This window comes from Myxococcus sp. CA033 (assembly GCF_013336625.1).
GTDB lineage: Bacteria > Myxococcota > Myxococcia > Myxococcales > Myxococcaceae > Myxococcus > Myxococcus llanfairpwllgwyngyllgogerychwyrndrobwllllantysiliogogogochensis.
On record NZ_JABUMU010000018.1, the window covers coordinates 56,214 to 168,822 of the forward strand.

The window sequence follows — 112,609 nt, forward strand, 5'->3', positions numbered from 1 at the left end:
TGGATGACCTCGTCCTCGACCTGGTCCTTGAAGCGCTGCTCCAGGATGCGCCGGGGAACCTTGCCCTGGCGGAAGCCGGGCAGCTTCACCTGCTTACTCAGCGCGGAATAAGCGCGGTTCAGCTCTTCCGCCACGCGGGCGGACTCGACCTCGATGGAGAGCTTCTTCTCAACGGGAGAGAGCTCCTCGACCTGGACCTTCATACGGGCCTCGCTCGCCGCCGCCTCGGACAGTCGTCCCGAGCGGCGCCGGTTAAGTGGGACGTGCGCCTTTAGGGGATAGGCACGAACGGGTCAACGCGAAATGGGCGAGGAGGGACTCGAACCCTCACACCTTGCGGTACCAGATCCTAAGTCTGGCGCGTCTACCAGTTTCGCCACCCGCCCGGATGCGCCGCGTGCCGTGTTCCGTACATACCGCGAAACGTCCGCTGGACATCAGCATGCGGCGGCTGCGCGGAAAAACAAACGGGGCCTCTCCATTGCTGGAGAGACCCCGTAATGAGAGCGGAGGGAATCGAACCCACAACCTATGGATTAAGAGTCCATTGCTCTGCCAATTGAGCTACGCTCCCGGCACTGCGCTTGGCCCGTCGGCTGCGTGACGTCCAAGTGGCGGCGGTAACTATAGAAGGCCGGCCGCGCTGTCAAAAAGTATTTTCGTCCCCCCTGCATTACCACGCTGAGCGATCACCTCTCGGAGACGCCGAGTCCGGGTGACGCCGCGCCGCCCGCCCCACGGGCTGGCGCCACCGTGGGTCCTCGCGCGGATGAAACAGACTCCCAGCACCTCTGTTGAACGAGGCCACGTCGGGCCTTCCTTCCCAGTCCACCGGGACGGCGGGCACGCACGGGCCCCCATTCGGGATTCGCACGGGTGCACCGCCGAGGCACAGGCGGGCGGACGGAGGTCGTCCGCCCTTTTCGCGCAGGACGTATGCAGGAGACGACAGTGACGGAAGCCAACATGTCCCCGAAGGTGGAGGAAACGGGCTCGGCCCTCGGCAACTGGAGCCGGGAGCGCATGGAGCTGATTCGACGCACCATCTGCCCGCGGGGAATCAGCGAGGACGAGTTCGCCCTCTTCATCGAGCAGTGCAAGCGCAGCGGGTTGGACCCCCTCCTCAAGGAGGCCTTCTGCGTGGCCCGCCGGCAGAACATCGGCAACCGGGAGCGCCCCAACTGGGTGAACAAGTACGAGTTCCAGCCCTCCGAGGCCGGCATGCTCGCCCGAGCGGAGCGCTTTCCGGACTTCAAGGGCATCCAGGCGAGCGCGGTGTTCGCCGAGGACGATATCGTCGTGGACCAGGGCAAGGGCGAAGTCGTGCACCGCTTCAATCCGGCCAAGCGCAAGGGTGCGCTGGTGGGAGGCTGGTCTCGCGTGGTGCGCGACGGAAAGCTGCCCGTCGTGGTGTGGCTGGACTTCAGCGGGTACGTCCAGCAGACGCCGCTGTGGGCCAAGATTCCCACGACGATGATTGAAAAGTGCGCCCGGGTGGCGGCGCTGCGCAAGGCGTATCCCGAGGCCTTCGGGGGCTTGTACGTCCGCGAGGAGATGCCGGCGGACGACTTCGAGCCGGTGGCCACAAGCCACGCGGAGCCCCCGGGCGCCTACGAGGTGCTGGGCGCGCGTCCCGGCCCGGTGAAGGCGTCCTTCCCCACCCTGCCGGCCGCCGCGCCCGCCAAGGAGGAGAAGCCACAGAGGCTCGACGTCGACGTGCCACTGGCGCCCCTTCCCCCCAAGGAGTCGGCGAAGGCCGTGGAGGTGGATGCCGCTGAAGCACCCCACTCCGCCGAGCCGTCCGCGCCGCGCGCCAGCCTCAAGGCCAGCGCCGTGGTGGTGGCGTTCGGCCCGTACAAGGGGAAGACAGCCTCGGAGCTCTCCGACGAGGAGCTGAGCGAGAGCATCGAGCTGGCGAACGAGAAGCTGATGGAGCAGCCCCGAGCACGCTGGGCCAAGGCGATGCGAGACAACCTGCTCGCGCTGGAGGCGGAGACGGAGCTGCGCTGCCGGGTGCCCACCGCCGACAAGGGCAACGGCGCCTCGCACGGAGCCTGATCCGCACCCGGACGCGGTGAAGTCCTCCTCCGCCGGAAGAGCCTCGGCGGAGGACGGGCCACGCGGATCCACGGGTGCGAAGGGGCGGGCGTCTCTCCGGAGGCGCCGTTGCTCGGGCGCGGATCATCGGAGGGACAGGGTACTGGAGCGCGCTCGGAGGGACTTGAACCCCCAACCCCTGGGTTCGAAGCCCAGTGCTCTATCCAGTTGAGCTACGAGCGCAGAGTACGGAAGGGAAAAACGTGGGCGGCCAACCGGGGTCGAACCGGCAACCTCTGGAGTCACAGTCCAGCGCTCTAACCAGTTGAGCTATGGCCGCCGTTCCGCAACGGCGTTTGAAGCGTGGCTTCCCTACCGTGGAAAGCCGGGCCAGTTCAAGGCCCAAATGTCACGGCAGCCAGGTTGGCGCCCCAAGCAGGACTCGAACCTGCGACCCCCGACTTAGAAGGTCGGTGCTCTATCCAGCTGAGCTATTGGAGCTGGCCGGGCCGCCTGCTTCCACTTCGCTACTTAAAGTCGGGGCGAGAGGATTCGAACCTCCGACCCCCTGCGCCCAAGGCAGGTGCGCTACCAGGCTGCGCTACGCCCCGAAAAGTAGAGTGCGGCATTGTTGAACCATCGCGGACGGACGCGCAAGGACAACGTGTCTGACGGGCTCGCTCAAGTGCCCGTGGTGAGCATCAGCAGCCTGGGCTTCATCTTCCGGAAGGCCGCGCCCCGGTGCGACACGGCGGACTTCTCCTCCGGGGTCAGCTCCGCCATCGTCCGGCCACTGTCCGGAAACATGAAGATGGGGTCATAGCCGAAGCCATGCGTCCCGCTCGGCGCGTGGCCGATGCGGCCCTCGCACCGCCCCTCCTCCACGTGCGTCCGGCCGTCCGGCCACGCCAGCGCCAGCGCGCAGCGGAACGACGCCGTGCGCTTCGCGTCGGGCACCCCGGTCAGCGCGGAGAGCAGCTTCTGGTACCGGGCCTTGTCATCCCCCGGCGCGTACCGGGCGGACAACACGCCGGGCTGGCCATCCAGCGCGTCCACGCAAAGTCCGGAGTCGTCCGCCAGCGCGGGCAGTCCCGTGGCCCGGGCATACTCCAGCGCCTTCTTCACCGCGTTGGCCTCGAAGGTGTCGCCGTCCTCCTCGGGCTCGGGGATGGGCGGCAGGTCCCCAAGCGACACCACCTCCACCGAGTCCCCCACCAGCTCCCGCAGCTCGCGCAGCTTTCCCTTGTTGGTGGTGGCGAAGAGGAGCTTCGACGTGCCCGTCGTCATTCGAGGGCCTTGGCCTGCGCGACGACGAGCTGCTGGATGGCGGCGAGCCCCCCGTCGAGCATCGCGTCCATCGTCTTGCGGTCGAAGAGCTGGTGCTCGGCGGTGCCCTGCACTTCCACCATGCGCCCGTCCCCCGTGGCCACGATGTTCAGGTCCACGTCCGCCTTCGAGTCCTCCTCGTAGTCCAGGTCCACACGCACCTCGCCCCCCACCACGCCCACGGACACCGCGGCCATGGGCGTCAGCTTGGGCGTCTTGGTGAGGGTGCCCGCCTTCTGCAGCGAGCGCAGCGCGAGCACCAGGGCCACGTACGCGCCCGTAATCGAGGCGGTGCGCGTGCCGCCGTCCGCCTGAATCACGTCGCAGTCCAGCGTGAGGGTGCGCGTGCCCAGGGTGGTCAGGTCCACCGCGGCGCGCAGGGAGCGGCCGATGAGCCGCTGGATTTCCATGGTGCGGCCGGTCTGCTTTCCCTTGGCCGCCTCGCGGTGGCTGCGCGTGTGCGTGGCCCGGGGCAGCATGCCGTACTCGGCCGTCACCCAGCCGGTGCCCTTGCCCATGAGGTGCGGGGGGACGCGCTCCTCGGTGGAGCACGTGACGAGCACCTTGGTGTGGCCGAACTCCACCTGCACGGAGCCCTCCGCATAGCGGGACACTCCGGGGGTGATGATGACGGGGCGAAGGTCCAGCGCACCACGTTGGAAGGAACGCACGGCGAGCTCCTGGGGAAGTGAGGCGAGCGTCCCTTCTCTACCAGAGCCGCGCGGCGCGCGTGGCGTCCCCATCGCCCGCCTGTCCACTCAGGGGGAGACAGGGCCCGCCACCTGGGCGGGCCGGGCGGCATCCCGCCGACGCGTCTCACGCAGGAAGGCGAGCACGCCCTCGCTGATGGCCTCGGCCAGCTTCTCCTGGTAGTCGTCCCGCCCCAGCCGCATGCCCTCCTCCGGATGGGAGATGTAGCCCACCTCGACGAGCACGGCCGGACACTCCACGCCGGAGAGCACGAAGAAGGGCGCCTGTTGCACGCCCCGGTCCGCCGCGCGCGTGCGAGCCACCAGGCGGGGGTGGATGGCATAGGCCAGCCGGGAGGAATCCGAGTGCGCCTCCGTGCGGACCAGGTCCTCGAGGATGAGCGCCAGCGTCGAGTCGCCACGCGCCACGCGGGACATGGGCGCCTCCGCGTTCTCCCGGTCCGCGACCGCGAGGGCCGCCTCACCGGAGGCACTGGCGGACAGGAAGTAGGTCTCCACGCCCTCGGTGCGCGCGCGCATGCGGGGCGTGGGCATGGAGTTGGCGTGGATGGAGATGAAGAGGTCCGCGCCGTGGTCGTTCGTCATCTCCACGCGCTCGGTGAGCGTCACCAGCGCGTCGCGCTCCCGCGTCAGGTAGACCTCTCCACCCGCCGCCTCCAGCTTCGAGCGCAGCCGGTGGGCAATCTGGAGCGCCACTTCCTTCTCGCGCAGCGCGCCCGGCCCCTTCGCGCCTTCCTTGATTCCACCGTGCCCCGGGTCGATGACGATGCGCGCGGGGCGCTCGCCGGCACCGGCGGTGACGGGGACGAGCCAGAGGAAGGCAACGAAGGCCAGGAGGGGGCGGGGGGACAGCGGCATGCCGGGGTGGAATGCTAGCGGAGCCCCACCCCGGGCGCGAAATCCCAGCCCGGCCCGGGTTCTAAAGCTCGGCGGTCCGGCGGTTCAGCCGATGACTTCGATTGCGGGGCGCCCCGCCCGGACTTCACCGATGAGGGCCGCGTCCACGCCCGCCTTCTCCAGGGCCTTGAGGGCCTTGAGCGCGTCGCTCGCGGGCACGCTGGCCAGCAGCCCACCGTTGGTCTGAGCGTCGGCGAGCACCCACTGAATCGCCTCCGGCAACCCCTTGGGGAAGCGGACCTTCTTCTGGACGTGGGCCAGGTTGGACCGGGTGCCACCGGGCACCACCCCCGCCTCGGCCAGCGCGGGCACTTCGGCGATGAGGGGGATGCGCTCCAGGTCGATGGCCGCGCGCGTCTTCGCGCCCGTCATCATCTCCAACAGGTGGCCCAGGAGCCCGTAACCCGTCACGTCGGTGAGCGCGTTCACCTTGAACCTGCCGGACGCGAAGACCTCGCCCGCGGCGCGGTTCAGGGTGGTCATCACCGCGACCACGCGCTTCTGGAGCTGCTTCGAGGCGAGCCCGCGCTTGATGGCCGTGGTCGCGATGCCCGTGCCCAGCGGCTTGGTGAGCAGCAGCACGTCGCCCGGCTTCGCGCCCGCGTTGGTGAGGACCTTCTTCGGATCCACCACGCCGGTGACGGCCAGGCCGTACTTGGGCTCCGGGTCTCGAATGCTGTGGCCCCCGAGGATGGAGATGCCCGCCTCTTCCACCTTGGACTGGCCCCCCGCGAGAATCTTCGACAGCACGGACAGCGGGAGGCTGTCCGGGAAGCCGACGAGGTTGAGCGCGAACAGTGGCTTCGCCCCCATCGCGTAGATGTCCGAGAGGGCATTCGCCGCGGCAATGGCCCCGAACTGGAACGGGTCGTCCACCACCGGCGGGAAGAAGTCCACGGTCTCCACCACGGCGAGGCCGGGCGAGAGGCGGTAGACGGCCGCGTCGTCGTTCGTGTTGAAGCCCACCAGGGCCTGAGGGGCGCGGGAGGACTTCAGTCCCCCCAGGATTTTCGACAGGTCCCCGGCCTTGAGCTTCGCCGCGCAACCCGCGCAGTGACTCAGCTCGGTGAGGCGCAGGCGCTTCACCGACTTCGCGTTCGCCACGGCGTGTTCCCCTTTTCGGACCCGCCCGGATGAGGGGCGGGCCAAGTGTCCGACTCAGATGATGCGCACGTACTCGCGCTTGAGGAGCTGTACCAGACCCTCCGCCGTGACGACATCATCCGCGTCCGCGCGGTCCAACACGCCCACCAGGGTGCCCTGGTTGATGACCAGTTGGAGCACGTCCAAAAGCTCCGGCGTGAGTTCCTTGAGCGGCGCCGCCAGTGGGACGACGAGTTGGAGCATCGCCTCCGGGGGCGGCAGGCTCGGCTGGAGGCGCTTGAGCTCGTCGAGCTGACGGAGCGCATCCATCAGCAGCGCCTCCGTGGACGAGTCCAGCTCCACCATGAACTCCTGGCTGTCCGCCGGACGCAGCTCGAAGTCGCCCTGCTCCCAGGTGATGATGCGGTTGAAGCTCTTCTGCGGCCCCAGGTTGTGGTTCTCGTTGATGACCGCGTAGTACACGCGACCCTGGCGCAGGTAGATCTTCCCCTCCTGGGCGCTGTTGACGACCAGCACGCCGTTCTTCTTGGAGGTGTGGAAGAGCTGGAGCAGGTCCGGCAGGGGGATTTCCTCAATCTTCCCCGTCATGGAGCTGCCCTTGGTGGTGGTCCGCGCGGCCTGGGCGGCGGCGGCCTCCTCCAGCTTCAGCTTGGCCATGCTCTCGTCCACGTTGGCGCCGTCAGCGCCCTGGTGCACGAGCTTGAGGATGGAGGTGCCAATGAGGATGCGGTCCCCCTCCTTGAGCCGGGCCTGCTTCACCTTCTCGCCGTTGACGAAGGTGCCGTTGGTCGAGCCGAGGTCCTCGATGGTGATCTTCCCATCCGAGAAGCTGATCTTCGCATGCTTGCGAGAGACCATGTCCTCGACGAGCACCATGTCCAGCTCGCTGGAGCGGCCGATGACGATCTGCTTCTCCGCCTTCAGCGGGAACTCTCCGCCCTGGTACTTCCCGGAGATGAACTTCAGGGCATAGGTCTTCGTAATATCCATGGTCATCAACCCGCCTGCTCCACCTTGCCGGGGTCCTTCACCAGGTTGAGATACATCTGCGCGCTCTTGTTGTCCGGGCTGCGCGCCAGCACGTCCTCCCACACCTGCACCGCCTCCGCCCTGCGACCGGCGGAGTACAGCGCCACGCCGTACTGGATACGGCCTGGGATGAAGGATGGGTTCTGGGCGATGACCTGCTCGTACTCGGCGATGGCCGCCACGTTGTCACCCGCGTCGCGCAGGGCGTTGCCCAGCTTGAGGCGGATGTCCACGAACTGGGGACACAGGCCCAGCGCGCGACGGTACTCCTCGACGGCCTTCTGCCAGGCGCCGCTGGACGCGTACACGTCGCCAATCTCGCCGTACATGTTGGCGATCTTCTTCTCGACGTAGGGGTCCAACTCACCGGGGCCGGTCTTCTGCCGGGACAAGGCGGCCTGGTAGACCTCCTTCGCCTCGGCGTACTTCCCCATGTCGTTGTAGATGACCGCCAGGTTCAGCGCCGCTTCGGTGTACGCCGGATTCAGGTTCAGCGCGGACTCGAACGCCCGCTGCGCCCGGGCGAACTGGCCCTGGTCGTGGTAGATGATGCCGAGCATGTTGAATACGTCCGCGAACGTCGGATTCTGCTCGACGATTTTCGCGAGGTACTGCTCGGCCTGGGCGTACTGCTTCTTCTCGAAGTAGCCGCGCCCGAGGGTCAGTAGCTGCTTGAGGGGCTCTTCCATGACTCGGCCCGTCCTCGGGCCCTGCCTCCGACGCAGGTAGCCTACATGAGCCCGGGCGAAAACAAGAATTCATCACCGTGAAGCGTGAGCGACAGCGACCGTTGGCCCCGGGTGTCCACCGGCCTCGACGGGAGAGAGCCCTGCAGCCGCCAGTGCTCCGTGACGACCGCCTCCTCCCGCTCCAAACGGATGTACCACGCCTCCGCCCGATAGACGCGTCCTCGCATCATCTTCAGCTCTTCCCATTCGGGTCCCGCCACTCCGGGATTTCCCGGCACGGTCAGCCGACTCAGGGCCTCCGCGTTCGCCGTCTCGAGCGCGCGGCGCCGGGCCTCCAGCGCGGCCACCACGGCGACGAGTCGGGGGGCGGCGGAGGGCTCGGGCTCCCAGTCTCCATTCTTGAAGACGAAGGGCACGCGCTCCACGCCGGCCGTGCCCACCTGGGTAGGGCCCAGCGTCCCCTTGAAGTCGAGGGTGGCGAAGGCCTCCGCCCGCTTCGCACCGGGCTCCACCGTCACGGTGATGCGGGCGAAGTGGTGCTCCTGGGAGACGAGCGGCACGGCCGCGTGGGGGATGGGCAGGGAAAGCCCGTAGGCCTCGGTCTGCTTCAGGACGGTGATGACCTCCGCCTCGGGCCCCGCGGCGAAGCCCAGGAGCCGGGGGACGAGCACCGCGCAGGCGGCGAGCACCGCCAGTCCGGCGATGAACAGGCCGCCCAGCCGGCTCCACTGCTGCGTCGTCCTCACGTGCCCAGCATGCGCTGGGCCTTCTCCGCGGCGGGAGTCCCGGGCAGGCGGCGCAGCACCTGGCGCAGCGTCTCCTCCGCGCGCTTCGGGTCATTCAGCTTCACGTACGCCTCATGCAGGTCGAAGAGCGCCTCCTCCTCGAAGGGCGTACCCGGGTACTTGGTGAGCAGGGCCTCCAGTCGCTGGGCGACGGCCTTCCAGCGCTCGCGCTTCGTGTAGAAGCGGGCCACGTACAGCTCGTGCTCGGCCAGCCGCTTGCGCGCCTCGTCCGCATGCTTCTTGGCCTCTGGGGCGAACTCCGAATCGGGGTACTGGCGGAGGAACTCCTCCATGGTGGACAGCCCCGCGCGAATCTCCACCTGGTCCTTCTCCTCCGAGGGCGGGAGGGCGAAGAAGTCGGAGGGATACTCCTCCACGTGGGTGAGGGCGGAGCGGAAGGCGGCGTAGTCCACCTTGGCGTGGGTGGGGTGGAGCTTGATGAAGGACTGGTACTGGTCCCGGGCCTCCGGAAAGGCCTCGCGAGCGAAGTCCAGGTCCGCCAGTCGCAGCTCCGCTTCGCGCGCGGCCTCCTGGTAGGGGAACTTGGCGCGGACGTACTCGAAGTACTTCTGGGACTTGAGGAAGTCCTTGTTCTCCAGGGCCTCGCTGCCGAGTCGGAGGTTCTCCTCGGCGGTGACGGCGTAGTCAGGGTCTCCGCCCTGCGTGCCGGAGAGGGCGGCGCAACCGGAGGTGAGCAGCAGGACGGTGGTCAGGAAGGCGACGGCGGAACGCATCGGCGCCACGCTATTCGTCCGGCCCCGAGGGGTCCAGCGAAGGTTCTCCCAGGAGCTGATGGATGACGTCCTGGGAGAATCCACGACCCGACAGGAACCGTGCGGCGCGGGCCCACGCCTTCCCGTCGGGCGGGCGAGCCGACAGCCCCCGCTTCTCCAGGGCCGTGCGCGCGGCGGCCACCGCGTCGAACTCCACCGCGTCCCGGGCGGAGTCGAGCGCACCTTGGGCCTCGTCCTCGGACAACCCATGGGAGTGGAGGCGATGGAGGACGGCCGCGGGCCCCTTGCCGCCTTTCAGGAGGGAGGCGGCGCGCTCGCGGCCGAAGCGGGTGTCGTCGAGGTAACCCCAGCCCTGGAGCCGGGCGAGCGCGGCGTCGCGCACGGAGGCCGGGAAGCCCTTTTTCTCCAGGGCCTGGAGCAACTCGTGGCGGGTGCGGGCGCGGGCCGCCAGGAGCTTGAGGCCCGCATCCGTGGCGCGCTGGACGGCCTCCGGTCCTTCATCCTCCGAGAGCATGGCGGGATACGTAGCATGTGGTAACAGGCGCAAGCATGCACCCTGTCCTCGCCCGCTTCCTCACCGCCGATGTCGCGAAGGAGACGCTCCGCAAGCAGCAGGCGGGAGAGTCCCTCGCTCCGGAGGAGAAGTCCTTCACCGAGGCCGCCAAGGCTCACCCGCGCCAGGCCTCCATCCTCATGGACGTGGGAGGCCGCGTCCTGTCCTCGGATGCCCAGGCCGCGCTCGTGCTGCTGGCGGCCCATGCCTCCGCGCGCGCGCTGATGGAGGACGCGGAGCTGGCCGAGCCGGCTCGCAAGGCCCGCGAGGCGCTGGCCGAGGAAGGCGCCAGTGAGGAGGAGACGGACGCGTTCATCGCCTCCATCCTCCTGGAGGAAGCCTTCGGCTACGCGCAGGACGTGGATTCGTTCGACCGGGACTACGTGAAGGAGTCCCTGGGCGAAGTGCCCGCGCTGGCGGGGCTCACCAAGGAAGCGGTGGACGCCCTCTTCCTCGGGTTCGTGAAGGGCGCGCCGAACGACGGCGAGCGCAAGGTGCGGGAGACCATGGCCCGCGCGCTCTTCGACATCGCCTGGGAAGAAGGGCCCGCGCCCATCAACCCCGAGCACATCGATTCGCTCTTCGACGCGGAGATCGCCAACAAGCCCGAGGAGGAGCAGGAGGCCAAGGTGCACGCCACCGCGCAGTTGCTCCAGGTGCTCTCGCGTGAGGGACTCATGGGGCCGCTGCGCCTGTCGCGGCTGCGCGCCATGCTCGGTGAGGAAGACGCGTAGAGACGAAGCTCGCGGCTGAAGGGCCCGGGGCGACTGGAGGGGCGAGCCCCCTGCCCTGCCTCAACGTCAAGCGCTCGGACGGTCCTGGTCAACCGCTGAACCGGCCGAAGCCACCGCTCGGAGCGAGCCGGCCCCTCTGGACGATGCGGCTCCCGCTCCGCGCGACTCACGCAGGCGAACCGTCCAGTCGGCGGGTGCTGACGGGCTGCCGTGCGGGGCGACTCACTCAGGCCAGCGGGCCCATCCGTTCGATTGGATGGGCACCGCTGTCACATCAGAAGCGTTCGATCTGGAAGTCGTCGTCGCCGCCGGCCGCCGGTGCGGGCGCGGGGGCCGGAGCGGGAGGACGTGCAGCGGGCGCGGGGGCCGGTGGACGCGCGGCCTGGGCGGGCGCGGGCGGGCGGGCGGCGGCGGGAGCCATGGGCGGGCCCGGACGCTGGGCCTGGGCGGGCACCGGCGTGGGCGGTGAAGCCGGAGGCGGCGCGGCGGCTCCCGTGGGAGCCCCCTTCTGCGCGAAGGCGGCCGAGCCGGGAATCGGGCGGGCATCGCCGGGCTTCGCGTCGAAGTTGTCCCACTTCGAGTCGGACGTACCGCTGATGCCGGAGAAGCGCAGCGCGAAGTCGTCCGGGTTGGACGCCTGCCGGTGGGCCTCCTCGTAGGTGACGAGCCCCTGTCGCACCAGGCTCATCAACGACTGGTCGAAGGTCTGCATGCCGTAGGAGTCGGTGCCCTGGGCGATGGCGTCGTGAATCTCCTTCGTCCGGTCCTTGTCCTCGATGAGCTCGCGCACGCGCGCGGTGACGCGCAGCACCTCCACCGCGGCCACGCGGCCCTTGCCGTCCGCGCGCGGCACCAGACGCTGGCTGACCACGCCCTTGAGCACGCTCGCGAGCTGGATGCGCACCTGCTTCTGCTGGTGTGGAGGGAAGGCGGAGACAATGCGGTTGACCGTCTCGGTCGCGTCCAGCGTGTGCAGCGTCGACATGACGAGGTGGCCCGTCTCCGCCGCGTGCAGCGCCGTCTCGATGGTCTCGTGATCTCTCATTTCGCCCACGAGGATGACGTCCGGGTCCTGCCGCAGCGCGCTCTTGAGCGCCTGCGCGAAGCTCATCGTGTCCACGCCCACTTCGCGCTGATTCACGATGGAGCGCTTGTCCCGGATGAGGAACTCGATGGGGTCCTCAATCGTCATGATGTGGCTGGTCTCGTTGGCGTTGATGTGGTCGATCATCGCCGCCAACGTCGTGGACTTGCCCGAGCCCGTCGTCCCCGTCACCAGGACCAGGCCGCGCTCCTCACCACAAATCTTCGCCAGCACCTGGGGCAGCAGCAGGTCCTGCATGGTCATCACCTTGAACGGGATGACACGCAGCACCGCGCCCACCGTGCCGCGCTGCTGGAAGACGTTCACGCGGAAGCGGCCCAGGCCCGGCACGCCGTACGCCAGGTCCACCTCGTTGCTCGACTTGAACTTCTCCTTCTGGAACTCGTTCATGATGCCGAAGGCCATGCGCGCCACCTCCTCCGGAGGGAGGCGACGACCGTCCTTCAACGGCACCAGCGAGCCATCCACCCGGAACATGGGAGGCAGGCCTGCCTTGAGATGAATGTCGGAGGCACCGCCGCGCAGGGCGATCTGGAGAATCTCATTCAGTTCCATGGGCGCCTGGAATCGTAGCAGACGCCCCCGCGCCGAAGCGACCGAGGGAAATGGTGAGTCCCGGAAAACACCACGGCGGAGACCCTCGTGAGAGAGCCTCCGCCGCGGGAGACAACCGAGCAACCAACCTGAGCGGTTAGCGCTTGGAGAACTGGAACCGGCGACGCGCGCCCGGCTGACCGTACTTCTTGCGCTCGACCGCGCGAGCATCGCGGGTGAGGAAGCCGGCCTTCTTCAGCGCCGGACGGAACTCCGGGTTGAAGGCGCACAGGGCGCGAGCGATGCCGTGACGGATGGCACCGGCCTGACCGGAGAGACCGCCGCCGCGAACGTTCACGGTGACGTCGAGCTTCCCCTTCTGCTCGAGGATCTCGAGAGGCTGATTGAGCACCATCTTCGAGGTCTCACGACCGAAGTAGTCGTTGATCTCCCGACCGTTGATGGTGACCTGACCCGTGCCGGGACGGAGCCACACGCGGGCGGTGGCTTCCTTGCGGCGGCCGGTGGCGTAGAAACCGAGCTCTTGGTGAATGGGCATGGACGTTGTCTCCCTTACGCCTCGACCGCGAACGCGGCCGGCTTCTGGGCGGCGTGCGGGTGGGTGTCACCTGCGTAGACCTTCAGCTTCGTCATCATCTGCCGACCGAGCGCGTTGCGGGGCAACATGCGGCGCACGGCGTTGAGGATGACGTCCTCGGGGTGACGCTGGCGGAGCTTCTCCAGGTTGGTGATCTTCAAACCACCGGGGAAACCCGCACGGGAGTGCCGGTAGTAGAGCTTGTCCTGCTCCTTCGTTCCCGTCACCTTCACCTTTTCGGCGTTGATGACGATGACGTGGTCGCCCGTATCGATGGACGGCGTGTAGATGGCCTTGTGCTTACCCTTGAGCAGGGTGGCAATCTGGCTCGCCGCGCGGCCCAGCACCTTGTCGGACACGTCGATGACGTGCCACTGGCGCTTGATGTCCCCAGCCTTCGCGCTGTAGGTCTTCTGCGACATTTCTTGCACTCCAAACTTCTCGCGGCCGCCAGGTGCATGCCGGGGAACCGCTGAACGTGCCTAACCAACCGCAGGTCCGCCGTTGAAACTCCACGGAGGCCTGGAAAGGCCGACCCTCCTAGTCGGCATGGGGGATCAAGTCAAGGTTGGTGGGGCCTCGCCCCTGGAAAGCCTGTCTGCCGCCCCCACCCCACCCTACCGCCCAGGCACCCCACCGCCCCCCGGAGCCCCGGGCGCCGGCTTCTTGAAGCGCTCCTTCAGGTTCGCGAAGAAGTTCTTCTCCTCCGGCGTGGGGTCGCCTTGACGCGGCGCGTCCATGGCGACGTGCTCGGCGACCTCCGGGGGGAGGTCCTCCAGGAACCGGGAGGGCGTCCGGGGGACTTCCTTGCCGCGCTTCACGCGGGTGACGGCGCGCGTGAGGTACAGCGTCTCCTTGGCGCGGGTGATGCCCACGTAGCAGAGGCGGCGCTCCTCCTCGAGGTTCTGCGCCTCGCCCTGCATGCCTCCGTGCGGCATCAGGTCCTCCTCCATGCCGATGAAGAAGACGAGCCGGTACTCCAGGCCCTTGGACGCGTGCACCGTCATCAGGGTGACGCGGCGGTTGGCGCCGGGCACGTCGTCGTCCTCCTCCTGCTTCGTGTCCAGGCTGAGGCGGTTGAGGTACGTCAGGAGGCTGGCCTTGGGGCCCTCGCGCTTCTCGAAGCGCTCCAGCGAGCCGAGCACCCCATCCACGCCCTTGAGCTTCTTGTCCGCGCTGGTGGCGCTGGGCGCGTGGGCGCGCGTGGCCTCGCGAAAGCCAATCTCCTCCAGGAGCTTGCGCGTCACGGTGGCCAGCTGGCCGTGCTCGTACGCGGCGCGGTAGCGCTCCACCAGCTCCACGAACTCGCGGACCTTCTCGCCGGCGCCGGGGGGCAAATCCTCGTACTCGGTGGCCTTGCGCATCACCGTCCACAGGGTGACGCCCTCGGAGCGCGAGTGCCCGTGCAGCCGCTCCATCGTCACGTCGCCGATGCCCCGGGACGGGACGTTGACGATGCGCATGAGGGAGATTTCATCCAGCCGGTTCACGATGACCTTGAAGTACGCGATGACGTCCTTCACCTCGCGCCGGTCGAAGAACTCGCTGCCGCCCACGACTTCGTAGGGGATGCCCTTCTCGCGCAGCATCTCCTCCACCGGGTGGGACTGGCCGTTGGTCCGGTAGAGCACCGCGATGTCGTCCTCGGGGACGCCCAGCGACACGTGCTTCTGGATTTCGTGCGCGACGAAGCGGGCCTCCTCCTCGTCATTGGGGCACGCGACGACCTTGACCTTGGGGCCGCCCTTGCGGTCGGTCCACATCTGCTTGGCCTTGCGCTCGGGGTTCTTCGCGATGACGGCGTTGGCCGCGTCCAGCACCATCTGCACGGAGCGGTAGTTCTGCTCCAGCCGCACCTCCTTCCCGCCCGGGAAGAAGTTGTCGAAGTGGAGGATGTTGCGCACCTCCGCGCCGCGCCACGAGTAGATGCACTGGTCGTCGTCACCCACCGCGCACACGTTGCGCGTCTCGCCGGCCATCAGCTTGAGCACGTCGAGCTGGGCCAGGTTGGTGTCCTGAAACTCGTCCACCAGGAGGTAGCGGAAGCGGCGCGTGTACTTGACGTAGAGGTCCGAGTGCTCGCGCAACAGCCGCGCGGGCAACAGGAGCAGGTCATCGAAGTCCACCGAGCCCTGCGCCTTCAGCGCGAGCTGGTAGCCCGGGTACACCATGTGGGTGATGAGGTCGTAGTCATCACCGATGCCCTCCGGCTTGGGCTCCGGGGCCTTGCCGGAGTTCTTCGCCTTGGAGATGAGGTTGAGCACCTTGCGCGCGTCGAAGGCGCGGTCGTCGATGCGGTGCTCGCGCATGGCGCGGCGGATGATGGCCAGCTGATCACCCATGTCCGCGATGGCGAACTTCTTGGGCCACCCCAGGCGATGGATGTCCTCGCGGAGCATCTCCGCGCCGAAGGCGTGGAAGGTGCACACCAGCACGCCCTGCGCGCGCGGCCCGGCCATGTGGACCAGGCGCTCCTTCATCTCGGTCGCCGCCTTGTTGGTGAAGGTGACGGCGAGGATGTTGCGAGCCAGGATGTGGTCTGGTCGCTCGTTGAGCAGGTGGACGATGCGGTGGGTGATGACGCGAGTCTTCCCGCTGCCAGCACCCGCGAGGACCAGCAAGGGCCCCTGGAGGGTAACCACGGCCTCGCGCTGCGGAGGGTTGAGCTTCGAGAGGTCCATTGCGCGCGGGCCGGGGATACCCTTTGATTCGTCCGTGCGCGACAACTTTCTCCTCCACCTCACCGCCGCCCTGCTCGCGCTCGCTCCAGGTGTCGGATGCCTGGACCGTGACGGCGCCTCACGCGAGGTGGAAGCCTCCGTGCCCGCCGCGAGCGCGCCCTGCGTGTACTTCAAGACGCTGGCCCCCTTCCTCCCAGAGACGCTGGAGGGGTTCACCGTCGCGCGCACCCAGGGCTCCACCGGCAAGTACGGCGAGGTGTCCGTCTCCGAGGCCGAGCGCCTGTTCACCCGAGGTGAGGGACGAGAGGTGAAGGTGCGCATCGTGGACACCACGATGGGCGAGAAGATTGGACAGGCCATCCGCGACGCGGCGGAGCGGGCCAAGGACCGGGCACCCAGCGACCCGGCGGCCCCCATCCACTGGAAGGACGCGGTGGGCTTCGTGAGGTACGACGCGGAGGAGTCGCTGGCGGAGGCCAACCTGCTGGTGGGCGACCGCTTCGTGGTGGCCGTCACCAGCCGGGGTTTCCCGGGTACGGTGGAGGTGCGGCGGGTGGCGCGTGGAATCGACCTGGCCGGGCTGGCCCGGCTTCAGTGAGCCCCGACAATGGGCAAGGAGTGTCCCGGGTGGTGAAGGAGAAAGGTACGCGGCCCGACGCAGTGGATCCGCTCGCCGCGGAGAAGGCCGCACGCGCGTTGGTGGCGACGCTCGGCAAGCGGGAGTTCCTGGAACAACTCCAGAAGCTCACCAAGAGCTTTGCGTCGGACCCCGGCAACCCCGGCTCCTACGCATGCGAGGGATGTCAGCGCTGCGCCAACTGCATGTTCTGCAAGGACTGCGACAGCTGCTTCCAGTGCACCCACTGCACGCGGTGCGAGCTGTGCAACAACTGCTCGCACTGCGTGGAGTGCAAGAGCTGTCACGCGTGCGCCTACTGCCTGCAGAGCGAGAACTGCACCACCAGCGCGTACCTGGTGCTCTGCCGCAACCTGCAGGACTGCAACTACTGCTTCGGCTGCGTGGGGCTGGCCAAGAAGGACTTCCACATCCTGAATGTCCCCTTCCCTCGAACCGAGTACTTCAAGGTCGTGGGCAAGCTGCGCAAGGAGCTGGGGCTGTCGTGAGCAGCCCCGTCGTCCCCGTGCGCGCGCGCTGCTAGAGGGCGCGCACGTAGAGGGCCTTGAGGTACTCCGTCTCCTGCAACCCACCGAGCACCGGGTGGTCCAGGCCCGCGCCCCGGCGCTCCAGAATCTGAATCGGGCGCTTGGCGTCCGCCGCGGCGCCGAGCAGCATCTCCTCGAAGCCCGCGCGGTCCAGCTTGCCGGAGCACGAGCAGGTGACGAGCAGTCCGTCCGGATTCAAGCAGCGCAACGCGCGCAGGTTCAGCTCGTGGTAGGCGCGCAGCGCGGTCTCCAGGCCCTCGCGGCGCTTGGCGAGCCCCGGCGGGTCCAACACGATGGTGTCGAAGCGCCGGCTCTGTGAGTCGAAGCGCTTGAGCACATCGAAGGCGTTGGCGTTCTCCACGCTGACGTTCGTCCGGTTGTTGGCGCGGGCGTTTTCGCCGATGCGCGCCGCGGCCTTCTCGTCCTGCTCCACCGCGAGCACCGACTCGGAGTTGCGAGCCAGGGCCAGCGCGAAGCCACCGTGGTAGCTGAAGAGGTCCAGCGCCTCGCCGCGCGCCAGCTCTCCGGCGCGCAGGTGGTTGTCCACCTGGTCCAGGAAGGCGCCCGTCTTCATGTCGCCCAGCAGGTCCACTTCGAAGCGGTTGTCGCCCTCGTGGTACGTGAAGCGCGATTCGCCCTCGCCGTGCAGGAAGCGCGACTCGCGCGGAAGGCCCTCGAAGTCGCGGCCGGAGGCGTCGTCGCGGCACACCACGTGGGTGGCGCCGGTGAGTTCCACCAGCATCTTCGCCAGGGACTCCTTGCGGGCGTCCATGCCCTCGGAGAGCGTCTGGAGCGTCAGGCCCTTGCCGTAGCGGTCCACGAAGAGACCGGGCAGTTGGTCCGACTCACCATGCACCAGCCGCAGACCGTCGCGCCCGGACAGCGAGGACCTGCGCGCGAGCGCGGCCTCCAGGCGACGACGGAAGAAGAGGTCGTTCACCGGCTGCTCGCGAGGAGGCTTGCGCGTCAGCAGCCGCAGCGCCAGCGGGGAGCGCCGCGCATAGAGGGCCTGGCCAATGGGGTTGCCCTGCGAGTCCACCACCAGCACCACCGCGCCAGGGCCCGTCACGTCGGGCGGGGCGGCCAGCTCGGTGCGGTACAGCCAGGGGTTTCCGGTGCGCAGGGACTTCGCGCCCTTGGGAGTCGTACGTGCCACGGGAAGCGTTACGTTGATGGCCATTCGCGTCACTCCAGGCCGCGCGCGGCCAGTTCTTCATCGTCCTCCCCTCGCAGATGCCCGATTTCGTGCAGCAATGTCACGCGAATCTGCTCGTGCAGCTCCGCCGGCGTGCGCACGGCCCTCGCCAGGTTGCGTCGGTAGAGCACCACGGAGCGGCACGGTGTCTCCGTTCCGTCGCACGGCGCGCCCAGCGGCGGCCCTCTGAACAATCCAAGGATGGTGGGCGACAGCGGAGGCTGGTTGGCCAGCAAGTCACCCTCGGCGGGCAACTCCTCCGCGGTGACGGGCACGCCCTCCAGGTCACCCCGCATGTCCACGGGCAGCTCCGACACGGCCCGCGCCACGTCCAGGCGGAAGGCGTCCTCGCCAGGCAGGGGCGGCGTCGGGAAGTCCTCCGGCGCCAGGCTCCGGGCCTTGTCGAAGTGGACCTGCGCCTGCTTCCACTTCCCCTCTCGCTCCAGCAGCAAGCCCAGGTGCTGGTGCGCATGCGCGGCGCGCTCCGCGTCGGACACGAGCCCCTGGAAGGCCACCTTCGCCTCGGCGAAGCGACACAGCTCGAAGAGGGCCAGGGCCCGCTCGTAGAGCGCTTCCCTGCTGCCCGGCTCCCGGGCCAGGACGATGGCCGCGCGCGCCAGGGCCTCTTCCGACTGGCCCAGGTCGTTGAAGGCCATGGCCGCCACCAGCGCCAGATGCGGAATCAGCTCCGGAGGCGTGCCGGGCTGAGACAGGCCGCGCTCGGCGTAGAGCGTGCCCAGTTCGTCTCGCTCGCGCGTGGAGGGCAGCTGCACGGCATAGAGGTGCGCCGCGCCCAGCAGCGCATCCGAGTCCCCCGGGTCGATGGCGAGCGCCCGCGCGAAGGCGAGCTGGGCCTCGGGCTCGCGTCCCAGCGCGGCCAGCGCCACGCCGCGCTCGGCATGGGCCGCCGCGAGGTCCGGCTCCAGGGCCGCCGCCTGCGCCGCGCACGACAGCGCCTCCTCGAAGCGACCTCCGTCGTAGTACCCGCGCGCCGCGTCCAGCGGAGAGCTGCCCTGCGCGCGACACACCGCGAGCGGCTGCACGGGACGCGAGGCGACGTCGGCACCTTCCGCCGGGGAGGCATTGGCCGCCGGGGCCTTCACCGAGGACACCTCCGGCGGACCGGCGTCTCCCGTCTCCGGGGCCGAGGCGTTCCGCTTACACGCGGTGAGGAGAAGGCAGAGGGCGAGCAGACCGCGCCGCGACATGGGGCGTCAGGCTACGGCATCACCTCGTGGCCGGGAAGCGGGGACGTGCATGCTCGCTCGGCAGGCGGCATCCCCGCGCGCGCTCGGGTGAACTAGGGTGGGAGCCCCATGAGAGACTTGATTCTGGCGTCCACGTCCAGCGCCCGCCGAGCGCTGATGGACGGCCTGGGCCTGCCCTACCGCACCCATTCCCCAGGGGTGGACGAGACGGTGGCTCCCCACCTGTCCGCGAAGGAGGCGGTCCGGGAGCTGGCGGCCCGCAAGGCCCGCGCGGTCCACGCGCGCAACCCGGACGCCTGGGTGCTGGGCGCCGACCAGCTCGTCGAAGTCGCCGGCGAGACGCTCACCAAGCCCGACAACCGCGACGCCGCGCGCGGGCAACTGGGCAAGTTGCTGGGCCATACCCACGACATCCACACCGGCGTCTGCCTCGTGGGCCCCGGAGGCCACGTCAGCGAGGCCGTGGAGACCGCCCGACTCACCTTCCACGCCGTGACGCCCGACGAGTTGGAGCGCTACCTGGACCTGAACGAGTGGGAGGGCTGCTGCGGCAGCTACCGCGTGGAGGGCGCGGGACAGGCACTGCTGGCGCGACTGGAAGGAGACCGCGCCAACGTGCAGGGCCTGCCCATGGTGACGGTGGTGCGACTGCTGCGGCTGGCCGGCTTCTCGTTCTTCGAGCGCCGGTAGTCCGCCCCTCCGTCAGCCCGCGGTGGACAGCTCCGCGAGAATCTCCTGGTACGCGGCGCGGGCCTTGTCGGACTGGTCCGCCTTGAAGCTGGCCGCCGCCACCACCGGATGGCCGCCACCGCCGAACCGGCCGGCAATCGCGGACAGGTCGTGCTTGCGCAGCTCCGGCTTCCACGGGTTGGAGCCGAGCGACACCTTGGCGCGCGACGCGCCCTTGCCCACCCACAGCGTGTAGCGCGCATCCGGATAGAGCGCGTACGCGATGAACTTGTTGAGGCTGTCGACGCCCTCGTCCACCAGGTCGAAGAAGACGACGCCGCGCTCGTAGCGGGCCTTCGCGCGCACCAGCTCGATGTGGCCCTGGTGACGCGAGAGCAGCGGGGCCAGCGGCGTGGCGATGAGCGGCGAGGCGGCGAGCTCCGCGAGCGACTCCGACTGCATGCGCCGGATGACCTCGGGGATGAGCGCCGGGTCCTTGTTCGCCTCCAGCACCGTCATGATGCGCAGCGCGGGCTCCTCCAGCGCCACCGCCATCTGGGGCGACGGAAACTGGGCGCCGTCGATGATTTCGGCCCAGTGGATGAGGTCCGAGAGCGACGACGCATCCCAGCCGAAGCGCTCGTGCGCCACGTCCGCCAGGTACTTCGTGCAGCTCTTGCGGTGCCCGTCGTGGAACTTGCGCCCGCTGGTGTCCGCGCGGAAGTGCGCCTCGTCCCCCGGCTGCTGGAAGGCGGAGGCATGGTGGTCGAACCACCACGTCAGCCGCGCGTCCTGGCTGTAGCGGAAGTCGACGATGACGTTCTCCTCGCCAGTGAAGACCGCCGGGTCGATGCCCTCCGCGCCCGGCTTGTGATTCAGGCCCTGGTAGCCAAAGGCCGCGTCCGCGCGGACGCGCTCCCGATAGAAGCGGGAGAACACCGCGGCGCTCGCGGCACCGTCGAAGCAGTTGTCGTGGAAGAGGACCTGAACGTTCATGGCGGGCTGCCCTTTACTGCAACGCGAGTCCCTCGCCCACCGCCGCGAAGGCCGCGGCCCCCTGCGCATCGCCCGTCTGTACATCACCCGACCCGGCGGCGACGACGGCCAGCCCCACCAGTCGACCATCCGCCAGCAGCCCGCAGCCCAGCGTGCCTCGCGCCCCCGCCGACGTGTTCAGCGCGTAGAGCTGCGTGCGGCCTCCCAGCGCCGCGGGCGCGGGACGCGTCAACGGCGCATTCGACGCCCCACCCAACGAGCGCAGCAGGCCCTGACACCCCGCCGCCAGCGACACACCCGGCGAGCGCTCCACCCACAAGAGACCGAAGCGTCCTCGCGCCACATCACCGAAGCCCACGCCACTGCCATTCAGCGTCGCCGTGGGCAGCACCAGGTGCGTGGAGAGCTGCTCGCGCGTCAGCCGCTCCCAGCCCACGGGCAGCTCCAGCCGGTATCCCAGCTCACTGCCAACCAGGAGCTGGCGGACGCCACCACCGCCCCCCGGAGTCAGCGTCCCCGGCATGGCGAGGAGCACCGACGACGCCAACGCCACGGCGAGTCCCAGCCCCAGGCCCACGTACCGCCGCGCGGCGCCGGGCTCGCCCAGCACCAGCGTCAGCGCCACCAGTCCCAGCGCGAAGTAGGCCACGTGCACCGGGGCCGTCGGCGCCGCGCGCGCAAGCCAGGCCGTGGCCAACAGCTGCACCACCAGCCCCGTCTGCGCGAGCCCCTTCGCGGGCCCCCGGTTGACCACCAGCACCAGCGCGAGCAATAGGTCCAGCGCCACCAGCCCGTACGTCCACGAGGGGTCCTGGAGCGAGCCCAACACGCCACCGGCTCGCAGGAACCACGCCGCCGCGCTCGCCCCCAGCACACCCGCCACGGGCCCTGGATGGGCGGACACCGCGCTCGTCACCAGGTCGCCACCGAACACCGTGGCGTCGTCGTCCACCGCGTCCCCCAACCTGTCCAGCCGCGTGCGGCCGACCTTCTTGTAGGACTGGAGATGATCGAACGGCTCACCACAGGCGGGACAGGCCGTGGCACCCCGGGGAATGGGGCTATGACCGCAGCTCGGGCAGAGGGTCTGAGGCATGCGCCGGCGTATACCGCACTGAACACTCCGCCCACGAGAGCGCGACGCGCGTGTCAGCCTCACCCCGCAGTGCCAATTTTTCGACCAAAAGGGCGGGGCTCGAATGACACCTGAGTCATTCAAGACTGAGCACACTCGCAGTCCTTGCGGCTTCTGGCCGACTCTCGACTCTTGAACGAAACGTCGAGATTCCCGGGCTGGCTGAACGAAAAATCTCGACAGAACGAGGAATCGGTTCCGAACCCCGACGTTTACCGTGAGGTGGTGAACCTGGAACCCTGCTTCACTACAGGGAAATCCCGTAGAGCAGGTTACCTGCCAGGTGAGCCTCCGACTGGCACCTCGTCTGCATATGTCAGACCCCAGGTGTACTCACCCGCGCTGAACCGCGTGGTGGGAGGAGCACATGGCCAAGAGGACGACACGCAAGAGCGTCACGGTCCGCAGGCAGGGTCGCCGGGTGATGCCCGCGCTCCGGCGGACGGCTCAGCGGGCCCGGGTGGCCGCGGAGAGGGCCCAGCTCACCGTGGGGGAAGTCATCGCCGCGGCCTTCGACACGGCCGGTGGCGAACTCGGTGAGGCGCTGGAGGTGATGACCTCGCCGCAGATGGCGCGGGCCCTGGGGCGCCGCATCATCGTCGTAGGTTGAAGCACGACAGCATCCCAGGCTCCCTCGGGCCGCTCCCTCGACTCGGGACGCGGCCGGGAGCCCTGGGTGTCAGTCTCCCGCCAGCAGTTCGCTGGTGTAGTTCTGCTGGGTAGGCTCGCCCGCGAGCGCGCGTGAGAAGTCCTCGGCGTTGTTCGGGTGCACCAGGAAGGTGCCCGCGCGCGTCTCCAGGCGCACAGGCTCCACGTCCGGGTGCGGGTCAGCGGCCACGGTGCCACCGCCGCCATCGTCCAGCCGCGCGGTCGGCACGGTGGCACAGCCAGCGAACAGCAGGACACCGAGCGTCACGAGGCCAGTCTTCATCCGAGTCCTCCGGGGCACGGTCCATACGCATGTGGCGGACCGAGGGCCCCTGCCTATTCCGGTGGCACCCCGAGCCGCAAGGCTCGACGCGTCGCACGCGAAGGACGGAAGGCCCGCGCCCCGGACACTTCACCAGAACGCGGGCCGAGCACGACTCGGACTACCGGGGCTGCCAGCGCGGCCGAGCAGTACTCGACGCGTCGCTCGCGAAGGACGGCAGGCCCGCGCCCCGGACACTTCACCGGAACGCGGGCCGAGCACGACTCGGACTACCGGGGCTGCCAGCGCGGCCGGTGGTCGTCGCTGTCACCTGTCTGGAGCGTGTAGCCCGCCCTCGGATGGACGATGGCCGCGTTCACCGGAGCGCCGGTGACCGGGTCGATCTGCTGGACGTTGAGCTGCCCCGCCTTGATGAAGGCGACGAAGCGGCCATCCGGAGAGAATGACGGGAGCGTACCGTCATCAGCGAGCCGCACCTCGGTGCCGGTGCCGGTGCCATCTTGCGGATTGATGGTCCGCAGGAAGATGGCGTTGCCCGGCCGCGTCTGGCAGGGAGAGACGGCCCCGCCGCACAGCACGGCATCTCCCGTGGTGGGCTTGAAGTAGTACGCGCGCACGTACGCGGACCAGGTCCCATCCGGAGCCCAGATGGGACTGGCGATGAACGAGTCGATGGTGCCATCCGTGGACGTCTCCGTGGAGACATCCGCGATGAGCTGGGGCTGCCCACCCCCCGTCACGTTGAGCGAGTACAGCCGGAACAGCGGCACGGGGATGGCGTCCCCGGCGAACGTCACCATTTCGTTGTTCGGGTTGGACAGGAACAGGAGCTGGGAATTGACGTGGTTGTAGTGCGCCTGCTCCGCGGTGGCCCCCGAGTTGGCCAGGGGCGTCGGCGAGGCGCCGAGGCTCGAGGTCAACAGGCCCTCGCCCGTCACGTTGTAGACGAACGTCGTGCCATCCGGAGCCCAGTCCGGGAACGCGCCCGTCGTCGTGGCCTGCGATACCACACTGCCCGCGGGGTCCGTCGACACCACGGAGATGCCCGAGCGGCTGCTGCCGTTCTGCCGCACCCAGGCGATGGAGCTGCTCGGCTCCCACTCCATGGAGCGGAAGCTCTCCGTGTTGCCCGAGCCACCATCCGCGAGGACCAGGGCCTGCCCCTGGACGAGCGGAACATCGCGCACCGTCAGGTCACCCGCGACCTTCTCCGCGGACGTGTCCACGGCTCCCTGCGCGAACGATACCCGCGTGCCGCTCGGTGCCCAGCGCGGGTAGCGGCTGTCCGTATCCCCGTCCGACAACGCCGTCATGCCCGGCGTGTCGTAGCGCATGACGAGCGCCTTCGAGACGCCCGCGTCGTCGCGCCCCGTCACTGCGACATGCTGCGCCTGACACGTCAGGGGCGTGCCCTCACAGCGCAAGCCCGCGATGCAATCCGCGGAGGCCGCGCAGCTCTCGCCCTTCCCCGCCGTGCCCTGGCCTCCACCATCCGCCGGGCCCGCATCCGGCACGCCCGCGTCAGGCTCTCCCGCATCCGGGACACCCGCGTCAGGCTCTCCCGCGTCCGGCTCTCCCGCGTCCGGCTCGGGAGGAGCGGGAATGGGACGCTGCTCACATTCATTGTCGGCGGTGCAGACCCACTCCTGCCCCTCGGCGGGCTGGCCATTGTCCGCGCGACAATCGAACTGGTCGACGCACTCGTCAGCACACCCCGACGAGAGTACCCACAGCGCGCAACACAGCGCCCCGACGACTCGCTTGTCCATATTGCCCCTCCAAAAAAGAGGAGGGCGTATAGCCTCGGGAAAATGACCGCGATGGTTCCCCGGGGTGGGTTCCAGAAGCGTGTTCCTGATTGAACGGCGATGCCCCACGGCGTGATGAATGATCGACACCCACTGCCATCTCGATGCGACGCGATTCGATGAGGACCGAACCTTCGTGCTGGAGCGAGCCTGGGCCGCGGGCCTCCAAGGCATCCTCATCCCCGGCGTGGGCACGCATGACTGGGAACCCTTGCTGGCGCTGTCCCGGAACGAGCCCCGCATCCAGGTGGGCCTGGGCATCCACCCCCAGCTCCTGCCGGAGATGACGCCCGAGGAGGACGACGTGGCGATGGAGTTGCTCGACGCGCTGTTGTCGAAGGGCGGCGCGGTGGCCGTGGGCGAGTGCGGACTGGATGGTCCGTCCCTTCCCGGCGCGCCGCTGGAGCGACAGGTGTCGGTGCTCCGGAGGCACCTGGCGCTCGCTCGCAAGCACCAGCTCCCCGTGTTGATGCATTGTCACCGACTCCATCCCGCGCTCATCGAACTGCTCAAGCAGGAGCAGATTCCGGAGGCGGGCCTGCTCATGCACAGCTACAGCGGCGGCGTGGAGCTGGCGCGCTTCTATCTCCAGAAGGGCTGCCACTTCTCCTTCGCGGGCCCGGTGACGTGGGCGGAGGCACGCAAGCCGCTGGATGCGCTGCGCGCCATTCCCCTGGAGCGACTGATGGCGGAGACGGACGCCCCGGACCAGGCGCCCACGCCCCACCGGGGGGGCCGCTCCGAGCCGGCCTACCTGCCCCACATCCTGGAGGGGATGGCCCGCGTCCGGGGGGAGCCCCTCGACGAGGTCGCCCAGCGGACGACCGAGAATGCCCGCAGGCTCTTCCGGGAAGGTTTCCCCCCCGCTTCGCGGTAGGCGAGCGGTCGCGTTATAGAGGACTCCCATGAACCCGCAGCCCCCACCGCCCGCCCCTCCCCAGCCTGAGACCCCGCCCGCCGCCACGACGGCCACGCCGAATGCGGCCACGGGCTCGCTCGCCAGGCCCTTCAAGCTGTCCCGGCGCTTCGACCGCACGGGCCGACTGCTGGGCGACACGGCGATGGAGCGGCTGGCCAACGCACGCGTCGTGGTGTTCGGCCTGGGCGGCGTGGGCAGCTACGCGGCCGAGGGACTGGTGCGCAGTGGCATCGGCCACCTCACGCTGGTGGACCACGATGACGTGTGCGTCACCAACACCAACCGCCAGCTCCACGCGACGGTGAAGGCCGTGGGCAAGCCGAAGGCGGACCTGATGGCGCAGCGCTGCCGGGAGATCAACCCGGAGGCGAAGGTCGAAGCCGTGCGCGAGTTCTACCGCGAGGAAATCGCGGAGCAGATGCTCCAGGCCGGCCAGTACGACTTCGTCGTCGACGCCATCGACAACGTGAAGGCGAAGCTGCACCTCCTGCACCGCTGCGTGTCGCTGGGCATTCCCGTGGTCAGCTCCATGGGCGCCGCCGCGCGACTGGACCCCACCGCCATCCGCGTGGAGGACCTGTCCGAGACGCACATGGACCCGTTCGCCAAGGACATCCGCAAGCTGCTCAAGCGCAAGTACGGCGTGGAGACGGACCGGCACACCGGCATCACCGCCGTCTACTCCATCGAAGCGCGGCGCATGCCCGTGGCCCTCAACTACGACGACTCCACGGACGGCTTCCTCTGCGTGTGCCCGAACGACAACGACTTCCACACGTGCGACCACCGCACGCAGATTGACGGAAGCGTGTCCTTCGTCACGTCGTGCTTCGGGATGAACGCGGCCGGCGTCGTCGTGCGCCGGCTCGCCTCCACACGCTGACGCCTCACGCCACCTGCTGGGGCGAGGACTGCTGCGCCGTCACGGCGGCTTCTCGCCCGCAGGGACGACGGAACACGCAGCGCACACAAGGAGACAGGGACTCCGAGGTCGGAAAGGCGGACGCGTCCAGCGGCGTGTTCGTCGCGGGGTCCTTCAAGAGCGAGCGCATCTTCGCCACGCTCGTCTCGAAGTGCTGGTGGAAGGACGCCATGGCGCCCAGGTCCACCTGGACGTCCTGCTCCTTGCCCTCGTTGAGGTACACCAGCGAAGCGCGCACCTTCTCCACCGGGAAGCGGTAGCGCTGCGACACGTAGAGCGCGTAGCCGAGCACCTGCTCGTCATAGCCATCGCGAGACTTGCCCGTCTTCCAGTCCACCACGACGGGCGTGCCGTCGGCGTCCACGAAGGCGAAGTCGGGGATGGCGAACACCTTCAGCCCGTTCAGCGTGAAGTGGGCGAAGTCGAAGCCCGCGTCGACCTCCAACCACTGCTCGGGCTTGAGGCTCTTGGCGATGACGGGCCAGCGCGACGTGAAGAACCACGCCAGCGCCGCGCGCACCGTCTCCCAGTTCTGCTTCCAGGCCTCGTCCGGCAGCACGTCGCCGTACTCGTGCTCGACGAGCCCGGTGAACGGCTTGCGGTACTTCTGCGACCAGTAGAGCTTCCCGCGCGAGTGCCGGAAGTCGTCCTGCATCACCTTGCGAGCCCGGGCCTCCACCGCGGCCGGGTCGACAGTGCGCCCCGCACGCCAGTCCAGGAGCACGTCCTTGATCTGCTCGTGCACGATGCTGCCCGCCCAACTGAAGCGGTTGGCCAGCTTCTTGAGCACGTACAGCTCTCGCACGTCCTTCGGCGCGTCCGCCTCCCACCCGCCCCACGAGCGGTAGTAGTAGAAGTAGTAGGAGCGCAGGCATTCGGAGAACTTCTCGTGGCGGCTCTTGGACCAGGAGAAGTCGTTGCTGAGAGGGGGGCGCCGCATGGAAGCGGCGCATCCTAGGCGTTCGCTCGCTCCGCCAGAAGGGGAACAGGCAGGGAAACGAGCCCCCGGAGCGGGTTGAATGACAGTCCGGGTGCGCAACCCTGGGAGTATGGTCCCCGCCACCATGAAGAGCCAACCCTTCAAGGAGCGAGTCGTCCTCATCACAGGAGCGTCCAGCGGCATCGGCCGCGCGGCGGCTCGGGCCTACGCGGCGGCGGGGGCGCATGTCGTGCTCGCCGCCCGGCGCCTGGAGCGACTGGAGGATGTCGCCCGTGAAGTGGAGTCACTCGGCGTCAGGGCACTGTCCGTGCGGTGCGACGTGACGCGCAGCGAGGACGTGGAGCACCTCATGCGCGAGACACAGGCCGCCTTCGGTGGGCTGGACGTGCTGGTGAACAACGCGGGCCAGGGCTTGTACGGCCCCCTGGCGTCCATCAGCGAGGAGCAGCTTCGGCAGGTCTTCGAGCTGAACGTGTTCGCGCTGTGGCGGGTGACTCGCGCGGCGCTGCCACTGCTGCGCGGACGGCGCGGGGCCCAGGTGGTGAATGTCAGCTCCGTGCTGGGACATCGCGGGTTGCCGTTGCTGGGTGGGTACTGCGCGTCGAAGGCCGCGGTGAACGCGATGACGGAGTCGCTGCGCACGGAGCTGGCGACGGAGGGCATCCGCGTGCTGCTCGTGTCTCCGGGCTTTACCGAGAGCGAGTTCCGCGAGCACCGGTTGAACGCGGAGGGCTGGGCGCAGGAAGCCGTTCCGTTGAAGGCCATGTCGTCGGAGGAAGTCGCCCAATCGATGGTGCGCGCGAGCGTGCGAGGACGGCGCGACACCATCCTCACCCTCCCCGGACGCGTCATGGTACTGGCCAACCGATTCGTCCCCGGCCTGTTCGACCGTGTTGCCCACCGCATGGCCAACCCCGTGAAGAAAGACGCATGAGTCCCCGCAGTCGCCCCACGAAGCGCGCCGCAACACCGGACACCCAGACGCAGCTTGGAATGCTGGACTCGGGTGCGGCGCCCCCGGCCGAACCCACGACGGAGCAGGACCGGAACATGGTCCGTCCGCGTCGAGGTCGTCCGCCGCGCAAGCCTGAAGCCGTGCCCGCACAGTCTTCAGTCCCCGTTGCCGCGATGACTCATGAGGCCACACCCGTGGAGCCTCCTCGCGCGAAGCGCGGTCGTCCACCGCGTGCCGTCGTGTCGGCCCGTGTTCCCACGGTGACTCCGAGCACCGCGCACCTCGCCTCGGTCCGCGCCCCCCTGTTGGACTGGTACGACCGGAACAAGCGCGACCTGCCCTGGCGCCGCACGAAGGACCCGTATGCCATCTGGCTGAGCGAGGTCATGCTCCAGCAGACGCAGGTGGCCACCGTGATTCCCTACTGGGAGCGCTTCCTCGCGCGATTCCCCACGGTGCTCGCCCTGGCCGCCGCTCCGCTGGATGACGTTCTCTCCGGCTGGAAGGGCCTGGGCTACTACTCCCGCGCGCGCAACCTGCACCGCGCCGCGCAGGAAGTGGTGTCGCGCTTCGGCGGCAAGCTGCCCTCGACCGCGGCGGAGCTGCTCTCTCTCCCTGGCTTCGGCCGCTACACCTCCGGCGCGGTGGCCTCCATCGCCTTCGGAGAACAGGCTCCGCTCGTCGATGGCAACGTCGCGCGCGTGCTGTCCCGACTCTTCGAAGTGGAAGGTCTCCCCGGTGACCGCGAGCGAGAGGCCACGCTCTGGGAACTCGCCACCCTGCTGGTGAAGGGCGAGCGGCCCGGCGACTTCAACCAGGCGCTCATGGAGCACGGCGCCACGACGTGCCGCCCGGAGAACCCGCTGTGTCTGTTGTGCCCGGTGCGCACCGGCTGCGTCGCCTTCCGCAAGGGCCGCGTGGACGAGCTGCCACCCGCCAAGGTGCGCGCCGCGCCGAAGAAGCTGACGCTGGCCCTCGCCGTGTGGGCCCACGCGGACACCCTGTTGTTCGCTCGCCGCGCGGACTCCGGCCTCTTCGGGGGCCTGTGGGAACTCCCCGCCGCCGAGGTGGATGAGGACGCCACCGAAGCGGAAACCACACTCCGCCTCACTGGAGCGCTGGGCGCGGGCGTGAAGCTGGAGGCCATGCTGGGCACGGTGAAGCGGCAGCTCACCCATCGCGACCTCACGCTGCGCCTCTACCGGGTATCGGGGCCGCTGCGCCCCACCCGCTCGGCGGCATTCCAGGAACTGCGCTGGTGCACATCGTCCGAAGCGGCGACCCTCGGCATGAGCACCGCGATGCAGCGCGCGCTCGAAGCAGCGATGACCGCGCTGAAGTAGGGCCGTGCCTGCTCGCTCTGCCTCGCGAGTCACGTCGAATCCGCGTCAAGCGCCCGCGCTGTCCACCGCGCGACACGGCGTCACTCGGCATGTTGCGTCGCCAACCCCCAACGCATCAGGTCGCTTTCGCGTGCACCTCTCGAGACTCAAGCTTCGCGCGCCCTTTCCCGGAGGCGCCTCGATGGCTCGCAACAACACACAAAAGTCGACCCCGCATACGGCGACGCAGCCCACGGAACACGCCAACGGGTCCAAGGCCTCACGCGGCCCCATTCCTCACGAGCAGATTGCCCGGCGCGCCTACGAAATCTATCTGGCACGAGGCGGCAACCACGGCAGTCACGAGCAGGACTGGCAGCAGGCCGAACGAGAGCTGAGGCTCGGCCGCCAGTAGACACGCCTCGCTCCGCGCCTTTCGGCGTGGAGCAGCCGACACCGGAGCGCGGACGGCCTCCGTGGCCGCCTTGCTCAGTACGGAGGCGGCGAGTGCAACACGAGGCGCTCGGCTTCGAGCGCGCCACACGGCCTCCACCGTGCCGCCTTGCTCAGTGCGGAGGCGGCGAGTGCAGCACGGGGCGCTCGGCTTCGAGCGCTCCGCGCAGCCTCCGCTGGGCCACCTTCAGCTCGGAGAGGACGCGCTCCGCATCCACCACCGAGCGCATGGCCAGTCCGCACGCGGGCGTCAGCAGCACCGTCGACACGGCCCGAGGGAAGGTGAAGCCGCGCGGCAATGCGGCCTTCAACGAGGCCTCCACCGAATCCGCCAGCTCCGTCACCTCGTACGTCGATGCCAGGTCCGTGGGAATGATGCCCAGGCTCAGCGTCGCGCCAGAGTTCAGATAGCGCTCCAGCGCGTCACCCTCCTCCAGCATCGCATCCAGCGACAGCCGCACATCCAGCGACAACAGGTCCGGCTGCACATCCAGCAGCGCGGCCCAGTCCGTGTTGCCACAGCAGTGCAGCCCCACCAGCGCGCCTTCACGCTGGAGCGCCACCACCAAGAGCCTCAACTCCTGGAGCGCCAGCAGGTGACGCGGCTGGACGCGCTGGAAGGCATAGAGCCCGGGCTCATCCAGGAAGAACAGCGGCGTGGTGCCCGCGCGCCGCAGCGCCTTCACCATCGCCAGCGAGCGCGCCAGCACCAGTCGGAAAATCACCTGGTCCAGTCCGGGGACCTCCAGCGCGGACAGGCCCGAGTCCGTGCGCGCCACCGAGCGCACCGTGAACGGCCCCGCGAGCTGCGCCTTCGCGAACGCCAGCTTGCGATGCTCCACTTCCCACAAGAAGGGACGCCACGCACGGCACGCCTCGGGGGTGGGCTCGTACGCCTCCAGCGTCCCCGCCGCGAGAGCCGCGTCCAGCTTCGCCTCGAACTCGCCGCGCCCCTCCTCCCAGGCCTTCAGGTCCACCGTGCACAGGCCCTCCTCGTCGAAGCGCAGGCCCGGCAACCCCTCGAGCGCCGCCGGAATCATCAGCTCCGAGGGCTTGCCCACCGGAAGCTGCGGGAGGAACGGGATGTCCATCGACAGGGCGACCTGGAGCCCCAGCTCCACCTGCGTATGGGGCAGGCTTCCAATCCCCGTCGTGGCACAGGCGGGCAGCAACTGGACGGCTCGGCGGATGTTGGGCGCGCTCATGGCCGGCGAGTCTACCCGCTCCCTCCGCCAGCGGGGCACCTTGGGCTTCCCCAGGCGCCGGGCCTTCTCTGAACGAGACGACCTCATCCTTGCCAGGGGCCCCCTGGGGCGTCCCAAGGAGGAGGAATCCGACATGGTGCTTCCAATCTGGCGAGCAGGCGTGCTGCTGGCGACCTTGGGATGGGCTGCCCCCTCCCTCGCGAAGGACTCCCAGGTGCGCGAACAGCAGCAGCCAGCCCCCTTCTTCGGCGCCCCCGGCCTCACCGTCCGAGGCGGTGTCACGGCGTACACCGGTGACTTGGGCATGGAAACGGATGTGGGCACGTTCCTGGGGCTCCAGGCGGATGCGCAGCTGTTGCCCTCGGTGGGCCTGGAGCTGGGCTACGAGGGCTCCGCCAACGGCTTCGCGGACATCAACAACGCGACACTGTGGCGTCACAACCTGGGAGCGCTGGCCAAGGTGGGCCCCACCGTCCGGGAGAACTGGAAGCCCTTCCTCGGCGCGGGCGTGGGCGTCAGCTACCTGGACGCGACCTCCGAGGCCAACGCGCGCCAGTTCGACGACACCTTCCTGGCCGAGGTGCCGCTCACCGCCGGAGTCGAGTACCGCTACAACGGCGTGACGGCGGGCGCACGCGCCACCTATCGCGTATTCGCCGGTGGCGGAGACTTCGCCCCCGGCGCCGATGATGACGGCGACCTCTTCAGCGCCGGGCTCAGCCTGGGCGGCCGCTTCTGACGGACCGCCCGGGCCTCAAGCCACTTCCGCTCGAGTCACGGGCGTACAACGCCAGCGGGCGGTGCTGACCACCGCCCTGGCGTCACGGCACCTTCCGCTCACGTCACGGAGAAGTACGACGCCTGCTGATGGTGGAAGACGAGGGCGGACACGGAGGCCTCCGGCTCCATCATGCAGCCGTCGGTGAGCTGCACGCCGATGTCCTCCGGTCGCAGCGCGGTGAAGAGCTTCGACTGGTCCTCCAGCCGGGGACACGCGGGGTAGCCGAATGAGTAGCGCTTGCCCGCGTACTCCGCGCGGAAGCGCTCCAGCATCGTCATGTCCGGCTTGTCCGGCGTGCCCCACATGCTGCGCAGCTGCGTGTGCAACAGCTCCGCGTAGCCCTCGGCCGTCTCCAGCGCGAGCGCCTGCACGGCGTGCATCTTCAGGAACTCGCCCTTGGCCTTCATGCCCTCGGACAGCTCGCGGATGCCAGAGCCCGCCGTCACCACGAACATCGCCACGTTGTCCGTGGGCACGCCGCGCTCCAGCGGGCGCAGGTAGTCGGCCAGGCACAGCCCTCCCTCGCGGTCCTGCCGCGGGAAGTCGAACGACGCCGCCTCCTTGCCGGTGCTCCCGTCGAAGAGCACCACCCGGTTGCCGTCGCTGCCCGCCTTGTAGAACTGGAACACCGCGCGCGCCTGCATCAACCCGCCGCGCAGCATGCCCTTGAGTTCTTCCACCGCCTCCTTCAGCGCCAGCGCCTTGCGCCCCTCCTCCGTCTTCGCCAGCTCCGCTTCCGCCGGAGTCCCCAACGCGCGCGACGACGTGCGCAGGCCCAGGTGCCGGCCGTACAGCATGACCGGGTTGATGAACTTCCAGATGTGGTCCAGCGGCGTGTTCGTCAGCACGTGCCGCTCCCAGTCCGGCGCCGAGGGCACCGTGTCCAGGATGCGAATCTCCGCGCTGCGCGCACGCGACGTCTGAGCCTCCACGCGAGGACGCTCCTTCACCTCTTGCGCCAGCTTCACGCGCCGCTCGGACAGCTCCCCACGCAGCTTCTCGTGCGAGGACGGGTCCACAATCTGCTTCGCCAGGTCCAGGCCGCTCATCGCGTCCTGCGCGTAGGCCACCGTGCCGCCGCCGTACGCCGGAGCGATGTTGCGGTCCACGAAGTTGCGGCTGAGCGCCGCGCCGCCCACCAGAATCGGCACGCTCACACCCGCGCGCTTCAAGTCCTCCGCCGTGGCCACCATCTGGTGCGCGCTCTTCACCAGCAGCCCCGACAGGCCGACGATGTCCGGCTTGTGCTCGCGCACCGCCTGCACCAGCTGCTCGGGCGGAACCTTGATGCCCAGGTTCACGACCTGGAAGCCGTTGTTGGCCAGGATGATCTCCACCAGGTTCTTCCCGATGTCGTGCACGTCACCCTTCACCGTGGCCAGGACAATCTTGCCGCGCATCGCCGCCTGGGCGGCGCTCATGTGCGGCTCCAGGAAGGTCACCGCCGCCTTCATCGACTCGGCGCTCTGGAGCACCTCCGCGACAATCAGCTCGTTGGCGGCGAAGAGCCGGCCCACCTCGTCCATGCCCTTCATCAACGGCCCGTTGATGATGTCCAGCGGCGCGTACTTCGCCATCGCCGCTTCCAGGTCCGCGAAGAGGCCGTCGCGCGAGCCCTCGATGATGTAGCGCTGGAGCCGCTCCTCCAGCGGCAGCGTGCTCACCTGCGCCTTGGGCGGCTTGCGCTCGCGGAAGTGCGCGGCGAACGGCGTCACCGGGTCCGTGCCCCGGTTGTAGAGCAGGTCCTCCGCCAGCTTGCGCTCTTCCTCGGGCAGCGACGCGTAGCGCTCCAGCTTCTCCGAGTTGACCAGCGCCATGTCCAGGCCCGCCTGGACGCAGTGGTACAGGAAGACGGAGTTGAGCACCTCGCGGCCCGCCGTCGGCAGACCGAAGGACACGTTGGAGATGCCCAGCACGGAGCGGCACTGAGGGAAGCGCTGCTTGATGAGCCGCACGCCCTCCACCGTCTCCACGCCGCTGCCCGTGTACTGCGCGTCACCGGAGGCGCACGGGAAGACGAGCGGGTCGAAGTACAGGTCCTCCGCCTTCATGCCGTACTTCTTCGTCAAGAGTTCGAACGAGCGCTCCGCGACCTCCAGCTTGCGCTGGCGCGTCACGGCCATGCCAATCTCGTCGATGCAGCCCACCACCAGCGCCGCGCCGAAGCGACGCGCCAGCGGCACCACCTTCTCGAAGCGCTCCTCTCCGTCCTCCAGGTTGACGGAGTTGATGATGGCCTTGCCCTGGCTGTACGTCAGGGCCATCTCGATGACGCGCTCGTCGGTGGAGTCAATCATCAAGGGCACGCGCACCTTCTTGATGACCACCTCCAGGAACTCGCGCATGTCCTCCAGCTCTTCCCGGTCCGGGTTGGCCAGGCAGATGTCGATGATCTGCGCGCCCCGCTTCACCTGCGCGCGGGCAATCTCCGACGCGTCCTCCAACTGCCCCGCGACAATGAGCTCCTTGAACTTCTTGCTGCCGATGACGTTGGTGCGCTCACCGACGATGACCGGCCGCATCTCGTCCGTCACTTCCAGGTAGTCCACGCCAGACAACGTGGAGCGGGGCTTGGGCGTGGACGCGCGCGGCTTCAGACCCTTCACCGCCTGGGACAGCGCGCGGATGTGGCCCTCCTGCGTGCCGCAACAGCCACCCACCACGTTGAGCCAGCCCTGCTCGCAGAAGCGCGTGAGCGAACGCGCGAGCATCTCCGGCGTCTCCAGGTAGTTTCCGTTCTCGTCCGGCAGGCCCGCGTTGGGCACGCACGACACCGGGAACGGGCTCAGCGCCGCCAGCGAGCGCAGGTGGTCCGTCATGAAGTCCGGACCCGTGGCGCAGTTGAGCCCCAGGTACAGCAACTCCACGTGCTCCAGCGACGTGGCCAGGCTCTCCACGCTCTGGCCCGCGAGCATGGTGCCCATGGGTTCAATCGTGCCGGACACCGCCACCGGCAGCGAGTAGCCCAGCTTGCGGAACGCGCGGTCGATGCCCAGGAGCGCCGCCTTCACGTTGCGCGTGTCCTGCGCCGTCTCCACCAGGAGATAGTCGGAGCCGCCGAGCGCGAGACCCTCGGCCTGCACGGCGAAGTTCTCCACCAGCTCCTCGAAGGTGATGCCGCCCGTGACGCTGATGGCCTTGGTGGTGGGGCCCACCGAGCCCGCCACCCAGCGCATGCGCCCGTCCTTCGCCTCGGCCTCGGCGGCGGCTTCACGCGCCAGTCGCGCGGAGGCTGCGTTGATTTCGAGCGCCTTGTGCCCCAGGCCGAACTCGTTGAGCACCACCGGCGTGCCGCCGAAGCTGTCGGTCTCCGTCACGTCCGCGCCCGCCGCGAAGTAGCGCGCGTGGATGTCCCGGATGACTTCTGGCCGGGTGAGGACCAGGTTCTCGTTGCAGCCCTCGAACTCGGCGCCGCCGAAGTCCGCGGCCTTGAGGTCCAGTTGCTGCAGCAGCGTGCCCATGGCGCCGTCGAGCACCAACACGCGCTCACGCATCGCGGTGCGCAGGGCCTCCACGCGACGACCGTTCTCTCCAGAGGGGGGCGGAAGGGCAGTGGGACTCGTCATGATGGCTTCACTCCAGTCAGCAGAAAGACTCGAAAAGGGCTGGCACCCTCGCGGGCATGCGCCTCGCGGGTGAGCGACGCGAAACCCTGCTCGCGCAGCGCCGTCTCCAGCTGTGACGGCTCGAAGCCCAGGTGGCGGTGGCCCAGCCGCTCCACCACCCAACGCTCGTCATGCGGCATCAACTCCAGCAGCACCAGCCGGCCGCCCGGCTTGAGCAGCCGCGCCGCCTCCGCCAGCACACAGGCGGGGTCCTCCACGTGGTGGAGGCTCTGCGAAATCACCACGAGGTCCATCCGCCCCGACCCCAGCGACAGGTGCTGAAGGTCCTCGCACAGGAAGGTGACGTTGGCGGCGTGCTCATTGCCGGCCCGCTCGCGCGCCTGCTCCAGCGCCACGGCGTTCTGGTCGATGGCCCACACGTGCCGCGCCCACCGGGCGATGGCCACGCTCAAGACGCCCGTGCCACAGCCGAAGTCCGCCACGTCCAGGGGCGGCAACAGCGACGCCAGCGCGCCGGCCCACAGGAACCAGGACTGGCCTGGCTCCAGGAGTCGCTCGTTGAGCGCCTGCCGGTCCGCGCGCGCGCGCAGCAGATCCATCAACCGCGCCGAGTCACCCGCCGCGTCCTCGGCCTCCCTCGCCAGTCGGATGAGAGGCCAGCGCGTGTCGTCCCCCTCCAAGGCCAGCGAGTAGTAGCTGAAGCCCGCCTGCCGCTCCTCGCGGATGAGCCCCAGCCCCTTGAGCTTCCCCAGGTGGTGCGACACCGACGACTGCGCCACGCCCACCAGCGACACCAGCTCCGTCACGTTCAGCGGAGCCTCCGCCACCAACCGGAGGATGCGCAGCCGCGTCGGGTCCCCGAGGGCCCGGAAGGATTGGGACAGGGCTTCCATATCGCCGCATCAACATACGTCGATGTCTCACTGGTGGCCAGCGGACTTTCGACGCACTGCGTGCTTCATGGCGGACAGTGGTAGATGTGGGACATGGCTTCTCCCTCCCTGCACCAGCTCCTTGAAGGCAAGCGGTTTGGCCTGGTCCTCTCCGCGGGCTACTTCGGCTTCTACGGGCACGCCGGCTTCCTCAAGGGGCTGACGAGTTCGGGGCTCAAGCCGCATGCGTACGCGGGGACGAGCGCGGGCGGCATGGTGGCGGCCTACGCGGCGGCGGGGATGCCGGTGCACGCCATCGAGGAGTTGGTGCTGCGCCAGACGCGCGCCAACTTCTGGGACCCGGATCCGATTGGCGCGGTGCTGAACGCGGACGCCAGCGGCCATGGGCTGACGGGGCTCCTCAAGGGAGAGCGCTTCCGGAGGCTGCTCGAGGACACGCTGGGCGCCAGGACGTTCGAGGACCTGCCGCACCCGCTGTTGCTCGTCGGCGCGAACCTCACGCTGGGCAGCCACGAGGTGTTCACCTCGGGAGAGCTGGCCCCGCGCGTCCACGCCACCTGTGCGTACCCGGGCCTGTTCCGCGCGGTGCCGCTGGAGGGCAACCTGTACTGGGACGGCGGCCTGGTGGACAAGGCGCCCGCGCTGTCGCTGCATGACAGCAACGTGGGGAAGGACTTGGACGCCATCCTCGTGCACTTCCTGCCCAGCAAGACGCGCAAGGTGGTGGGTGGCCCCATGGCGTACGCGCAGGGGCTCGCGGCGGGCTCGGCGGCGCTGCGCCGCGACCACTTCCGCCTCCAGCTCACCGTGCTGGAGGGGCGCAACATCCCCGTCTACGTCGTCGTCTCCAACCTGCCCCCGGTGACGCCCACCACCATGGAGCGCGGCTTCGACGCGTTGGACCAGGCGCGCCTGTCCGCCGCCGTCTCCCTGGCCCGGCCTCCCGTGCCGTTCGCCCAGGCGCAGTGGTGAGCGGCCCCTCGCGGGAGGGCGCTCACCTTCCGCCGTAGCGCCGGTGGTCCACCATCAGGCAGCGGTCCTGCACCACCTGGATGCCCGCGCGCGCCAGCTTCTCCGCCGCCGCGTCGTTGCGGATGCCGGACTGGAACCACACCGCCTTCGGCTTCTTGGCGATGAGGTCGTCCACGTGCGCGTCGATGTCCTGCGGCCGCCGGAAGACATCCACCAGGTCCACCTCGCCCGGCACGTCCGCCACCCGGCGGAACACCGGCTTGCCGAGGATGTGCGTCACGTCCGGGTAGTAGACGGGCACGGGCACCACCTCCACGCCCGCGCTCGCCAGATAGTCCGGCACGTAGAAGGCGGGCTGACCCGAGTGCTGTTCCGTCTTCATCCCCAGCACCGCCACCCGCCGCGCGCTCTTCACCACGCGCTCCACGCCCGCTTCGTCCTTGATGAGGTTCTCTTCCCAGCTCATCGCGCCTCCTCTTGAAGCCCTTGTGCTCGCGACTCCATCGTCACCGTCCACGCCGCCCCGTCCACCGGCGCCTTCACCGTGAGCTCGCGACTCACCGGCACGAAGCGGCCATACGCCATCACCTGCTCACCCTGGCACGTCACGCCCGGCGTCAGCTCCGGCCGTCCCGCCTCTTCCCACGCATCCGTCAACTCGTCCGGCGCGTCCCCTGGCACCGCGTCCAGGCACCGCAGGCTCAGCACCACCGCGTCACCGTACTCCGTGTCCCGAGTCCCCTGCACCGTGCGCTCCAGCACATAGGCCACCTGCTTGTCGCCCGCCGGCAGCGTGTCCACCGCCCAGGTGCGTTGTCCCTCCGACAGATGGCGCTGGAACAGGCCGCCGAACTTCGCCTCCCACTCGCGCCGCGTGCGCCCCTCCAGCGCCTCCGGCGCGAAGAAGCGCGCCAGTGGCTTCGCGTCCACGCCCGAAGGCACCGACTGCCGCACGGCCTCCGCCGCGGCCTCGGGAGACACCAGCTTCACGAACGTGCCGTCCGCCGCCAGTTGGAGTCGCAGCGCGAAGCGCAGGAGCACATCGTCCACCCAGCCCTCCACCTCCACCCCGGCCCGCGACTGCTTCGCGTGCGTCACCGACTGAGTCAGCAACCAGCCGCCCTCGTTCGGCGTGAAGCGGGATTCGGTGGTCAGCTCCGCCTCCTCGCGCAGCACGGAGCCGCCCTGCTCGACGACGCGGGCGCCGCGCTGGGACTCGGTGAGGACCCGGTCGACGGGGGGCAGGAAGGACACGCGCACCCGGGGCTTCACCTCGGGCACGGGAACCCGCAGCGGGGACGGCTTCCGACAAGCGGACGTCAGGGACAACACGAGACAGCTCAACAGGAGACCTGGACGCATGCGCCCGCGAACGCTGGCAGAAACGGCCAGCGCCCGCGAGCGCTTCCTCACCGCGAGGGCCCGTGCCTCACGGGTGACGCGTGCTGCCGTCGGGCGCGTTCTCCACCAAATCCCGCCCGATGTTGCGCCTGTCCCGCCGCACACCGTCATCGTCGGGCAGCCCGCCGCGGGCGGAGCGCCTCGACGCCTCCGACAAGTCCCTCATCACGGCCTCGCGCGACGCGTACTCGGTACTCGGCAGGCACTTGAGGACGTTGATGATGCTCACGGGGGCCCCGCCATCCTCGGCGGACTCCACGAGCTCCTCCCGCGTCGACGGGTAGTCCACCGAGTCGATGTGAGGGGTGATGGAGAGCCCGGGGTCTTCCGCGGTTCCGAATGCCATCTGGCGCTGCCTTTCTGCCCGGCCCGCGAGGCCCGGGCGTGCGTCACTGGGTACGAGGAATCTGGTGACGGCGCTCGCGCCGGACCACCCGGCCATCCCCCTCCCCGCCCCTGCCCGGCCAGGGGGCCAGCCGCCCCGGCACCTCCCGAGGTAGAGTGCCGCCCGCCGCCCCTGTCGCCCGGAGCCCCATCCATGCCCGCCGCACCCCTGCTGCTCGCCTGGCTCGTGTTCGCCAGCACGCCGCCCACGCCAGCTGCCGCCCCCAAGAGCGTCTACTCCCTCGATGACGCCGCCTTCGTCGCCCAGGCCCAGGCCGACCTGGAGCAGTTGGAGCGGCACGCCCGTGGCCTGCGACGTCTCCAGGACGAGGTGAAGCAGTCGCGCGGCCTCTACCTCCAGAAGCAGAGCGAGCCGTACACGCCGGACCAGAAGCAGCGGCTGCTCACCACGTGGGCGGCCTTCTTCGACTACTTCGTCTCCACCGAGGTCATCCGCCAGCGCTACTGGGACTTCGTGAAGGTGCCCGCCCTCACCCAGCCCAAGAAGCACGCCTGGGGCTTCCTGCTCACCCACGGCGCGCTCACCACGGAGCTGGCCCACGGCCTCACCTACGCGGAGCTCACCGGAGGCCGCAAGCAGTTGGAAGTCCTCCTGGACGAGCCCGCCCCCGAGTTCGGCCTGCCCCCGCGCGCCTTCGCCCGCTTCAAGGAGAAGGTCATCCACGTGGGCACCACCACCCAGCTCTACACCGGTGACACGTACAAGGAGCAGCTGCGCCCGCTGCTGGTGAAGGCCGGTGCGCTGGACGTCCCCCGCGTGCCCTGGGTGATGCAGGAGATGAAGCTCAACAGCGAAGTGGCTCGGGGCCTTCTCGCCAAGCGCGGCGCCACGATTTTCGCCAAGGCCGCCACGGACCTCACCCAGGACTCCGCCCAGCGCGCCTTCTTCCCCGTCCAGCGCGCCGTGGCCGAGTGGATGGGCGACACGCGCGTGCACCGCTCCGGCCAGCCGCTCATCAGCCGCGAGCAGGTGCTGAGTGTGCTCAAGAAGATGGAGCCCGGCGACATCATGGTGGCGCGGCAGAACTGGTACCTCTCCAACATCGGCCTGCCGGGCTTCTGGCCGCACGCGGAGCTGTTCGTCGGCACCGCGCCGGAGATGGCCGCGTACTTCGACGAGGACGCGGACGTGAAGGCCTGGGTGGCCACGCTCCCCGGCAAGCCCGCGTCCTTCACCGCGCACCTGGCGCGCGCGTTCCCCGCCAAGTGGGCCGAGTACTCCGGCAAGGACTCCCACGGCGACCCCATCCGCATCATCGAGTCCATCAGCGAGGGCGTCAGCTTCACCGGCCTGGAGCACGGCATGCGCGTGGACTACCTGGGCATCATGCGCCCCCGGCTGGCTCGCGTGGACAAGGCGCGCGCCATCCTCCGCGCCTTCGCGTACCAGGGCCGCCCGTACGACTTCGACTTCGACTTCTTCTCGGACCAGACGCTGGTGTGCACGGAGCTGGTGTGGAAGTCCTACGCGCCCTCGCAGGAGATGCGCGGCCTGGCGGTGCCCCTGGTGGACGTCGTGGGCCGGCGCACGCTGCCCGCCAACGAGCTGGTCCGCCTCTTCGACACCGAGCACGGACGCGACAACCGCCAGCTCGACTTCGTCGCCTTCCTGGACGGCCGGGAGGGCGAGGGGCTCGCGAAAGAGGCGGATGAGGCCGCTTTCCGTTACAGCTACCGCCGAGCCAAGTGGGACATCGCCCAGGAGTAGGCACGCACATGACGGAAGAAGTGGCCCAGGACATGCTGGAGCTGTCCGCCCAGCTCTTCGAGCGGATGATTTCGCAGCAACAGGCCAAGGTGCTGCGACTGGCCCGCGAGGCCGTCCCCAACCTCACCCCCGAGGAGCTTCGCAATCCCCACGACTTTCCCGAACTCAAGGAACACCCGACTTTCGAGTATGAGGACGGAATCCTGGCGGGGCTGATTTCGGCTCAAATGGGGCTGCGCGCGGAAATCAAGGGGAGGCTGCCCTATGCACCGCCCACCTTCTGACGCTCGGTTGCCTGCCTTTGCCGTCAAGCCCGGTGTGGGTTAGTGGTTGCGGCCGTGAGCATCCCCACAGGATTCAGCCCGCCGCTGGCCCGGGAACGGTTGGTGTCGGCGCTGGCCGCGGAGCCACCGCGTCTGGACCTGGCCGCGCTGGCCATCGCCACGCTGGACAGGCCGGAGCTGGATGCCCCCGCGTGTCTGCACGTCCTGGACGTCCTGGCGTGCCGGGTCCAGGTGGAGTCGGAGCGGCTCACCGACAAGGGCGAGGCGCTGGCGTCGCTGCGAGCGCTGCGCCACGTGCTGTCGGACATCGAGGGCTTTCGCGGCAACGAGGACAACTACCACTCGCCCGAGAACAGCTTCCTGGACCAGGTGCTGGAGCGGAAGCTGGGGCTGCCGATAACGCTGTCCGTCGTCTATCTGGAAGTCGCGCGGCGGGCGGGCATCCCCCTGTACGGAGTGCCGTTTCCCGGACACTTCCTCGTCGCCCATGACGCGGGGGACCACAAGCTGGTGATGGACCCCTTCCACCACGGCGACATCCTCACCGAGCACGGCTGCGAGGAGCTGCTCAAGCGGGTGGCGCCGCAGCTCAAGTTCGACCGGGCCATGCTGGCGCCGGCGCCGGTGGAGTTGATTGCCTACCGCATGTTGTCCAACCTGCGGCGCGTGTACCTGGGCCGCGAGGACCGCGAGCGGGGGCTGGCGGTGGTGGACCTGCTGCTCCTGTTGGCGCCGGATCACCCCGGGGAGCTGCGCACGCGCGCGGCGCTGCTGGCCAACCTGGGGGCGTACCGCGCGGCGCTGCGCGACGTGGAGCGGTGCCTGGAGCTGTCGCCGGAGGCTCCGGACCGCGACCGCCTGGAGATGACGGCCCGCGAGCTGCGTCAGCGCGCCTCGCTGCTCAACTGAAAACCCCAAGGCCCTCGCCCGTGTCGGGGGGGCCGGAGCGTCAACCATGTCCCAGACGGTGAAGCCCTGGCGGCGACTGCGCCTTGGGTTGGAGCACGACTATCAGGTGATGAAGGTCCGCGAGGACAAGTGGGCGGACCCGAGGACGGAGCAGGAGCATCCGCGCGTACGGGTGGTCTGCGCGGACTGGGTCAATGTCATCGCGGTGACGCCGGAGGACTCGCTCGTGCTGGTGCGGCAGTTCCGCTTCGGCGTCGGCGCGGACACGCTGGAGCTCGCGGGAGGACTCGTCGAGGAAGGCGAGGACCCGGCCGTGGCGGCGGCGCGCGAGCTGGAGGAGGAGACGGGTTACGTCGCGGGCCGCGTGGTGCCGCTGGGCTGGATGCATCCCAATCCCGCGCTGCAGGACAACCGCTGCTTCATCTTCCTCGCGCGGGACTGCGTGAGGGCCCATGCGGGCCGGCAGGACGAGGCCGAGGACATCGCCGTGGAGCTGCACCCGCGCGCGGACGTGCCCCGGCTCATCCTGGAGGGACACATCACCCACTCGCTCGTGGTGGGGGCACTCTTCCTGGAGAAGCTGCGCGAGGACGCGGACAGGAAGCGGTAGCGCACGCTACCTGCGCTCGCAGCCACAGCCACACGCGTCGAAGAAGGGAGTCTCGCCCGGGGCGCAGACGAACATGATTTGACGGCAGCCCTTGGGGTCCTTGGAGATGGAGCGGCGGCCCGAGCTCCCCGGGGAGCAGCGTGAGTGGGCCCCCGCCGCGACGAGCGTGGGCGACTCCGGCGCATCCCCGTCCCCGTCCCCGTCCCCGAATGCGGGGCTGCAGCCCATGCCCATCATGAGCGCGAGGAGCCCCACGGTGGAGTGGGTCGTCCTGACGTTGAGCACCCTTGGACCTCCTCTACGGCCTCCCGCGCTTGCTGGGCGCATGGTGGCGAGAGTCCAATCTGGACGACCGCTCCGACAAGCGGGAGCCCCGGAGGGCACGAGTTCAGGGAGGGCCGTGCTCGGGAGCACACTGTCCACGTCCTGAAGCGGACACAGGGCAGCCCGCACGTGCCGCGCTTCACCGCGCGGGCATTGCGTCAGGCGGGTGGGCATGCGGCTCCACCTCGCGGCGTGAAGCGGCTCCCTCGCACGCCTCCAGGGCACGGAACGGGGAGGACGCGGGCCCGTGTCGCGCTCCCCTTCCCGCGCGCTCGCACGCGCGTCCGCGCTCAACCCTTCGCGCGCTTGCGTGGACGTGACGGGGCGGCACGGGTCGCCCCCGCGCCGTCCTTCGCCGAGCCCCGCTCCCAGGTCCCCGAGCGTCCCCCGGACTTGTGCTCGAGCTGGACGGCCTCCAGCACCATGCCCCGGTCCACGCTCTTGCACATGTCATAGACGGTGAGCGCCGCCGCGCACGCCGACGTCAGGGCCTCCATCTCCACGCCCGTACGGTCCACCGTCCGCACCGTCACGCGGACGGACAGCCCCTCCTTCACGGCGTCCAGCGTCACCTCGACTCCGGACAGGGCGATGGGGTGGCACAGCGGAATGAAGTCCGGGGTGCGCTTGGCGGCCATGATGCCGGCGAGCCTCGCCGCGGCGAGCACGTCCCCCTTCTCCACCTTCCCCGCGAGGATGCGCTCCCGCGTGGCGGGCAACATGCGCAAGAGCGCGGTGGCCACCGCCACGCGCTCCGTCTTCGGCTTCGCGCCGACATCGACCATCTTCACCGGCCCACCCCCTGGGCCACGGCCTGGAGCAGGTCATCCACCACGTCGTCCGGGTCCTCGAGTCCGACGGATACCCGGATGAGGCTCTCGCGAATCCCCGCCGCCTCGCGCTCCTCGGGCGTCAGGCGTCGCGCGCTGGCGCTGGCCGCGTGCATCACCAGCGTGCACACGTCCCCAAGCGACGGACCGGGTCGACCGACCTTGAGCGCCTCCAGGAAGCGCATGGCCTCGGGGCGGCCCGCGCCCCGGATTTCAAAGGACACCATGGGGCCGCCATCCTTGAGCACCTCGCGAGCCACCGCATGGTCCGGATGCGAGGCCAGCCCCGGGTAGATGACCCGCTCCAGCAGGGGCGACTCCGCAAGCCGCCGCGCCACGTGCGCCGCGTGTTCGGCATGGGCCTTCATCCGTACGGGCAAGGTGCGCAGGCCGCGCAGCGTGAGCCACGCCTCGAAGGGGCCCAGCACATCGCCGGAGAGCACGCGCGCGGCGCGCAGCACATCGATGCGCGAGCGAGCACCACTCACCGTGCCGCCCAGCGCGTCGCTGTGCCCGTTGAGCCACTTGCTGGTGGACTGCACCGCGTAGTCCGCGCCCAGCTCCAGCACGCGCTGCCCCATGGGCGAGGGGAACGTGGCGTCCACCGCGAAGGCCGCGCCCACGTCCCGGCACGCCTTCGCCAGCTCGCGCAGGTCCGCCACGCGCAGCAGCGGATTGGTGATGCTCTCCGCCAGCACCAGGCGCGGCTTCAGCTCGCGGATGCGCGCCTGCGTCCCCGCGTCCGTCAGCTTCAGCGCATGCAGCTCCACGCCGAGCGCCGCGCACAGCTTCTTGTAGAGCGCGCGCGTGACGCCGTAGCCGTCCGCCGGCATCACCAGCCTGTCGCCGGGCCGGAAGTCCTGGGCCTCGAAGAGCGAGCGCAGCGCGGCCATCCCACTGGCGTAGGCCACGCACGCCTCGGCGCCCTCCAGCGCCGCCACCGCCTCTTCGAGCAGCGTGGTGTTCGGAGCACTGATGCGGGCATAGGCGTAGTCCTTGCCGTCCAGCGCGCCGTCCAGGTCGTCGCTGCTGTCGAACCAGCTCACCGCGGACACGGAGATGGGGGGCGAGACGGGGACCGCCTTGCTGCCCGTCAGCCGCGTGCCGGCGTGCACCGCCAGCGTCTTCTGCTTCGTGCTCATGAGAGTCCTGTTCCGCCCTTGCCTGGCTCGAAAAGAAGGCCGGTCCGCCATGGAGACGGACCGGCCTGGAGCATGCGTCACGCGGTGGTGAGCGGGCTACTCGCCCTGCTCAATCAGCCAGCGCTCCGCGTCGATGGCCGCCATGCAGCCGGTGCCGGCGGCGGTGATGGCCTGACGGTAGTAGCTGTCCTGCACGTCACCACAAGCGAACACGCCCGGGATGTTCGTGCGGGTGCTGCCCGCCACCGTCTTGAGGTAGCCGCCCTGGTGCGTCTCCAGGATGCCCTGGAACAGCTCCGTGTTCGGCGTGTGGCCAATGGCCACGAACAGGCCCGTGGCATTGAGCAGCTGGCTGTCGCCCGTCTTCAGATTGCGCACCACCGCGCCCGTCATTCCCTTCGCGTTGCCGGTGACTTCCTCCACCGCCGAGTTCCACAGGAAGGAAATCTTCGGGTTGTTGAGCGCGCGCTCCTGCATCACCTTCGACGCGCGCAGCGAGTCGCGACGGTGGACGAGGGTGACGTGCTTGACGATTTTCGCCAGGTACGTGGCCTCTTCCATCGCCGTGTCTCCACCGCCCACGACGAGTACTTCCTGATTCTTGAAGAACGCGCCGTCACAGGTGGCACACGCGGACACTCCCCGGTTCTTGTAGATGTCCTCACCCTTGACGCTCAGCCACTTGGCCGTCGCGCCGGTGGAGATGATGACGGTCTCCGAGAGAACGCGGATGCCGCTCTCCCCTTCGATGACGAAGGGGCGCTTGCTGAAATCCACCTTCACCACGTTTTCCATGTGGATGACCGTGCCGAACCGCTCCGCCTGCTTCTGGAAGCGGTCCATCAGCTCCGGGCCGGTGATGGCCTCCGGGAAGCCCGGGTAGTTCTCCACGTCCGTGGTCACCATGAGCTGCCCGCCCGGCACGCGCTGGGGATGCTCCAGCGTGGGCCCACCAGCGAACACCATCGGTTCCAGGTTGGCGCGCGCGGCATAGATGGCCGCGGTGTAACCCGCCGGCCCCGAGCCGATGATGGTCACCTTGTTGATTTTCTCCTCCGCCACGGGTGGCTCCTCCCTCTTTCCGTTGAGGCCGCGAAGGTACCAGAGGCCCTCGGGCGCGTGATACGAAGCTGGCCTCATGGATGCCGAGCTCCTCAAGAAGGTTGCGCTGTTCGAGGGTTTGACCCAGGGCCAGCTCGCCAAGGTAGCGCAACTCGGCCACACCAGGGACTACCCGGCGGGCGCCTTCCTCTTCCGCGAGGGGGAGTCCGGCCAGGAAATGTTCGTCATTTCCAGCGGCAAGGTCCGCATCTCCAAGTCGGTGCCCGGCATCGGAGAGGAAGCGCTCGCCATCCTGGAAGCCGGCCAGTACTTCGGAGAGATGGCGGTTATCGAGGACTCTCCCCGCTCCGCGGACGCCATCGCCCACATCTCCTGCTCGGTGTGGGCCATCGAAAGGTCCAAGCTGGACCAGCTGATGTTCACCGACAAGGACCTGGCGTACGTACTGCTCTGGACGTTCGTCCGCACGCTGAGCGAGCGACTTCGCGAGACGAACGACAAAATCAAATCGTTCTTCGCCATCTCCCGCTTCTGAAAGCAGGCCCGCACCGCCCACCTCTCACCGCCCGAGAGGGCCCGTGGTGTGCGGGTGACCGTCCGGGAGTCGAGCCCTGTCGCGCCAGACGGGATGGGTAGGCCCACCGCGCCCCAGGTAGCGACAGCGGGCACATGCCTTGCTCAAGCACCGCGCCGGGGAAGGTGGGCGGGATGGAGTGGAGCATGGGCGGGGCGTGGACGGGGAGCGGTGAAGTGGTGGGCGAGGAGTCGGTGGGGGCGCTCGCGCCCGGGGGCATGGAGCAGTCCCGGGAGCGGCTCTTCCGGTTGGGGGCACAGGCTCTCACCGACTCGGAGCTTCTGTGTGTCACGTGGGGTCTGGCACCGCGCTCGCGAGGCGGGCTGGAGGCGGCGGGGGCGCTGCTGAAGCGATGCGGAGGACTCAAGGCGCTTCTGCAGGCGGAGCCTGTGGAGCTCCGAGGGGTGCCGGGCCTGGGGCCTCGGAGGGCCGCGCAGGTGCTCGCGGCGCTGGAGCTGGGCCGTCGCGCCCAGCGTTCACCGGAGCGGCGTCCCAAGCTGCGCACGCCCCGGGAGATTCACGCGTACCTCACCCCCGCGCTGGGCGCGCTGCGGCGGGAGGTCTTCCACGTGCTGTGCTTCAACGCGCGCAACGTGCTGGTGCATGACGCGCGGGTGGCGGAGGGCACGCTGAACACGTGCCCGGTGGACCCCCGGGAGGTGTTCGCCGCGGCGCTCGTCTCCCGTGCGACGGCCATCGTCCTGGCGCACAACCACCCTTCGGGGGACCCGGAGCCCAGCGTCCAGGACGTGGGGCTGACGCGGCACCTCGTCGCGGGGGCGAAGCTGCTCAACCTCAAGGTGCTGGACCACCTGGTGGTGGGAGACGGGGCCTTCGTGTCGATGCTGGAGCGGGGACTGCTCCCGGACGGGGAGTGGGAGTCGAAACGGGAATGGAACGTGGCGGGAGGAGATGGGTGATGGCGGGGTGCCTTGTGGGGATGGTGCAGGTGGAGCTGCTGGAGGACACGCGGGCACAGGTGGTGCGACTGGAGACCGGGCGGGCCTGCACGGTGGAGCGCGTGGAGCTGCCAGCGGACGCCCGTGAAGGGGACGTGGTGGTGGATGGGCGACGGGAGCCGGACGCGACAGCGCTGCGCGTGCTGGAGGTGGCGCTGAGGAGGGCCCGCCTGGCTGTCCCCGTGCCGCCGGGGCTCGAGCTGTGAGGGGCGGCGAGGCGCCGTTTCCGTTGACGGCCGGGCCAGGATGGTGAACATGCGAGCGATGCCGTTGGCCCTGCCCTACTTCGAGGAAGCTCAGCAGGGCCTGGTGCGCCACTTCGGACTGACGCAGTTCCGTCCCGGGCAGGCGGAGGTCATCTCCACCGTGCTGAGCGGGCGCAACACCGTGGTGGTGATGCCCACGGGCGCGGGCAAGAGCCTGTGCTACCAGCTCCCGGCCACGCTGCTGCCGGGGCTGACGCTGGTGGTGTCGCCGCTCATCGCGCTGATGAAGGACCAGGTGGAGCAGCTCACCGCGCGCGGCATCAGCGCCACGTTCATCAACTCCTCGCTGTCGGACCTGGAGCGGGCGGAGCGGATGCGCCGGCTGCGCGCGGGCGAGTACAAGCTCTTGTACGTGGCGCCCGAGCGCTTCCGGAGCGCGAGCTTCGTGCAGACGGTCCTCGACGTGGGCGTGGACCTGCTCGCCGTGGACGAGGCGCACTGCATCTCCCAGTGGGGGCACGACTTCCGGCCGGAGTATGCGCAGCTCGGCCAGGTGCGCAAGAAGCTGCGCCCACCGCGCACCGTGGCGCTCACGGCGACGGCGACGCCGGAAGTGCGCGCGGACATCGTCCGGGTGTTGCTGATGAAGGAGCCCCGCGAGTTCGCCATGGGGTTCGACCGGCCCAACCTGTTCCTGGGCAAGCAGGAAGTCGGCGGAGACACGGACCGTCACGAGGCCTGCGCGCGGCTGGCGGCGCTGGGAGGCAGCGGCATCATCTACTGCTCCACGCGCCGCGCGGCGGACGGCATCTTCGCGGAGCTGCATGGCCGGGGCCTGAAGGCGGTGCTGTACCACGCGGGCATGGAGGACGACGCGCGGAGGCGGGCGCAGGACACCTTCATGTCCACGAAGGACGCGGTGGCGGTGGCCACCAATGCGTTCGGCATGGGCATCGACAAGTCGGACATCCGCTTCGTCGCGCACGCCAACATCCCCAGGGCGGTGGAGGCGTACTACCAGGAGATCGGCCGAGCGGGCCGGGACGGCGGCGACGCGCGCGCGGTGCTGCTGTTCAACCACTCGGACGTGTACACGCAGGAGCGGCTCATCCAGGGCAGCCACCCGTCGGAGACGGTGCTCGCGGACGTGTGGGGCGTGCTCCAGTCGGTGGAGGAGTTCGAGCGGGGCGTGCACGTGCTAGCGGGGATGGTGAACGCCAGTGAGTTCGAGGTCTCCGCGGCGCTGCGCATCTTCGAGCGTGCCGGGAAGCTGGAGCGCGGGGGACGGGGTGAGGGAGAGCACGGGCTGACGCTGACGGAGAAGGCCCAGGCCGCGCACCCGCATGCGGCGGACGCGCAGCGGCTGTTGAAGTCCCTGCTGGAGACGTTTCCCCTCGGGCGGCAGGTCACCACGGAGCTGACCATCCTCGCGCGGCGCGTCGGTCTGTCGGTGGACGAGGCGCGCCACGCGCTGGGTCTGCTGGAGAAGTCGGGCGTGGTGAATGTGCGGCGGCCCTTCTCCGGTCGCTCCATCCGAGCGCTGGCGCGGCTGCCCTTCCGCGAACTGGGCATGGACCTGAGCCACGTCCGGGAGCAGGAGCGGCAGAACCTCCAGCTCCTGCGGCGGATGACGGACTACGCCTACGCGGACCGGGAGCAGCGCTGCCGGCGGCGCGCCGTCCTCCACTACTTCGGTCAGCAGGACGTGGAGGCCTCCTGCGGCAACTGCGACGTGTGCACACCCGCGAAGATGCCCGTGCTGCTCTCGAGCGGGCCGACCGCGTCCCGAGGCCGCACGTCGGCCTCGGCGCAGCCGGTGCTGAACTTCAGCGAGCTGGCCTCCACGGAGCTTCGTCGCTGGCGCAAGGAGCTGTCGAAGGACCTGGGCGTCGCGCCCTTCATCATCTTCAACGACGCCACGCTGCTCGGGCTGGCGGCGACGCTTCCCATCGACCGGGAGGCCTTCCTCACGGTGAAGGGCACGGGAGAGAGTCGCTGGGAGCGCTTCGGCCCCAAGGTCGTCGAAATCTGCCTGATGGCGCGCGCCGCGGGGCATGAGCCCCAGGCAGCCCCCCTGGCGGCGCCACGCAAGCCGCGCGTCCGGCGGGCCCTGGGTACGAACTGACGAAGAGCCCCGCGGCCGGTGCCCCCGTCTTCGCGACGGAAGAGGCTACGGGCCGTTGCCTCCGCCTCGGCGCATCCCTCGGGCGATGAGGTAGCGCAGGCTGCCCATGACGGTGCCGACCACCAGGGCGAGCAGGAAGATGACCGCCACCGTGGTGAGTCCGAAGATGAGGCGCACCCCGTACTCGGGAATGCGGCCGTTGAAGAAGGCCGTACGCAGCGGCTCCATGGCGCCGACCAGCTCCAGCGCACGCGCCGGCAGCGAGTCCAACGACAGCGACAGGCGCTGGAGGAACTTCGAGGGGAACAGGCGCAGGGCGCCCTCCACCACGACGCCCACCAGCAGGTAGAGCGCCGACAGCAGGAAGGCATTGCCCCACATGATGCGCAGCAGCGGGGACTCGGGCCCGGGGCCAGAGGGAGGGTGGCGCACGCTAGCGAGCCGCTTTCTTCTTGAGGGACGGCAGCGCCTTCTTTACGCGCCCCGCCTCCTCGCTGCCACCCGCCAGCCGGAGAAAGGCTTCGTAGGACTCCACCGCCCGATTCAGCTCCGCAGACTCGCGCACCAGCACATCCGCCAGGGCCAGGTACGCCGGGCCGTCCGTGGGCTCCAGCTCCACGGCCTTCAGCAGCGACGCCTTCGCCACGGCCTCCTGCCGCTGCTTCAGGGCCACCAACCCCAGCGCCAGGTGCGAGCGGCCCTGGAACGGCGCCAGCCGCACCGCCTCCTCCGCCGCCGCCCGCGCGTCCTTCAACACGCCGGCCCCCAACAGCACGCGGGCCATGGCGGCCTGGGCGAAGGCCTTGTCCCAGACAGTGGGCGCGCGCGAGGCCAGGTCCTCCAGCGTCCGCGCCGCCCCTCGGCCTCCGCCGGGGAGCTGCACGTAGAGTTCGCCCACCCGGCCACAGGTGGCGTCAGACCCCTCGCGCCGAGCCGCCGCGAAGGCCGCGTCCGCGTTGTCCACGTTGCCCTGCCGCAGGAAGGCGTGGGCAATCTCGCAGAAGGTGTCCGGGTCCTTCGGGTCCAGCTTGTTGGCACGCTCCAGGGCGGAGAAGCCACTCTTCGCGTCACCCGAGGCGAACAGGATGGCCGCGCGCAGCCGGTGCGCCTCCGCGTCGTCGGGCGCCAGCTTCGCCGAGCGACCCGCGGCCCCTTCCGCCTCCTTGCGGCGTCCGGCGTGGAAGAGGGCCAGCGCGAAGCCCTTGTGCGCGGCGGCGCTGCCGGGGTTGTCCAGCTGCCAGGCCTCGAACTGCTTGAGGGCCTCCGGAGTACGCCCCATCGCCAGCAGCGTGCGGCCCAGCGCGTCGCGCGACTCGCCGTGCGCGCCGTTGCGCTCCACCGCCTGCGTCAACGGCTTGAGGGCCATGTCTGGCAGGCCGCGAGATAGGAGCAGCCGCCCCAGCGAGCAGGAGGCCTCGTAGTCGCGCGGGTCCTTCTGCGCCTCCTCGAACTGGGCCTGCGCCTTGTCGAAGGCTCGCTCACGCCAGTACACCTGCCCCAGCGCCAGTCGCATGTCGTTGCGCGGGCGCTTGGAGGCGGCCAGCGCCTTCTCGAGCAGCTCGCGGGCCTGGGGCGCGTTGCCCTCCGCCGCATCCGCCAGGGCCAGGAGCGACACCGCCTCCGGAGGGTAGCGCTCGTTCACCCGCGTGCGCGCGAGCTCCGCGCGGGCTCGCTTCCAATCCCCGAGCCGTGCGTACGCAGCGCCTCGCACCAGGGACACCTTGCGGCCACTGTCGGCCTCCAGGCGCGTAAGCACGTCGCGCTCGCGGTCCCTATCCAGCAGCGTGCGGCCCAACCCCTCACGGGCCTCGTCGCTCTTGGGTTGCAGCTTCAGGGCCGCCTCGTACGCGGCCTGCGCCGCATCCAGCTTCCCCGCGGCGCGACTGGCGGCCCCCAGCGCGAGCTGGAAGTCGAAGGCCAGCGCCCCCTGCGTGCCCTTCCCCAGCAACGTGCGCGCCTCGTCGTGCTTGCCCACGGCGGACAACAGCCGGCCGTGCACCAACTGCTGGCGCGACTTGAGGTCCGCCGGCAGCGCCTTGTCCTCCGCGAGCGGCGCCACATCCGCGAGCGAGGCGTCCAGCTCCTGCTCCAGCGCGAGCCGGGCCTCCGCCTGACCGATGCGCGCCACGGGGTGCTTGGGAGACTTGGTGCGCGCCTTCTCGAACATCTCGATGGCGTGCGGGAAGTCCTCCGACGCCAGGTAGTAGCCGCCCAGCGCCACCAGGGCCCGCACGTTGGCGGGCGAGGTCCGCAGCGCGCGGTCGAACCGCTCCAGCGCCTTCTTCTCGTCCTTCGACGCCAGGAGGATGCTCGCCGCGAGCGCCTGGGCCTCGGTGCTCTCGTCCATCGAGGTGAGCAGCGCGCGACGCGCCGGCTCCCGTCCCCGGTCATCCGCCACGAGGACATTGGTGGTGAGCACCAGTCCCGGCGCGGCCTCCTTCACGCCCGGCTTCTCCAGCGCCTCCAGCGCCTTGAGACGGTCCTCCGGAGACATGCCGTGGTCCGAGAAGAGAAGCGCATGCGTCCAGGCCGTGAGGGCCCAGGCGCGGCTGCTGCCCTCGTCCATCTCCAGGGCGCGACCCAGTTGCTGCAACGCCCCATCCAGCGAGGCGCGCGTGTCCTGGGTGATGAGGTCCTCGGCCCGGGCCAGCGCCTCGTTCAGCGTCTGGCCACCGGTGGCCGCGCGAATCCGGAGGAAGCCGACGACGATGGTGATGAGCACCATCGCCAGCGCCGTCACTCCGGCGACCTTCACGCCGTTGCGCTTGAGGAAGGACGTCTTCGCCGCCTCGCGCACCAGCTTCTGGCGCAGCTCCTTCTCGTAGGCGGCGGTGAGCGCTTCGGTGTCCTGCTTGGGCTGACCCGCCTTGGGTTTCGCGGCGCTCCCAGCGGCATCAGAGGCCTCCGGCAGGTCGTCGAGCAACGAGCGCTTGGAGCCCGAGCCCCGCGTCGCGGGCTGCGCGCGAGCGACCACGGGATTCTGCGCGGTGGGATCCGGCGGAGGCAGATCTCCGAGGAGTCCTCCCGAAGCGGCGGGAATCACCGGCTTCGCGGTGGTGAACTCGCTGGAGCGCAGCAGCACATCCTCGTCGGAGTCGGCGGAAGCGGCGGGAATCACCGGCTTCGCGGTGGTGAACTCGCTGGAGCGCAGCAGCACGTCGTCGTCGGAGTCGGCAGGCGCGGTCCCCGCCTCCCCCTCGCCCGTGGACGTCAGGTCGTCAGAAGCCCCCGCTGTGTCGGAGGCAGTCCCCCGCGCATCCTCGGGCAGGGGCTCGCTGCCCTCCCCCGTCGACGCGCCAGACAAGGGCTCCGAGCCCGACGGCCGAGGAGCGTCATCCTCATCCGACAACGACAGGTCCAGGCTCGGCAGCTCGGAACCGAGGGAGGGCAGCAGCACCGGCACCGGCCGGTCAATCAGCCCTAGCGAAGACCCCGCCGCGGACGCGGCAGGATGCTCACCCGAGCGGGTGCGAGCGCCCCCGGTGCCGGTCGCTGTGTCCCCGGAAGCTCCAGTGTCAGCAGTGGAGCCGGAGGCACTCACGTCCCCCACCGAATCCGCGTCGCGCTCGGGAGCGGAGACGTCCTCCGTGCTCGCGCGCCCCCCCGCCGCCGCGGCGCTCGCCAGGTCAGCGGCGGCACGGGCGCCCGCGTTCCTCGCGGCCCCGGGACCCGAAGCCGTCGCGGCCTTCGCGGTATCTCCGAGCGCGGCGGCCCGGAGCCTCGCGGCCGCCATCGGAGACGCGGTCACGGGCGCGGGCTCGGCGTCGTCGCTCTCGACCTTCGCTTCCGCGTCGGACTCCCCTTCCGACGACTGCGCGGTCTTCTCCAGCCCCATCAGGTCGGCGAAGACGGGAGCCGGTCCACCGGCCAGCGCCTGCTGGGCCTGCTCCAGCCACAGCTTCACGCGGCCGTCATTGGGTTGCAGTGCCACCGCCTTTCGCAACAGCGGCAGCGCCGAGCGGTACAGCCCGCGCTGGAGCAACACCTCGCCAATCAGGTTGTAGGCGTAGGGGTTGTCCTTCTCGATGGCGATGGCCCTGTCGAACTGCTCCATCGCCTCCGCGGGGCGGCCCAGGTGAATGAGCGCCTTGCCCCAGAGCACGCGTCCCACCGTCGAGGACGGATGGTGGGAGATGCCCTGTTCACACACCTCGATGGCGCGTGCCGCGTCCCCCTTTTCCAGCAGGGCCTTGGCCAGTTCGACGAAGACGGAAGATGTGGGGTCCTGCCGGAGGAGCTGCTCGTAACGCTCCACCATCGACTTGGCCATGTGGGCTTGCGACTCCGGTGCTCGGGCGGGGGAGCGGGACCATACCACCGTGCTCTCGTCCCGGGCGGCCACCGGATGCTACCGTTCCCCCTGTGAATCGCCTGCCTGCCCTGTTTCTCGCGCTCGCCCTGTCGGGATGCGCAACCGTATCCAAGAAATCCGACCTGGAAGAACTCAAGCCCACCGTGGACAAGTTCCACCAGCTCATCCGGTGGAAGGATTTCCGGAGCGCCTCCCGCCTCCTCGTCCCGGAGCGCCGCGCGGCGTTCTCGCGCGCCCGCGTCGAGCTCCATGACGAGCGGGACCTCTCCATCACCGACTACGAAATCGAGGAGGTGCGGCTGGCCGAGGACGGGGCGCACGCCACGGTGCAGAGCCGCATCCAGTGGATGCGCCTGCCGTCCGCCTCGGAGAACACCGCCGTCGTCGTCTCGGAGTTCGTCTTCCGGGACGGCGTGTGGCTCCTGGAGCGGCAGGACGCGGGGCCCTTCGTGGACGAGCTGAAGGGCGCGCTGCCCTGAAAAGAAACCGCCCACCGACTCGGGGCCGGCCGAGGCGGTGGGCGCCGGGAGCTCCCCAATGGAGCGCCCTACAAGAATCCGCCCATCGGCTCGGGGCCGGCCGAGTCGATGGGCGTCGGGAACTCCCCAATGGAGTGCCCTACAAGAATCCGCCCATCGGCTCGGGGCCGGCCGAGTCGATGGGCGTCGGGAGCTCCCCAATGGAGCGCCCTGACATGTGAGCGGGGCGACGGTGTTGTTCAGGCCCGCGTCGCCGCGCGGTGACGCCGGAACCTAGAGCAATGGCGATGCCACTCCGCGCACCGGGGGTGGCGTGCGGGGCCCTGCATTGGAGATTCAAGGGCTTGCACTCGCGGCCGCCCGACAATGAGGGGGGCAGGCCGTCGGGGTGCTGACACTCCTGTCAGAGGGTCCAGCCTCCGGCGTCGTGCCATGCACGACAACCGTGTCAGGGAACCCTCGGACTTTCCTTCCCTACTCGGCCTGCACCGCGCGGATGGTTTCCCGCATGGAGTAGTGGGGCTTCCAGGCCACGTCCTGCACCCAGCGGCTGCCGTCCACGGCACACAGGAACTGGATGTGGTCCAGCTCCGGGGGCGGGAAGTTGGCGATGCGGTACTTGAAGAGCATGCCCAGTAGGGGCCGGGCCAGGGGGTGCGGGACGGGGATGGGGGAGTTGCCCAGCTCGCGCATCACTGCGGACAGGGGCACCTCGCCGGGGCCGACGATGTTGTAGACGCCCTTGGGCTCCGGGCGGAGGGCCGCCACCATGGCGCGCGCGACGTCCTCCACGTGGATGAGCTGCACCATGGGGTCGAAGCCGGCCAGCATCCACGGGTGGCGCAGGCGCAGGTAGTTGGAGGGCGCGTTCTTGATGGTGGGCCCGACGATGTGGACGGGCCGCAGAATCACCGTCTCGATGTGCGGGTGCTTCCAGAAGAAGCCATGCGCGAGCATGTCCACTTCAATCAAGTCCCGCACGCCGGAGAAGCGGCTGGCCGCCATGAGCGGCGCGTCCTCGGTGAGGAAGTTGGAGTTGTCCGGGCTGGGTCCGTAGACGTTCGCCGAGGACAACACGACGACCTTCTTCACGCCGTACTTCGCGCAGTACTCCAACAGGCGCGTGGTGCCCACGACGTTGAAGGAGTGGTGCTCCTCCTCGCTCATCCGCGGGTCATGCATGATGCCCATGTGGATGACGGCGCGGACCTCGTTCTTGCGGAAGACGTCCTCCGCCTTCTTCTTGCGCAGGTCCAGCTCGTACATCTCCACGTCTTTCGGCCGGCCCACGAAGGGACGCCGGTCGATGCCGATGATGCGCTCGTGCTTGTGGAGGAGCTTGGCGAGGGTGCGGCCGAGGTTGCCGCTGATACCCGTGACGACGACGGCCGGTCTCATGGTGCGAGCCTCATAACACCGTCAGCTGGGGTGCGGGCGCTCACCAGAACACCCCGCGACGCTCCTTGAGTCCCTGGTGAAGCATGGACTGGATGGCCGCCTTCACGGTGCGGACCTTCTTGTCCAGCTCGCTGTCCTCGTCGTCCGGGCGTCCCGTGAAGTGCATCGGGTCGCCGTAGTACAGGCGGTACTTGGTGGGCAGCGGGAAGGGCAGGCCCGTGGGGGTGACGGGGAAGGACGGGAAGCCGAGCAGCTTCGCCACGGGCTTGAGGTCCATGAGCGCGGGGGCCTGCTCCTCGGCGCCGACGACGGCCACGGGGACAATGGGCGTGCGCGTCTCCAGCGCCAGGCGCATGAAGCCCAGGCCAAACTCCTGGAGCTGGTAGCGCTGGGGCCACAGCTTGTTGATGCCGCGCAGTCCTTCCGGGAACACGAGGATGGCCTCGTCGGACTCCAAGAGCCGTCGGCAGTTCTCCGGCGTGCCCACAATCTGGCCCATGCGCGCCATGAAGGTGGAGACGTACGGCAGGGACGGCACCCACTTCTCCACCATGCTGCGCATGGCGCGGGGCGGACTGGCCTCCAGCATCAGGGAGACGCCAATCATGGCGCCGTCCAGGGGGAGCTGGCCGGAGTGGTTGGACACCAGCAGCACGCGGCCGGCGGGGACCTTTTCGATGCCGTAGGTCTCCACGCGGAAGTAGTTGCGGTAGAGCCACAGGAAGGGCGCCACCGCCGACAGGCTGAAGTCGAGGTTGTAGCCGAACGGGTCGACCCCGTACTCGTTCTCAGGCCGAACCAGGGCCTGCATCCGCTCTTTCTGCTCGTCGTTGGCCAGGCGGTCGGTCCATTCGCGCAGGCCCTTCTTCACTCGGTCGCCGAGTCGCTCCAGCATATCCCTGGTTCTTTACACCACCGGCCCCCGTACCGGGAGTGGGGAAACCTTGCCGTGCCCATCCGGGATAACGTGAGGAGCCCACGCTCATGCGAATTCCTCCCCGCCCCGCGGCTTCCACCCCGAAGGCCGCAGCTCCCGTCTCGGCACCCGCCAGTAGCGCCAGGGCCTCCGCGTCCACCCTCCGACGCGCGCCCGGGCAGGCGGTGACGTTCAGCCAGGACTTCCATGCGCGGCTGGACCTGCCTCCGGCGCGCCTCGAGGAGAAGCTGGCGTTGATGCGCGAGCGTCCGTCGTCCTTCTTCCGGATGATGCCCGCCCTCTTCCACGCGGACCTGCGAGGCCCCTACTCCGCCGAGGCCCGACTGGTGGACCGCCCCGCGCCCCGAATCCCCGTGGTGGGTGACGCGCACGTGGGAAACCTCGGCACCTTCCGGGGGCCAGAAGGCAAACCGGTGTGGGGACTCAACGACTTCGACCAGGCCGGACGCGGCTCGCCGGAGGTGGACCTGACGCGCATGGCGACCAGCGCCGTGCTCACCGCGCGCGAGGCGGGGCTGTCTCCCAAGGAACAAGAGGTCGTCCTCCGGGCCTTCGCGGACGCATACTTCTCGACACTCGAGTCGCTCGCCGGAGGCGCGGAGAACCCCGGGGCATTCCTCACCAAGAAGGAGGCCACCGGCCCGGTGGATGACCTCCTCGGGGACGCGAACGACACCTCGCGAGAGGCCCTGGTGAAGAAACATGCCCGGCTGGAGGGCCCTGACGCCGCGAGCTTCCGGACCTCGGACACGTTGAAGTCGGTCTCCCCCGCGAAGCAGCGGGAGGTGCGGGCCGCCCTGGCGGACTCCCTGGCCGCGCTGACGGGACGGCAGGACATCGCCCTGCCGCCGCGCGTGCTGGACGTGGCCCGGCGGCTGGACGCGGGCGGCAGCAGCTATGGGCTGGAGCGGTACTGGGTGCTGGCGCGGGCGGCGGACCCGAAGGCGCCTCCCGTGCTGCTGGAGCTGAAGGAGCTGCTCGCCCCGAGCGTGGAGTCGCCTCCGCTTCCAACGGACGGAAGCGCGGTGGTGGACGCGCAGCGCCGGCTCTCCGGCCACGCCAACCCGCTCACCGGTGCCACTCGCATGGGAGGGCGGGCCTTCCTGGTGCGCGAGCTGGAGCCGGAGAAGGCGAAGCTGGGAGACGGGGCGCTGACGGGAAAGAAGGACCTAGTCTCGGTCTTCACCCAGGTCGGTCAGGTCCTGGCTCGGGCCCACGGCGCCGCGCCCGAGCAGGCGCGCGAGCTGCGGTCCTGGGTGGGCGACGACGCGGCCCAGGCCACGGGCCGGCTGTCGGCCTTCGCGCGGGCCTATGCCGACCAGGTGCGGGCGGATTGGAGTGCACTGCGTGACGGCACCTGAGCCCCGGGCCGCCACGAGTGGACGAATGCCCCCGTGGCCCCATGCCAGCCAGGGGTGACGTCGCCATGTCTCGCCCCGCATGCGCACGATGCTCGTCCTGCTGGGCCTGGCCTGGCTCTTCTCGGGGTGCGCCGTGACGGCCGCCGCGCTCGCCGCGTCGTCTCCACGGCTTGCGCCCGTGGAGCAGCGCGTGCCCGTGCTGCTCGTCCATGGCATTGGCGACGACGCCAGCGCCTTCGACCTGCTGCGCCGCCGGCTGGAGCGCGAGGGCTGGCCCCATGTCCACGCCGTCTCCATGGTCCCCAACAACGGCAGTGAGGGGATTCCCGTGCTGGCCCGGCAGGTGGCCCGCGAGGCCGAGGCCCTGCGCGCACGCACCGGCGCCCGCCGCGTGGACGTGGTGGGCTTCAGCATGGGGGCGCTCGTCACGCGCTACTGGGTGCAGTTGCTCGGAGGGCGTCTGGTGGTGAGGCGCTTCGTCTCCATCTCCGGCCCTCATTCGGGCACGGGCCTGGCGTTCCTGGGACGAGGCAAGGGCGTGGCGCAGATGCGGCCCGGCAGCAGGCTCCTGCGGGCACTCCAGCAGGACCCTCGTCCCTGGGGCAGCACGGAGGTGCACAGCTTCTGGACGCCGTGGGATTTGACCATCCTCCCCGCCTCCAGCTCACGGCTACCGGGGGCCAGCGAGCGCACCTTTCCCGTGCTGCTCCACCCGTGGATGCTCACCGACCCGCGCGTGCTGGACTCGGTGGTGGACGTGCTCGGCTCGCCCGCCGTGGCCAGGTGACGCTCACAGCGTGGCGGACAGCCGCCCGGCCGCGTCGCGCAGCGTGACGACGTCGCATTCGGACTTCAGCCAACCGAAGATTTCACGCAGCCGCTCGAGCTTCCGCGTCGCGCTGACGCGCAGGTCCCGCTGCTGTCGGACCAGCTCGCCGGGAATCCCGTCCGTTGCGTCCAGCACGTCCACGCCGTGGAGTTCGAAGTTGAAGAACGCGTCGCGACGGCAGGAGCGCCACGCACCTCGCAGGGTCCGCAGCGGCAGCGTGGTGGCGAAGGTGCCGATGAACGGGAAGCGCAGGGCGGGCGTCACCGCCATGGGCAGCTCCAGCACCGAGCCCGTGCCCCGTCGATAGGGCCGCGCCGGGTCCGGGCGGTACGGCACGCGGGGCGCGAGCAGCACGCGAGGCGTGTCGAGCACCGAGCGAGACGGGCGCCCCATCAGCGACAGCGCGCCCATCACCGCCGCCTTGGCCGCGTAGTACGGCGTGGCGGGAAACGCGGAGGAGCCATACCGGTAGCCCAGCTCGACGGTGGCCGCGTAGAGGTCCGCGTTCAGCGTGTAGCCCGGCGCGCGGAAGCCCTCGGGCCGTGCGCCCGTGGCCGCGAGGATGGCCGCATCGGCGCGCCGCAGGTCCTCCAGGATGGCGGCGGGGCCCCGGCGCGTGAGGGCGTAGTCATGCGCGTGGCTGTGGCTGGCCACCTCGATGCCCGCTTCATGGGCCGCGCGCATGCCCGTGGAGGCAAGGGTGTCCGCCTCCAGGTCCTCGCCGATGGCGAAGAAGGTTCCCGGCGCGCCGAGCGTGTCGAGCAGCTCGCGGAAGCGAGGCACCGCCACGGCATGGACGAGGGAGCGGGCACGCGCATCCAGCAGCGACTCCGGCAGGCCGTGGATGCGGCAGTAGTGCGGCAGGGAGTCGAGGTCGACGGAGATGGACGCCAGCCTCACGGTGCGCGCCCTCCCCCGCTCACGTGCCGCGAATGCGGATGACGTAGAACAGCTTGCCCACGTTCTTGAGCACGTTGGGCACGCGCTTGAAGAGGTGGATGGACGGCTGGCGCTTCTCGTGGAGCTGGATGGGAATCTCCATCACCCTCAGCCCTTCGCGCCAGGCTCGGATGACGAACTCGCTGGCGAACACGTCCATGTCCACCACGCACTTCTGGATGACCGGGAGGAGCGCCTCGCGGCGGAATGCCTTGAGCCCGTGCGTGTCCGTGCCCTGGAAGCCCAGCGTCACCTTCAGGAGCTTGTTGTGCACCCGGGTGGCCGCGCGGCGGATGAGGGGGCGCTGGTCGCTGGCGCCCTTGGCCGCCTTGGAACCCACGACCATGTCCGCCTCGCCCCGCTCCAGGCGCGGCAGCGCCGCGTCGTAGAAGGTGACGTCACAGAGGTCGATTTCGTCACAGATGACGTAGGTGCCCCGGGCCATGCTGATGCCGGCCTTGAGGGCGACGCCGTAGTTGGGGCGCTCCGAGTGGAACCAGCGCAGGCGCGGGTGCTTCGCGCACAGCTCGTCGAGGATGCGCGGCGTGGCGTCCCGGGAGCCGTTCTCCGCGAAGATGATTTCGTAGTCGAGTCCACGCGCATCCAACCCCTGGCGGAGCTCGTCCGCCGCCGAGGTGATGATGGACTCCTCGTTGTAGACAGGGATGACGACGGACAGGTGCGGTGCCATGGAATCAGGTCCGGACAGGCTGCGGTCCGGTCCGCCTAGCATGCCCCGCGCCACCCGTCGACAAGATGCGGCGCGCCGCGTCTCGACTTCGTCAGCCGTTCAGCGTCCGGGCACACGCCCGCCCGCCGAGGATGGCGTCCTCCATGGACGAGTACTCCCACTGTCCGTAGCGGCCCGCCGTGAGGATGCCCGCGTGCTCCAGGAAACGGAGGATTTCCGCCTTCGCGGGCCCGTAAGCGTCGTCATAGAGGACGTAGGCGTGGGGAATCTCCCGGGCCTGGGCGAAGAGGACGTCGTCCGCGGAGTGGATCATCTGCGAGCGCAGCAGGTCCTCCACGGCGTACTTCTCCGCGGCGGCCGGGGACAGCTCGCCGTGGTGGCTGTACTCCACGTAGAACGTCGCGGTGTCCTTGGGGGCCAGCGCGTCGTACACCGCCGAGGGTGAGCCGATGCGGTACGTGTGGAACTCCGGCTCCGGCAGGTAGATCCAATGCCAGGGCTGCCGGTTGGCGCCCTTGGCGGCCACGGCGACGTAGGTGACGGTGGTGGCGCGCAGACGCTTCGCGGCGGCGACGACCTCGTCGGGAACTCCCGAGGCGCCCTGGGCTAGGAGTCGCACCAGGCCGGGCAGCGACACGGTGGACACCAGCCCCGAGTAGGACAGCGTCCTGCCGTCGGACAGCACGACCTTGCGCGCCTTCCAGTCGATGGAGGTGGGCTCGGTGCGGACGCTCAGCTCGCCGCCCTTCAAGTCTCGCAGCATGGCGCGGGCCAGACTCTCGATGCCGCCCTCGCGCGGGTAGACGAAGGACGCGTTGTAGCCCACCGCGTCGCTGCCCGCGCCGAGCGCTCCGTCCACCACTTCCTTGAGAGAGGGCCGGGGCACGAAGCGACCCACCCAGGCGGCGGACAGCTCACGGGGGTGCACCGTCCAGAGCTTCTGGTTGTAGGGCACCATGAAGTTCTTCGCGAAGCCCTCGCCCATGTAGCGGAGGATGAACTCCTCGAAGTCGCGAGGCTCCCGCTCACGCAGCGCACGGCCCTTCTCGCCGTAGATGGCCTCCACGTACCCGACGAGGTTCTCCGCGACGACGTCCGGCGGCAGCCCGTGGGTGTTCACCTGGTATGGGAAGCGCGTGAAGACGCCGCGCGTGAAGATGCCCGCCTTGCGCTGGATACGGACCATCTGCCCCGGCAGCCAGCGCGTGTTCACCAGTTCCTGGATTTCGGCGTCCCGCAGGTGGAGCCAGTGCCCGGTGGGGTCGAAATAACACCCATCGATGACCTCGGTCTTGATGAGGCCGCCGACCCGGTCTGACTTCTCGATGAGGAGCCAGGGCTTCTGGAGGAAATGGGCGGTGGAGAGACCCGCGAGCCCCGCTCCCAGGATGACGATGGGTTCCATACCGGGTCGGTCCTACCACCTCCTCCGGGTGAGGGGGAGCCGAACGCGCGGTGCCAGGGGCGCGAAATCTCAAGCCCCCTCGGCCGCCCGCCTGGGAGTAAAGGGGGGGACCGCTTCCACTGCGGGCTGGCGCGTTCTTTCCGGGCTGGAAACGCCTCTGGTAGCCTGCGCGCGCCGGTCCCGTCGAAGGAACCCCATGAAAGTCTCCTGCCCGTCTTGCCAGACGAATTACAACATCGATGACAAGCGGATCCCCCCGGGTGGCGCGAAGCTCAAGTGCGCCCGGTGCCAGACCACCTTCCCCATCAGACCCGAGGGAGTGAGCGCAGCGGCCCCTGCCGCGCCTGCTCCGTCGGCCGCCGCCATTCCCCTGCCTGGTGCGTCCGCGCCGAGCGCCGCCGCGATTCCCCTCCCCGGGGCCGCGCCGTCGGGCGCCATCGCGATTCCCCTCCCGGGCGCCGCGCCCTCCGGGGCCATCGCCCTGGGGCACGAGGCCATTCCCCTCCCGGGCGCCGCGCCACAGTCCGATGCCTTCGGCTACGACGCGGGTGCCATTCCGCTGCCCGGCGCCTCCGCGCCGCAGGATGATTTCGGCTACGACGCAGGTGCCATTCCGCTGCCCGGTGCCTCCGCTCCGCACGACGACTTCGGCTACGACGCGGGCGCCATTCCGCTGCCCGGTGCCTCCGCTCCGCACGATGACTTCGGCTACGACGCGGGTGCCATTCCGCTGCCCGGTGCCGCCGCTCCGCAGGATGACTTCGGCTACGACGCGGGCGCCATTCCACTGCCCGGTGCCTCCGCGCCTTTCGACTCCGGTGCCATTCCCCTTCCGGGTGTCGCGTCTTCGTCGGGCGCCATTCCCCTGCCGGGTGCGGTGGACTCGTTCAGCGAGGGCTTCGACGACGTGGAGCCGCCCGTCCGCCAGGACCGGGACGTGACGCGGGTCGTGGCCATTCCGATGCCCAACGCGGCGTTCCGCGAGCCGCCGCGGCCCGCGGCGCCCCCTCCGCCCAAGGCGGGGCGCGAGTTCGACTTCTCGGACGACTCGCTGGCGCCGCCGGTGGACCTGGCCCACGGCTCCGTCGAAATGCCCGACGTGACGGGCACCGCGCGCGACTTCGACTTCTCCGACGACGCGCTTCCCGTGCCCGCGCAGCCTGAAGCGGATCCCTTCGCCTTCGACGTCGAGACCCCGAGCGGCGAAGCCACCGCCTTCGCGCTGCCGCCCACGCCCAATCCCGCGCATGCCGGCTACCCGGTCGAGGCGGACCCGTTCGCGCTGCCTCCGCCTCCCGCGTACGCGGAGGCGCCCATGACGGAGGACCCCTTCGCGCTGCCTCCTCCGCCATTGGAAGCAGACCCCTTCGCGCTGCCTCCGCCTCCCGCGTATGCGCAGGCGCCGATGACGGAGGACCCGTTCGCGCTGCCGCCTCCGCCCTCGGGGGGACCGTCGTTCGACTTCGCCGAGCTGCCCGTGCCCGCGGGGGAGGATCCGTTCTCCGCGTCGCAGCCCACCGCGGGAGCGATGGACTTCTCGGACCTGCCGTCGCCCGCCGCGCCCGGGATGGACTTCTCCGACCTGCCGTCGCCAGCCGCGCAGCCGCAGGACCTGTCGTTCGACTTCGCCTCGCCCCCCACGCCCGGGTTCAACGCGGATTTCGGTTCCGCGCCCGCGCCGGTGCCGGACTTCAGCCTCGACTTCGCCGAGCCCCCGCCTCCCGCCGCGCCTCCCGCGTCGTTCAACCCCTCGGTGGACTTCGGCGACGTGGACTTCGGGATGCCGCCGACTCCCGCGGCGTCGCCCGGCATCCCGGACTCGCTCGAGTTCGACCCCACCGCCAGGCCCGGTGACGACCTGGAAGCGGACCTCTCCGACCCGCTGCCGCCCCCGCCCAACGCGGGTCCGGCGGACGGTCTGGAGATGCTGTCCTTCATCGACGACGCCGCGAGCCGCGAGACGGGCCAGGCCGGCGCCAAGGTGCGCCGCTTCCACGTCCGTCGCCGCTCCGGCAAGGTGTTCGGCCCGTTCGACGAGGGCGTCGTCGTCAAGATGCTCGAGGACGGGCAGCTGCTCGGCAACGAGGACGTCTCCCTGGACTCGGAGTCGTGGTCGGCCATCGGCACCATCCCCACCTTCGCCTCCGCCATCCAGAGGCTGATGGAGGGCCCGTCCAAGGTCGTGGCCGCCGCGCCCGTCGCCACCGCGTCGGACTCCGAAGCCCCTCGCGCCGACCCGGGTGGAACGCAGGCGAACATGCGTCGCCTGGAGCAGCTCTACGAAGGCCGCATGGCCGCGGTCTCCGTCGTGGACCGCAGTGGCGCCGATGCGAAGATCAAGAAGCGCATCCCCCTGTTCATCGCCGCCGGCGTGGCCGTGTTGATGCTGGGCATCGGCGTGGGCACGGAGTTCGGCACGCGCTACGGCGCCTTCGGTCGCCGGGCCATCTTCCCCGCGCGCGTCTCGGACGGCTCGCCCCAGGCACAGCTCGTGAGCCAGGCGCGCCAGGCGCTCCTCCAGGACACCTTCGCCAGCTACAAGCAGGCGCACACCCTCTCCGCGCAGGCGCTCCAGGAGAAGGAGTATCCGGCGGTGCGCTCGCTGTGGTGCCAGTCCGTCTATTACCTGCAGCGCAAGTACGCCGCGGCAGACATGGCCGACATGAGCCGCTGCCGCGAGGCGATGGCGGACATCGCGCTGCTGGGCGAGAAGGACGTCGACGTCATCAAGGCGGCCGCGTCGCTCGCGCTCACCTCCCGACAGGCGGACGCGGCGCTGCCCCCGCTGCTGGACGCCTTCAGCCGCGAGGCGAACCAGGCGGACCTGGAGCTGGCCTTTCTCGTGGCCGAAGCCCAGGCGATGAAGCGCGACCAGAACAGCGCCATCGAGACGCTGAAGAAGGTGCTCGCCGCGGACCCCAAGTCCGCCAAGGCCCACCACGCGCTGGGCAACCTGCACCAGGCCGCGGGCCGTGCCGACGAGGCCGCCGCCTCGTACGCCGCCGCGCTCGAGGCCGACCGCAAGCACGCCGCCTCCGCCGTGGAACTCGCGGCCGTGCAGCTGCTGGTGCGCAAGGATGCCGAGAAGGGCACCCAGTCCGTGGACGAGGCTCTCGCCGAGGACGTCCAGTCCGCGCTCGGTCCCGCGGAGCTCGCTCGCGCCCGGGGACTCAAGGGCGTGGCGCTCTTCCACCAGCACAAGCCCAAGGAGGCGGAGGCGGAGCTGAAGTCCGCCCTGGAGAAGGACCCTCAGTCCGACTTCCTCAAGGCGCAGCTGGCCCACGTGATGCGCGCCCAGCGCAACTACGAAGGCGCCCTGCCGCTGTACACGGCGCTGGCCTCAGAAGAGGGTGACAACCTGGAGTACGCCGACGGCCACATCACCTCGCTGGTGATGACCGGGAAGATGCAGGCCGCGCTGGAGGCGGTGCAGAAGGCCAGCGGGAGCTTCCCCAATGAGGCCCGCATCGCCTACCTCTACGGCCGCATCGAGGACGCCCTGGACAAGCTCTCCGAGGCGGAGGGCCACTACAAGCGCGCCATCGCCGCGGACGCCACCCTGGTGGAGGCCAACCTCTACCTGGGCCGCTTCTACCTGCGGCAGCGCCGCAACGCGGAGGCCCGCACCCAGTTGGAGCAGGCCGCCACCAAGGCCCCGGACCTCGCGGGCGTGCGCGCCGGTCTGGGTGAGCTGGCCCTGGCGGAGAACAACGCGCTGTTGGGCCAGCAGGAGTTCGAGCGCGCCGTGCAGCTCGACCCGAACCTCGCCGACGCCCACCTGGGCCTGTCGCGCGTGGCGCTGCTCAACAACGACTTGGAGAAGGCTCAGACGGAGGCCAACCGCGCCCTGGAGCTGGACCCCCACTTGCTGAAGGACGGCCGGCTGCAGCGCGGCATCGTGCTGTGGCGCCTGGGCAAGCTCGACGAGGCCGTGGCCGAACTGGAGAAGGCCAAGGCCGAGGACCCTCGCTCCACCACGATTCCCATCACCCTGGGCGCGGTGCTGCTGGAGCGTGGAGACCTGCCCGGCGCGGAGAGCAACCTGGGCCTCGCGCTGAGCAACGAGCCCTCCAACCACGAGGCGCTCTACTACCTGGCGCTCGTGAAGGCGAAGCGGATGGAGTTCACCCAGGCCATGGACGCCATGCGCAAGGCCGTGGAGCGCGCCCCCAAGCGCCCCGACTACCACTACGCCTACGGCGTCATCCTCCGCGACGCGAAGAACCTGCCGGACGCCATGCGCGAGTGGAACACCGCCGTGGACCTGGACCCGGCCAACGCCGACGCGCACGAGGCGCTCGGCCACGCCCACCTGGAGAACGGCGAGTTCGACGAGGCCATCTCCTCCTTCGAGGACAGCCTCAAGTCAGACCCGCGCCGGACCCGGGTGCTCGGCTCCATCGGCGACGCGTACTTCAACGCGGCCCGCTGGAACGACGCCATCAAGCGCTACCAGACGGCCCTCAAGGCGGACGCGAAGCTGACTCACGTCTACTACAAGGTCGCCCGCGCCTTCACCGAGCAGGCCCAGCACGCCAAGGCCATCGACTGGTACCGCAAGGCCTCCAGCGTCGAGCCGGAAAACCCGATGACCTACTACTACCTGGGCTTCGCCTATAAGGAGAAGAACAAGCGCCGGGAAGCCGTGCAGGCCTTCAAGGACTACCTCGTGAAGAAGCCGGACGCGACGGACAAGAAGGACATCGAGGAAGAGATCTACGACCTGCAGAACTAGCCGCCAGCCGACAGCCGGCCGTCCTTCCAGGGATGGCCGGCGTCAGGCCCCCGGCGGTCGGGGCGTCCGCCCTTGAGCACCCCGGGCGCGAGGAGTCTTGCTGACGCCCACCGAGGGTGACTACAAGGCGTCCCACATGCTGGACCTCCGGAACGTTGCGCAGAACTTCGATGCGGTCGTCGCTCGCCTGAAGACGCGGGGCGGCAACCTGGACCTCGGCCCCTTCCAGGCGCTGTTCTCCGAGCGCGGGAAGCTGTTCGCCTCCATGGAGGCGCTGGCCGCGCGCCGCAACGCCGCCAACGAGGAGATGAAGCAGAAGGCGAAGGAGGACCCCAAGGCGCTGGACGCGCTGCGCGGCGACCTTCGCGCCGTCTCCCAGGACATCAAGGACAAGCAGAACCGCCTCAAGGAGGTGGAGGAGGAAATCGACCGCATCCTCCTGCTCATCCCCAACTTGCCGCACGAGTCCGTGCCCGTGGGAGCCAGCGCGGACGAGAACGTCCAGGTGAAGAGCTGGGGTGAGAAGCCGAACCTGCCCTTCACGCCGAAGCAGCACTTCGAGCTGGGGGAGAAGCTGGGCATGCTCGACTTCGAGCGCGCCGCGAAGGTCTCCGGCAGCCGCTTCACCTTCTACAAGGGCGCCCTGGCGAGGCTTGAGCGCGCGCTCGTCACGTTCATGATCGATGTGCACACCCAGAAGGGCTACACGGAGCTGCTTCCGCCCTACCTGGTGCTGCGCGAGACGATGATGGGCACGGGCCAGCTGCCCAAGTTCGAGGACGACGCCTTCAAGACGCTGGGCGACCCCGAGCGCTTCCTCATCCCCACCGCGGAAGTGCCCGTCACCAACTACCACGCGGACGAAATCCTCGAGGGCGAGTCGATGCCCATCCGCTACTGCGCCTTCAGCCCGTGCTTCCGCGCGGAGGCGGGCGCCGCCGGCAAGGACACCCGCGGCCTCATCCGCCAGCACCAGTTCCACAAGGTGGAGATGGTGAAGTTCGCCCAGCCCGACAAGAGCCTGGAAGAGCTGGAGTCGATGACGGACGACGCGTGCGACATCCTGCGCCGCCTGGGCCTGCACCACCGGGTGATGCTGCTGTGCACCGGAGACATGGGCTTCTCCGCCCGCAAGACGTACGACATCGAGGTCTGGCTGCCGGGGCAGAACGCGTACCGGGAGATTTCGTCCTGCTCGGACTGCGGCGACTTCCAGTCCCGCCGGGCGAAGATTCGCTTCCGGGCCCAGAAGGGGGACAAGCCGCAGCTCGTCCATACCCTGAACGGCAGCGGGCTCGCGGTGGGCCGCACTTCCATCGCCATCCTGGAGAACTACCAGCGGGACGACGGCACCGTCGCCATCCCGGAAGTGCTCTGGCCCTACATGGGCGGCATCAAGGAACTGAAGCCGCTCTAGAACTGTGATCATCCGCTTGCAACGGGCGCGGAATGAGGTAGAAGGGCGGCCCCACGGTCGACGTCGGTCCGAGGGACACCGCCGGCTGAAGTTGTTGTATGGAGGCGTGGCCGAGCGGTTGAAGGCAGCGGTCTTGAAAACCGCAGAGGGTGCAAGCTCTCCGTAGGTTCGAATCCTACCGCCTCCGAATTTGTGCTTGAATTTTGCGGTTCTTTGACAGAGAAGAGTTGGAGAGATGGCCGAGAGGCTGAAGGCACAGGTTTGCTAAACCTGCATACTCGAAAGGGTATCGAGGGTTCGAATCCCTCTCTCTCCGCCACCTGTTGTTGTAGCAGTGCGTGAAGATTTTGCTCCCTTAGCTCAGCTGGATAGAGCGTCGGACTACGAATCCGAAGGCCGGAGGTTCGAATCCTCCAGGGAGCGCTCCCTTCTTTTCACGCCGTCTCCATGAGTGACGACGAAGCTTTCATGCAGCAGGCGCTCGCGCTCGCGCGGGAAGCCGCGACACTCGGAGAGGTCCCCGTCGGTGCGGTAGCGGTCCATGATGGAAACATCATTGGAACGGGTTTCAACCGTCGCGAAGTGGACCGCAATCCCCTTGCCCATGCGGAAGTCCTCGCACTGGATGCCGCTCGCAGGCATCTGGGGGTCTGGAGGATGACGGGCGTCACGCTTTATGTGACGTTGGAACCGTGCGCGATGTGCGCCGGTGCGCTGGTGCAGTCCCGGGTGACGCGCCTCGTCTTTGGCGCCATGGACCCGAAGGCAGGTGCAGTCGGCTCTCTCTACAATCTGGCCGAAGAGCCTCGTCACAACCACCGGCTCCAGGTCACGAGTGGTATCCTGGCGGAAGACAGCCGGATTCTTCTAAAGTCGTTCTTCGAGCGCTTGCGCGCGAAACGACGCGACAATTGAATACTTGGAGAGCTGGCCGAGTGGTCGAAGGCACCTGACTCGAAATCAGGCATACCGGGAACGGTATCGTAGGTTCGAATCCTACGCTCTCCGCTCCAGACTTCTTGGAGAGGTGGCCGAGCGGTTGAAGGCGCACGCCTGGAACGCGTGTATATCTGAAAGGGTATCGTGGGTTCGAATCCCACCCTCTCCGTAGTTGTTGTTTCAGCAGTCGATGTCTACATCCTTTGTGGTCGGGACAACGTGGGGGCGCGAACCCCGCCAGGTCCGGAAGGAAGCAACGGTAGCGATCTACCGCGTGTGTCCCGGCCGTTCTGAAGAGCCAGTCTCCCGTTTCGGGGGTCTGGCTCTTCGCCTTTGCGGGCAAGAACACGAGGGGACGCCAGGCGCCTTGCTCACGCCCTCCCCTACCGAGCTTCTGACTCGGCTTCAGTCGCGGACGAGCAGCGTCTCTCGGCCAATGCGCTTCGCGATTCGGAAGCCCGCCGCCTGGATTTCAGGCAGGGCCCGGTCCTCGAAGGTGACAACGCGATTGAAGCGCCGCTCGCGCATGCCCTGCTGGAAGGCGCCGTCCCGGGGCCAGTCGCAGGTGAGCCAGGGAATCTCCTGGCCCAGGTAGAAGAAGCCGCCGGAGCCCCACAGCCCCTCGTTGACGATGACCAGCCCTGTCGCGCCTCCCATCCGGGTCGCCGCGACGATGGCGCGGAACTGGTCCGCGCGGAGATCATTGGGCGGGAAGAAGAACGCGGAAGCGAGCCCCGAGGCCAGCGCCACCGTGGCCAGCCCCCAGCGCACTGCCCCGTGGGCCCGCGAGGTGATGAAGGCGGCGATAACGGGGGCCGCAGCGAGGAGTCCCAGCACCAGGGCCGGGTAGAGGAAGCGCTCCTCCTTGTGCGCGGTGGCCAGCAGCACCGCCAGGTAGATGCCCGCACACGTGAGCGGCAGGGACACGCCGGCCTTGCGCTTCAGGGCCCAGAGGCCCAGCGGCACGGCGGCCCAGCCCCAGAGGGGGACCGCCATCAACAGGGGCATCGCGTAGAAGCCCGGGGTCGCCGAGCCGAAACGGGCCGCCGCTTCTCCGGACAGGACGTTGAAGCGGACGTACTTGAAGAACGAATGGAAGGGGCTGCCCCAGGTGACGTGGTCCAGCAGGCCCAGCCCCGCGGCCACCACGAGTCCCCCCAGGCAGGTGAAGGCCAGGAGCTTCCAGCGTCGGGCGGCCATCAACCAGAGCAGCGCCGCGACGACACAGATGGCGGACGGGTAGCGCGTGACAACGGCGAACCCCAGGGCCGCGCCACCGACGAGGCCCGCCCTGCCCTCGCGCTCGCGCCGGTCCAACGCCTCCATGGCCACCACGAGGAAAGACGTGGAGAACGACTCCGCCAGCGTGCGTCCGGCGAAGACGAGCACCGGTCCATAGAGGCCCAGCAGCAGGACGGCCAGCCAGCCTCCCACGGGGCCGGCTCGACGGGCGGAGAAGCGGTATGCGGCCCACAGGCTCCACGCATGCAGCGCGAGTTGGGGGAGGGCCACCACGGCGCGATAGCCCTGGGGGTCGGTGATGCCGAGCATCCGCGCCAGCTTGAGGAAGGCCGCCAGCACCCCAGGCACAGCCCAGTTGCGGATGCCATCGCGCCACTCCCATGCCAGCACCCCGTAGCCGTGGACGCGCCAGTAGGCGGGTTCCAGGGCCTGATACACCTCGTCGGGATGGATGCGGCCCAGCTGCGTCACTGCGACGATGGCGGGCAGGAGCGCCACACCCGCGAGCGACAACCAGGTGAGGCGTGTGTGCTTCCGAGGCTCGGGACGATGAGCATCGGCCGGCGGGTTCTCGAGCGACACGGGGGCGGTGGGTGCGTCGGGCAGGGGTGCGGACACGGGCGGTGGGGACTCTCCCCGGCCCCGCGCCCGGGTGCAAGCCAGGTGACGTTTGTCCGGCAGGCCCTCGCTCGGGTAGGAACGCGGTTCCCTGAGGAGGAAGACACATGCCGGACGTCATCGTGGTGGGAGCGGGACATAACGGGCTCGTGACAGCGGCGATGCTCGCGCGCCGGGGCCTGTCAGTCACTGTCCTGGAGGACAAGGACGTCATTGGCGGGGCGTGCCGCACGGAGTACCCGTTCAAGAGCGCGCCGGGGCTTGGCGTGTCCACGGGCGCGTACCTCCTGGGCCTGATGCCGCCGGAGCTGTTGCGCGAGCTGGAGCTGGACCTGCCCCTCAAGCGGAGGGACCCGCACTACTTCCTGCCCACCACGGGCAAGCGATATCTCTTGTTCGGCTCGGACGAGCGCGAGCTGAAGCGCCAGTTCCTGGAGTTCTTCTCCCAGGAGGACTGGGAGGCCAACCAGGCGATGAACACGGAGCTGGGCGCGCTGCGCGACGACCTGGCCCCCTCGTGGCTTTTGCCCCCGCTCTCCATCGAGGAGACCGCCGAGCGCTACATCCGTCCCGCTCTGCGGCAGAACTTCATCCAGCTGTGTCGGGGCTCGGCGCGCCAGTACCTGGAGCGCTTCCGCTTCAAGTCCGACTTCGTGAAGGCGATGTACGCGGTGACGGACGCGTTCTCCGGGCTGGACGGCGGCTATGACACGCCGGGGACAGGGATGAACCTGCTCGTCCACAACATGTGCCGACTGCCCGGCAGCGGCGGCACGTGGATGATTGTCGGCGGCGGCATGGGCACCGTCACCCAGTCCATCGCCAACGTCGCGCGCAAGTACGGCGCCACCATCCGCACGGGCGCGAAGGTGACCTCGGTTCGCGTGGACGCGGGCGTGGTGAAGGGCGTGGTGCTGGAGAATGGCGAGGAATTGAGCGCCAACGTCGTCATCTCCAACGGGGACCCGTTCCGCACGCTGAAGCTGGTGGACTCGGCGGCGCTGCCGGCGGACTACCGCGCGAAGGTGAACGCGATGGCGGTGCCGGGCACCACGCTCAAGGTGAACCTGTGCCTGAAGGACCTGCCCAGGTTCACCTGTCTGCCCGAGGACAAGGGCCAGTTCGGTCCCACCATCCACCTGCTGCCGCAGGAGGACGACGTGCTCGGCGCGCTGGAGCGCTCGTACCGCGAGACGCAGGCGGGCAAGCTGTCGGAGTTCCCCTCCATCGAGTGGTACATCCACACCACCGTGGACCCCACGCTGCGCGACGCCGAGGGGCACCACAACTCCGCCCTCTTCGTGGAGTGGGTGCCCTACAAGCTGGAGGGCACCACGTGGGAGAAGGAGGAGTCGCGGTACGTGCAACATCTGCTCTCCATCTGCGACCGCTTCGCCCCGGGGACCAGTGACAAGGTGCAGGAGTACTTCGCCCTCACGCCCCCGAAAATCGAGAGCCACTTCGGAATCACGGGGGGCCACATCCACCATGTGGACAACAAGCGGGGCTTCACCGACCGGCTGCCCTACGAGACGCCGGTGCAGGGGCTCTATTTCTGCAGCGCGGGCTGTCACCCCGCCGGCAGCGTCATCGGCGCGGCCGGCCACAACGCCGCGGGCGTGGTCCTCAAGGCCCTGGGACGCTGAGTCCCAGCGCCTGGAGATGGATCCTCCGCGCCATCGTGTTTAGATGAAGGCCCCCATGAGCTACCTCGTCCTCGCGCGTAAATGGCGCCCGCAGAAGTTCGATGACATGACCGGACAGGAGCACGTCGTCCGGACCATCGCGAACGCCATCAAGATGGACCGGGTCGCTCATGCGTACCTGTTCTGCGGCCCTCGTGGTGTCGGCAAGACGACGGCCGCTCGACTGCTCGCCAAGGCCCTCAACTGTGAGAAGGGCCCCACGGCGACTCCGTGCGGCGAGTGCCGGGCGTGCATCGAAATCGCCAACGGCACCAGCGTGGACGTGGCGGAGATCGACGGTGCGTCCAACAACGGCGTCGAGAACGTCCGCGAGATTCGCGAGAACGCGAAGTACCTGCCGCAGCGAGACCGGCACAAGATCTACATCATCGACGAGGTCCACATGCTGTCCGGAGCGGCGTTCAACGCGCTGCTCAAGACGCTGGAGGAGCCGCCCGGTCACGTGAAGTTCATCTTCGCGACGACGGAGGCGCACAAGCTCCCGGACACGATTCTCTCGCGCTGCCAGCGTCACAACTTCCGCCGCATCTCCGCGGCGCGGATGCTCCAGCGGCTCCAGGAGATCTGCAAGGCGGAAGGCGCGGGCATCTCCGACCGTTCGCTGTCGCTCGTCGTGCGCCAGTCCGAGGGCGGCATGCGCGACGCGCTGAGCCTCCTGGACCAGGTGCTCGCCTCGTGTGGCGCCAGTCCGACGGATGAAGAAGTCGCCGAGGCCCTGGGCGCCATCGACCGGACGATGGTGCAGGACTTCGCCGAGGCGCTGGTGCGCAAGGACGCCAAGCGCATACTCGAGCGCGTGGAGGAGGTCTTCAACCGCGGGCTCGACTTGAAGCGGCTCGCGGAGGAGCTGGCGCTCCAGTTGCGCCACCTCTTCGTCACGAAGACGCTGGGCGAGGCGCCCGCCGAACTGGCTGAGTCCGAGCAGAAGGCGCTCATCGCGCTGGCGAAGGAAGCAGAGAGCGCGCAGCTCACCCGCCTGTTCGACGTGGTGCACGGCAGCGTCTGGGATGTGTCCCGTGCGGCGCAGCCAAGGCTCGCGTTGGAGATGGCGCTCCTGAAGGCCATCCAGTTGTCGCCGGGTGGATCCATTCCGGAGCTGCTGGCGCGGGTAGACCGGCTCGCCGCCGGACTTCCCCAGGGTGAGGGTGCCAACAAGACCAATGCTGGAGCGCCAGGAGGTCGCTCCAGCTCCACGAACTTTCGCGCCTGAGCCCCGCCAGGCTCCTCGTCCGGAAGTCTCCGCCCCGCCTCCCCCCACCTGGGAGGCTCGCGGTACAGCCTTTGATTCCGCTGCTTCGATAGCGCGTGCCCCTTCGGTACCGGCGCCCGCTGGAAGCGCGTCCGGGCCTCTCTCCGATGTCGATACTCGGATAGGGGGGGATGCGCCGTGGTCGACCCAGGGAGCACCTCGCGACACGGGCGCGGCTCGAGTCAGCGAGCACACCCAGGTTCCTCAAGCACCGCTCGGTGCAGGGCCCGCTCGATTCACCGAGTCGACGCAAGAGGGCCAGACGCCGCACTCGGACGGGATTCCTCCCGACGCCAACACCGCTCGCTACGCCGAGTCCGCACAAGGCCCGCAGGCCCCAAACGTCCAGGCTGCGCCGCGTGACTTCGGAGCCTCGCGCTACGACGAGTCGGACTACGTGGCCGAGCCTCCGGATGACATCGAGCTGCCTCAGCACTCTGGCGGCACATCAGACTCAGGACCCTCGGGTGCGTGGAGCCCACCTCCGACCCCCACCGTCGCGCCTCCCGTCGCCGCCACCGGCCCGGTGATCGCCGGCCTGCCGCCCTCCGCCGCGCGTCCCCTGTCCTTCCTGCGCAATGCCACGGGCGGGCAAACCAGCACGGAAGCCCCTCCTCGCCCCGGCGGCTTCGCCGTCGAGACTCCCCTGCCCTCGGGCCCCGTGCTGGACGGACTGCCACCCTCGGCCGCGCGTCCCCTGTCCTTCCTGCGCCAGGGCACCGCCACCCCGCCCGCCGTCGGGACCGCCCCCTCCGCGCCCGTGGGCTCGCCCGGACCTCACGCCGGAGCCACCCCGCTCTCTCGCACCACCGAGCCCGCGCCCAGTGTCCGCGTCATCAACGTCCGCAAGCCGGAAGCCCCACCGGGCCCGCCCGAGTCCGTGGCCGTCGACGACGAGGACTCGCGCTTCTACCCGGAGGAAGCCTCCCCGGGCGGCTGTGCCTCCGGCGAGTGCATCCCCGAACCCGAGCTTCCCGCCGCCGAGCCGGAGCCGGAGCCGCCTCCCGTGCTCGCCACCTCGCCCGCACCCGCGGGGGCACGAGGCCGCGACAACCCGAACCTCCCGCTGATTGAGCGCTGGCGGGCCGCGGTGGAGAGCGTCAAGGCCTCCTCCCTCCGGCACGGCACCGCGCTCGCCAACGGCCGACTCGTGTCAATGAAGGCCGGGGAAATCATCCTCGGCTTCCTGCCCTCCGCCGGCCTGCACCGGATGACGGTGTCCGCCGCGGCGGGGAAGACCATCATCGACAAGCTCCTCGCCGAGCACTTCGGCCGAGCGGTGAAGCTGTCCTTCCAGGACGTGTCCGCAGACGACACGCGGGCCTCGCTCAGCATCGCCGAGCGTGACGCACAGAGCCGGGCCACCCACGAGAAGAACACCGAGAGCAAGGTGCGCAACCACGCCTCGGTCCGCGCCGTGCTCCTGAGGCTGGGTGGAGAAATCGAGCACATCCAGATCTACGAGCCCGAGCGCCCCGCCGCCGCCTCGCCCGCCGACGCTCCAATCGAAGCTCCCGACGACAGCGCCTGACTTTGTCCCCGCGCAACGGTAGGGTGCGCGCCACACTCCACGCCCGAGCGGACCCATGAAGGGTGCCGCTCCCCCGAGTACCGAGGAAGCACATGCCTGGCGTCGACCTGAACTACTTCATCCGGCAGGCGAACAAGCTGACGGAGAAGATTGAAGAGCGGAAGCAGCAGCTGGCCGAGGAGACCGTCGAGGCCACGGCTGGCGATGGCCGCGTCACCGTCGTGGCCAACGGCATCCAGGAGATCCGCAGCATCAAGATCAACAAGGAAGTCATCGACCCGAACGACACGTCGATGCTCGAGGACCTCATCATCGCCGCCGTGAATGGCGCCCTGGCGAGCAGCCGTCAGCACATGCAGCGCGAGCTGGCCAAAATCTCCGGCGGCATCAAGATCCCCGGCGTTACCTGATACCGGATGACGCCCGATCCGCTGAACCGCCTCGTCGCCCAGCTCGCGAAGCTGCCGGGCATTGGCGAAAAGACCGCCCAGCGCCTCGCGTTCCACATTCTGCGTGCTCCCGGTGAGTACGCCGCGGACCTGTCGCAGGCCATCCGAGAGGTGAAGGAGAAGGTGCACCTGTGCGTGCGCTGCTTCTCCCTCACCGACACGGAGACCTGTGGCTTCTGCCGCGACCACCGCCGTGACGACCGCGTGCTGTGCGTCGTGGAGACCTTCGCCGACCTGATGGCGCTGGAGCGCACCCGGGAGTTCAAGGGTCGCTACCACGTCCTGCACGGCGTGCTGTCTCCGCTCGAAGGCGTGGGCCCCGAGCAGCTTCGCATCAAGGAACTGCTGGAGCGCCTCAACGACAGCCGGGTGGAGGAGCTCATCCTCGCCACCAACCCGGACGTCGAGGGCGAGGCCACCGCGCTGTACCTGACGCGACTGCTCAAGCCCATGGGTCTGCGTGTCACCCGCATCGCCCAGGGCCTGCCCATGGGTGGTGATTTGGAGTTCGCCGACCAGGCCACACTGGCGAAGGCACTGTCCGCCCGCCGCGACCTCTGAGGCACCCCGCGGCGCCAAACACCGGCGCCGCGCTTCCTACCGGGTCAGCCGCCAGGCGAACGGCACCAGTACGTTGACCTCCTCGTCGCGATGCGCCGGGAAGCGCAGCCGCTGCGCCTGGGACTGGAGGCAGCGGCCCACCGCCGTCTCGGCCAGCGGTCCGCGCACGCCCGCACGCACGGCACCCGACGAGACGATGGAGAACTCCACCTGCACCTGCCCTTCGCTCGTCGGCAGGTCCGCGCGGTTCTTCTCGAAGCACGCGGTGATGCGCGAGCGCCCCTTCTCCACCACGCGGGTGATGTCCCCCACGCCCAGCGTCATGCGCTTCTTGGCCGGTGGCGCCTTCAGCGGCTTCTCGGCCACCTCGTCGTCGCCCTTGCCCGGCAGCGCCGCCTGGGCTCCCACGGCCGCTGGCGGATTACCTTCAGGGGTGGTCGGGACAGCCTCCGGCCCCTGCACGGTCGTCCCCACGGGCGCGGCCACCACCTCTGGCGGAGTGGGCACGGGGACCGGCTCAGGCTTCTGGACCTTCATGCTCACGTCATTCGCGGGAGCCGTGGGCACGTGAGCCGCCACCTCGCCACCCGACGACGCGGGCGCGACGAGCTGCCGGTATCCCACGAGCCCCACGCTCGCGAGCAGCAAGCCTCCCGCGAGGCCGACGACGAGCGGACGCCAGCCTCGGGAACGCGGGGCCTCGACGGGTGGAACGGAGGTCTCGGTGGCCGGCGTCTTCGTCGCGGCGGGCACCAGTCCCGATGACGACGCGGGGGAACGGGCCCCCCAGGCGCGCGCGGTGGCGACATCGGTGCTTCCGCCCACGGAGACCGGAGCGCCCACCACGTTCGTCCCCGTCTCCATCAACCCGGTGGCCTGCGTCACGACCCCCAGGGCCGCGGAGAGCGAGGCCAGCGTGGGGATGCGGGTGCGCTCCGTGAAGCGCTCCTCGCCGAAATGGGAGCGGAGGAACGCGCTGAGCTGCGGCGTGCCGGCGGCGCTCAGGTGCTCGCCGAGGAAGGCCTCCAGGTCCTCGGCGAACGCCTCCGCCGTGGGGTGACGGTCTTCCGGAAACGGAGACATCGCCTTCAGGACGATGGCCTCCAGTTCGACGGGCAGGTCGGGCCGCAGCTCGCGCGGGCGCTTGAACTCGTTGTGCAAGAGCGCGTTGAGCACCGCGAGGTCGTTCTCTCGCGAGAAGGGCCGCACGTGCGTGAGTGCCTCGAACAGGCTGACGCCGAGCGCGAAGATGTCCGCGCGACGGTCCACCTCCCCGCCCTTCGCCTGCTCCGGCGCCATGTACATGTACTTGCCCTTCACGACGCCGGTGCGCGTGTTGGCGAGCCGCGACTCGGCCTTGGCGATGCCGAAATCCAGCACCTTCACCTGCCCCTGATACGTCAGGTACAGGTTCGACGGAGAGACGTCGCGGTGGACCACGTTCTGCGGCTGCCCCATGTCATTCGTGAACTCGTGCGCGTAGTGCAGCCCTCGCGCCGAATCGATGAGCACCCGCAGCACAATCGGGAACGGCAGATACTGCCGCCGACGACCGGCCAGCCGCAGCGTCGTGGAGAAGTCCTCGCCCGCGAGGTACTCCATGCAGATGTAGTAGCAGCCCTCGGTGAAGCCCAACTCCTGAATCTGGACGATGTTGGGGTGCGTGAGCTTCGCGGCCAGCCGCGCCTCGTCCCGGAACATCTCCACGAAGTCAGGGATGCTCGACAGGTGCGGCAGCATCCGCTTGATGACGACGTTGCGCTCGAAGCCGTCCGCGCCCAGCAGCTTGGCGAGGAAGATCTCCGCCATGCCGCCCTCGGCCAGCTTCCGAACCAGCACGTAGGGCCCATACGGGCGCAACAGCGGCGGCGGCGCGTCCTCGGAGCCAGGATGTGTCGTCTGGGTGGGTGACATCCTCAAGGCCCTCGCTGTCTCAGGGTGCGGACCGTATGAACATCCGGAGCACCGGGACGGGTCATCTTAAACACCAGCAACGGGGGCGCGCCCACTGGCTCCACCCAGGTATCGAAGCGGTGCTTGCCATCCAGGGAGACGGGACGTCCATTGATGGACAGGCGCGCATTCACGGGCGCCACGCCCGTGGTCCTCACCTTCGACGCGGCCCGCTGGCCGTTGCGCGGCTGCGACACCAGGAGCATCGGTACTGAGTTGTCGTACACCAGCTCGAGCTTGTTCATCCGTCCCCCCTTCAGTTGCTCGCCCGTCGCGGACAGCGGCGTGACGGACCAGAGGTAGCTGCCCTCTCCCAGCGCGCCCGCGTCCAGCGCCGCGCGAGCCTCCGTCACCGTGCGCTCGGCCACTGGCTTCTCCAGCGCGCCCACCCGATACACCGCCACCTTGTACCGCGCCGCCGACGCCTCCTCCGCATAGGTGAACGTCACCGACGGCGGCTTGTCTTGATAGAAGATGGTCGTTTTCTCCAGCCCCTCCGGCACCACGTTGCGCACGCGGTCCAGGTCTCCGCCGAGCCGCTCCGGGGCGAACGTCGCGCTGCCCTTCACGAGCTCCTTGCCGTCCTTGCCACGCACCCGCCAGTACAGCAGGCCGCGCGCGGGAGCCGGGACGTTGACGAAGGACTGGTACACCGTGCCGGACAGCAGGGGCCGCGTGAAGGCCTCGTCCGAGGCCACCTCCACCGTCACCTCCCCCTCCTTCTCCCAGCCAATGGCCACCTCGGGCATCCCCTGGTGGTAGACCTCCGTGCCGTCTCCCTCGCCGAGCAGCAGGGGCGCCGGTCCGAGCGCCTCGATGCGCGCCTCGCCCGTCTCGCCTGTCACCGTCGCTCGCTCTCCGGCACGCAGCGGCTGGCGCACGTCCCCGCGCACCAGCGTCACCCGCCCCGTGTGCGCATCGACCAGATAGCCCGTCGAGGTGCGCCGCACCGCCAGTCGCGACGCGCCGTCACCCTCCAGCGTGAGCCCGGGCAGCACCACACGACTCTCGCGTCCCTGCGCGAGCTGGACACCGAGCCCACCCTGGCGCAGGTCCATCCGGGCCTCGTCCCGCGTGCCCCCCTGCCCCGCGCCCTCCAGCACCATCTCCGCCGAGGGCCCCAGCGAGAGCTGCGAGGACGAGCCCTGCAGCATCAACTCCGCCGTGCCACTGCCGCGCGTGCGCACGCCATCTCCCGGCGCCAGCACGTCGCCATCCGTGCGCACCGGACGCCAACGCTTCGCGCCCTTGCCGCGCATCTCCGCGCGCCCCGAGCCCAGCCGCACCGTCACCGGAATGGGTGAGAGTTCCACGAGCCGCGAGCCGCGCAGCAGCAGTTCCGCTCGACCCGCCGACACCTCCACCGAGTCACCCTCCGACGCGCGCAGCTGCTGGCCATCCTTGGACACGAACTCGATGGCGCCCAGCTTCACTTCCACGCGGCCGGAGGCCTTCGTCACCTGCACGCTCACCTCGCTGGGCTCGGAGCCCACGCGCGTGAGGCCGAAGGGCGTCAGCAGTGTCAGCGACACCTTCTTGCCACTCGAGGGAGCGCCGGCCGGGCGCGCGGGGACTCGCGACAGCACGATGCCGCGCTCCACGGTCAGCACCACGCTCCCGGCCTCTTCGCCCACGCCGACGCGTGCGTCGGAGCCCACCTCCACCGAGCGCCCGTCCGCGAAGCGCATCGTCGCCGCGCCCGTCGCGCCCGTCTCCAGCGCGTCACCCGAGTACAGCGGGCCTTCCCGCGCGGGGACCTTCTTGCCACCGCGCTCCACCAGCACCTCGCCGGACAGGCCCTCCAGGCGAGCCAGCTCCACGGAGGGTCCCGCGTCGGGCGAGGCAGGAGCCTCAGCGACGGGGCTGGACGGAGTGGTCGCCTCTTCGTCGCAGGCCGTCGCGACGAGCAGGAGGACCAGGAGCCAGGGACGCGCGTTACTCACCGTTGAGGCCTCGGGATGAAATCGACATGGAAGAGGGCTGCTCGCCTTCCCTCAGCGAGGCAACGAGCCAGGGAGGCGGGTCATTCACCGCCGCCGCTGCCTCGGGAAGAGGTCGACGTTGAGGCGGGCCTGCGCGACTTCCTTCAGCGAGACGACCGAGCGAGGACCGCGTGCGGCGCACAATTTCGGCCTCCGCGGGAGACCGATATCGCAGAGGACCTGCCCGCCCTCCCTCCGCGAGGACAGCGAGCCTGGGAAGCGTGTCACTCACCGCCGCTGCCTCGGGAAGAGGTCGACGTTGAAGATGGCCTGCTCTCCATCCTTCAAGGTGACGAGCTTGGATTGCGACAGGTAGCCGCGCGCGGAAATGGTGATGCGGTAGGTGCCACCGCGCACCTTGAAGGTGAACGCACCCTTCGCATCCGTGCGCGCCTTCACCTTCGCCTGCGGGATGAGCAGCGTGGCCGCGATGGGCTTTCCGCCCCGAGCACTGCGCACCTGGCCCGTGAGCGTCGCGGGCTCGCCCTTGCGCTCCGAGGCGAGCGGCACGGACAGCGCCGTCTCCTGCCCCGCGATGATGATGGCCGCCTCTTCCGCCACCCGATAGCCCGGCGACTTCGCCACCACGGCCACGGGCCCTGGCGGCAGCGACTTCACCCACGCCTCGCCCCTCATGTCCGTGCGCACCTCCACGGCCCCCACCGTCAGCCGCACCCCCGGCAACGGTACCCCGTTGCCCGCGCTCACCACCGTCACCTTCAGGCCCCCCGTGGGAGGCGGCAGCTTGCGCGCGCGCACCGACAGCGCCACCCGCCCACCGTCCTCCACGGTGACTCGACCCTCCGCGGGCTCGTAGCCATCCACGCTCACCCGAGCCACGACGTCACCTGGCGGCAGCTCCACGTTCTCCAGCGAGCCCTGCGCATCCGCCTCGCGCGGCGCGCTCTCCACGCCTGCCGACACCAGCACCACCCGCGCTCCCGCCAGCGGCGCGCCCGACTCCGCGTCCAGCACCTGGAGCGACAGGCCTCCCGCCGGCACCCGCTCAGGAGGCAGCGGCTCCGATGCCCGGAACTCGGGCGCATCATTCCAGGTCAGCTCCAGCGCCGCGCCCACCCGACGCATGCGCTGCTCGGACCGAGTCCCATCCGCGAGCGTCACCGTGTCCTGCACGTGCTGGAAGTCCACGAGCAGCGTGCCGGACCAGCGCTGCGTGCCCGTCAGCGGGAACAGGAGCGCGCCACCCGCGGCAAAACCCTTCGCCTCCGCCTTCGCCCCAGCCGAGTCACGAACCGCCAACGACACCGGCACCTCGCCCCGCGCCTCCACCTCCAACCGGGTGAACAGCGGCAGCCGCAGGCTCCCGCTCACCAGCGCCGCGTGCCGCACCCCTCGCGACAGCACCGGCTCCGAGGACGCACCGAAGTGCGGCAACTGCGCATATCCATAGCCCGCGCCCACCTCCGCCCGCACCGGCCCCAACCAGGTGCGCACCTTGGGACCCACCGACGCCCGCAAAAGGCTGCCCCCGGTGATCCGCAAGGAGCCCTCCTTCAAGTCGAAGCCCTCGCGCTGCACCGCTGCCCACCCACCCAGCCAGGAACCCGCCCAGACCGAGCCCACCGCCGCCAGATCATTCGGGGTGAAGCCGTCGTAGGTGAGCCCAGGCCCTACATCCGCCTGGGCACCATTGCGGAGGGCCACGCCGTAGCGCAGGCGCAGCGAGGCTCGCTCGCGCACCTCCTCCGCCCGGACGGACGGGGAGCTGACCAGCACCAACAGCAAGGGCGCCAGACGCGCCAGGATGGGGGCAAGGGGGCGTGGGGGCGTCAAAGCCCGGCGGAGTATAGAGAAAGCCGCGAACACTCCCAAACCGGCGTCATCCGGGGACCCAGAAAGACGCTTGACGAGGACCCCCTGGGTGGCGGGGGCAGCGGACGAGCCGCGTTCTCACCGGGAGGAACGGATGGCTTCTTGCTGGAGTGGAGGGGCTTTGCTAAGCATCCTCACGGTCGGTAGCGCCTCGTCTAACCTCCGGGATTCACTCCAGAAACAATCGGGGTGTTGCCGTGAGACGGGCGAGCGAACGCTGAGGAGCGCATACGCCCATGGGCACGCAACTGGTGATGTACGAAGAGGAGTTCACCAAGATCAACGCCGTTTGCGACCGGCTCACCAAGGACGCGAACGCGAAGGTGGTGTTCCTCGTCGACAAGAACGGGCAACTCATCTCCTCGGCCGGGCAGACGCAGAACATCGACACCACGTCCCTGGCCTCGCTGACGGCCGGCAACGTGGCGGCGATGGGCGGACTCGCCAAGCTGATCGGTGAGAACGAGTTCCCCAACCAGTTCCATGAGGGGGCGAAGGACTCGCTCTACATGACCATCGTCGGCAGCCGGGTCGTGCTGGTCGTCATCTTCGACAACCGCACCAGCCTCGGCCTCGTCCGCCTGCGCATCAAGAAGGCCAGCGACGAGCTGACGAAGATCTTCGAGAGTCTGGTGAAGAAGACGGACAGCCCGGGTGCCGGGTCGCCGTTCGCCGAGATCTCCGACGACGATATCGACAACCTCTTCAGCGAGTAACCCGGGAAGCCATGTCCTTCATCAACTACTCATCCCGCGAAATCAACTGCAAGATTGTCTATTACGGGCCGGGTCTCTGCGGGAAGACGACCAACCTCCAGTACATCTACAACAAGACGGCGGCCGAGACGAAGGGCAAGCTCATCTCCCTCTCCACCGAGACGGACCGCACGCTCTTCTTCGACTTCCTGCCGCTGTCGCTCGGTGAGATCCGCGGCTTCAAGACGCGCTTCCACCTCTACACGGTGCCCGGCCAGGTGTTCTACGACGCCAGCCGCAAGCTCATCCTCAAGGGCGTGGACGGCGTCGTGTTCGTGGCCGACAGTCAGATCGAGCGCATGGAGGCGAACATGGAGTCGATTGAAAACCTCCGTGTGAACCTGGCCGAGCAGGGCTACGACCTGAACAAGATTCCGTACGTCCTCCAGTACAACAAGCGCGACCTGCCCAACGCGGTGACGCCGGAGGAGATGCGCAAGGCCATCAACCCGCGCAACATCCCCGAGTATCAGGCCGTGGCGCCCACGGGCGTGGGCGTGTTCGACACGCTCAAGGCCGTGGCGAAGCTGGTGCTCACGGAGCTGAAGAAAGGCGGCTGAGCCGGGAGCAGCCGGGCAGTCAACTCCCGTACCGCGGGTGAGAAGACGCCTCGCGGCCAAGGGTGTTACAACCTGCTGCCGACGGGCCGGGCCGTCCGCCTCCTGAGGTCGCACAGTGCGTGTCGCAGCCGCCACCCTCCGCCTCCTCGCGCTCGTGAGCGCCACCCTCTGTGGGGCGGCGCTCGCGCAGGAGCCGCGCCCCACGGCGCCCGCCGCCGCCTCGAGCACCGAGGCGCCTCCCGTGGCCCCTTCCGAAGGCGACAGCACCGCGGATGAAGCCTTCAACACGCGGGTGAAGACGCTGGAGGAGCAGGTCGTCGACCTGAAGGAGAAGATCTACCGCTCCAAGGCCCGACTCCTGTTGCTCCAGGAGACGGTGCTGGGCGGAGACGTCACCACCGGGGCTCGCGCGCTCATCGTCCACAAGAACGAGATGGGCAGCTCCTTCATCCTGGAGTCGGTGACGTACGCGCTGGATGGCGCGCCCATCTTCACGCAGGTCGACATCCAGGGCGAAGAGCTGAGCAAGCGCGAGCAGTTCGAGGTCTTCAACGGGCGCATCGTCCCGGGACAGCACCAGCTCGCGGTGCGGCTCGTCTACCGGGGCGGCGGCTTCGGCGTGTTCAGCTACCTGGAGGGCTACAAGTTCAAGGTGCAATCCAGCTACACCTTCAACGCGGAGCCAGGAAAGGTGTCCACGGTGCGCGTGGTGGGCTTCGAGCAGGGCGGCCTCACGCTGGACATGAAGGACCGGCCCGCGGTGCGCTACGACATCGAGCTGTCGCGCGACACGGCGCCGCGCATCGACGGCGAAGCGGGCGGAAGCCCTCCGGCCGCCACCTCCACTGAAGCGCGGTAGGGGTCCGCCGGTGAACGTGTCGCTTCGCGCTCTCGCCCTCGTGCTCAGCCTCGTGGGGGGCGCCTCCGCCTTTGCCGCCGAGCCTCCCCCGCCGCCTCCGACTCCCCAGGAGCTGGAGCAGCGCCTGTCCTCCGTGGAGCAGCAGCTCCAGGTCGCCGAGGAGAGCCTGCGCTTCGTCGAGACACAGTACAGCCAGCGCCCGGAGCCCGATGAAGAGCAGGCCCGCTCGCGGCGCTACTCCGACGCGGAAATCCAGTACCTGCTCGGCGACTGGAGCGCGGCCTCCGTCCACTTCTACGACCTGGTGAGCGACCCGGCGTTCCGGAGCCACCCGCGCTACGCGGACGCGCTCTACTTCCTCGCGGATGCGCTGTACCAGCAGAAGAACGACATCGGCGCGCGGCTCTACCTGCGCGAGCTGTTGTCGCAGCCCACGCCGACCGCGCGCCACCGTGACGCGCTCACGCGCTACCTGGCCATCTCCGGACGGTTGAACCTGTTCGACGACGTCGAGACCTACGTCGAGCAGGCGCGCACGTTGTTCGGCGGCCAGCTTCCGCCCGACGTGCAGTACGTCCAGGCGAAGTGGCTCTTCCGCCGCACCGACCTGCCCGCCGCCGAGCGAATCGCCCGTGCGCGCTCGGCCTTCTCGCCGCTGGCCCAGGCCCATGGCGGCCCGTATCAGCTCCAGGCCGGCTACCACATGGCGGTGCTGTCGATGCAGGCCGGCGAGCTGCCCCTCGCCATCCTCCAGTTCCAGCAGCTCCTCACGCCCCTGTCGAACGAGGGAGGCTCCGCGCCCACCGCGACGCCGGGCAAGCCCGTCACCCGCTCGACGGCGGACACGGACACGCGGCGCATCCGCGAGCTGTCGCTCATGTCGTTGGGACGGCTCCTGTACGAAGCAGGCCGCTTCGACGAGGCGCTGGACCGCTACGGCCAGGTGTCGCAGGACAGCGAGTCCTTTCCGGAGTCGCTCTACGAAATCGCGTGGACGCAGGTGCGCAAGGGCAACCACCAGGAGGCGAAGAACGCCGTCGACATCCTGTTGCTCGTCGCCCCCGACTCGCGGCTCGCGCCCGACGCGAAGCTCCTCCAGGGACACCTGCTCCAGAAGCTCAAGCGGTACGACGAGGCCATCGCCTCCTACGACGAGCTCATCGGCACCTTCCGCCCCGTGCGCGAGAAGGTGGACGCCCTCTTGAACGCCAACCGGGACCCCGTCGCGTACTTCGAGCGGCTCCTGGCGCGCACGGACACCGTCCCGGACGTGCGCACGCTGTTGCCGCCCCTGGCCCTGAAGTACGCCTCCACCGAGCGCGAGGTGAGCCGCGCGGTGAAGATGGTGGGCGACATCGACACCGGGAAGAAGGGCGCCGTCGACGCACGCGAGCTGGCGGCCCGCATCCTTCGCGCGCTGGACTCGCGGAAGCTGGAGACCTTCCCGGAGCTGCAAGAGGGCTTCACGCGCGCGGACGCGGTGGAGACGGCCATTACGCACGCCGAGTCGACGCTGGTGGAAGTGGAGGGACTCGCGCTGGAGCCGTCGCTCACCTCGCAGGAGCGGGACCGACTCGCGCCCCTGCGCCGCGAGCGCGATGCGCTGGCCGCCCGCTTCGCCACGCTTCCCACCACGCAGAAGGGGCTGGAGGAGCGGCTGCGCCGCATGCAGACCCGGGTGGACGCGGTGGACCGCGAGGCCTTCCGGCTGGGCACGGAGATTCAGGGACTGCACGCCATCGCCTCGGCGGTGCGCAAGTGGGTGGATGACACGCGGCTGCTTCGCCAGACGCCACCCGACGAGGAACAAGAGTTCCTGGTGCAGCTCCAGGCCGAGGTCCAGACGCTGAATGATCTCCAGTTGGAGCTGGACCGGACGCGCGGTCGGCTCGCGGATGAGCGCAACAGCGCGGCGGCGTCCCTCTCCGGGGAACAGGCCATCCGCGGCCGCTACGCGGCGGCGCTGCGCTCCGAGCACGAAGTGCTCAGTGAAGCGGAGCGTCGACAGTCTCCCACTGCGGTGCTGACGCACTCGCATCAGGTGCGGGAGCGAGGCGAGGCGCTGCGCAAGCGCGTGGCGGAGGCCCAGGCCGCGCTGCGGACCCAGGTGGACCAGCGAGGACAGCGCATCCGCGCGAAGGTGCTGGCCGAGCAGCACTTGCTGGAGCGCTACGAGGCCGAGGTCGCCGCGGTGTCCGGCAACGCGAAGCAGTTGGTGGGCCGCATCGCCTACGACAGCATCCGGCGCGTGCGTCGGCAGTTCTACGACCTGGTGCTCAAGGCGGACGTGGGCGTGGTGGACGTGGCCTTCACCGAGAAGCAGGACAAGACGACGAACATCCAGAAGATGTCCGCGCAGAAGGCCGAGGCGCTGCGCGCGCTGGACGCCGACTTCCGTGACGTGCTGTCGGAGGAGGGACGGTGATGCGGCGCGTGCTCGCGGTGCTGCTCTCCGTGGCCTCGCTGCCCGCCGCCGCCCAGGCGCCGGACACCGCCGCGCAAGCCCCCTCCCCCGCCCAGGCGGAGAGTCCCTCCGGGACACCGGCCGCGGGCTACCTGACGGGCCTGGGCCGCACACCCGAGGAAGAGGCGCTGCTCCAGGACGTCAGCCGCGCCCTGCGCACGTATGACGAGGAGTCTCGCGAGTTCAGCCGCGAGGTGCAGCTCCTGATGGAGCGCAAGTACGAGCAGAAGCGCGACTCGCTCGCATCCTCATACGAGAAGGTCATCCGGGACTTCGAGGCCCAGGAGCGCAAGGAGCGGATGGAGGCCATCGTCCGCTTCGAGGAGTTCCTCCGCCGCTACCCGCAGGAGCCGCGCTACACGCCGGACGTGATGTTCCGGCTGGCGGAGCTCTATTACGAGCGCTCGCAGGACGAGCATCAGCTGGCGCTGAAGGAGTACCGAGACCGGCTGGAGGCCCACGACAAGAACCCCGACTCGGCCTTCCCCGTGGAGCCGAAGAAGGACTACGGGGACTCCATCGCGCTGTACCGCCGGCTCTTGAAGGACTACCCCACCTACCGCCTCAACGACGGCGCCTGGTACCTGTTGGGCTACTGCCTGGAAGAGCAGGAGCAGGTCGACGAGAGCTTCCGCACCTACCAGCAGCTCATCGCCCGCTATCCGCGAAGCCGCTTCGCCACCGAGGCGTGGGTCCGCATCGGCGAGTACTGGTTCGACAACTACAAGGACCCGAAGGCCCTGCCCCGCTCCGCGCAGGCCTTCGAGGCCGCCGCCCGCGACACGCTGCATCCGCTCTACGACAAGGCCCTCTACAAGCTGGGCTGGACGTACTACCGGATGGACCGCTTCGACGAAGCGGTGGAGTCCTTCCTCACGTTGGTGGACTTCTACGAAGCCCAGCGCGTCGCGAAGGGCGAGGCCGAGGCTGGCGGAGACCTGCGCGACGAGGCCCTCCAGTACGTGGCCATCTCGCTGGCGGACGAGACGTGGGGTGGACTGCCTCGCGCCCAGGCCCTCTTCGCGAAGCGCGGCCCCAAGCCCTACGAGGCGGACGTCTACCGCCGGCTGGGCAACGTCTACTTCGACCAGACGAACCACCCCGCAGCCATCGCGGCCTATCAGCGCGTGCTCCAACAGGAACCCATGGCGCCGGACGCGCCGGAGCTCCAGCAGCGCATCGCCCTGGCCTACGAGCGAGACCGGCTGCTCGCGGAGTCCTTCACGGAGTCGGAGCGACTCGCCAGCCTCTATCAACCCGGCACGGCCTGGTACGCGAAGAACCAGGGAGACCCCGACGCGCTCTCGCGAGCCAACATGCTCGTCGAGAAGAGCCTCTATACGAGCGCCACCTTCCACCACCAGCAGGCGCTGGTGTTCAAGAAGGAGGGCAAGTTCGAGCAGGCCAGCACGGGCTTCGCCACCGCCGCGCGCGCCTACGGCACGTACCTGGAGCGCTTCCCGCGCAGCAAGAGCGCGGGCGAGATGCGCTTCTATTACGCGGAGTGCCTCTACTTCTCCTTCCAGTTCGCCGAGGCCGCGAAGAGCTACGAGCTGGTGCGCGACACCGGCGTGAGCGAGAAGCACCGCGACGAGGCGGCGCACAGCGCGGTGCTCGCGTGGCAGCAACTGCTCGCGAAGGACATTCAGTCCGGCAAGACGCCGGACCTCAGGCCGCTGCGCTCCACCGAGCGGCCCGAGGGCTCGGCGGTGAAGCCCGTGCCGCTGACGCCCACCGAGCAGAAGCTGGTGTCGGCCTCCGACAAGTACGTGGCGCTCCTGCCGCGCGACGCGAAGGCCGCGGGCATCGCCTACAAGGCCGCGGAGCTGTACTACGCGCACGACGACTTCCCCGAGGCCCGCAAGCGCTTCGAGCGCATCATCCAGACGTGGCCCAAGAGCGAGGTGGCCCGCTACGCCACCAACCTCACCGTCGAGACGTTCCTCATCGACAAGGACTGGCGCAGCGTGGAGGAGGTCAGCGCGAGGCTGGCCAGCAACACGCAGGTCATCGACCCGACCAGCGACCTCCACAAGCAACTGGTGAAGTTCAAGCTCGCGGGCCGCTTCAAGCTCGCGGACCAGCTCCTGGCCGAGGGCAAGCACGAGGAGGCCGCGCGCAAGTACATCCAGCTCGTCGACGAGGAGCCCCGGCACGAGTTCGCGGACAAGGCCCTCAACAACGCCGCCGTCGCGCACGAGAACACCCGGCGCTTCGACTCCGCGATGAAGCTCTACGAGCGCATCTATCGCGAGTACCCGTCCTCCCCGCTCGCGGACGCGGCGCTGTTCCGCGTGGCGGTGAACGCGGAGAAGTCCTACGACTTCGACAAGGCCGTCGTCAGCTACCAGAAGCTGGTGAAGGACTACCCCGCATCGAAGGACCGGGAGGCGGCGCTCTTCAACACCGGTCGACTGCTCGAAGGCCAGCAGCGCTACGCGGAGTCCGCGGCGACGTTCCTGCGCTATGCGGAGCTGTTCCCCACCGCCGAGGACGCGCCGAAGAACCAGTACCGCGCGGCCATCTTGTTGGAGAAGCAGGGCGACCCTCGCGGAGAGGTCCGCGCGCTCCAGGAGTTCGTGCGCAAGTTCGCCAACAAGCCCGGCCAGGTGGAGCTGGTGGTGGACGCGCACCGACGCATGGGTGACGCGCACCAGAAGCTCGGCGATGAGAAGGAAGCCCAGCGCGCGTACACCCAGGCGGCGAGCGAGTTCGACCGACGCAAGCTCAAGCCGGACACCCATCCCCTCGCGGCGAACGCGGCGGCGTATGGACGCTTCCAGTTGGCGGAGGCGGAGCTGCAGAGGTTCGACAAGCTGAAGATTGGCGGCTGGGGCAAGGCCCTGGTGCGCAGCTTCGCGGTGAAGCGCGCGGCGGTGAAGACGGTGAAGGACGCGTACTCGCGCGTCTATCCGTACAAGCAGCTCGAGTGGTCCCTCGCGGCGGCCTACCGCTCCGGCTACGCGCTGGAGCGCTTCGCCAACACCATCATCGAAACGCCCGTGCCGCCCGACGTGAAGCGGCTGGGTGAGGACGCGGTGGTGACGTACCAGGACCTGCTCGCGCAGAACACGGCGGAACTGGAGGACGCGGCGGTGGAGAGCTACGCCGTCGCCCTGGCGGAGGCTCGGAAGAATCGCGTCTCCAACGAGTGGACGCGGCGCACGCTGGAGTCCCTCAACCGCTTCCGTCCCAAGGAGTACCCGGTGCTCAAGGAGCCCAAGCAGGCGCTCGCGTCCGACGCCGCTTATCCGGACGGGCTCATCGGCAGCGTGAGCGGGCCCGCCCGCCCCGCGTCGGCGGACGAGAGCCGCATCACCGGGGGAGCCAAGCCGTGAGCTTCTCTCCACGCACGCCGGGGGCCTCCGCACTCACCGCGCTGTTCCTGTCCTCGGGCCTGTGGCTGTCCGCGTGTGCCTCCGGCCCGGAGACGCGCCCCACAGCCGAGGCGCCCGTCGAGGCAACGGCCGATGCGGACTCCAAGGCCGCGCCCGTCCCCACCGTCGTCGCGCCTCCGCCCCGCAGCACGGCGCAGGACTTCGAGCAGGCCGTGGCGATCGCGCGGGCCGGAGAGCTGACGGCGGCGGAGACGGCGCTGCGCGCGCTGGTGACGCAGAACCCGAATCTCGACTACGCGTGGACGAACCTCGGCATCGTCCAGGAGCGGCTGGGACGGCACGAGGACGCGGAGCGCTCGTATCGTCAGGCGCTCGCGGTGGCTCCCGAGCAGGAGTCCGCATGGGACTGCCTGGCGCGCCTGTACGGACGCACGGGCCGCTCCGCTGCGCTGGAGACGGAGCTGCGCGGGTTGGTGGAGACGAAGCAGGACTCGGCGCCGCTGCACACCGCGCTGGCCATCACCCTGCTCCAGCAGAAGAAGCTGGGGCCCGCGGCCACCGAGGCGAAGCAGGCCCTCAAGTTCGATGAGCGCCACACTCGCGCCATGCAGGTGCTCGCGCAGGTGTACTACCGCGAGGGCAAACACGAGCTGGCGCGCATGGTGCTGGAGAACGCGCGGGACATCGCGCCAGGCGACGCCGCCACACGCAATGCACTGGGGCTGGTGTACCTGGCGCTGAAGGTGGGCCCGCAGGCCCTGGCGGAGTTCAAGGAGGCCGCGAAGCTCCGGCCCGACTTCGCCGAGGCACGCAACAACTTCGGCGCGCTGCTCAACGAGGCCCAGGACTACCCGGCCGCCGTCACCGAGCTCGAAGCGGCGGTGCGAGCCGCTCCCGACTTCGCCGCCGCGCGCCTCAACCTGGGCAATGCCTACCGGGGACAGGGGGAGTTCGAGCGCGCCAAGGCCGAGTACGAGCAGGTGCTCGTGCTGCTCCCCGGTCAGCCCGACCCGTTCTTCAACCTCGCCATCCTGTTCCTCGACGTGGAGCCCCCGGGGGTCGACCCCATCCAGCGGTACAAGACGGCCCTCACCTACTTCGAGCGCTACGAAGCCCAGGGTGGTCGCGACAACCGCATCCCCCAGTACACGAAGGACGCGCGCAAGAGCATCGAGCGCGAGGAGCGCCGCCTGGAGCGCGAGCGCAAGGACCAGCTCCGCAAGGCCGCGGAGCAGGAGAAGGCCCAGCAGGAGCAGGCGAAACAGGCCGCCGAGAACAACGCGCCGACCACCGCCCCACCCGCGCAGGCCGCCCCCGCGGACAAGGGAACGGCCTCCACTTCGACGCCGCCCGTGCAGGGCGCATCCGCTCCGGCCAGCCCACCCGAGCAGACCGCTCCATCAGGCTCCGAGAACCCCGGCGCGGTGCCCACTCCGCCGGCCCCCACCCCAGCACCTTCCGCGCACGTCGGAGCACCCTCGGAGGGAACTCCGCCCCCCGCGCCGGTGTCCCAGCCCGAGCCCGCTTCCGGCACCGCGCCCTCGAAGAGCGGCTCGGGTAAGCTGGCCACCGACAAGAACTAGGATCGCCATGCGCGCCACCTTCGCCCTCTTCGTGCTCCTCACCACCGCGCCCGTGCTCGCGCAGGACGCTGGCAAGTCCGCCGCGCCCGGCACTGGCGGGGCCACGTCGAGCAGCGAAGCGGCGCCCGCGAAGAAGGCGCCTCGCAAGGTCATCCGCCTGGACGCGCTCACCGTCGAGGGCCGCATCCAGAAGCCCCAGGCTTTCTACATCCTCCCCCGCTCCAACCTGAGCTTCGACGACCTCAACCGCACGGAGAGCTTCGTGCCCAAGGTCGAGAAGAGCGTCGAGCAGGAGCCCTTCTAGGCCATGGCCGCCCCGTCACCTTCCAAGCTGCTCCGCGTCGGCCTCATCCAGAACGGCCAGATTGTCGAAGAGCACCACGTCCGGCGCGAGAGCGTCACCATCGGCCATGACGCGCGCAACACCATCGTCCTGCCCGCCTCGGACGACAGGCCCGCGCGCTTCAGCGTGTTCGAGAACCAGGGCCACCAGTTCCTGCTCGTCATCAACGAGTTCATGAAGGGCCGCGTCAACCTCGGCTCCTCCGACGTGGACTTCGACGCCCTGCGCTCCCAGGGGCTCGCCTCGCGCCGGGGTGACCTCTACGTCCTCCCCCTCCAGGAGACCGCGCGCGGCAAGGTGGAGCTGGGCGACGCCACCCTCTTCTTCCAGTTCGTCGCGCCCAAGGCCGAGGAAGCGCGTCCGGTGATGCCCTCGGACATCCGCGTCAGCCGCTGGAAGACGATGGACCGCGTCTTCTTCGGCATCCTCGCCGCCTCGCTGCTCGTCCACTTCTCCGGCGCCGCCATCATCCTCTCCGCGGAGGCCCCCAAGGAGCAGGAGCTGGCGTTGGATCAGCTCGATGACCGCTTCGTGCGCGCCATCATCCCCCAGCGCCCCATCGAGACCGCGAAGCCCGCCACGCCGGGCCCCGCAGAGACGCCGAAGGAAGACGTCAAGCCCCCCGAGCCGAAGGACGGCGCGGACAAGCCCGCGTCGGAGAAGCCCGCGGCCGCCGCCGAGCGCCACGCGGAGATGGTGAAGAAGGTCTCCGACAAGGGCCTGTTGAAGATGCTCGGCTCCAAGGGCTCTGGCACCGGCGCGTTCCAGGACGTGCTGGGCAGCGCCAGCGGTGGCAGCGACATCGTCGCCGCGCTCCAGGGCGCCGGCGGCGTGGGCGTGGCCAACGAGGCCTCCGTCGGCAAGGGTACCGGCCCGCGCGGCGGTGGCACCGGCACCGTGACGGGCATCGGCGAGCTGGGCACCCAGGGCGGCGGCAAGGTGGACCTGGGCACGAAGAAGGAAGTCGAAGTGAAGGGCCGCGTGCAGGACGCGACGCCGGACGTCGACAGCTCCGACGTGGACCGCGACGCGCTCGCCCGCTACGTCCGCGCGCGCAAGGGCGCCATCCAGAGCTGCTACGAGAAGGAGCTCAAGCGAAACCCCAACCTCAAGGGCAAGGTGGTGGTGCGCTTCTCCATCACCCCGTCCGGCCGAGTGGGGGACTTCGAAGTCGACGAGAACACCCTCGGCAGCGAGGCGGTGGCCAGCTGCATCCGCGCCGCCATCCGCGGCTGGGTGTTCCCGTTCAAACCCGAGTCCGCCGCCACCGTTTCCTACCCCTTCGTCTTCTCGCCGACGGGGTAGGCTCCGGCGCCGGTGTACCCAGCGCGGGCTCCGAGGGGACCATGGAGAAGCTGGCCGTCATCGCCGCCTCACCGCTGTTCGAGATGCTCTCTCCCGTGGAGCTGGACCGTCTGGCGGAGCTGGCCCGGACGCGCCACTGCGTCCCCGGCGAGGTCATCTTCCATGAAGGGGATTTGGGCGACAGCCTCTTCCTCGTCGTCGAAGGCCAGGTGGAAGTGGCCCGGAACGGCACGGATGGGTTGCCGCGCACCCTGGCCGTGCTGTCACCTCCCGAGTTCTTCGGGGAGATGGGCCTCATCGACAAGGACTACCGCTCCGCCACCGTGCGCGCGCGAACGCAGGCCCACCTGCTCCAGCTCACCGCTGGGGACTTGCGCGCCTTCCGCAACGAGTACGCCGACGGCTTCACCTTCGTCGTCGTCAATATCGCCCGAAGCCTGGCTGCTCGACTGCGTGAGGCCAATGCCCGCCTCTCCAGTAACCACTGAATAACTGGGGGTTCGTCGCGTTGACACCCCACCCCCCGCCTTCTACGCTTTGTTGCAATGGGAAGGGCCGGGAGAGCCGAGAGGCGTATGCGCACTGTCGGAATGGTCGCTGTGATCGTCGCCACGGGCGTGGCCGTCGCGCAGGGACCGGTGCCCTCGCCCCGGTCACCCGCCGCCACCACCACGCTGGAGAAGGCGAGTGAAGTGCCTGACTCGCAGAAGCTGGAGCGCAGCACCCAGGCCTTGAGTGTCATGCGAGACGTGCTTCGCCAGGTGCTCGGCAAGGTGGAAGAAGCGCGCCGCACCAAGGACGTGGTGAAGCTCAACTGCGCCAACGAGAAGCTCACGCAAATCAAGGGCCTGTTGCGCATCTCCGAGCAGGCGGACGTGTCGCTCCAGGAGTCCCTCACCCGGCGCGAGGTCTCCACCAGCGAGCACGAATACACCAAGGTGATGATCGCCCGGCAGAAGGTCGGCCAGCTCCGCTCGGAGGCCGAGGAGTGCATCGGTCAGCTCGCCTTCCGCACCGACGAGAACCTCTTCATCGAGGTGGAGGAGCCGGAGAACCTGCCTGGCGGCGACCCCACGCGCCCGCCCCCTCCCGACGACATCCTCGTGCGCCCGCCTCCCGCGAGCCCCATCAACTAGTCCCGTGCGCCCTCCGGCCCTCCGGGCGAGTCCAAGTCCCGTGTCGAACAATTCTTCGGCCCCTGAAATCGCGCGTGCTATGACGCCCCAGGCCGTCCGCATGAAAGGTGGGAGTGAGTACGCCCTCTCCCTGGGAAGCCACTGCGAGCCATGACGCTGAGAGGGACATTCTGGGGCACGGTCTGCGGGCTGGCGCTGATGGCGCCTGTCACCGTGGCCATGGCTCAGGACGGAGTCTCCGCGCCGGCCACGGGTGGCAACGGCTTCAAGGTCGGCAACGGCCGGCTGCATCCGTACTTCGAGTTGGAGACGCGGCTGGACAGCGGCGTGGGCTACTTCGGCCGCGAGGGCCAGGAGTTCCCCGGTGGCGTGTCGCCGGACCTGTCGGGTGAGCTGGCGATGCACTTCCGGCCGGGCTTCCGGCTGGACATCCCCTCTCCCCGGCTGGCGTTCAACCTCAACGCCAACCTGGACTACGTGCTCTTCACGGGCCTGATGACGCAGGGCTCGAACGCGGCCTCGCACATGGAGGGCGCCGCGGACCTGCTGGCGCGCATCAACCCGGAGGCGCCGCTGTCGCTGGAGCTGTCGGACCAGTTCACGCGCTCGGACCGGACGCGCACGGCGGCCATCGGCGCGGGCATCCTCAGCCTCTACAACGAGGCCAAGGTGAAGGCTCCGTGGCGGCCGGGGGGTGGCGCGGTGGAGGTGACTCCGGGCGTGGCCTACGCGGTGGAGTTCTTCGAGCCGCTGGGCGCTTCGGCGCCGGCGGACTGCGGCGAAGGCGTGTGCGACCCCGTCGGCGCGGACCGCTTCAACTACGGCAACCTGCACCTGGGCCTGGAGAGCCGCTGGCGCTTCCTGCCGAAGACGGCGCTGGTGCTCGACACCGGCGTGGACGTGCGCCGCTACTTCAACGACGGGGGCCCCAACGCCACGCTGCTGCGCGCGTTGATCGGCGTGGCGGGCCTCGTGTCGCCCAAGGTCGCGGTGACAGCGAAGGTGGGCTGGGGGCAGAACTTCGGGGAGGCGGGCGGCGGGACGGTGCTCGGCCAGTTGGACGGCACCTACCTGTTCAGCCCCACGCTGACGTTCAAGGGCGGCTACCTGCGCATGCTGGAGCCGGTCGCGGCCTACGGCATGTTCCGGGACGACCGGGTCTCCGCCGAGGCGCGCGCGTTGCTGGGCGGCAAGCTGACCTTGCACGCAATGGGCATGGTCGACTTCCTGAGCTTCTCCGGCAACCGTGGCGACACGGTGGTGACGGTGGACGCGGGGCCCGAGTACCAGTTCCGTCCGTGGCTCACCGGCGCCGCGGGCTACATGCTGAGCAACCGCTCATCCTCCGTGGATGGCGGCGGCCTGAACTACACGCGCCACGAGGGGTATGCTCGCCTCTCGGTGACGTACTGAGCCCCCGCCGCGCCGGGGAAGCTTCCCCGCCCACGAGGTCTCCTCCCGGATGAGAACGCTCCGCCTCTGTCTCGCCCTGCTCCTGTCGGGAGCGCTGTCCGCGTGCTTCGGCTCGGCGCCGCGTCCTCCGCCCCCCACGCCCACGCCAGCGGCCGAAGCGGGTGAGGCCCGCTCCGGCGGCGGCACGCTGGGGCCCGGGGACGTGGTGGAGGTGCGCGTCTTCCAGGAGCCCGAGCACTCCGGGACGTGGCGCCTGTCACCCGAGGGCACCATCGACTACCCGCTGTGCGGCAAGGTGCCGTTGCGCGGGACGACCCCCAGCACCGCGGCGGACACGCTGCGCGAGTGCCTTGCGCGCTACGTGCGCCGGCCGCAGGTGTCGGTGCTGATCCGCGAGTACAACTCGCACAAGGTCTTCGTCTTCGGCGAAGTGCAGAAGCCCGGCACCTTCCCGGTGGATGGAGAGATGTCCATCGTCCAGGCGATTACGCTCGCGGGCGGCTTCACCAAGCTGGCGGCGAAGAACAACACGCTGGTGACGCGCGTGGTGGACGGCCTGGAGCGGAAGATTCGAGTGCCCGTCGAGGACATCGGCGTGGGGCGCGAGAAGAACTTCATGCTCCAGCCCGGCGACATCGTCTTCGTGCCGGAGAGCTTCTTCTAGGGGCGCGGTGTCCAGCCCAGCTCGTCGATGAAGTTCCGGGCCTCGGAGAGCAGCACCGGAGCCAGCGCGGGCGCGGAGGCGATGACGTCACCGCGCATCACGCTGAACGGTGCGCCCGTGACATGGCGGATGACGCCTCCGGCCTCCTCCACGAGCAGCGAGCCCGCGGCGATATCCCAGGGCTTGAGGCCGAACTCGAAGAAGCCATCGAAGCGGCCCGCCGCCACATAGGCCAGGTCCATGGCCGCGCTGCCCGTGCGACGCATGCCCTGAGCGCGCAGGACGAAGCGGGTGAAGAGACCCACCGGCCCCTCCGGCTTCTCGCGGACGTCGTAGGGAAAGCCCGTGCACAACAGCGCCCTGTCCAGCCTGTCCACGGTGCTGGCGCGCAGCGGGCGGCCATTGAGCGTGGCGCCCTCCCCTCGCGCGGCGGAGAACAGCTCATCCAGCATCGGGTCATACACGGCGCCGGCCAGCACGCCGCCAGGGCCCTCCACGGCGACGCTGACGCAGAAGTGCGGCACGCGGTGGGCGTAGTTGGTGGTGCCGTCGAGCGGATCCACCAGCCAGCGCAGGCCATCCGTGCCCGCCGTCGCGCCGCTCTCCTCCGCGAGGATGGCGTGGGTGGGGTGGCGCAAGCGGATGAACGCGAGCAGCGCCTCCTCGGATGCGCGGTCCGCGTCCGTCACCAGGTCGATGCCGCCCTTGAGTTCGATGGTGCGCTCGCCCAGGAAGCGGTCGGCGAGGATGCGGCCGCCAAGGCGCGCACCCTCCTCCGCGGTGCGGCGCAGCTCGGCGGGAGTCTCCGGGGCCGTGTCAGCCATGACGTCTCCTGGGCGGGGCTACGGCGCGGGCTCGGCCAGCAGCGCTTCGATTTCAGACTGGTACTTGGTGAGGAACTCCTCGTTGAAGCCCTCGTGGACGTGGCGCACCACGCCGCGCTTGTCGATGAAGTACGTCGTGGGCATGCCACGCACCTTCAGCGTGCGCTCGGCCACGCGGGCGTTCTCGTCGACGAGGACGGGCAGGCCCACCTTCACTTCCTTCAGGAACGGCTCAATCGCGCGCGCGTCCTCGTCCACGTTGAGCGCGTAGACCTTGAGTCCCTTGGCGCCGTACTCGCGCACGAGGTTCTCGTAGAAGGGCAGCGCGTCCCGACAGGGCTCGCACCAGGTGGCCCACACGTCGACCAGCACCACGCTGCCCCTGTCACTCACGAGGTCATACAGCTCGCCACCGGGGTAGCGCTTCACCTGGAAGACGAGCGGCTGCGTGGCGGAGACCTGCGTGCCCTGCTCCTCGGGGCCCCCGGGCACGGCGGGCGTGAGGGGCGGCATCGTGCTGCTGCGAGCACAGCCCGTGACGGACAGGACACCCAGGAGGACGGTGAGCGGGAGGCGCATGTCAGGCAGTCTCCCCCGAGCGGGCCTTCAAGGCCACGAGCAGCTTCTCGATGAACCCACCGAAGGCGCCGTTGCTCATCACGAGCAGCACGTCACCGGGGCGGGACTCGCGCGCCACCAGGTCCACCATGGCCTGCACGTCGGTGGAGCCCTCGGCCGCGATTCCCTGCGCCTGGAGGTCCGCCACCAGCTTGCGCACGTCGAGCTCCTCGCCGACGGGCACCTTGTCGTGCCGCTCCGGCACCTTGAGGCTGGCGCGGGCCGCGCCGGTGAAGGCGTGGGCGTAGTCCTCCTGGTGGATGTTGCGGCGGCTGGTGTTGGAGCGGGGCTCGAAGATGGCCCACAGCCGACGCTCCGGGTAGCGATGGTGGATGGCGTCGATGGTCTCCCGCACGGCCGTCGGGTGGTGCGCGAAGTCGTCCACCACGAGGATGCCATTCGGCTCGCCGCGAGGCTCCTGCCGCCGCTTCACGCCCCGGAACGTGGACAGGCCCTTGGCGATTTCGTCGAAGGACAGGCCCAGCCCGCGCGCGGCGGCGATGACACTCAGCGCGTTCTCCACGTTGTGCAGGCCGCCCATGGGCAGCTCCACCGTGCCGAGCACCGTGCCGCGCTCCACCACCTGGAAGCGCGCGCCGTTGGCACCGAAGGAGACCTCGCGAGGGACGTAATCCGCTTCCGCGCCCTCCTTCGCGACGTAGGTGACGACGCGGCCCTGGCACCCCTCGCGCGCGAGCTTCACGGCGTTGGGGTACGCGGCGCAGACGACGAGCTGCCCGTCGGCGGGGATGAGCCGGACGAACTTCTCGAACGTCGCCTCGTAGTGGGGCAAGTCGCGGAAGATGTCCGCGTGGTCGAACTCCACGCTGGTGAGGATGGCGGTACGCGGACGGTAGTGGAGGAACTTGGAGCCCTTGTCCCAGTAGGCGGTGTCGTACTCGTCGCCCTCGACGACGAAGTGCGGCCCTTTGCCGACGCGGTAGTTGCCCGAGTAGTTCTGGGTGACGCCGCCCACGAGGAAGGACGGGTCCTTGCCGGCATCGACGAGGACGTGGGCCATCATGGAGGACGTCGTCGTCTTGCCGTGGGTGCCGGCGACGACGACAGCGTGCGAGCGGGCGAGGAAGAGCGAGCCCAGGGCGGCGGGAAAGCTCATCTGCTTGATGCCGCGCTCGCGGACGGCGGTGGCCTCGGGATTCACGCGGCGGATGACATTGCCGATGATGACGAGGTCGGGCTTCGCGTCGTCCAGGTTCTCCGGACGGTAGGGCGAGGCGGCGGGGATGCCCCACGCCTTGAGCATGTCGCTCATGGGTGGGTAGACATTCTCGTCGCTGCCGGTGACTTCGTAGCCGGCGGCCTTGAGCATTCCAGCGAAGGAGCCCATGCCGGTGCCCGCCACGCCCACCAGGTGGACGCGGCGGACGCTGCCGGGCTCGAGGGTGTCGAGGACGTTACCGTTGTCGTCAGCCATGCGTTCCCTGCGAGATGGCGGTGAGGCCGAGCGCCTCCACGACGAAGTCATGGAAGACGGGTCGGAAGTCGCGGATGCGCAGCTCCTGGCGGCCCAGCGCCACGCGGTTGGTGACGAGCGCCACCACCAGCGAGCGACGCAGGTCCACCCAGAGACTCGTTCCGGTGAAGCCCAGGTGCCCGACGGCGCCCGGAGGTGAGTCGCCCACGAAGCGGCCCGCGCTGGATCCCACTTGGGACGGTGAGTCGAAGCCCATGGAGCGCGTGCTGCCTTGCACGAGCGCATCCGTGGCGAGCGCGCGGTGCCAGAGCGGGGCTGGCGCAATCACGGGGCTCGTCCCCGCGCAGCCATCGAGCACGGCCTGACCGAAGCGGGCCACGTCCACGGCGGTGCCGAAGAGGCCCGCGTGTCCGGCGACGCCGTCCATCACCCAGGCGTTGTCGTCATCGACTTCACCGGGACGCGTGGGTTGAGTGGGCACGTCCTTCCACAGCGACTCCTGACCGGGCGCGGGCTCGCGGGGGCGCGTGGCGCCGGTGGGTGCGGGCATGGCGTCGGCGGGGAAGTCGGTGAGGCGGTGGAAGCGGGCGGAGAGGCCGAGCGGCTCGGCGACGTGGCGGGAGAAGAGCGTGTCCAGCGGGGCGCTGGCGGCGCGGGAGAGAATCTCACCGAGGAGGATGAAGCCCACGTCGCTGTACGCGGTGCGCGTGCGAGGCGCGGCGGCGAGCGGCGTGGACGCGGCGGCCTGGAGGACCTCGTCGCGGACGCGGGAGCGCGTGGCGGAGGGACAGGTGGCGTCGAGCAGCTCGGGGTGGGCGCTGAGGGCCTGCGCGAAGAACGGGACGAAGGGAGGCAGGCCGGAGCGGTGGTAGAGCAGGTCCGCGACGGTGGCGCCCGCGTCGCCGACGGGCGAGCCAGGGAAGTAGCGGGACACGAGGGTATCGGGCCCCACCTTGCCTTCGGTCCACAGGCGGAGGAACAGGGCGGTGGTGCTGATGACCTTCGTGAGCGAGGCGAGGTCGAAGCGCGTGTCGCCAGAGACTTTTCCCGCGACGCCGCCGAAGACCTGGACGCCTCGGTGGAGGACGACGGCCTGGGCTGCGGGGAAGACGCCGATGCCCACGGCCTCGTCGAGCAGTGTCTGGAGGACGGCGATGGGGTGTTGTTCAGGAGGGGCGCTCATGCGCGCACGGCTCCTTCGAGGAACGTGAGCCGGGCCGAGTCCGCGTCCAGGCGAACCTGCGTGCCGAGGGCCACGGGGTAGTTGAGGGCACCGTGGCCGATGGGGAAGCCCGCCGCGCAGGGGACGCCCGATTCACGCGCGAGGTCTCGGAGGACGTCGCCGCTGGTGTAGTCGGTGCCCCGCTCCTCGCAGGCGGTGAAGTCGCCGAGGACGATGCCGCGCACGCGGGAGAAGACGCCGGCGAGGCGCAGTTGGGTCCACATGCGGTCGAGGCGATAGGGGCGCTCGGTGACGTCCTCGAGGAGGAGCACGGCGCCGTCGAGGGGCGGCAGGTACGGGGTGCCCAGGAGGGTGGCGAAGACGGAGAGGTTGCCGCCGACGAGGTGGCCCTCGGCGGTGCCGGGGACGTAGGTGGCGGTGCCGGTCAGCGGGGGCGGGGCCTCGGGGGACTCGAGGAGGCGGAAGAAGTAGTCGCGGACCTCGGGAGGCTGCTTGCCGAGCTGGGTGAGGACAGGCCCGTGGATGGAGACGCGGCCGAGGACCTGGAGGGCGGCGTGGACGGAGGTGAGGTCGGAGAAGCCGGTGAAGAGGCTCGGCGCGGCGTCGGCGAAGGGAAGGCGCGGGAGGAGCCGGGCGCTGCCGTAGCCACCGCGGGCGCAGAAGATGGCGCGGGCGGAGGGGTCGAGGAGGGCGTGGGAGAGCTCTTCGGCGCGGCGCGAGTCGTCACCAGCGAGGTAGCGGTACGCGGAGCCGAGGTCGGGGCGGAGGACCGGGGAGTAGCGCTCGGCGATGACGGCGAGGCCGACGTCGAAGAGGGGGCGGTCGAAGGGCCCGGAGGGAGCGACGACGTGGACGGTGTCGCGGGGGCGGAGCGGGAGGGGCTTGAGCCAACGCACGGGCGCTTCATAGCACCGGGGGGACGGCGGGCATCCGGATTCGAGCCGGGAGCGTTGAGTACTCCCGGACGTCGGAACACGGACACTGCGGTCGCTCGAAGCCTCCTCCCCTACCCGGCCGAGCGCTCCAGGACGGCCGCGAAGAACGCGTCGGTGCCGTGGCTGTGGGGAGCGACGAAGAGGAAGCCATCGCGAAGACAGGCCTCAGAGAGCCACCCCGCGCCGGGACGGGTGAGGCGGTAGTCGGGGCGAGCCGCGAGGAAGGCGGAGACGACGTCCTCGTTCTCTGCGCGGTTCACGGTGCAGGTGGCGTAGACGAGCCGTCCGCCCGGGCGCACCAGGTCCGCGCCGCGCTGGAGGATGTCGAGCTGGAGCGGTGGGAAGTGAGCAAGGACGTCGGGGGTGATGCGGAAGCGCTGGTCGGGGCCGCGGCGGAGGGAGCCCAGCTCCGAGCAGGGAGCGTCCACGAGGACGCGGTCGGCGCCGAGGCCCGGGGTGGGAGGGGTCCGGAGGACCTGGACGCGGGTGAGGCCGGCGCGGGAGGAGCGTTGGAGGAGTCGGTCGAGCCGCTCCGGGTCGGGGTCATGGGCGAAGAGGCGGCCGGAGTCGCGCATCGCGGCGCCGAGCTGGAGCGTCTTGCCCCCGGCGCCCGCGCACAGGTCGACCACGGTTTCACCGGGAAGGGCCTCCAGGAGGAGGCCGAGGAGCTGGCTGCCCTCGTCCTGGACCTCGAAGCGGCCTTCCTGGAGGGAGGGAAGCGCGTAGAGGTTGGGGCGAGGCCCGTCGATGTGGAGGGCGAGCGGGCTCCAGGGGCCCGGCCGGGTGGAGACGCCCTCGGAGCGGAGGCGCTCGGCGAGTTCCTCGCGGGAGGAGCGGAGTGGATTGACCCGGAGGGTGATGGGCCCGGGGACGTTGAGGTGGGCGCAGAAGGCGTCGGCGTCGGGGCCGAGTTCACGGGAGAAGTGGTCAGCGAGCCAATCCGGGAGGGAGTAGCGGAGGGCGAGCGAGGGGGGCGGCGAGGGGTTCAGGGTGGGGACGCCCTCCCCTACCCCGGCGAGCGAGGCGGCCTCGGGAGCGGGGACGTGGGCGAGGCCATGGAGGAAGGCGAAGAGGAGGAGTGGGGGTGGAGCGTCGTCCTGGTCGAGGAGGAAGGCGAGGCGGCGGCGCCAGAGGCCGACGTTGAAGATGGCTTCCTTGAGGGCCTGGCGCTGGTCGCGGGAGAGGGAGCGATGAGCACGGAGGGTCCGATCCACGACGCGCTCAGCGGGGGAGCCGGCGAGCACGAGGGAGATGGCCTCGGATGAAACGGAGGCGAGCCCATCGAGGGCGGACCAGGGTGGCCCCTGGAGCCGGGAGAGCGGATCAAACGGGACAGTTGACAGAGGGGGCTCCGTTCTCTAGAAAGCGCGTCATCGCTGCGGCGCCGTTACCACAGCGAGGACATATTCCCCGATAGCTCAGCCGGTAGAGCGGGTGACTGTTAATCACTAGGTCCGAGGTTCGAGTCCTCGTCGGGGAGCTACTTGAAGGGCCCTACCAACCGGTAGGGCCCTTTTTGTTTAACAAGGGCCTCGCGATGATATCGCGGGGCCTTCGTGCTTAAGCCCCTGAATCCCAAGGGATTTTGGCTCGCGGTGCTGAAGAGGGCGCTCTCGGCTCTCCACCCCGCAGACCGAGATGCCCCCTCTTCTCCGCCGCCGGTTGGGCTCTCTGAAGCGCTCTTTCGCCCGTTTTGGGGAGAGAGAGGCCGAGAGTGATTAACAGGTACTGTTAACCATTGGGGAGGCGGTTAACAACATTCCCCTGGAGACCCGCTCTTTCCGCTCTGAAGTTTTTGAGAAGGCGTCTCTCTCTCTGCTTTCTGGTTTCGCCTCTTGCCTGCTTTGCGGCTCCCTGCAAAGGGGGCACGGTAATGGTGGTTGCAATGGGCTTCGGCTCCAGCAGCCCTCCACCACCTCTTCGCCGGGCACTCGCCCCTCCGCATCAGGCAGACGGCTCACCCGTCATGCGGCTCCTGAGAGCATCCCAGAGCCCCAAGACTCCGCAGAGTCCCCGCCCCTCGCACGGCCTCGCTGAGCTGCCGCTCCCCACAGGAGGGCAGCGCCTCCAGCCCCCACCCTCTCGCGCCCCGCGAAGCCGCCGATCCACCCATCAGTCGGTTCCAGAGAGAGTCCCGCCGAGCATCGAGACTGCGGCGAACAGCCCATTGGTGTAGCCCCCGGGTTCGACCGGACGGTTCTCCCTCGCATAGGAGCAAGCCTGGGAATGGCGCTGTAAAGGTCGGCACAGTTTTCCAACGCAAACAGCAGGCACGCTCATGCCCCCGCTGAATAAGGCTGGCTGTCCCGCCAAGAGCGGGGAGCAGCGCGACAGCGAACGCCCCCCGCCCAGACCCCATTCGTCACTAAAGCGTCTCAAGACCTGCCCACTCGCCATCCGCGTCCGACTCCCAGCCACGTCGACTCCATTGACCTTCGCGCCATTCAACTGCCAGGCAACATTTGCCCTGTTCTGCGACACGTCGTTTATCAATGAAGAAAAACACGAGCGCCCAAACGGCCACGCCACAGTCGTCCCTTCGGGTCACCAGCAGTTTCACAACAAGCTCAATAGTGATTCCCGGATGTGGCGTCCCAACCATTCCCTCCAGTGTTGCGGAGGCTGCGTCAACCTCAATGGTTTCGCTCCCTTGAACGATCCGCAGCGGGCAACCCAGGAATAGCGATAGCGACTTGAGCCATTCAACATGTTCCGACCAGAGGTCCACATCCTTCATCGTTCAAACTCCCTTACAATCTGGAACGACTCAACGCAGCTTCTCAAAGGGACCACCATTGGGGAGCGGATTGGCCGGCTTTCCCGTCCCACGTGTGATTGGACGGCCTTTACCATCCTTCGTCGCGAGCGTACCAAACGCAGTAATGACGCGCGTCGGCTCTCCCTGCTCGGTAACGACCGTCGTCCCGTCGCGATGATAGTGGTCAACAGGGCGATTGTTGGCGTTGGTCCCGCGGTAAAGCGTCGACTTCGGGTCGTTGATGATGTTCGCTTGATCTTGCCGACTAACACCATGAGCGTCAGGATGCCCGGGACGACCATCAGGTCCATACGGCCGGGCGCCCTTGATGTCCTTGGCATTTACCTTGGCTCCTACATCTGCTCGGCCCGGCAGGGACGTCGCAGTCTCGCGGCTGAGCACCTCGTCGGCCGACACTCTACCTTGGGTATCACGGGCCTGCTTTGAAGCAGACCCAGCTCGGTCGGAGTTGGTGACGGACAGCATCGCCTGCCGCGCCTTCGGCACGTTGCCCCGCGACTCGTACAGGGCCAGAGCGCCCGCCTCGCCCCACTCTCCCACCAGAATGGCCGCCTCCCGGCTCTGCTGGAAGTAGCGGGCCAGTTCCCCCACGGCGCTCTCTCCGACTCGCGCCTCCAACCTCTCCAGCACGGCCTTCAGCGATTCCACTCGAGACACTACGGCCTGCAGCCGCGCCCCCTCCTGCCTGGAGAGGCCGGCTTCACGGAATGCGCGCGCCCCCTTCCCTCCCGCGTACAGGCCCACCATGAGGGCCGCGGGCGCCAACTGCCGCGTGGCCTCCTCGTACTCACCCTGGGCGAGGGAGGCCCCGCCCTGCGCCGTTCCCGCCGCCAGGTGGTAGAAACCCAGGGGCACGCCGAAGGTGAGGTGGTCGAAGGACGCCAGGGCCACGTTGCCCGGCGCGAAGGCCCCCAGGTACTGCGCCTTCTCCACCTCCTCGTATGCGGCCCGGTAGGGCGGTGGGAGCTGCGGGGGCAGCGCGGACGCATCTACACTCCGGCTTCCGGCGACGAGAGGAATGGAGGACGCGACGTCGTCCGCAGCCCTCCCCAGTCCGCGCGCGATGTCGCCAGTACGGAAGTCCCTCTCCGGGAAGTCGGGGAGGGTCATGCCCCGCTGCTTCAACTCCTCGCGCACCACCTCCATGGCCCCCAGGGCACGATTGAGCAGCTTGTCCTCGGCCAGCAGGCGCAAGAGCTGCCGCACCTCGTCGTCGTGGGTGGTGTGCAGGACGAAGAGGGCGAGGACTTCCGCCTTGGCCAGGCCGTGCTTCTCGACGGCGGTGGCGAGGAAGGCCGCGCGCTTCTTGAGGAGGACGCGGGCAGCCTCGGCCTCCAGAGGGCCCAGGGCGCCCAGCCGGACGGCGTTCCAGTCCGAGATGGCCTCCACCAGCCGGGGCATGTTCGCCTGGCGCTGCAAGGCCAGGAAGGCCGCTGGCGTGGTGCACCCGAGGAACGGCGCCATCACCTCCTCTTCAGAATTCAGGTACGGCCAACCCGAGGGAACTTCCCCGCACACGCCTGCCAGGGCGTCTGCCACACGCAGGGGCCTCGTCTCACCTCCGCCGGGAGTCGGCGGAGACGGCGTGGCCCGGCGGCGGTGCAGCAGCGGTCCGTCCGCGGCCTCTTCGTCGTCGAAGTCCTCGAGCGCGTCGTCCTCGGGGAGACTTGCGACGGCACCGCGCCCCAAGGCCGCCATGGGTGTCGAGCCCGAGACGACAGCCAGGGCACCTCCAGGGCCCGCCCGAGAGGGCAGCGAGGCACACCCCGCCGTGAGGAGTGCCAGGGCCAGCACCAGGCCAGCTCCGCAGCGCGGCAGTCGCTCAGTGCGCATTGTCCACCCCCAGCCCCACGGCCGCGAAGGTTCCCGGCCGCAGCGTCCCTTCCGGCGTGGGAAACAGCAGCGTGCCGCCCTGCCCCAGCGCGTAGAGGTTGCCCCCCAGGAAGCGCCACCGGGCCTCTCCCGAGACGAGGTAGCGCGCCCCGGGCTGCCCCATGGCCGTCGCCAGTCCGCCGACGCCCACCGTGAGGTTCCGGTGGAAGAGCTGCGCCTCCACCCGCCCATCCACGTCCACCCGGCCCCAGGAGAAGGCCTCCACTCCCAAGGAGAGGAAGAGGTGTCGTTGGCGCATGCCACTCAGCCGCACCGCGTCCCAGTTGAGAATCACCTCCCCGTAGGCAGAAGCCCCCTCCGGGAAGGACGCCTCCGCCAGCGGCACGGAGGTCGGGCCCGCCACCTGGAAGCGCGCCAGTTCGTAGTCCGGGCCGAAGGCGCCCTGACGGAAGCCTCCGCGCTGAAGGCGAGCCTCCAGGCGCGCGCGCATGTCCACCGTCGGCGTCAGCGCATCCACGCCCACGCCCGCCACCGCCCCCCACGCACCACCCACACCCAGGCGTCGGCCCCACCCGCCCAGCAGGTGCGCCTCCACCCTCTTGCCCTTGCGCCCTCGCCGCAACACCACGGCGGTGGCATCCAGGTGCGCCAGCGTCATGGGCCTCGAGGTGCCGTCCATCAGTCCCCAGTCATGCACCGCCGACAGCGCCAGCGTGTACCGCCCCGGGACAGGGGGCCTGCCGAAGAGGACGTGCTGCACGTCCAGAGCCACTTCGGCTCCCGCCAGGCGAGCGCTCAACACGTCCGAGGCGAAGGCCTCCGCGTACACCGGCCCCAGCGTCCCCGTCGCGATGACGCCGGCCGGGTGGTAGTCGGGGTTGACGCGGTTGCCGTAGCGCCGCACCAGGTGCCCGGACAAGAGGGAGTAACCCTCCATCATCCCCAGCCACACCGAGTTGGGCGTATCCCCTCCCACCATGAAGAGGCGAACCACCTGCCCCCAGTCGGACAGCGTGTCCCAGTCCTCCTTCCTCACGAGGCCCGCGCCCTCCCCTCCACCCCACAGTCGCAGTCGTACCGGCGCCCCGAGAATGAGGCGGAACGACTCCCCCTTCCCCAAGGCCACCATGGGCTCCACCTGCACGAAGCCTTCTTCGGTGCCCGCGCCCCTCCGAGGCAGCAACGTCAACGTCGCCGCGTCCATGCGCAGTAGGTTCGTCATCGGAGGTGCCGAGTCGAGCGTCGCGGGCGCAGAAGCCTCCTCCTCGGGCTGAGCCTCTCCCTCTTCCTCCTCGCCGGAGGACTTGTCGGAGATGGCCTCCTCCAGCCTGCGCACGGTGGCGTCGAAGTCCTCTGGAGTGTTGACCTCCTGCGCCCCTCCGGCCCTGGGCAACAGCAGCAGCAAGACGGCGGCCCAACTCCCATGCATGCCCATCGACGCCTCCGTGGCAGGCCCCAGCAGGGGCGCTCAGCACAGAGGTTCCCTGTTCAGTCCGACAAGCCGTTAAACCGGGCAAGGAAGTTGACCACAAGAGTCACAGGCGACCCGGCCCCTTGGGAGTATGGACAGAGGTTCCACGCCGCGTTTCGCACCAGCCCCGTTCACGGCGCCAACCGCGCAACCATGCACGACCGGGCGGCGCTCCTCAGCGTCCTTCAAGCATGCCGCACAACGAAGCTCAGTCGGCCACTCGGCGCACGACGACCGTTCGTGTTGCCGCGCACATTCGTTGATGGAGCAATGAACCGGCTGGTTGCTGACATCCGCTCCACGGCTCCCCAGTCGCGCCAATGCCTTGGCCGCCTTCGGGCAGCCCTGGTCTGACGGAGAACCGTAGGACGGGAGCAATCAGTTCTGCTTGTCGCGGAAACTCCTGTCGCGTCAAAGGGCTGTGCCTCCTCATGAGCGCGACTTCGAGGGACCCGGCTCCGTGATGGCATTTCCGGAATAGCCGTTCGCGAGGCCATCAGTCAGTCGAAGTGAGCATAGGCGCCCACCCCTCAATCAACGTGCGCGGCAACAGTTAAACCTACTCACCGTGCGGCTACAGAAGGAATCTCGACCTCAACAACAAGTGCAGAGCCGACCACTTCCATTCACAGCTTTCCACGCACCAGGACTGTCCGGTGCCCCAGCTTTACAGCCACCTCTTGAATGAATTGCTCTGACAGCGGCGGCCAGTTCCAGAATTTGAATCCCAAATTCCCGAAGCCCCACGGAAACTCGCCGCTCCATTCCACGAGACGCTCGGGCTTCCCACATTCCGGGCATTCAAACTCTGCACTGTCGTTTCCGTTGTACCAATCGTCAACAGCCTCCGACCAACCGTCCTCCGGCTCGAATTGCGCGCCGCATGCACGACACGTCAACTCGCCTCCTATGGTGTAGAAGACGGTTCGCCCCACCTCAATTTGGAGGCCATTCGTCTGAAGGCGCAAAAGCCCAGTCTCTTCGTCGGGCGCCTCCACTGCAGCGGTATGCCCGAGCCCCGGTCGATGCCCCAAGTCTCCCAGGACGGAGTCCGTCAGCTCCCGCTCAATGATGCGCCGCGCGACGAGCCAGTCCCGAACCTCAGCCGCGAGACGGGGGGCCTCGTCCGCAGATGCGTCCTTATCCACGATGATTTGAAAGGAGTCTCCCATGCAGAACAACGTAACTGTTCGGCAACGTGTTAGGCAATCTTTCGATAGCCACGGCAAGCACAGGTGCGGCTACGAACCTCTCGGAACAGTCCGAGCCAGTTGACTCGGGGGCATGAGCGCGCCTAACAGGCGCCCATGGTAGAGGCCTCACCGACTACAACCGGCCCGCAGCCAACGTGCCCTCGACACCCAGAGCGTGCTGCGCTGAGCACGTGCGAACGCTGCGGAAGCTACGCCTGCTCGGACTGCGCAGGAAGCAACGGGCGCTGCGAGGAGTGCCGTAGCCAAGTGGCAGCAATACCATCTTCGGCCGCTCGGGCCCGCTGGACATCCATTCTTCTTCTCGTCTCAGGAGGTTCAGCAGTCATAAATCTGCTCTTCAGCGCCGCATTCCTATTGACCGACTTCGAAGAGCACCCTTCATTCTCCAAGGTCTTCGACACTCTTTCCCCACTCACCTACACCATCGCCTTCGCAGACTACTTCTCGTACAGACTCACCCCTGTCGCATTTCTAATGTGGGAATACCGTGTCGTTCGCCAGCTAGGCACATTAGGGCTAGACGTTGGCGCAACTCCTGGCTGGGCGATTGGATGGTGGTTCGTTCCATTCGCCAACCTCATAAAGCCGTTCAAAATCATACGACGCACTGTAAGTCTGCTCAGTCTTGAAGCGCCCATCCCCCTCGCGCACCTGGGCGTCTGGTGGGCCACTAACTTTCTTGCAAGGGCTCTTCGGACGACTGCCGAGCGATCACCCATCGGAGTCTTTGCAATAGAAAAATACAACCCAGTCTTGGCATACACCCTGGCACTCGGCACGCCCTTCTGCGCAATTATTGCAGCAGTTCTCTGCAATCATCTTGTTCGCAAGGTTCAGGGTCGACTTGACTCCCTAAGGGCCCCATACCTACCCCATGTATAGCGGAGCAAAGCAGCCCTGCATTGCGATGCCCGGATTACTAGCGCCCCTCCAGTCGGACAACCAGAGGGGCGTTCACCCAATCAGGGCCGGAACCGCTCAACCTCATGGAAGAACTGGGTGAGCGAGTAGTCCAGCAGCGACTGGCGGGACTGCATGTACCGACGGGCGCGCAGGAAGGGTAGCCAGACGCGCTTGCCAACGCGCACCTGAGACTCCTCCATCTTCTGGCGCAGCACCCACGTCCCGCCCAACCGCCGCACCAGAACGTCCCCCAGATAGGCGCCAAGCGCCGGAGCTGTGTGACTGTCGATGAGTTCGCGCGTGTACCGCTCCGGGAAGTTGTCCCGCCAGAAATAGAAGTCCAGGTCCGTGAGGGACTCGGGCGTCTCGTCCATGATGGAGGGCACCTTGGTGTGCAGTGCTGCCACGAGACCTTCGGACAAGTCTCCGTAGGATTCGAGGACGCGCTCCGGATTCGCCACGTCCGAGGGATGGGCGACTGGCAGCCACTCCTCCGGTACCGGAGGCCGGAAGGCGTTGAGTTCGGCAATCTTCCGTTGCCGCTCGCTGATGGCGAACTCGTCCGGCAGCCGCGAGAGGAACGGCGCCACGTCGGGGTGGAAGCGCGGCTCGACAGGTACGACTTCAGCGCTGCGCTCCTTCAGCGCGCGCAGCACTGTGTCGAAGTCGAGGTCCGGCCGCAGGTGGACATGGGCGCGGGCCTGCGTCACGCGCGCTTCCTCGCTGGCGAACTCAGCGGCAGTGGGCCATAGCACCAGGAGGACGGAGCCGTTGGGCAACTCCTCCACGAGGTGCGCAGGCGTCGAGAGCATCCGCTCTCGGCCTACTGTCTCCACCAACTTCGGACCGAAGATGTTCAGCCAGAACAGCTCGTAGACCTTGTCGAATCCATCCCGCCTACGTGTCGCCTCGTCGCGACCGAAGGAAGGGGCGCCCGAGAGTTCTCGGTCAGCCAAGCTGTGCGCTGCTGCGTGCTGAGCGGGATATCGGGAAACCCAGGCTCGGGCCATTGCTACAATGCTCTGACAGGCCCCCTCCTCCGCAAAGAAAGAGAGTGGCTGCACACTGAGCCTGACACGCAGTTCAGGCTCCTCCTGTGTAAAGCCAAGAGTGAGCGACAGTGACACGCCAGGATTCTCCGAGCGGAACAGCCCGACGCTTGAGCCATAGGCATCGCGCCGCTCCTCAATCGCTCGCCAAACAGCATCTCGGGAGTACTTCCGCCTCCGACTCGTCTTGACAAACGTCGGCATCCAGCCGCCAGCGTATTTCTCAAGGGCATCGAGAAATGGAGTCAACTCGGGTTCGACACCACTCTCTGAATTGAATGCCCCGTCGAACATGAAGCGCAGGCTATCCACCTTGTTCAAATCATGGAGCGTCAGCGTCTTCATCTTCATTGAAACAGTACCTCCACACCCTTGTTCCGGATCTGCGCGTCCTTCGCCGCATCGATTAGCATGTCGCGCTCTCTGGGCAGAAGTTCCTCGCCCTCGTAGACGAGTCGCACTCGCTTCACATCCGCTTGCTGTCGCATGCCGTCCCGAAGAATCTTGAGCGTTCCGCCGTAGTACTTCATCGCGTTACTGGCGTCCGTCCTCACCTGCACAGGCAGCGCATCTTCGTCCAGAACGGCCAAGTTCCGGCTCTTGAAGCTGAACGTCTCCACCCGGGGTGGCTGGCCCGGTGGGGGCCGCTCCTCGATGACGAGGACGTCGGCGTACCTGAAGTCCACCTTCGACACGCCCACGTGCGTCTCGATTCGAGGCTGTTCGAAGTCGCCGAGCCAGCGCCGCTGCCCGCGGGGCAACGCAGCATCCGCCTCCAGGATGGCGATCATGGTCCTTTCGAATGCCATGCCCCGAGCATAGTAGGCGCGCATCCCCCCGTAGCCCTCCCACTTCAGGGGGCCCTTGACGGCGTCACCGTCCCGAATCTCCTTCAGCCGCCTCTTGCGGTAGGCGACGTACTCCTGCCAGAGCGGCGCCCCCTTCTCGACTCCCGGCGGCGGCTCGTTCAGCTTCGGCGCCATCTCCTTCAGCAGCTTCACGTCCTTCGGGAGACGGGGCCCCGAGGACTCCAGCTCCGCCTGGAACAGCTTGGCCCTCGCGGACTCCTTTGCGCCGACCTTGGCGTCCTGCGCGAAGAGGTCCAGGTTGACGTACCGGTTCCCGCTTGCGCCCCGTGAAGCCGCGGGCTGCGCGGACTCGCGGCTCGCGCCGCCTCTCGTCGCCGCAGCCCTGGAGGACTCGCGACTGGCCGCCTGCGCCTCCGCTGCGGACACCTCGGCGTTCTGCTCGAAGAGGTCGAGGTTGACGGACCGCTTCCCAGCCGCGCCC

The 112,609-nt window shown here is 69.1% G+C and carries 99 protein-coding genes, 12 tRNA genes and 1 other RNA gene (2 of these 112 only partly in view); 52 read left to right on the plus strand and 60 right to left on the minus strand.

Features of this window, described 5'->3' with window-relative positions; genetic code table 11:
• The 3 genes from tig to HUA78_RS31790 all read right to left on the minus strand — a co-directional run.
• Positions 1–203, minus strand: the 5' end (the start) of a protein-coding gene (gene tig, locus HUA78_RS31780; RefSeq protein WP_174458560.1) for a trigger factor. The gene continues 1,075 nt to the left of window position 1, outside the view; only the first 203 of its 1,278 coding nucleotides appear in the window; the start codon lies at positions 201–203; the stop codon falls past the left edge of the window.
• A gap of 101 nt (positions 204–304) precedes the next feature.
• Positions 305–386, minus strand: a tRNA-Leu gene (locus HUA78_RS31785).
• 115 nt (positions 387–501) lie between these two features.
• Positions 502–574, minus strand: a tRNA-Lys gene (locus HUA78_RS31790).
• A 392-nt stretch (positions 575–966) separates the two neighbouring features.
• Between HUA78_RS31790 and bet the strand changes: the two genes are divergently transcribed.
• Positions 967–2,058, plus strand: coding sequence for a phage recombination protein Bet (gene bet / locus HUA78_RS31795; RefSeq protein ID WP_174464177.1), 1,092 nt, complete (start codon positions 967–969; stop codon positions 2,056–2,058).
• A 148-nt stretch (positions 2,059–2,206) separates the two neighbouring features.
• Here the strand turns inward: bet and HUA78_RS31800 are convergent.
• From HUA78_RS31800 to HUA78_RS31860, 13 genes are all read right to left on the minus strand, one after another.
• Positions 2,207–2,280: transfer RNA gene (locus tag HUA78_RS31800), tRNA-Arg, on the minus strand.
• 23 nt (positions 2,281–2,303) lie between these two features.
• Positions 2,304–2,377, minus strand: a tRNA-His gene (locus tag HUA78_RS31805).
• 84 nt (positions 2,378–2,461) lie between these two features.
• Positions 2,462–2,538, minus strand: a tRNA-Arg gene (locus tag HUA78_RS31810).
• 36 nt (positions 2,539–2,574) lie between these two features.
• Positions 2,575–2,648 (minus strand) — tRNA-Pro (locus HUA78_RS31815).
• A 70-nt stretch (positions 2,649–2,718) separates the two neighbouring features.
• Positions 2,719–3,324 carry an XTP/dITP diphosphatase gene (locus HUA78_RS31820; RefSeq protein ID WP_141642438.1) on the minus strand — a complete coding sequence of 202 codons (606 nt, stop codon included), beginning with the start codon at positions 3,322–3,324 and terminating at the stop codon, positions 2,719–2,721.
• Positions 3,321–4,034: a ribonuclease PH gene (gene rph, locus HUA78_RS31825; RefSeq protein ID WP_141642439.1), complete on the minus strand. Its 714-nt coding sequence runs from the start codon at positions 4,032–4,034 to the stop codon at positions 3,321–3,323. Before rph ends, HUA78_RS31820 begins: the two co-directional genes overlap by 4 nt.
• 87 nt (positions 4,035–4,121) lie before the next feature.
• The gene (locus HUA78_RS31830; RefSeq protein WP_174458558.1) at positions 4,122–4,931 is read right to left on the minus strand and encodes an N-acetylmuramoyl-L-alanine amidase; all 810 of its coding nucleotides are present in this window, start codon (positions 4,929–4,931) and stop codon (positions 4,122–4,124) included.
• Positions 4,932–5,015: 84 nt separating this feature from the next.
• Positions 5,016–6,056, minus strand: coding sequence for a selenide, water dikinase SelD (gene selD / locus HUA78_RS31835; RefSeq protein ID WP_371745706.1), 1,041 nt, complete (start codon positions 6,054–6,056; stop codon positions 5,016–5,018).
• Between the two features lie 72 nt (positions 6,057–6,128).
• Positions 6,129–7,064, minus strand: coding sequence for an FHA domain-containing protein (locus HUA78_RS31840; protein WP_174458602.1), 936 nt, complete (start codon positions 7,062–7,064; stop codon positions 6,129–6,131).
• A gap of 5 nt (positions 7,065–7,069) precedes the next feature.
• A complete protein-coding gene (locus HUA78_RS31845; RefSeq protein WP_141642442.1) occupies positions 7,070–7,792 on the minus strand; it encodes a lipopolysaccharide assembly protein LapB in 723 nt (240 codons plus the stop codon).
• Between the two features lie 41 nt (positions 7,793–7,833).
• The gene (locus HUA78_RS31850) at positions 7,834–8,538 is read right to left on the minus strand and encodes a hypothetical protein (protein ID WP_174458556.1); all 705 of its coding nucleotides are present in this window, start codon (positions 8,536–8,538) and stop codon (positions 7,834–7,836) included.
• On the minus strand, positions 8,535–9,311 hold the full coding sequence (locus HUA78_RS31855) for an outer membrane protein assembly factor BamD (RefSeq protein ID WP_174458555.1): 777 nt from the start codon (positions 9,309–9,311) through the stop codon (positions 8,535–8,537). The genes HUA78_RS31850 and HUA78_RS31855 overlap by 4 nt, the downstream gene beginning before the upstream one ends.
• Positions 9,312–9,321: 10 nt before the next feature.
• Positions 9,322–9,825: a regulatory protein RecX gene (locus tag HUA78_RS31860; protein ID WP_174466316.1), complete on the minus strand. Its 504-nt coding sequence runs from the start codon at positions 9,823–9,825 to the stop codon at positions 9,322–9,324.
• Between the two features lie 35 nt (positions 9,826–9,860).
• Between HUA78_RS31860 and HUA78_RS31865 the strand changes: the two genes are divergently transcribed.
• Complete coding sequence (locus HUA78_RS31865) at positions 9,861–10,598, plus strand: hypothetical protein (RefSeq protein WP_141642446.1); 738 nt, start codon at positions 9,861–9,863, stop codon at positions 10,596–10,598.
• 274 nt (positions 10,599–10,872) lie between these two features.
• Here the strand turns inward: HUA78_RS31865 and HUA78_RS31870 are convergent, their stop codons facing one another.
• The 4 genes from HUA78_RS31870 to HUA78_RS31885 all read right to left on the minus strand — a co-directional run bounded on the left by HUA78_RS31870 (position 10,873) and on the right by HUA78_RS31885 (position 15,516).
• Positions 10,873–12,258 (minus strand): type IV pilus twitching motility protein PilT, encoded by a 1,386-nt coding sequence (locus HUA78_RS31870; protein WP_174464180.1) that lies wholly within the window; start codon positions 12,256–12,258, stop codon positions 10,873–10,875.
• Positions 12,259–12,394: 136 nt separating this feature from the next.
• The gene (gene rpsI / locus HUA78_RS31875) at positions 12,395–12,796 is read right to left on the minus strand and encodes a 30S ribosomal protein S9 (protein ID WP_046712181.1); all 402 of its coding nucleotides are present in this window, start codon (positions 12,794–12,796) and stop codon (positions 12,395–12,397) included.
• A gap of 14 nt (positions 12,797–12,810) precedes the next feature.
• On the minus strand, positions 12,811–13,257 hold the full coding sequence (rplM, locus tag HUA78_RS31880; RefSeq protein ID WP_141649452.1) for a 50S ribosomal protein L13: 447 nt from the start codon (positions 13,255–13,257) through the stop codon (positions 12,811–12,813).
• Positions 13,258–13,452: 195 nt separating this feature from the next.
• Positions 13,453–15,516, minus strand: coding sequence for an ATP-dependent helicase (locus tag HUA78_RS31885; RefSeq protein ID WP_174477837.1), 2,064 nt, complete (start codon positions 15,514–15,516; stop codon positions 13,453–13,455).
• Positions 15,517–15,550: 34 nt separating this feature from the next.
• On the opposite strand from HUA78_RS31885, the gene HUA78_RS31890 reads away from it, so the two are divergent.
• On the plus strand, positions 15,551–16,114 hold the full coding sequence (locus tag HUA78_RS31890; protein WP_371745699.1) for a hypothetical protein: 564 nt from the start codon (positions 15,551–15,553) through the stop codon (positions 16,112–16,114).
• A 29-nt stretch (positions 16,115–16,143) separates the two neighbouring features.
• The gene (locus HUA78_RS31895) at positions 16,144–16,641 is read left to right on the plus strand and encodes a caib/baif family protein (RefSeq protein ID WP_174458550.1); all 498 of its coding nucleotides are present in this window, start codon (positions 16,144–16,146) and stop codon (positions 16,639–16,641) included.
• A 31-nt stretch (positions 16,642–16,672) separates the two neighbouring features.
• Here HUA78_RS31895 and HUA78_RS31900 read toward each other — a convergent pair whose 3' ends face one another.
• Both HUA78_RS31900 and HUA78_RS31905 read right to left on the minus strand, forming a co-directional pair.
• Positions 16,673–17,860 (minus strand): class I SAM-dependent rRNA methyltransferase, encoded by a 1,188-nt coding sequence (locus HUA78_RS31900; RefSeq protein WP_174477838.1) that lies wholly within the window; start codon positions 17,858–17,860, stop codon positions 16,673–16,675.
• 5 nt (positions 17,861–17,865) lie between these two features.
• Positions 17,866–19,083 carry a metallopeptidase family protein gene (locus HUA78_RS31905; RefSeq protein ID WP_174464182.1) on the minus strand — a complete coding sequence of 406 codons (1,218 nt, stop codon included), beginning with the start codon at positions 19,081–19,083 and terminating at the stop codon, positions 17,866–17,868.
• A gap of 108 nt (positions 19,084–19,191) precedes the next feature.
• Between HUA78_RS31905 and HUA78_RS31910 the strand changes: the two genes are divergently transcribed.
• Positions 19,192–19,773, plus strand: coding sequence for a nucleoside triphosphate pyrophosphatase (locus tag HUA78_RS31910; RefSeq protein ID WP_174464183.1), 582 nt, complete (start codon positions 19,192–19,194; stop codon positions 19,771–19,773).
• A 12-nt stretch (positions 19,774–19,785) separates the two neighbouring features.
• Here HUA78_RS31910 and HUA78_RS31915 read toward each other — a convergent pair whose 3' ends face one another.
• On the minus strand, positions 19,786–20,748 hold the full coding sequence (locus HUA78_RS31915; protein WP_141648508.1) for a DHH family phosphoesterase: 963 nt from the start codon (positions 20,746–20,748) through the stop codon (positions 19,786–19,788).
• Between the two features lie 13 nt (positions 20,749–20,761).
• Positions 20,762–21,844 (minus strand): zinc ribbon domain-containing protein, encoded by a 1,083-nt coding sequence (locus HUA78_RS31920; protein ID WP_174477839.1) that lies wholly within the window; start codon positions 21,842–21,844, stop codon positions 20,762–20,764.
• Positions 21,845–22,250: 406 nt separating this feature from the next.
• On the opposite strand from HUA78_RS31920, the gene HUA78_RS31925 reads away from it, so the two are divergent.
• Complete coding sequence (locus tag HUA78_RS31925; protein WP_141648506.1) at positions 22,251–22,493, plus strand: hypothetical protein; 243 nt, start codon at positions 22,251–22,253, stop codon at positions 22,491–22,493.
• A gap of 69 nt (positions 22,494–22,562) precedes the next feature.
• Here the strand turns inward: HUA78_RS31925 and HUA78_RS31930 are convergent, their stop codons facing one another.
• Together HUA78_RS31930 and HUA78_RS31935 are read right to left on the minus strand one after the other, a co-directional pair.
• Entirely contained in the window at positions 22,563–22,814 is a 252-nt protein-coding gene (locus HUA78_RS31930) for a hypothetical protein (RefSeq protein ID WP_141648505.1), read from the minus strand.
• A gap of 269 nt (positions 22,815–23,083) precedes the next feature.
• Complete coding sequence (locus tag HUA78_RS31935) at positions 23,084–24,583, minus strand: PD40 domain-containing protein (RefSeq protein ID WP_174477840.1); 1,500 nt, start codon at positions 24,581–24,583, stop codon at positions 23,084–23,086.
• Positions 24,584–24,701: 118 nt separating this feature from the next.
• Here HUA78_RS31935 and HUA78_RS31940 point away from each other — a divergent pair, with 118 nt between their 5' ends.
• A complete protein-coding gene (locus HUA78_RS31940) occupies positions 24,702–25,499 on the plus strand; it encodes a TatD family hydrolase (RefSeq protein WP_174477841.1) in 798 nt (265 codons plus the stop codon).
• A gap of 28 nt (positions 25,500–25,527) precedes the next feature.
• The gene (locus HUA78_RS31945; protein WP_174458544.1) at positions 25,528–26,424 is read left to right on the plus strand and encodes a ThiF family adenylyltransferase; all 897 of its coding nucleotides are present in this window, start codon (positions 25,528–25,530) and stop codon (positions 26,422–26,424) included.
• Between the two features lie 4 nt (positions 26,425–26,428).
• Here the strand turns inward: HUA78_RS31945 and HUA78_RS31950 are convergent, their stop codons facing one another.
• Positions 26,429–27,403, minus strand: a complete 975-nt coding sequence (locus HUA78_RS31950) for a PD-(D/E)XK nuclease family protein (RefSeq protein ID WP_174477842.1) — start codon at positions 27,401–27,403, stop codon at positions 26,429–26,431.
• 109 nt (positions 27,404–27,512) lie between these two features.
• On the opposite strand from HUA78_RS31950, the gene HUA78_RS31955 reads away from it, so the two are divergent.
• From HUA78_RS31955 to HUA78_RS31965, 3 genes are all read left to right on the plus strand, one after another.
• A complete protein-coding gene (locus tag HUA78_RS31955) occupies positions 27,513–28,337 on the plus strand; it encodes an SDR family oxidoreductase (RefSeq protein ID WP_174467980.1) in 825 nt (274 codons plus the stop codon).
• Positions 28,338–28,531: 194 nt separating this feature from the next.
• Positions 28,532–29,701, plus strand: coding sequence for an A/G-specific adenine glycosylase (mutY, locus tag HUA78_RS31960; protein WP_217442668.1), 1,170 nt, complete (start codon positions 28,532–28,534; stop codon positions 29,699–29,701).
• 181 nt (positions 29,702–29,882) lie between these two features.
• A complete protein-coding gene (locus HUA78_RS31965; protein ID WP_141648123.1) occupies positions 29,883–30,095 on the plus strand; it encodes a DUF2934 domain-containing protein in 213 nt (70 codons plus the stop codon).
• Positions 30,096–30,246: 151 nt separating this feature from the next.
• Here the strand turns inward: HUA78_RS31965 and HUA78_RS31970 are convergent, their stop codons facing one another.
• Positions 30,247–31,338 carry a hypothetical protein gene (locus HUA78_RS31970; protein ID WP_141648122.1) on the minus strand — a complete coding sequence of 364 codons (1,092 nt, stop codon included), beginning with the start codon at positions 31,336–31,338 and terminating at the stop codon, positions 30,247–30,249.
• A gap of 133 nt (positions 31,339–31,471) precedes the next feature.
• Here HUA78_RS31970 and HUA78_RS31975 point away from each other — a divergent pair, with 133 nt between their 5' ends.
• Positions 31,472–32,077 carry an outer membrane beta-barrel protein gene (locus HUA78_RS31975; protein ID WP_174477843.1) on the plus strand — a complete coding sequence of 202 codons (606 nt, stop codon included), beginning with the start codon at positions 31,472–31,474 and terminating at the stop codon, positions 32,075–32,077.
• 98 nt (positions 32,078–32,175) lie between these two features.
• Here the strand turns inward: HUA78_RS31975 and metH are convergent, their stop codons facing one another.
• Both metH and HUA78_RS31985 read right to left on the minus strand, forming a co-directional pair.
• Complete coding sequence (gene metH / locus HUA78_RS31980; protein WP_174477844.1) at positions 32,176–35,685, minus strand: methionine synthase; 3,510 nt, start codon at positions 35,683–35,685, stop codon at positions 32,176–32,178.
• On the minus strand, positions 35,682–36,578 hold the full coding sequence (locus HUA78_RS31985) for a metalloregulator ArsR/SmtB family transcription factor (RefSeq protein ID WP_174458540.1): 897 nt from the start codon (positions 36,576–36,578) through the stop codon (positions 35,682–35,684). Before HUA78_RS31985 ends, metH begins: the two co-directional genes overlap by 4 nt.
• Positions 36,579–36,662: 84 nt before the next feature.
• Between HUA78_RS31985 and HUA78_RS31990 the strand changes: the two genes are divergently transcribed.
• Positions 36,663–37,550, plus strand: coding sequence for a patatin-like phospholipase family protein (locus HUA78_RS31990; RefSeq protein WP_371745700.1), 888 nt, complete (start codon positions 36,663–36,665; stop codon positions 37,548–37,550).
• Positions 37,551–37,572: 22 nt separating this feature from the next.
• Here the strand turns inward: HUA78_RS31990 and HUA78_RS31995 are convergent, their stop codons facing one another.
• The 3 genes from HUA78_RS31995 to HUA78_RS32005 all read right to left on the minus strand — a co-directional run bounded on the left by HUA78_RS31995 (position 37,573) and on the right by HUA78_RS32005 (position 39,297).
• Positions 37,573–38,016, minus strand: a complete 444-nt coding sequence (locus tag HUA78_RS31995; RefSeq protein ID WP_141648117.1) for a CoA-binding protein — start codon at positions 38,014–38,016, stop codon at positions 37,573–37,575.
• Positions 38,013–38,912, minus strand: a complete 900-nt coding sequence (locus HUA78_RS32000) for a hypothetical protein (protein ID WP_174477845.1) — start codon at positions 38,910–38,912, stop codon at positions 38,013–38,015. Before HUA78_RS32000 ends, HUA78_RS31995 begins: the two co-directional genes overlap by 4 nt.
• Positions 38,913–38,979: 67 nt before the next feature.
• Positions 38,980–39,297, minus strand: coding sequence for a DUF2795 domain-containing protein (locus HUA78_RS32005; protein WP_141648115.1), 318 nt, complete (start codon positions 39,295–39,297; stop codon positions 38,980–38,982).
• A gap of 192 nt (positions 39,298–39,489) precedes the next feature.
• On the opposite strand from HUA78_RS32005, the gene HUA78_RS32010 reads away from it, so the two are divergent.
• The 4 genes from HUA78_RS32010 to HUA78_RS32025 all read left to right on the plus strand — a co-directional run bounded on the left by HUA78_RS32010 (position 39,490) and on the right by HUA78_RS32025 (position 42,867).
• Entirely contained in the window at positions 39,490–41,064 is a 1,575-nt protein-coding gene (locus HUA78_RS32010; protein WP_174477846.1) for a YiiX/YebB-like N1pC/P60 family cysteine hydrolase, read from the plus strand.
• A gap of 8 nt (positions 41,065–41,072) precedes the next feature.
• On the plus strand, positions 41,073–41,348 hold the full coding sequence (locus HUA78_RS32015; protein WP_141649139.1) for a hypothetical protein: 276 nt from the start codon (positions 41,073–41,075) through the stop codon (positions 41,346–41,348).
• 84 nt (positions 41,349–41,432) lie between these two features.
• The gene (locus HUA78_RS32020) at positions 41,433–42,257 is read left to right on the plus strand and encodes a SirB1 family protein (protein WP_174477905.1); all 825 of its coding nucleotides are present in this window, start codon (positions 41,433–41,435) and stop codon (positions 42,255–42,257) included.
• Positions 42,258–42,303: 46 nt separating this feature from the next.
• Entirely contained in the window at positions 42,304–42,867 is a 564-nt protein-coding gene (locus tag HUA78_RS32025; RefSeq protein WP_141649138.1) for an NUDIX hydrolase, read from the plus strand.
• A 6-nt stretch (positions 42,868–42,873) separates the two neighbouring features.
• Here HUA78_RS32025 and HUA78_RS32030 read toward each other — a convergent pair whose 3' ends face one another.
• The 4 genes from HUA78_RS32030 to trxB form a co-directional block, all read right to left on the minus strand.
• Positions 42,874–43,152 carry a hypothetical protein gene (locus tag HUA78_RS32030; RefSeq protein WP_174477847.1) on the minus strand — a complete coding sequence of 93 codons (279 nt, stop codon included), beginning with the start codon at positions 43,150–43,152 and terminating at the stop codon, positions 42,874–42,876.
• A gap of 329 nt (positions 43,153–43,481) precedes the next feature.
• Positions 43,482–43,982, minus strand: coding sequence for a cyclic pyranopterin monophosphate synthase MoaC (moaC, locus tag HUA78_RS32035; RefSeq protein WP_371745701.1), 501 nt, complete (start codon positions 43,980–43,982; stop codon positions 43,482–43,484).
• Complete coding sequence (locus tag HUA78_RS32040) at positions 43,979–45,163, minus strand: PLP-dependent aspartate aminotransferase family protein (RefSeq protein ID WP_174477848.1); 1,185 nt, start codon at positions 45,161–45,163, stop codon at positions 43,979–43,981. The genes moaC and HUA78_RS32040 overlap by 4 nt, the downstream gene beginning before the upstream one ends.
• 96 nt (positions 45,164–45,259) lie before the next feature.
• A complete protein-coding gene (gene trxB, locus HUA78_RS32045) occupies positions 45,260–46,225 on the minus strand; it encodes a thioredoxin-disulfide reductase (RefSeq protein ID WP_141649140.1) in 966 nt (321 codons plus the stop codon).
• 76 nt (positions 46,226–46,301) lie between these two features.
• Between trxB and HUA78_RS32050 the strand changes: the two genes are divergently transcribed.
• The 4 genes from HUA78_RS32050 (at position 46,302) to HUA78_RS32065 (ending at position 50,089) form a co-directional block, all read left to right on the plus strand.
• On the plus strand, positions 46,302–46,760 hold the full coding sequence (locus tag HUA78_RS32050) for a cyclic nucleotide-binding domain-containing protein (protein ID WP_141649135.1): 459 nt from the start codon (positions 46,302–46,304) through the stop codon (positions 46,758–46,760).
• A 173-nt stretch (positions 46,761–46,933) separates the two neighbouring features.
• Entirely contained in the window at positions 46,934–47,719 is a 786-nt protein-coding gene (gene radC, locus HUA78_RS32055; protein WP_174458598.1) for a DNA repair protein RadC, read from the plus strand.
• Positions 47,719–47,964, plus strand: coding sequence for a DUF3006 domain-containing protein (locus tag HUA78_RS32060; protein ID WP_141648994.1), 246 nt, complete (start codon positions 47,719–47,721; stop codon positions 47,962–47,964). The genes radC and HUA78_RS32060 overlap by 1 nt, the downstream gene beginning before the upstream one ends.
• A gap of 40 nt (positions 47,965–48,004) precedes the next feature.
• Entirely contained in the window at positions 48,005–50,089 is a 2,085-nt protein-coding gene (locus HUA78_RS32065; RefSeq protein WP_174477849.1) for an ATP-dependent DNA helicase RecQ, read from the plus strand.
• 45 nt (positions 50,090–50,134) lie between these two features.
• Here HUA78_RS32065 and HUA78_RS32070 read toward each other — a convergent pair whose 3' ends face one another.
• Both HUA78_RS32070 and HUA78_RS32075 read right to left on the minus strand, forming a co-directional pair.
• The gene (locus tag HUA78_RS32070; protein WP_141648995.1) at positions 50,135–50,470 is read right to left on the minus strand and encodes a hypothetical protein; all 336 of its coding nucleotides are present in this window, start codon (positions 50,468–50,470) and stop codon (positions 50,135–50,137) included.
• A gap of 52 nt (positions 50,471–50,522) precedes the next feature.
• Positions 50,523–54,359, minus strand: coding sequence for a tetratricopeptide repeat protein (locus HUA78_RS32075; protein ID WP_174477850.1), 3,837 nt, complete (start codon positions 54,357–54,359; stop codon positions 50,523–50,525).
• A gap of 92 nt (positions 54,360–54,451) precedes the next feature.
• On the opposite strand from HUA78_RS32075, the gene HUA78_RS32080 reads away from it, so the two are divergent.
• Positions 54,452–54,880: a hypothetical protein gene (locus HUA78_RS32080; protein WP_174458533.1), complete on the plus strand. Its 429-nt coding sequence runs from the start codon at positions 54,452–54,454 to the stop codon at positions 54,878–54,880.
• A 474-nt stretch (positions 54,881–55,354) separates the two neighbouring features.
• On the opposite strand, the gene HUA78_RS32085 is transcribed toward HUA78_RS32080, so the two are convergent.
• Both HUA78_RS32085 and HUA78_RS32090 read right to left on the minus strand, forming a co-directional pair.
• Complete coding sequence (locus HUA78_RS32085) at positions 55,355–56,278, minus strand: SDR family oxidoreductase (protein ID WP_174458532.1); 924 nt, start codon at positions 56,276–56,278, stop codon at positions 55,355–55,357.
• A 40-nt stretch (positions 56,279–56,318) separates the two neighbouring features.
• Positions 56,319–57,173 carry a lysophospholipid acyltransferase family protein gene (locus tag HUA78_RS32090; protein WP_141647253.1) on the minus strand — a complete coding sequence of 285 codons (855 nt, stop codon included), beginning with the start codon at positions 57,171–57,173 and terminating at the stop codon, positions 56,319–56,321.
• Positions 57,174–57,262: 89 nt separating this feature from the next.
• Between HUA78_RS32090 and HUA78_RS32095 the strand changes: the two genes are divergently transcribed.
• Both HUA78_RS32095 and HUA78_RS32100 read left to right on the plus strand, forming a co-directional pair.
• A complete protein-coding gene (locus tag HUA78_RS32095; RefSeq protein ID WP_174477851.1) occupies positions 57,263–58,576 on the plus strand; it encodes a DUF2252 family protein in 1,314 nt (437 codons plus the stop codon).
• A gap of 79 nt (positions 58,577–58,655) precedes the next feature.
• Positions 58,656–59,363 carry a triacylglycerol lipase gene (locus tag HUA78_RS32100; protein WP_254623997.1) on the plus strand — a complete coding sequence of 236 codons (708 nt, stop codon included), beginning with the start codon at positions 58,656–58,658 and terminating at the stop codon, positions 59,361–59,363.
• A gap of 3 nt (positions 59,364–59,366) precedes the next feature.
• Here the strand turns inward: HUA78_RS32100 and HUA78_RS32105 are convergent, their stop codons facing one another.
• The 3 genes from HUA78_RS32105 to HUA78_RS32115 form a co-directional block, all read right to left on the minus strand.
• Entirely contained in the window at positions 59,367–60,305 is a 939-nt protein-coding gene (locus tag HUA78_RS32105; protein ID WP_174477852.1) for a polysaccharide deacetylase family protein, read from the minus strand.
• Between the two features lie 19 nt (positions 60,306–60,324).
• Complete coding sequence (locus HUA78_RS32110; RefSeq protein WP_141647250.1) at positions 60,325–61,035, minus strand: glycosyltransferase family 2 protein; 711 nt, start codon at positions 61,033–61,035, stop codon at positions 60,325–60,327.
• A 91-nt stretch (positions 61,036–61,126) separates the two neighbouring features.
• A complete protein-coding gene (locus HUA78_RS32115) occupies positions 61,127–62,440 on the minus strand; it encodes an NAD(P)/FAD-dependent oxidoreductase (RefSeq protein WP_141647249.1) in 1,314 nt (437 codons plus the stop codon).
• Between the two features lie 196 nt (positions 62,441–62,636).
• Between HUA78_RS32115 and HUA78_RS32120 the strand changes: the two genes are divergently transcribed.
• From HUA78_RS32120 to ffs, 9 genes are all read left to right on the plus strand, one after another.
• Positions 62,637–67,175, plus strand: a complete 4,539-nt coding sequence (locus HUA78_RS32120) for a tetratricopeptide repeat protein (protein WP_174477853.1) — start codon at positions 62,637–62,639, stop codon at positions 67,173–67,175.
• A gap of 136 nt (positions 67,176–67,311) precedes the next feature.
• Entirely contained in the window at positions 67,312–68,592 is a 1,281-nt protein-coding gene (gene serS / locus HUA78_RS32125) for a serine--tRNA ligase (RefSeq protein WP_141647255.1), read from the plus strand.
• Positions 68,593–68,692: 100 nt separating this feature from the next.
• Positions 68,693–68,779, plus strand: a tRNA-Ser gene (locus HUA78_RS32130).
• Positions 68,780–68,821: 42 nt separating this feature from the next.
• A tRNA-Ser gene (locus HUA78_RS32135) sits at positions 68,822–68,911 on the plus strand.
• Between the two features lie 30 nt (positions 68,912–68,941).
• Positions 68,942–69,015 (plus strand) — tRNA-Arg (locus HUA78_RS32140).
• 24 nt (positions 69,016–69,039) lie between these two features.
• Positions 69,040–69,507, plus strand: coding sequence for a tRNA adenosine(34) deaminase TadA (gene tadA, locus HUA78_RS32145; protein ID WP_174458527.1), 468 nt, complete (start codon positions 69,040–69,042; stop codon positions 69,505–69,507).
• Positions 69,508–69,513: 6 nt separating this feature from the next.
• Positions 69,514–69,600, plus strand: a tRNA-Ser gene (locus tag HUA78_RS32150).
• A 13-nt stretch (positions 69,601–69,613) separates the two neighbouring features.
• Positions 69,614–69,700, plus strand: a tRNA-Ser gene (locus tag HUA78_RS32155).
• A 33-nt stretch (positions 69,701–69,733) separates the two neighbouring features.
• An RNA gene (gene ffs, locus HUA78_RS32160) (signal recognition particle sRNA small type) lies at positions 69,734–69,826 on the plus strand.
• 110 nt (positions 69,827–69,936) lie between these two features.
• Here the strand turns inward: ffs and HUA78_RS32165 are convergent.
• Positions 69,937–71,391, minus strand: coding sequence for a glycosyltransferase family 39 protein (locus HUA78_RS32165; protein ID WP_174477854.1), 1,455 nt, complete (start codon positions 71,389–71,391; stop codon positions 69,937–69,939).
• A 107-nt stretch (positions 71,392–71,498) separates the two neighbouring features.
• On the opposite strand from HUA78_RS32165, the gene HUA78_RS32170 reads away from it, so the two are divergent.
• The 5 genes from HUA78_RS32170 to recR all read left to right on the plus strand — a co-directional run bounded on the left by HUA78_RS32170 (position 71,499) and on the right by recR (position 76,887).
• On the plus strand, positions 71,499–73,037 hold the full coding sequence (locus HUA78_RS32170) for an NAD(P)/FAD-dependent oxidoreductase (protein WP_174464194.1): 1,539 nt from the start codon (positions 71,499–71,501) through the stop codon (positions 73,035–73,037).
• A 55-nt stretch (positions 73,038–73,092) separates the two neighbouring features.
• Positions 73,093–74,307 carry a DNA polymerase III subunit gamma/tau gene (dnaX, locus tag HUA78_RS32175; RefSeq protein ID WP_141647245.1) on the plus strand — a complete coding sequence of 405 codons (1,215 nt, stop codon included), beginning with the start codon at positions 73,093–73,095 and terminating at the stop codon, positions 74,305–74,307.
• A 436-nt stretch (positions 74,308–74,743) separates the two neighbouring features.
• Positions 74,744–75,877 carry a DNA polymerase III subunit gamma/tau gene (locus HUA78_RS32180; RefSeq protein WP_371745702.1) on the plus strand — a complete coding sequence of 378 codons (1,134 nt, stop codon included), beginning with the start codon at positions 74,744–74,746 and terminating at the stop codon, positions 75,875–75,877.
• Positions 75,878–75,969: 92 nt separating this feature from the next.
• A complete protein-coding gene (locus tag HUA78_RS32185; RefSeq protein WP_141649168.1) occupies positions 75,970–76,287 on the plus strand; it encodes a YbaB/EbfC family nucleoid-associated protein in 318 nt (105 codons plus the stop codon).
• 6 nt (positions 76,288–76,293) lie between these two features.
• A complete protein-coding gene (gene recR, locus HUA78_RS32190) occupies positions 76,294–76,887 on the plus strand; it encodes a recombination mediator RecR (protein ID WP_141649169.1) in 594 nt (197 codons plus the stop codon).
• 36 nt (positions 76,888–76,923) lie between these two features.
• Here recR and HUA78_RS32195 read toward each other — a convergent pair whose 3' ends face one another.
• From HUA78_RS32195 to HUA78_RS32205, 3 genes are all read right to left on the minus strand, one after another.
• Positions 76,924–78,801, minus strand: coding sequence for a protein kinase (locus tag HUA78_RS32195; protein ID WP_174458524.1), 1,878 nt, complete (start codon positions 78,799–78,801; stop codon positions 76,924–76,926).
• Between the two features lie 2 nt (positions 78,802–78,803).
• A complete protein-coding gene (locus HUA78_RS32200; protein WP_174477855.1) occupies positions 78,804–80,783 on the minus strand; it encodes a FecR domain-containing protein in 1,980 nt (659 codons plus the stop codon).
• 267 nt (positions 80,784–81,050) lie between these two features.
• Positions 81,051–82,616 (minus strand): collagen binding domain-containing protein, encoded by a 1,566-nt coding sequence (locus tag HUA78_RS32205; RefSeq protein WP_174458522.1) that lies wholly within the window; start codon positions 82,614–82,616, stop codon positions 81,051–81,053.
• Positions 82,617–82,891: 275 nt separating this feature from the next.
• Between HUA78_RS32205 and mglB the strand changes: the two genes are divergently transcribed.
• The 12 genes from mglB to HUA78_RS32265 all read left to right on the plus strand — a co-directional run bounded on the left by mglB (position 82,892) and on the right by HUA78_RS32265 (position 97,075).
• Entirely contained in the window at positions 82,892–83,371 is a 480-nt protein-coding gene (gene mglB / locus HUA78_RS32210) for a gliding-motility regulator GTPase-activating protein MglB (protein WP_002637270.1), read from the plus strand.
• A gap of 11 nt (positions 83,372–83,382) precedes the next feature.
• The gene (gene mglA / locus HUA78_RS32215) at positions 83,383–83,970 is read left to right on the plus strand and encodes a gliding-motility regulator Ras-like GTPase MglA (RefSeq protein WP_141648177.1); all 588 of its coding nucleotides are present in this window, start codon (positions 83,383–83,385) and stop codon (positions 83,968–83,970) included.
• A 115-nt stretch (positions 83,971–84,085) separates the two neighbouring features.
• Complete coding sequence (locus HUA78_RS32220) at positions 84,086–84,829, plus strand: dihydrolipoamide acetyltransferase (RefSeq protein ID WP_141648178.1); 744 nt, start codon at positions 84,086–84,088, stop codon at positions 84,827–84,829.
• 16 nt (positions 84,830–84,845) lie between these two features.
• Positions 84,846–87,254 carry a tetratricopeptide repeat protein gene (locus tag HUA78_RS32225; protein WP_371745703.1) on the plus strand — a complete coding sequence of 803 codons (2,409 nt, stop codon included), beginning with the start codon at positions 84,846–84,848 and terminating at the stop codon, positions 87,252–87,254.
• Positions 87,254–90,631 (plus strand): tetratricopeptide repeat protein, encoded by a 3,378-nt coding sequence (locus HUA78_RS32230; protein WP_174477857.1) that lies wholly within the window; start codon positions 87,254–87,256, stop codon positions 90,629–90,631. The genes HUA78_RS32225 and HUA78_RS32230 overlap by 1 nt, the downstream gene beginning before the upstream one ends.
• Entirely contained in the window at positions 90,628–92,214 is a 1,587-nt protein-coding gene (locus HUA78_RS46785; RefSeq protein ID WP_371745704.1) for a tetratricopeptide repeat protein, read from the plus strand. The genes HUA78_RS32230 and HUA78_RS46785 overlap by 4 nt, the downstream gene beginning before the upstream one ends.
• Before the next feature lie 7 nt (positions 92,215–92,221).
• A complete protein-coding gene (locus HUA78_RS32240; protein ID WP_141648182.1) occupies positions 92,222–92,518 on the plus strand; it encodes a hypothetical protein in 297 nt (98 codons plus the stop codon).
• Between the two features lie 3 nt (positions 92,519–92,521).
• Entirely contained in the window at positions 92,522–93,862 is a 1,341-nt protein-coding gene (locus tag HUA78_RS32245) for an AgmX/PglI C-terminal domain-containing protein (RefSeq protein WP_174477858.1), read from the plus strand.
• A 41-nt stretch (positions 93,863–93,903) separates the two neighbouring features.
• Positions 93,904–94,350: a cyclic nucleotide-binding domain-containing protein gene (locus HUA78_RS32250; protein ID WP_174458516.1), complete on the plus strand. Its 447-nt coding sequence runs from the start codon at positions 93,904–93,906 to the stop codon at positions 94,348–94,350.
• Positions 94,351–94,437: 87 nt separating this feature from the next.
• A complete protein-coding gene (locus HUA78_RS32255) occupies positions 94,438–94,998 on the plus strand; it encodes a hypothetical protein (RefSeq protein WP_174458515.1) in 561 nt (186 codons plus the stop codon).
• A 150-nt stretch (positions 94,999–95,148) separates the two neighbouring features.
• Positions 95,149–96,411 carry a hypothetical protein gene (locus HUA78_RS32260; protein WP_174477859.1) on the plus strand — a complete coding sequence of 421 codons (1,263 nt, stop codon included), beginning with the start codon at positions 95,149–95,151 and terminating at the stop codon, positions 96,409–96,411.
• 49 nt (positions 96,412–96,460) lie between these two features.
• Complete coding sequence (locus HUA78_RS32265) at positions 96,461–97,075, plus strand: polysaccharide biosynthesis/export family protein (protein ID WP_141649229.1); 615 nt, start codon at positions 96,461–96,463, stop codon at positions 97,073–97,075.
• On the opposite strand, the gene HUA78_RS32270 is transcribed toward HUA78_RS32265, so the two are convergent.
• From HUA78_RS32270 to HUA78_RS32295, 6 genes are all read right to left on the minus strand, one after another.
• Positions 97,072–97,899 (minus strand): inositol monophosphatase family protein, encoded by an 828-nt coding sequence (locus HUA78_RS32270; RefSeq protein ID WP_174477860.1) that lies wholly within the window; start codon positions 97,897–97,899, stop codon positions 97,072–97,074. The two genes, HUA78_RS32265 and HUA78_RS32270, sit on opposite strands and share 4 nt — an antisense overlap.
• A gap of 18 nt (positions 97,900–97,917) precedes the next feature.
• Positions 97,918–98,478 carry a TlpA disulfide reductase family protein gene (locus HUA78_RS32275; RefSeq protein ID WP_174458511.1) on the minus strand — a complete coding sequence of 187 codons (561 nt, stop codon included), beginning with the start codon at positions 98,476–98,478 and terminating at the stop codon, positions 97,918–97,920.
• Between the two features lies 1 nt (position 98,479).
• Positions 98,480–99,952: a UDP-N-acetylmuramate:L-alanyl-gamma-D-glutamyl-meso-diaminopimelate ligase gene (mpl, locus tag HUA78_RS32280; RefSeq protein ID WP_174477861.1), complete on the minus strand. Its 1,473-nt coding sequence runs from the start codon at positions 99,950–99,952 to the stop codon at positions 98,480–98,482.
• Positions 99,945–101,135, minus strand: coding sequence for a serine hydrolase (locus HUA78_RS32285; protein ID WP_174477862.1), 1,191 nt, complete (start codon positions 101,133–101,135; stop codon positions 99,945–99,947). The genes mpl and HUA78_RS32285 overlap by 8 nt, the downstream gene beginning before the upstream one ends.
• Positions 101,132–102,031 (minus strand): LD-carboxypeptidase, encoded by a 900-nt coding sequence (locus HUA78_RS32290; RefSeq protein ID WP_174477863.1) that lies wholly within the window; start codon positions 102,029–102,031, stop codon positions 101,132–101,134. The genes HUA78_RS32285 and HUA78_RS32290 overlap by 4 nt, the downstream gene beginning before the upstream one ends.
• Positions 102,032–102,141: 110 nt before the next feature.
• The gene (locus HUA78_RS32295) at positions 102,142–103,284 is read right to left on the minus strand and encodes an RsmB/NOP family class I SAM-dependent RNA methyltransferase (protein ID WP_371745705.1); all 1,143 of its coding nucleotides are present in this window, start codon (positions 103,282–103,284) and stop codon (positions 102,142–102,144) included.
• A gap of 193 nt (positions 103,285–103,477) precedes the next feature.
• Here HUA78_RS32295 and HUA78_RS32300 point away from each other — a divergent pair.
• A tRNA-Asn gene (locus HUA78_RS32300) sits at positions 103,478–103,550 on the plus strand.
• Between the two features lie 885 nt (positions 103,551–104,435).
• Here HUA78_RS32300 and HUA78_RS32305 read toward each other — a convergent pair.
• The 4 genes from HUA78_RS32305 to HUA78_RS32320 all read right to left on the minus strand — a co-directional run bounded on the left by HUA78_RS32305 (position 104,436) and on the right by HUA78_RS32320 (position 109,301).
• Complete coding sequence (locus HUA78_RS32305; RefSeq protein WP_174477864.1) at positions 104,436–104,807, minus strand: hypothetical protein; 372 nt, start codon at positions 104,805–104,807, stop codon at positions 104,436–104,438.
• Positions 104,808–104,837: 30 nt separating this feature from the next.
• A complete protein-coding gene (locus tag HUA78_RS32310) occupies positions 104,838–106,682 on the minus strand; it encodes a hypothetical protein (RefSeq protein WP_254623998.1) in 1,845 nt (614 codons plus the stop codon).
• Positions 106,672–108,117, minus strand: coding sequence for a hypothetical protein (locus HUA78_RS32315; protein WP_174477865.1), 1,446 nt, complete (start codon positions 108,115–108,117; stop codon positions 106,672–106,674). The genes HUA78_RS32310 and HUA78_RS32315 overlap by 11 nt, the downstream gene beginning before the upstream one ends.
• A gap of 662 nt (positions 108,118–108,779) precedes the next feature.
• A complete protein-coding gene (locus tag HUA78_RS32320) occupies positions 108,780–109,301 on the minus strand; it encodes a zinc ribbon domain-containing protein (protein WP_174477866.1) in 522 nt (173 codons plus the stop codon).
• Positions 109,302–109,613: 312 nt separating this feature from the next.
• On the opposite strand from HUA78_RS32320, the gene HUA78_RS47325 reads away from it, so the two are divergent.
• Positions 109,614–110,249, plus strand: coding sequence for a DUF4328 domain-containing protein (locus HUA78_RS47325; RefSeq protein WP_174477867.1), 636 nt, complete (start codon positions 109,614–109,616; stop codon positions 110,247–110,249).
• Between the two features lie 80 nt (positions 110,250–110,329).
• Here HUA78_RS47325 and HUA78_RS32330 read toward each other — a convergent pair whose 3' ends face one another.
• Complete coding sequence (locus HUA78_RS32330) at positions 110,330–111,664, minus strand: hypothetical protein (protein ID WP_174477909.1); 1,335 nt, start codon at positions 111,662–111,664, stop codon at positions 110,330–110,332.
• A 2-nt stretch (positions 111,665–111,666) separates the two neighbouring features.
• Positions 111,667–112,609, minus strand: partial view of a hypothetical protein gene (locus HUA78_RS32335; protein WP_174477868.1) — the 3' end only. 1,409 nt of this gene lie beyond the right edge of the window; the window shows 943 of its 2,352 coding nt (coding positions 1,410–2,352); its start codon lies off the right edge, out of view; the stop codon is at positions 111,667–111,669.

What these genes read in the sequence shown, in the direction of transcription:
- HUA78_RS32240 (WP_141648182.1), top strand. Translation starts at nt 92,222, where the DNA reads ATGCGCGCCACCTTCGCCCTCTTCGTGCTCCTCACCACCGCGCCCGTG.
- HUA78_RS31855 (WP_174458555.1), bottom strand. Translation starts at nt 9,311, where the DNA reads ATGCGTTCCGCCGTCGCCTTCCTGACCACCGTCCTGCTGCTCACCTCC.
- mpl (WP_174477861.1), bottom strand. Translation starts at nt 99,952, where the DNA reads ATGGCTGACGACAACGGTAACGTCCTCGACACCCTCGAGCCCGGCAGC.
- HUA78_RS32330 (WP_174477909.1), bottom strand. Translation starts at nt 111,664, where the DNA reads ATGAAGACGCTGACGCTCCATGATTTGAACAAGGTGGATAGCCTGCGC.
- HUA78_RS31885 (WP_174477837.1), bottom strand. Translation starts at nt 15,516, where the DNA reads ATGGACCTCTCGAAGCTCAACCCTCCGCAGCGCGAGGCCGTGGTTACC.
- HUA78_RS31840 (WP_174458602.1), bottom strand. Translation starts at nt 7,064, where the DNA reads ATGGATATTACGAAGACCTATGCCCTGAAGTTCATCTCCGGGAAGTAC.
- bet (WP_174464177.1), top strand. Translation starts at nt 967, where the DNA reads ATGTCCCCGAAGGTGGAGGAAACGGGCTCGGCCCTCGGCAACTGGAGC.
- HUA78_RS32005 (WP_141648115.1), bottom strand. Translation starts at nt 39,297, where the DNA reads ATGGCATTCGGAACCGCGGAAGACCCCGGGCTCTCCATCACCCCTCAC.
- HUA78_RS31830 (WP_174458558.1), bottom strand. Translation starts at nt 4,931, where the DNA reads ATGCCGCTGTCCCCCCGCCCCCTCCTGGCCTTCGTTGCCTTCCTCTGG.
- mglB (WP_002637270.1), top strand. Translation starts at nt 82,892, where the DNA reads ATGGGCACGCAACTGGTGATGTACGAAGAGGAGTTCACCAAGATCAAC.
- HUA78_RS31975 (WP_174477843.1), top strand. Translation starts at nt 31,472, where the DNA reads ATGGTGCTTCCAATCTGGCGAGCAGGCGTGCTGCTGGCGACCTTGGGA.
- HUA78_RS32245 (WP_174477858.1), top strand. Translation starts at nt 92,522, where the DNA reads ATGGCCGCCCCGTCACCTTCCAAGCTGCTCCGCGTCGGCCTCATCCAG.
- HUA78_RS31920 (WP_174477839.1), bottom strand. Translation starts at nt 21,844, where the DNA reads ATGCCTCAGACCCTCTGCCCGAGCTGCGGTCATAGCCCCATTCCCCGG.
- HUA78_RS31955 (WP_174467980.1), top strand. Translation starts at nt 27,513, where the DNA reads ATGGTCCCCGCCACCATGAAGAGCCAACCCTTCAAGGAGCGAGTCGTC.
- HUA78_RS32075 (WP_174477850.1), bottom strand. Translation starts at nt 54,359, where the DNA reads ATGGCCAAGTCGATGGTGGAGCGTTACGAGCAGCTCCTCCGGCAGGAC.
- HUA78_RS32270 (WP_174477860.1), bottom strand. Translation starts at nt 97,899, where the DNA reads ATGGCTGACACGGCCCCGGAGACTCCCGCCGAGCTGCGCCGCACCGCG.
- dnaX (WP_141647245.1), top strand. Translation starts at nt 73,093, where the DNA reads ATGAGCTACCTCGTCCTCGCGCGTAAATGGCGCCCGCAGAAGTTCGAT.
- HUA78_RS32050 (WP_141649135.1), top strand. Translation starts at nt 46,302, where the DNA reads ATGGATGCCGAGCTCCTCAAGAAGGTTGCGCTGTTCGAGGGTTTGACC.
- HUA78_RS32070 (WP_141648995.1), bottom strand. Translation starts at nt 50,470, where the DNA reads ATGTGGGGCAATGCCTTCCTGCTGTCGGCGCTCTACCTGCTGGTGGGC.
- HUA78_RS31965 (WP_141648123.1), top strand. Translation starts at nt 29,883, where the DNA reads ATGGCTCGCAACAACACACAAAAGTCGACCCCGCATACGGCGACGCAG.
- HUA78_RS32115 (WP_141647249.1), bottom strand. Translation starts at nt 62,440, where the DNA reads ATGGAACCCATCGTCATCCTGGGAGCGGGGCTCGCGGGTCTCTCCACC.
- HUA78_RS32110 (WP_141647250.1), bottom strand. Translation starts at nt 61,035, where the DNA reads ATGGCACCGCACCTGTCCGTCGTCATCCCTGTCTACAACGAGGAGTCC.
- metH (WP_174477844.1), bottom strand. Translation starts at nt 35,685, where the DNA reads ATGACGAGTCCCACTGCCCTTCCGCCCCCCTCTGGAGAGAACGGTCGT.
- HUA78_RS32025 (WP_141649138.1), top strand. Translation starts at nt 42,304, where the DNA reads ATGTCCCAGACGGTGAAGCCCTGGCGGCGACTGCGCCTTGGGTTGGAG.
- HUA78_RS32265 (WP_141649229.1), top strand. Translation starts at nt 96,461, where the DNA reads ATGAGAACGCTCCGCCTCTGTCTCGCCCTGCTCCTGTCGGGAGCGCTG.
- HUA78_RS32185 (WP_141649168.1), top strand. Translation starts at nt 75,970, where the DNA reads ATGCCTGGCGTCGACCTGAACTACTTCATCCGGCAGGCGAACAAGCTG.
- HUA78_RS32315 (WP_174477865.1), bottom strand. Translation starts at nt 108,117, where the DNA reads ATGGGCATGCATGGGAGTTGGGCCGCCGTCTTGCTGCTGCTGTTGCCC.
- mutY (WP_217442668.1), top strand. Translation starts at nt 28,532, where the DNA reads ATGACTCATGAGGCCACACCCGTGGAGCCTCCTCGCGCGAAGCGCGGT.
- serS (WP_141647255.1), top strand. Translation starts at nt 67,312, where the DNA reads ATGCTGGACCTCCGGAACGTTGCGCAGAACTTCGATGCGGTCGTCGCT.
- HUA78_RS32090 (WP_141647253.1), bottom strand. Translation starts at nt 57,173, where the DNA reads ATGCTGGAGCGACTCGGCGACCGAGTGAAGAAGGGCCTGCGCGAATGG.
- rplM (WP_141649452.1), bottom strand. Translation starts at nt 13,257, where the DNA reads ATGTCGCAGAAGACCTACAGCGCGAAGGCTGGGGACATCAAGCGCCAG.
- HUA78_RS31820 (WP_141642438.1), bottom strand. Translation starts at nt 3,324, where the DNA reads ATGACGACGGGCACGTCGAAGCTCCTCTTCGCCACCACCAACAAGGGA.
- mglA (WP_141648177.1), top strand. Translation starts at nt 83,383, where the DNA reads ATGTCCTTCATCAACTACTCATCCCGCGAAATCAACTGCAAGATTGTC.
- HUA78_RS31915 (WP_141648508.1), bottom strand. Translation starts at nt 20,748, where the DNA reads ATGAACGTTCAGGTCCTCTTCCACGACAACTGCTTCGACGGTGCCGCG.
- HUA78_RS31940 (WP_174477841.1), top strand. Translation starts at nt 24,702, where the DNA reads ATGATCGACACCCACTGCCATCTCGATGCGACGCGATTCGATGAGGAC.
- HUA78_RS32275 (WP_174458511.1), bottom strand. Translation starts at nt 98,478, where the DNA reads ATGCGCCTCCCGCTCACCGTCCTCCTGGGTGTCCTGTCCGTCACGGGC.
- HUA78_RS32040 (WP_174477848.1), bottom strand. Translation starts at nt 45,163, where the DNA reads ATGAGCACGAAGCAGAAGACGCTGGCGGTGCACGCCGGCACGCGGCTG.
- HUA78_RS31900 (WP_174477838.1), bottom strand. Translation starts at nt 17,860, where the DNA reads ATGGCCATCAACGTAACGCTTCCCGTGGCACGTACGACTCCCAAGGGC.
- HUA78_RS31930 (WP_141648505.1), bottom strand. Translation starts at nt 22,814, where the DNA reads ATGAAGACTGGCCTCGTGACGCTCGGTGTCCTGCTGTTCGCTGGCTGT.
- recR (WP_141649169.1), top strand. Translation starts at nt 76,294, where the DNA reads ATGACGCCCGATCCGCTGAACCGCCTCGTCGCCCAGCTCGCGAAGCTG.
- HUA78_RS32010 (WP_174477846.1), top strand. Translation starts at nt 39,490, where the DNA reads ATGCCCGCCGCACCCCTGCTGCTCGCCTGGCTCGTGTTCGCCAGCACG.
- HUA78_RS32170 (WP_174464194.1), top strand. Translation starts at nt 71,499, where the DNA reads ATGCCGGACGTCATCGTGGTGGGAGCGGGACATAACGGGCTCGTGACA.
- HUA78_RS32015 (WP_141649139.1), top strand. Translation starts at nt 41,073, where the DNA reads ATGACGGAAGAAGTGGCCCAGGACATGCTGGAGCTGTCCGCCCAGCTC.
- HUA78_RS32120 (WP_174477853.1), top strand. Translation starts at nt 62,637, where the DNA reads ATGAAAGTCTCCTGCCCGTCTTGCCAGACGAATTACAACATCGATGAC.
- HUA78_RS31995 (WP_141648117.1), bottom strand. Translation starts at nt 38,016, where the DNA reads ATGAGCTGGGAAGAGAACCTCATCAAGGACGAAGCGGGCGTGGAGCGC.
- HUA78_RS32310 (WP_254623998.1), bottom strand. Translation starts at nt 106,682, where the DNA reads ATGCGCACTGAGCGACTGCCGCGCTGCGGAGCTGGCCTGGTGCTGGCC.
- HUA78_RS32085 (WP_174458532.1), bottom strand. Translation starts at nt 56,278, where the DNA reads ATGAGACCGGCCGTCGTCGTCACGGGTATCAGCGGCAACCTCGGCCGC.
- HUA78_RS32060 (WP_141648994.1), top strand. Translation starts at nt 47,719, where the DNA reads ATGGCGGGGTGCCTTGTGGGGATGGTGCAGGTGGAGCTGCTGGAGGAC.
- HUA78_RS31950 (WP_174477842.1), bottom strand. Translation starts at nt 27,403, where the DNA reads ATGCGGCGCCCCCCTCTCAGCAACGACTTCTCCTGGTCCAAGAGCCGC.
- HUA78_RS31870 (WP_174464180.1), bottom strand. Translation starts at nt 12,258, where the DNA reads ATGGAACTGAATGAGATTCTCCAGATCGCCCTGCGCGGCGGTGCCTCC.
- HUA78_RS32285 (WP_174477862.1), bottom strand. Translation starts at nt 101,135, where the DNA reads ATGAGCGCCCCTCCTGAACAACACCCCATCGCCGTCCTCCAGACACTG.
- HUA78_RS32065 (WP_174477849.1), top strand. Translation starts at nt 48,005, where the DNA reads ATGGTGAACATGCGAGCGATGCCGTTGGCCCTGCCCTACTTCGAGGAA.
- rpsI (WP_046712181.1), bottom strand. Translation starts at nt 12,796, where the DNA reads ATGCCCATTCACCAAGAGCTCGGTTTCTACGCCACCGGCCGCCGCAAG.
- tadA (WP_174458527.1), top strand. Translation starts at nt 69,040, where the DNA reads ATGAGTGACGACGAAGCTTTCATGCAGCAGGCGCTCGCGCTCGCGCGG.
- HUA78_RS31990 (WP_371745700.1), top strand. Translation starts at nt 36,663, where the DNA reads ATGTGGGACATGGCTTCTCCCTCCCTGCACCAGCTCCTTGAAGGCAAG.
- radC (WP_174458598.1), top strand. Translation starts at nt 46,934, where the DNA reads ATGGAGTGGAGCATGGGCGGGGCGTGGACGGGGAGCGGTGAAGTGGTG.
- HUA78_RS31905 (WP_174464182.1), bottom strand. Translation starts at nt 19,083, where the DNA reads ATGTCGCGGCGCGGTCTGCTCGCCCTCTGCCTTCTCCTCACCGCGTGT.
- HUA78_RS31910 (WP_174464183.1), top strand. Translation starts at nt 19,192, where the DNA reads ATGAGAGACTTGATTCTGGCGTCCACGTCCAGCGCCCGCCGAGCGCTG.
- HUA78_RS31985 (WP_174458540.1), bottom strand. Translation starts at nt 36,578, where the DNA reads ATGGAAGCCCTGTCCCAATCCTTCCGGGCCCTCGGGGACCCGACGCGG.
- HUA78_RS32100 (WP_254623997.1), top strand. Translation starts at nt 58,656, where the DNA reads ATGCGCACGATGCTCGTCCTGCTGGGCCTGGCCTGGCTCTTCTCGGGG.
- HUA78_RS32260 (WP_174477859.1), top strand. Translation starts at nt 95,149, where the DNA reads ATGACGCTGAGAGGGACATTCTGGGGCACGGTCTGCGGGCTGGCGCTG.
- HUA78_RS32195 (WP_174458524.1), bottom strand. Translation starts at nt 78,801, where the DNA reads ATGTCACCCACCCAGACGACACATCCTGGCTCCGAGGACGCGCCGCCG.
- HUA78_RS32000 (WP_174477845.1), bottom strand. Translation starts at nt 38,912, where the DNA reads ATGCGTCCAGGTCTCCTGTTGAGCTGTCTCGTGTTGTCCCTGACGTCC.
- HUA78_RS32255 (WP_174458515.1), top strand. Translation starts at nt 94,438, where the DNA reads ATGCGCACTGTCGGAATGGTCGCTGTGATCGTCGCCACGGGCGTGGCC.
- HUA78_RS31935 (WP_174477840.1), bottom strand. Translation starts at nt 24,583, where the DNA reads ATGGACAAGCGAGTCGTCGGGGCGCTGTGTTGCGCGCTGTGGGTACTC.
- HUA78_RS31865 (WP_141642446.1), top strand. Translation starts at nt 9,861, where the DNA reads ATGCACCCTGTCCTCGCCCGCTTCCTCACCGCCGATGTCGCGAAGGAG.
- HUA78_RS31970 (WP_141648122.1), bottom strand. Translation starts at nt 31,338, where the DNA reads ATGAGCGCGCCCAACATCCGCCGAGCCGTCCAGTTGCTGCCCGCCTGT.
- HUA78_RS31945 (WP_174458544.1), top strand. Translation starts at nt 25,528, where the DNA reads ATGAACCCGCAGCCCCCACCGCCCGCCCCTCCCCAGCCTGAGACCCCG.
- HUA78_RS32305 (WP_174477864.1), bottom strand. Translation starts at nt 104,807, where the DNA reads ATGAAGGATGTGGACCTCTGGTCGGAACATGTTGAATGGCTCAAGTCG.
- HUA78_RS31860 (WP_174466316.1), bottom strand. Translation starts at nt 9,825, where the DNA reads ATGCTCTCGGAGGATGAAGGACCGGAGGCCGTCCAGCGCGCCACGGAT.
- HUA78_RS32250 (WP_174458516.1), top strand. Translation starts at nt 93,904, where the DNA reads ATGGAGAAGCTGGCCGTCATCGCCGCCTCACCGCTGTTCGAGATGCTC.
- HUA78_RS31925 (WP_141648506.1), top strand. Translation starts at nt 22,251, where the DNA reads ATGGCCAAGAGGACGACACGCAAGAGCGTCACGGTCCGCAGGCAGGGT.
- HUA78_RS32095 (WP_174477851.1), top strand. Translation starts at nt 57,263, where the DNA reads ATGCGAATTCCTCCCCGCCCCGCGGCTTCCACCCCGAAGGCCGCAGCT.
- HUA78_RS32230 (WP_174477857.1), top strand. Translation starts at nt 87,254, where the DNA reads ATGCGGCGCGTGCTCGCGGTGCTGCTCTCCGTGGCCTCGCTGCCCGCC.
- HUA78_RS31845 (WP_141642442.1), bottom strand. Translation starts at nt 7,792, where the DNA reads ATGGAAGAGCCCCTCAAGCAGCTACTGACCCTCGGGCGCGGCTACTTC.